This window comes from Lysobacter sp. DMC97, assembly GCF_056313745.1.
The window spans coordinates 336,363-449,496 of record NZ_JBQUZR010000003.1; the positions used below are offsets into that span (position 1 = coordinate 336,363).

96 protein-coding genes, 1 pseudogene and 1 riboswitch (2 of these 98 only partly in view) are annotated in these 113,134 nt (G+C 70.4%); of the genes and pseudogenes, 43 read left to right on the forward strand and 54 right to left on the reverse strand.

Annotation, left to right across the window (positions count from 1 at the left end; translation table 11 throughout):
* The 6 genes from murC to lpxC form a co-directional block, all read left to right on the forward strand.
* On the forward strand, positions 1–571 hold the end of the coding sequence (gene murC / locus ACT53Q_RS07715) for a UDP-N-acetylmuramate--L-alanine ligase (RefSeq protein ID WP_476186079.1). 893 nt of this gene lie to the left of the window's left edge; the window shows 571 of its 1,464 coding nt (coding positions 894–1,464); its start codon lies beyond the left edge, outside the window; the stop codon is at positions 569–571.
* Positions 568–1,551: a D-alanine--D-alanine ligase gene (locus tag ACT53Q_RS07720; protein ID WP_476186080.1), complete on the forward strand. Its 984-nt coding sequence runs from the start codon at positions 568–570 to the stop codon at positions 1,549–1,551. The genes murC and ACT53Q_RS07720 overlap by 4 nt, the downstream gene beginning before the upstream one ends.
* On the forward strand, positions 1,548–2,285 hold the full coding sequence (locus ACT53Q_RS07725; RefSeq protein WP_476186081.1) for a cell division protein FtsQ/DivIB: 738 nt from the start codon (positions 1,548–1,550) through the stop codon (positions 2,283–2,285). Before ACT53Q_RS07720 ends, ACT53Q_RS07725 begins: the two co-directional genes overlap by 4 nt.
* On the forward strand, positions 2,282–3,517 hold the full coding sequence (gene ftsA / locus ACT53Q_RS07730) for a cell division protein FtsA (protein ID WP_476186082.1): 1,236 nt from the start codon (positions 2,282–2,284) through the stop codon (positions 3,515–3,517). Before ACT53Q_RS07725 ends, ftsA begins: the two co-directional genes overlap by 4 nt.
* Positions 3,518–3,706: 189 nt before the next feature.
* Positions 3,707–4,948 carry a cell division protein FtsZ gene (ftsZ, locus tag ACT53Q_RS07735; protein ID WP_476186083.1) on the forward strand — a complete coding sequence of 414 codons (1,242 nt, stop codon included), beginning with the start codon at positions 3,707–3,709 and terminating at the stop codon, positions 4,946–4,948.
* Positions 4,949–5,189: 241 nt separating this feature from the next.
* Positions 5,190–6,098, forward strand: coding sequence for a UDP-3-O-acyl-N-acetylglucosamine deacetylase (lpxC, locus tag ACT53Q_RS07740; RefSeq protein ID WP_476186084.1), 909 nt, complete (start codon positions 5,190–5,192; stop codon positions 6,096–6,098).
* Positions 6,099–6,300: 202 nt separating this feature from the next.
* Here the strand turns inward: lpxC and ACT53Q_RS07745 are convergent, their stop codons facing one another.
* A complete protein-coding gene (locus ACT53Q_RS07745) occupies positions 6,301–6,774 on the reverse strand; it encodes a DciA family protein (RefSeq protein WP_476186085.1) in 474 nt (157 codons plus the stop codon).
* 145 nt (positions 6,775–6,919) lie between these two features.
* Here ACT53Q_RS07745 and ACT53Q_RS07750 point away from each other — a divergent pair, with 145 nt between their 5' ends.
* From ACT53Q_RS07750 to ACT53Q_RS07765, 4 genes are all read left to right on the forward strand, one after another.
* The gene (locus ACT53Q_RS07750; protein WP_476186343.1) at positions 6,920–7,789 is read left to right on the forward strand and encodes a M23 family metallopeptidase; all 870 of its coding nucleotides are present in this window, start codon (positions 6,920–6,922) and stop codon (positions 7,787–7,789) included.
* A gap of 141 nt (positions 7,790–7,930) precedes the next feature.
* Complete coding sequence (gene secA / locus ACT53Q_RS07755) at positions 7,931–10,657, forward strand: preprotein translocase subunit SecA (protein ID WP_476186086.1); 2,727 nt, start codon at positions 7,931–7,933, stop codon at positions 10,655–10,657.
* A 133-nt stretch (positions 10,658–10,790) separates the two neighbouring features.
* A complete protein-coding gene (locus ACT53Q_RS07760) occupies positions 10,791–11,789 on the forward strand; it encodes a Nudix family hydrolase (protein WP_476186087.1) in 999 nt (332 codons plus the stop codon).
* Between the two features lie 41 nt (positions 11,790–11,830).
* Positions 11,831–12,988, forward strand: a complete 1,158-nt coding sequence (locus tag ACT53Q_RS07765; protein ID WP_476186088.1) for a dipeptidase — start codon at positions 11,831–11,833, stop codon at positions 12,986–12,988.
* A gap of 287 nt (positions 12,989–13,275) precedes the next feature.
* On the opposite strand, the gene dnaG is transcribed toward ACT53Q_RS07765, so the two are convergent.
* From dnaG to rpsU, 6 genes are all read right to left on the reverse strand, one after another.
* Positions 13,276–15,006 carry a DNA primase gene (gene dnaG, locus ACT53Q_RS07770; RefSeq protein WP_476186089.1) on the reverse strand — a complete coding sequence of 577 codons (1,731 nt, stop codon included), beginning with the start codon at positions 15,004–15,006 and terminating at the stop codon, positions 13,276–13,278.
* A gap of 1 nt (position 15,007) precedes the next feature.
* Entirely contained in the window at positions 15,008–15,334 is a 327-nt protein-coding gene (locus tag ACT53Q_RS07775) for a type II toxin-antitoxin system RelE/ParE family toxin (RefSeq protein ID WP_476186090.1), read from the reverse strand.
* On the reverse strand, positions 15,331–15,603 hold the full coding sequence (locus ACT53Q_RS07780) for a type II toxin-antitoxin system Phd/YefM family antitoxin (protein ID WP_476186091.1): 273 nt from the start codon (positions 15,601–15,603) through the stop codon (positions 15,331–15,333). The genes ACT53Q_RS07775 and ACT53Q_RS07780 overlap by 4 nt, the downstream gene beginning before the upstream one ends.
* Before the next feature lie 424 nt (positions 15,604–16,027).
* On the reverse strand, positions 16,028–16,534 hold the full coding sequence (locus ACT53Q_RS07785) for an N-acetyltransferase family protein (RefSeq protein WP_476186092.1): 507 nt from the start codon (positions 16,532–16,534) through the stop codon (positions 16,028–16,030).
* Between the two features lie 11 nt (positions 16,535–16,545).
* Positions 16,546–16,992, reverse strand: coding sequence for a GatB/YqeY domain-containing protein (locus ACT53Q_RS07790; RefSeq protein WP_476186093.1), 447 nt, complete (start codon positions 16,990–16,992; stop codon positions 16,546–16,548).
* Positions 16,993–17,176: 184 nt separating this feature from the next.
* Positions 17,177–17,392: a 30S ribosomal protein S21 gene (gene rpsU / locus ACT53Q_RS07795; RefSeq protein ID WP_345304421.1), complete on the reverse strand. Its 216-nt coding sequence runs from the start codon at positions 17,390–17,392 to the stop codon at positions 17,177–17,179.
* A gap of 178 nt (positions 17,393–17,570) precedes the next feature.
* Between rpsU and rhuM the strand changes: the two genes are divergently transcribed.
* The 6 genes from rhuM (at position 17,571) to ACT53Q_RS07825 (ending at position 21,971) form a co-directional block, all read left to right on the forward strand.
* On the forward strand, positions 17,571–18,851 hold the full coding sequence (gene rhuM / locus ACT53Q_RS07800) for a RhuM family protein (protein WP_476186094.1): 1,281 nt from the start codon (positions 17,571–17,573) through the stop codon (positions 18,849–18,851).
* The gene (gene tsaD, locus ACT53Q_RS07805; RefSeq protein WP_476186095.1) at positions 18,848–19,906 is read left to right on the forward strand and encodes a tRNA (adenosine(37)-N6)-threonylcarbamoyltransferase complex transferase subunit TsaD; all 1,059 of its coding nucleotides are present in this window, start codon (positions 18,848–18,850) and stop codon (positions 19,904–19,906) included. The genes rhuM and tsaD overlap by 4 nt, the downstream gene beginning before the upstream one ends.
* Positions 19,903–20,163, forward strand: coding sequence for a hypothetical protein (locus ACT53Q_RS07810; RefSeq protein ID WP_476186096.1), 261 nt, complete (start codon positions 19,903–19,905; stop codon positions 20,161–20,163). Before tsaD ends, ACT53Q_RS07810 begins: the two co-directional genes overlap by 4 nt.
* Positions 20,160–20,516: a dihydroneopterin aldolase gene (folB, locus tag ACT53Q_RS07815; protein ID WP_476186097.1), complete on the forward strand. Its 357-nt coding sequence runs from the start codon at positions 20,160–20,162 to the stop codon at positions 20,514–20,516. The genes ACT53Q_RS07810 and folB overlap by 4 nt, the downstream gene beginning before the upstream one ends.
* A 10-nt stretch (positions 20,517–20,526) precedes the next feature.
* Positions 20,527–21,021 (forward strand): 2-amino-4-hydroxy-6-hydroxymethyldihydropteridine diphosphokinase, encoded by a 495-nt coding sequence (gene folK, locus ACT53Q_RS07820; protein ID WP_476186098.1) that lies wholly within the window; start codon positions 20,527–20,529, stop codon positions 21,019–21,021.
* Between the two features lie 116 nt (positions 21,022–21,137).
* Positions 21,138–21,971, forward strand: a complete 834-nt coding sequence (locus tag ACT53Q_RS07825) for a DUF6159 family protein (RefSeq protein WP_476186099.1) — start codon at positions 21,138–21,140, stop codon at positions 21,969–21,971.
* A 116-nt stretch (positions 21,972–22,087) separates the two neighbouring features.
* Here the strand turns inward: ACT53Q_RS07825 and ACT53Q_RS07830 are convergent, their stop codons facing one another.
* Positions 22,088–22,825, reverse strand: coding sequence for a pteridine reductase (locus ACT53Q_RS07830; protein ID WP_476186100.1), 738 nt, complete (start codon positions 22,823–22,825; stop codon positions 22,088–22,090).
* Positions 22,826–22,935: 110 nt separating this feature from the next.
* Here ACT53Q_RS07830 and ACT53Q_RS07835 point away from each other — a divergent pair, with 110 nt between their 5' ends.
* The 3 genes from ACT53Q_RS07835 (at position 22,936) to ACT53Q_RS07845 (ending at position 24,743) form a co-directional block, all read left to right on the forward strand.
* Positions 22,936–23,088, forward strand: a complete 153-nt coding sequence (locus tag ACT53Q_RS07835) for a DUF3149 domain-containing protein (RefSeq protein WP_476186101.1) — start codon at positions 22,936–22,938, stop codon at positions 23,086–23,088.
* Positions 23,089–23,131: 43 nt separating this feature from the next.
* Positions 23,132–24,316: a class I SAM-dependent methyltransferase gene (locus tag ACT53Q_RS07840; RefSeq protein WP_476186102.1), complete on the forward strand. Its 1,185-nt coding sequence runs from the start codon at positions 23,132–23,134 to the stop codon at positions 24,314–24,316.
* A 73-nt stretch (positions 24,317–24,389) separates the two neighbouring features.
* Positions 24,390–24,743: a VanZ family protein gene (locus tag ACT53Q_RS07845; protein ID WP_476186344.1), complete on the forward strand. Its 354-nt coding sequence runs from the start codon at positions 24,390–24,392 to the stop codon at positions 24,741–24,743.
* Here ACT53Q_RS07845 and ACT53Q_RS07850 read toward each other — a convergent pair.
* The 4 genes from ACT53Q_RS07850 to ACT53Q_RS07865 form a co-directional block, all read right to left on the reverse strand.
* Entirely contained in the window at positions 24,740–25,987 is a 1,248-nt protein-coding gene (locus ACT53Q_RS07850) for a multifunctional CCA addition/repair protein (RefSeq protein ID WP_476186103.1), read from the reverse strand. The genes ACT53Q_RS07845 and ACT53Q_RS07850 overlap by 4 nt on opposite strands.
* A gap of 154 nt (positions 25,988–26,141) precedes the next feature.
* A complete protein-coding gene (locus tag ACT53Q_RS07855) occupies positions 26,142–26,519 on the reverse strand; it encodes a PH domain-containing protein (RefSeq protein ID WP_476186104.1) in 378 nt (125 codons plus the stop codon).
* Positions 26,520–26,568: 49 nt separating this feature from the next.
* Positions 26,569–27,462 (reverse strand): complex I NDUFA9 subunit family protein, encoded by an 894-nt coding sequence (locus ACT53Q_RS07860; protein ID WP_476186105.1) that lies wholly within the window; start codon positions 27,460–27,462, stop codon positions 26,569–26,571.
* Positions 27,459–29,438 (reverse strand): lytic transglycosylase domain-containing protein, encoded by a 1,980-nt coding sequence (locus ACT53Q_RS07865; protein WP_476186345.1) that lies wholly within the window; start codon positions 29,436–29,438, stop codon positions 27,459–27,461. Before ACT53Q_RS07865 ends, ACT53Q_RS07860 begins: the two co-directional genes overlap by 4 nt.
* A 251-nt stretch (positions 29,439–29,689) precedes the next feature.
* Here ACT53Q_RS07865 and ACT53Q_RS07870 point away from each other — a divergent pair, with 251 nt between their 5' ends.
* The 3 genes from ACT53Q_RS07870 to groL all read left to right on the forward strand — a co-directional run bounded on the left by ACT53Q_RS07870 (position 29,690) and on the right by groL (position 34,840).
* A complete protein-coding gene (locus ACT53Q_RS07870; protein ID WP_476186106.1) occupies positions 29,690–32,557 on the forward strand; it encodes a TonB-dependent receptor plug domain-containing protein in 2,868 nt (955 codons plus the stop codon).
* A 238-nt stretch (positions 32,558–32,795) separates the two neighbouring features.
* Positions 32,796–33,086 (forward strand): co-chaperone GroES, encoded by a 291-nt coding sequence (locus tag ACT53Q_RS07875; protein ID WP_476170560.1) that lies wholly within the window; start codon positions 32,796–32,798, stop codon positions 33,084–33,086.
* A 110-nt stretch (positions 33,087–33,196) separates the two neighbouring features.
* Positions 33,197–34,840, forward strand: a complete 1,644-nt coding sequence (groL, locus tag ACT53Q_RS07880; RefSeq protein WP_476186107.1) for a chaperonin GroEL — start codon at positions 33,197–33,199, stop codon at positions 34,838–34,840.
* Between the two features lie 98 nt (positions 34,841–34,938).
* On the opposite strand, the gene ACT53Q_RS07885 is transcribed toward groL, so the two are convergent.
* Positions 34,939–35,934: a DUF8213 domain-containing protein gene (locus tag ACT53Q_RS07885; RefSeq protein ID WP_476186108.1), complete on the reverse strand. Its 996-nt coding sequence runs from the start codon at positions 35,932–35,934 to the stop codon at positions 34,939–34,941.
* A 404-nt stretch (positions 35,935–36,338) separates the two neighbouring features.
* Here ACT53Q_RS07885 and glnE point away from each other — a divergent pair, with 404 nt between their 5' ends.
* The 5 genes from glnE to ACT53Q_RS07910 all read left to right on the forward strand — a co-directional run bounded on the left by glnE (position 36,339) and on the right by ACT53Q_RS07910 (position 40,899).
* The gene (glnE, locus tag ACT53Q_RS07890; RefSeq protein ID WP_476186109.1) at positions 36,339–39,149 is read left to right on the forward strand and encodes a bifunctional [glutamate--ammonia ligase]-adenylyl-L-tyrosine phosphorylase/[glutamate--ammonia-ligase] adenylyltransferase; all 2,811 of its coding nucleotides are present in this window, start codon (positions 36,339–36,341) and stop codon (positions 39,147–39,149) included.
* Positions 39,150–39,294: 145 nt separating this feature from the next.
* Entirely contained in the window at positions 39,295–39,570 is a 276-nt protein-coding gene (locus ACT53Q_RS07895; protein ID WP_476186110.1) for a hypothetical protein, read from the forward strand.
* 173 nt (positions 39,571–39,743) lie between these two features.
* A complete protein-coding gene (locus ACT53Q_RS07900; RefSeq protein ID WP_476186111.1) occupies positions 39,744–40,055 on the forward strand; it encodes an ElaB/YgaM/YqjD family protein in 312 nt (103 codons plus the stop codon).
* Between the two features lie 14 nt (positions 40,056–40,069).
* The gene (locus tag ACT53Q_RS07905; RefSeq protein ID WP_476186112.1) at positions 40,070–40,498 is read left to right on the forward strand and encodes a phage holin family protein; all 429 of its coding nucleotides are present in this window, start codon (positions 40,070–40,072) and stop codon (positions 40,496–40,498) included.
* The gene (locus ACT53Q_RS07910; protein WP_476186113.1) at positions 40,495–40,899 is read left to right on the forward strand and encodes a hypothetical protein; all 405 of its coding nucleotides are present in this window, start codon (positions 40,495–40,497) and stop codon (positions 40,897–40,899) included. The genes ACT53Q_RS07905 and ACT53Q_RS07910 overlap by 4 nt, the downstream gene beginning before the upstream one ends.
* Before the next feature lie 41 nt (positions 40,900–40,940).
* On the opposite strand, the gene ACT53Q_RS07915 is transcribed toward ACT53Q_RS07910, so the two are convergent.
* Positions 40,941–41,921, reverse strand: a complete 981-nt coding sequence (locus ACT53Q_RS07915) for a mitochondrial fission ELM1 family protein (RefSeq protein WP_476186114.1) — start codon at positions 41,919–41,921, stop codon at positions 40,941–40,943.
* Between the two features lie 105 nt (positions 41,922–42,026).
* On the opposite strand from ACT53Q_RS07915, the gene ACT53Q_RS07920 reads away from it, so the two are divergent.
* Positions 42,027–42,617: a malonic semialdehyde reductase gene (locus tag ACT53Q_RS07920; protein ID WP_476186115.1), complete on the forward strand. Its 591-nt coding sequence runs from the start codon at positions 42,027–42,029 to the stop codon at positions 42,615–42,617.
* Positions 42,618–42,723: 106 nt separating this feature from the next.
* A complete protein-coding gene (locus tag ACT53Q_RS07925) occupies positions 42,724–43,302 on the forward strand; it encodes a YceI family protein (RefSeq protein ID WP_476186116.1) in 579 nt (192 codons plus the stop codon).
* A 447-nt stretch (positions 43,303–43,749) separates the two neighbouring features.
* Here ACT53Q_RS07925 and ACT53Q_RS07930 read toward each other — a convergent pair whose 3' ends face one another.
* Positions 43,750–44,409 (reverse strand): glutathione S-transferase family protein, encoded by a 660-nt coding sequence (locus tag ACT53Q_RS07930; protein ID WP_476186117.1) that lies wholly within the window; start codon positions 44,407–44,409, stop codon positions 43,750–43,752.
* Between the two features lie 97 nt (positions 44,410–44,506).
* On the opposite strand from ACT53Q_RS07930, the gene ACT53Q_RS07935 reads away from it, so the two are divergent.
* The 3 genes from ACT53Q_RS07935 to ACT53Q_RS07945 are packed head-to-tail and all read left to right on the forward strand — an operon-like array spanning position 44,507 to position 47,191.
* The gene (locus tag ACT53Q_RS07935) at positions 44,507–44,698 is read left to right on the forward strand and encodes a zinc-finger domain-containing protein (protein ID WP_476170549.1); all 192 of its coding nucleotides are present in this window, start codon (positions 44,507–44,509) and stop codon (positions 44,696–44,698) included.
* A 17-nt stretch (positions 44,699–44,715) separates the two neighbouring features.
* Positions 44,716–45,849 (forward strand): glycosyltransferase, encoded by a 1,134-nt coding sequence (locus tag ACT53Q_RS07940; protein ID WP_476186118.1) that lies wholly within the window; start codon positions 44,716–44,718, stop codon positions 45,847–45,849.
* A gap of 19 nt (positions 45,850–45,868) precedes the next feature.
* Positions 45,869–47,191: an O-antigen ligase family protein gene (locus ACT53Q_RS07945; RefSeq protein WP_476186119.1), complete on the forward strand. Its 1,323-nt coding sequence runs from the start codon at positions 45,869–45,871 to the stop codon at positions 47,189–47,191.
* Between the two features lie 21 nt (positions 47,192–47,212).
* Here ACT53Q_RS07945 and ACT53Q_RS07950 read toward each other — a convergent pair whose 3' ends face one another.
* The gene (locus ACT53Q_RS07950) at positions 47,213–47,338 is read right to left on the reverse strand and encodes a hypothetical protein (protein ID WP_476186120.1); all 126 of its coding nucleotides are present in this window, start codon (positions 47,336–47,338) and stop codon (positions 47,213–47,215) included.
* Between the two features lie 320 nt (positions 47,339–47,658).
* Positions 47,659–48,570 (reverse strand): LpxL/LpxP family Kdo(2)-lipid IV(A) lauroyl/palmitoleoyl acyltransferase, encoded by a 912-nt coding sequence (lpxL, locus tag ACT53Q_RS07955; protein ID WP_476186121.1) that lies wholly within the window; start codon positions 48,568–48,570, stop codon positions 47,659–47,661.
* Between the two features lie 109 nt (positions 48,571–48,679).
* On the opposite strand from lpxL, the gene waaA reads away from it, so the two are divergent.
* On the forward strand, positions 48,680–49,987 hold the full coding sequence (gene waaA, locus ACT53Q_RS07960) for a lipid IV(A) 3-deoxy-D-manno-octulosonic acid transferase (RefSeq protein ID WP_476186122.1): 1,308 nt from the start codon (positions 48,680–48,682) through the stop codon (positions 49,985–49,987).
* A 284-nt stretch (positions 49,988–50,271) separates the two neighbouring features.
* Complete coding sequence (locus tag ACT53Q_RS07965; RefSeq protein WP_476186123.1) at positions 50,272–50,511, forward strand: hypothetical protein; 240 nt, start codon at positions 50,272–50,274, stop codon at positions 50,509–50,511.
* A 66-nt stretch (positions 50,512–50,577) separates the two neighbouring features.
* Here the strand turns inward: ACT53Q_RS07965 and ACT53Q_RS07970 are convergent, their stop codons facing one another.
* From ACT53Q_RS07970 to ACT53Q_RS07980, 3 genes are all read right to left on the reverse strand, one after another.
* On the reverse strand, positions 50,578–51,975 hold the full coding sequence (locus ACT53Q_RS07970; RefSeq protein ID WP_476186124.1) for a TolC family outer membrane protein: 1,398 nt from the start codon (positions 51,973–51,975) through the stop codon (positions 50,578–50,580).
* A gap of 58 nt (positions 51,976–52,033) precedes the next feature.
* Positions 52,034–52,693 carry a protein-L-isoaspartate O-methyltransferase family protein gene (locus ACT53Q_RS07975; RefSeq protein ID WP_476186125.1) on the reverse strand — a complete coding sequence of 220 codons (660 nt, stop codon included), beginning with the start codon at positions 52,691–52,693 and terminating at the stop codon, positions 52,034–52,036.
* 192 nt (positions 52,694–52,885) lie between these two features.
* Positions 52,886–53,548 (reverse strand): TetR/AcrR family transcriptional regulator, encoded by a 663-nt coding sequence (locus tag ACT53Q_RS07980; RefSeq protein WP_476186346.1) that lies wholly within the window; start codon positions 53,546–53,548, stop codon positions 52,886–52,888.
* A 130-nt stretch (positions 53,549–53,678) separates the two neighbouring features.
* On the opposite strand from ACT53Q_RS07980, the gene ACT53Q_RS07985 reads away from it, so the two are divergent.
* From ACT53Q_RS07985 to ACT53Q_RS07995, 3 genes are all read left to right on the forward strand, one after another.
* The gene (locus ACT53Q_RS07985; protein ID WP_476186126.1) at positions 53,679–54,761 is read left to right on the forward strand and encodes an efflux RND transporter periplasmic adaptor subunit; all 1,083 of its coding nucleotides are present in this window, start codon (positions 53,679–53,681) and stop codon (positions 54,759–54,761) included.
* 16 nt (positions 54,762–54,777) lie between these two features.
* The gene (locus ACT53Q_RS07990) at positions 54,778–57,957 is read left to right on the forward strand and encodes an efflux RND transporter permease subunit (protein ID WP_476186127.1); all 3,180 of its coding nucleotides are present in this window, start codon (positions 54,778–54,780) and stop codon (positions 57,955–57,957) included.
* Between the two features lie 149 nt (positions 57,958–58,106).
* Positions 58,107–58,265, forward strand: coding sequence for a hypothetical protein (locus ACT53Q_RS07995; RefSeq protein WP_476186128.1), 159 nt, complete (start codon positions 58,107–58,109; stop codon positions 58,263–58,265).
* A 95-nt stretch (positions 58,266–58,360) separates the two neighbouring features.
* Here the strand turns inward: ACT53Q_RS07995 and ACT53Q_RS08000 are convergent, their stop codons facing one another.
* The 17 genes and pseudogenes from ACT53Q_RS08000 to ilvD form a co-directional block, all read right to left on the reverse strand.
* Positions 58,361–59,860: an LGFP repeat-containing protein gene (locus tag ACT53Q_RS08000; protein WP_476186129.1), complete on the reverse strand. Its 1,500-nt coding sequence runs from the start codon at positions 59,858–59,860 to the stop codon at positions 58,361–58,363.
* A 29-nt stretch (positions 59,861–59,889) separates the two neighbouring features.
* Entirely contained in the window at positions 59,890–60,372 is a 483-nt protein-coding gene (locus ACT53Q_RS08005; RefSeq protein WP_476186130.1) for a hypothetical protein, read from the reverse strand.
* A 221-nt stretch (positions 60,373–60,593) separates the two neighbouring features.
* The gene (locus ACT53Q_RS08010) at positions 60,594–63,815 is read right to left on the reverse strand and encodes a winged helix-turn-helix domain-containing protein (protein WP_476186131.1); all 3,222 of its coding nucleotides are present in this window, start codon (positions 63,813–63,815) and stop codon (positions 60,594–60,596) included.
* Positions 63,816–63,906: 91 nt separating this feature from the next.
* Entirely contained in the window at positions 63,907–65,205 is a 1,299-nt protein-coding gene (thrC, locus tag ACT53Q_RS08015; RefSeq protein WP_476186132.1) for a threonine synthase, read from the reverse strand.
* Positions 65,202–66,158, reverse strand: a complete 957-nt coding sequence (locus tag ACT53Q_RS08020; protein WP_476186133.1) for a homoserine kinase — start codon at positions 66,156–66,158, stop codon at positions 65,202–65,204. The genes thrC and ACT53Q_RS08020 overlap by 4 nt, the downstream gene beginning before the upstream one ends.
* Entirely contained in the window at positions 66,155–68,701 is a 2,547-nt protein-coding gene (gene thrA / locus ACT53Q_RS08025) for a bifunctional aspartate kinase/homoserine dehydrogenase I (RefSeq protein ID WP_476186134.1), read from the reverse strand. The genes ACT53Q_RS08020 and thrA overlap by 4 nt, the downstream gene beginning before the upstream one ends.
* Positions 68,702–68,795: 94 nt before the next feature.
* On the reverse strand, positions 68,796–68,963 hold the full coding sequence (locus ACT53Q_RS08030; protein WP_476186135.1) for a hypothetical protein: 168 nt from the start codon (positions 68,961–68,963) through the stop codon (positions 68,796–68,798).
* Between the two features lie 92 nt (positions 68,964–69,055).
* Positions 69,056–70,138, reverse strand: a complete 1,083-nt coding sequence (leuB, locus tag ACT53Q_RS08035) for a 3-isopropylmalate dehydrogenase (protein WP_476186136.1) — start codon at positions 70,136–70,138, stop codon at positions 69,056–69,058.
* Positions 70,128–70,730, reverse strand: a complete 603-nt coding sequence (leuD, locus tag ACT53Q_RS08040; RefSeq protein ID WP_476186137.1) for a 3-isopropylmalate dehydratase small subunit — start codon at positions 70,728–70,730, stop codon at positions 70,128–70,130. The genes leuB and leuD overlap by 11 nt, the downstream gene beginning before the upstream one ends.
* Complete coding sequence (leuC, locus tag ACT53Q_RS08045) at positions 70,727–72,163, reverse strand: 3-isopropylmalate dehydratase large subunit (protein ID WP_476186138.1); 1,437 nt, start codon at positions 72,161–72,163, stop codon at positions 70,727–70,729. Before leuC ends, leuD begins: the two co-directional genes overlap by 4 nt.
* Positions 72,164–72,202: 39 nt before the next feature.
* Positions 72,203–73,804 carry a 2-isopropylmalate synthase gene (locus ACT53Q_RS08050; RefSeq protein ID WP_476186139.1) on the reverse strand — a complete coding sequence of 534 codons (1,602 nt, stop codon included), beginning with the start codon at positions 73,802–73,804 and terminating at the stop codon, positions 72,203–72,205.
* Positions 73,804–74,913: a threonine dehydratase gene (locus ACT53Q_RS08055; protein ID WP_476186140.1), complete on the reverse strand. Its 1,110-nt coding sequence runs from the start codon at positions 74,911–74,913 to the stop codon at positions 73,804–73,806. Before ACT53Q_RS08055 ends, ACT53Q_RS08050 begins: the two co-directional genes overlap by 1 nt.
* Positions 74,914–74,915: 2 nt before the next feature.
* Positions 74,916–75,833 carry an aminotransferase class IV gene (locus ACT53Q_RS08060; RefSeq protein WP_476186141.1) on the reverse strand — a complete coding sequence of 306 codons (918 nt, stop codon included), beginning with the start codon at positions 75,831–75,833 and terminating at the stop codon, positions 74,916–74,918.
* Positions 75,824–76,060 carry an ACT domain-containing protein gene (locus ACT53Q_RS08065; RefSeq protein ID WP_476186142.1) on the reverse strand — a complete coding sequence of 79 codons (237 nt, stop codon included), beginning with the start codon at positions 76,058–76,060 and terminating at the stop codon, positions 75,824–75,826. Before ACT53Q_RS08065 ends, ACT53Q_RS08060 begins: the two co-directional genes overlap by 10 nt.
* Before the next feature lie 221 nt (positions 76,061–76,281).
* Positions 76,282–77,955: pseudogene (gene ilvG, locus ACT53Q_RS08070) on the reverse strand (acetolactate synthase 2 catalytic subunit); the annotation flags it as partial.
* A complete protein-coding gene (gene ilvC / locus ACT53Q_RS08075; RefSeq protein WP_476186347.1) occupies positions 77,955–79,067 on the reverse strand; it encodes a ketol-acid reductoisomerase in 1,113 nt (370 codons plus the stop codon). The pseudogene ilvG and the gene ilvC, both read right to left, overlap by 1 nt.
* Positions 79,064–80,803, reverse strand: coding sequence for a dihydroxy-acid dehydratase (gene ilvD, locus ACT53Q_RS08080; RefSeq protein WP_476186143.1), 1,740 nt, complete (start codon positions 80,801–80,803; stop codon positions 79,064–79,066). Before ilvD ends, ilvC begins: the two co-directional genes overlap by 4 nt.
* Positions 80,804–81,410: 607 nt before the next feature.
* Between ilvD and ACT53Q_RS08085 the strand changes: the two genes are divergently transcribed.
* From ACT53Q_RS08085 to ACT53Q_RS08095, 3 genes are read left to right on the forward strand one after another with little or no spacing between them, the layout of a single operon-like run.
* On the forward strand, positions 81,411–83,234 hold the full coding sequence (locus ACT53Q_RS08085; protein WP_476186144.1) for an FAD-dependent oxidoreductase: 1,824 nt from the start codon (positions 81,411–81,413) through the stop codon (positions 83,232–83,234).
* Entirely contained in the window at positions 83,231–85,072 is a 1,842-nt protein-coding gene (locus ACT53Q_RS08090; protein ID WP_476186145.1) for a 2-oxoacid:acceptor oxidoreductase subunit alpha, read from the forward strand. The genes ACT53Q_RS08085 and ACT53Q_RS08090 overlap by 4 nt, the downstream gene beginning before the upstream one ends.
* Position 85,073: 1 nt before the next feature.
* The gene (locus ACT53Q_RS08095; RefSeq protein WP_476186146.1) at positions 85,074–86,129 is read left to right on the forward strand and encodes a 2-oxoacid:ferredoxin oxidoreductase subunit beta; all 1,056 of its coding nucleotides are present in this window, start codon (positions 85,074–85,076) and stop codon (positions 86,127–86,129) included.
* Positions 86,130–86,169: 40 nt separating this feature from the next.
* Here ACT53Q_RS08095 and ACT53Q_RS08100 read toward each other — a convergent pair whose 3' ends face one another.
* Both ACT53Q_RS08100 and ACT53Q_RS08105 read right to left on the reverse strand, forming a co-directional pair.
* The gene (locus ACT53Q_RS08100) at positions 86,170–89,007 is read right to left on the reverse strand and encodes a type 2 lanthipeptide synthetase LanM family protein (RefSeq protein ID WP_476186147.1); all 2,838 of its coding nucleotides are present in this window, start codon (positions 89,005–89,007) and stop codon (positions 86,170–86,172) included.
* A gap of 79 nt (positions 89,008–89,086) precedes the next feature.
* The gene (locus tag ACT53Q_RS08105) at positions 89,087–89,293 is read right to left on the reverse strand and encodes a DUF6229 family protein (protein ID WP_476186148.1); all 207 of its coding nucleotides are present in this window, start codon (positions 89,291–89,293) and stop codon (positions 89,087–89,089) included.
* 294 nt (positions 89,294–89,587) lie between these two features.
* Positions 89,588–89,684: riboswitch (TPP riboswitch) on the forward strand.
* A gap of 94 nt (positions 89,685–89,778) precedes the next feature.
* On the opposite strand from ACT53Q_RS08105, the gene thiC reads away from it, so the two are divergent.
* Positions 89,779–91,656, forward strand: coding sequence for a phosphomethylpyrimidine synthase ThiC (gene thiC / locus ACT53Q_RS08110; protein ID WP_476186348.1), 1,878 nt, complete (start codon positions 89,779–89,781; stop codon positions 91,654–91,656).
* A 42-nt stretch (positions 91,657–91,698) separates the two neighbouring features.
* Here thiC and ACT53Q_RS08115 read toward each other — a convergent pair whose 3' ends face one another.
* The 7 genes from ACT53Q_RS08115 to ACT53Q_RS08145 form a co-directional block, all read right to left on the reverse strand.
* Positions 91,699–93,102 carry an FAD/NAD(P)-binding protein gene (locus ACT53Q_RS08115; RefSeq protein ID WP_476186149.1) on the reverse strand — a complete coding sequence of 468 codons (1,404 nt, stop codon included), beginning with the start codon at positions 93,100–93,102 and terminating at the stop codon, positions 91,699–91,701.
* 221 nt (positions 93,103–93,323) lie between these two features.
* Positions 93,324–94,547: a saccharopine dehydrogenase family protein gene (locus ACT53Q_RS08120; protein ID WP_476186150.1), complete on the reverse strand. Its 1,224-nt coding sequence runs from the start codon at positions 94,545–94,547 to the stop codon at positions 93,324–93,326.
* Between the two features lie 73 nt (positions 94,548–94,620).
* Entirely contained in the window at positions 94,621–96,027 is a 1,407-nt protein-coding gene (locus ACT53Q_RS08125) for a hypothetical protein (RefSeq protein WP_476186151.1), read from the reverse strand.
* Between the two features lie 198 nt (positions 96,028–96,225).
* Positions 96,226–97,284: a PA5033 family protein gene (locus ACT53Q_RS08130; RefSeq protein ID WP_476186152.1), complete on the reverse strand. Its 1,059-nt coding sequence runs from the start codon at positions 97,282–97,284 to the stop codon at positions 96,226–96,228.
* Between the two features lie 166 nt (positions 97,285–97,450).
* Complete coding sequence (locus ACT53Q_RS08135) at positions 97,451–97,996, reverse strand: hypothetical protein (protein ID WP_476186153.1); 546 nt, start codon at positions 97,994–97,996, stop codon at positions 97,451–97,453.
* Positions 97,993–98,868 (reverse strand): c-type heme family protein, encoded by an 876-nt coding sequence (locus ACT53Q_RS08140; protein WP_476186154.1) that lies wholly within the window; start codon positions 98,866–98,868, stop codon positions 97,993–97,995. The genes ACT53Q_RS08135 and ACT53Q_RS08140 overlap by 4 nt, the downstream gene beginning before the upstream one ends.
* Before the next feature lie 23 nt (positions 98,869–98,891).
* The gene (locus ACT53Q_RS08145; protein ID WP_476186155.1) at positions 98,892–100,478 is read right to left on the reverse strand and encodes a (2Fe-2S)-binding protein; all 1,587 of its coding nucleotides are present in this window, start codon (positions 100,476–100,478) and stop codon (positions 98,892–98,894) included.
* A gap of 328 nt (positions 100,479–100,806) precedes the next feature.
* Here ACT53Q_RS08145 and ACT53Q_RS08150 point away from each other — a divergent pair, with 328 nt between their 5' ends.
* Positions 100,807–102,330: a malonate--CoA ligase gene (locus ACT53Q_RS08150; RefSeq protein WP_476186156.1), complete on the forward strand. Its 1,524-nt coding sequence runs from the start codon at positions 100,807–100,809 to the stop codon at positions 102,328–102,330.
* Between the two features lie 128 nt (positions 102,331–102,458).
* Here ACT53Q_RS08150 and ACT53Q_RS08155 read toward each other — a convergent pair whose 3' ends face one another.
* From ACT53Q_RS08155 to ACT53Q_RS08190, 8 genes are all read right to left on the reverse strand, one after another.
* A complete protein-coding gene (locus ACT53Q_RS08155; protein ID WP_476186157.1) occupies positions 102,459–102,959 on the reverse strand; it encodes a hypothetical protein in 501 nt (166 codons plus the stop codon).
* A 7-nt stretch (positions 102,960–102,966) separates the two neighbouring features.
* Positions 102,967–103,230 (reverse strand): hypothetical protein, encoded by a 264-nt coding sequence (locus tag ACT53Q_RS08160; protein WP_476186158.1) that lies wholly within the window; start codon positions 103,228–103,230, stop codon positions 102,967–102,969.
* A 128-nt stretch (positions 103,231–103,358) separates the two neighbouring features.
* The gene (locus ACT53Q_RS08165; protein ID WP_476186159.1) at positions 103,359–103,529 is read right to left on the reverse strand and encodes a hypothetical protein; all 171 of its coding nucleotides are present in this window, start codon (positions 103,527–103,529) and stop codon (positions 103,359–103,361) included.
* 225 nt (positions 103,530–103,754) lie between these two features.
* A complete protein-coding gene (locus ACT53Q_RS08170) occupies positions 103,755–103,913 on the reverse strand; it encodes a hypothetical protein (protein WP_476186160.1) in 159 nt (52 codons plus the stop codon).
* Positions 103,914–104,164: 251 nt separating this feature from the next.
* The gene (malQ, locus tag ACT53Q_RS08175) at positions 104,165–105,685 is read right to left on the reverse strand and encodes a 4-alpha-glucanotransferase (RefSeq protein WP_476186161.1); all 1,521 of its coding nucleotides are present in this window, start codon (positions 105,683–105,685) and stop codon (positions 104,165–104,167) included.
* Positions 105,682–107,850, reverse strand: a complete 2,169-nt coding sequence (gene glgX, locus ACT53Q_RS08180; RefSeq protein WP_476186162.1) for a glycogen debranching protein GlgX — start codon at positions 107,848–107,850, stop codon at positions 105,682–105,684. Before glgX ends, malQ begins: the two co-directional genes overlap by 4 nt.
* Complete coding sequence (gene glgB / locus ACT53Q_RS08185) at positions 107,847–110,000, reverse strand: 1,4-alpha-glucan branching protein GlgB (protein WP_476186163.1); 2,154 nt, start codon at positions 109,998–110,000, stop codon at positions 107,847–107,849. Before glgB ends, glgX begins: the two co-directional genes overlap by 4 nt.
* Before the next feature lie 2 nt (positions 110,001–110,002).
* Complete coding sequence (locus tag ACT53Q_RS08190) at positions 110,003–112,468, reverse strand: glycogen/starch/alpha-glucan phosphorylase (RefSeq protein WP_476186164.1); 2,466 nt, start codon at positions 112,466–112,468, stop codon at positions 110,003–110,005.
* A 264-nt stretch (positions 112,469–112,732) separates the two neighbouring features.
* Between ACT53Q_RS08190 and ACT53Q_RS08195 the strand changes: the two genes are divergently transcribed.
* Positions 112,733–113,134 carry the 5' end (the start) of a serine hydrolase gene (locus ACT53Q_RS08195; RefSeq protein ID WP_476186165.1) on the forward strand. It continues 819 nt past the right edge of the window, so only the first 402 of its 1,221 coding nucleotides appear in the window; the start codon lies at positions 112,733–112,735; its stop codon lies off the right edge, out of view.

Genomic DNA, 113,134 nt, shown 5'->3' on the forward strand with positions numbered 1-113,134 from the left:
GCTGGCCGCGGCGACGATCGGCTGGCAGCTCGGCGTCGCGCCGGAGGTCATCGCGCGCGCGCTGGAGAAGTTCGCCGGCATCGGCCGCCGCTTCAACCTGCTCGCCGAACTGCGCACCGCGCAGGGCGCGGCGGTGCAGCTGGTCGACGACTACGGCCACCATCCGAAGGAACTCGACGCGGTGTTCAAGGCCGCGCGCGGCGGCTGGCCGGATCGTCGCCTCGTGGTCGCGTTCCAGCCGCATCGCTACAGCCGCACGCGCGATCTGTTCGACGATTTCGCCGCGGTGCTGTCGAACGTCGACGCGCTGGTGCTGACCGAGATCTACCCGGCCGGCGAAGCGCCGATCGCCGGTGCCGACGCCAAGTCGCTGGCGCGCAGCATCCGTGCGCGCGGCCGCATCGACCCGGTCGTGGTCGGCAGCGCGGCCGAACTCGCCGCCGTGCTGCCCGACGTGCTTCGCGACGGCGACCTGCTGCTGATGATGGGCGCCGGCGACATCGGTGCCGCCGCGCAGCAGCTCGCCGCGCAGGGCTTCCCTTCCGAACGCGCCGCGGAGACGACGCCGTGACCGCCGTGCCCGCCGCCCGCTTCACCGATCCCGCCGTGTTCGGCCGCGTCGCCGTGCTCATGGGCGGCAGCAGCGCCGAGCGCGAGGTGTCGCTGGACTCCGGCCGCAACGTGCTCGCCGCGCTGCGCGCTCGCGGCGTCGATGCGCACGCCGTCGACGGCATCCCGGCGCTGATCCAGGCGCTGGCGACGCCGACCGAGGCGCGCTTCGATCGCGTGTTCAACATCCTCCATGGCAACAAGGGCGGCGGCGAGGACGGCGTGCTGCAGGGCGCGCTGGAGGCGCTGGGCGTGCCGTACACCGGCTCCGGCGTGCTCGGCTCCGCGCTGACGATGGACAAGATCCGCACCAAGCAGGTGTGGATGAGCGAAGGCCTGCCGACGCCGAAATTCGTGCGCCTGCGCGCGGGCGACGACATGGCGGCGGCGGCGCGTGCGCTCGGTCTGCCGGTGTTCGTGAAGCCTGCGTGCGAAGGCTCCAGCGTGGGCGTGTTCCGCATCCTCGCCGAAAGCGATCTCGCGCAGGCCGAGGCGTTCGCCGCGACCTATGCCGGCGAGCTGCTGATGGAACAGATGGTGCAGGGCGAGGAATTCACCGTCGGCATCTTCGGCGACCTCGCGCTGCCGTCGATCCGCATCGTGCCGGCGGGCGAGTGGTACGACTACCACGCCAAGTACATCGCCGACGACACCCAGTACCTGTGCCCCGGCCTCGACGGTGACGACGAAGCCGCGATCCGCGACCTCGCGCTGCGCGCGTTCCGTGCCGCCGCGTGCAGCGGCTGGGGCCGCGTCGACGTGATGCGCGATCGCCGCCTCGGTTTCATGCTGATCGAAGTGAACACCGCGCCGGGCATGACCAGCCATTCGCTGGTGCCGAAGGCCGCGCGCCAGATCGGCATCGGCTTCGAGGACCTGTGCTGGCGCATTCTTGAAACCACGCTCGTCGAAACCACGCTCCCGGAGGCCGCCGCGCGATGAAGGCGTTCCTGCGACTGCTCGCGTGGGTGCTGGCGCTGACGCTCGTCGCGCTGCCGATCGTGGCCGTCATCCAGGGCTGGGCCGGCACCGAGCGCTGGCCGCTGCGCACGGTGAAGGTCGAGGGCCGGCTGACCCGCGTCACCGACGCGCAGATCGTCGCCGCCGTGCTGCCGCACGCGCGCCGCGGCTTCTTCGCCGTGCGCCTGGAAGACGCGCGCGCCGCGGTCGCCGCGCTGCCGTGGGTCGAGCACGCCGAGGTGCGCAAGCAGTGGCCGGACAAGCTGGTGGTGACGATCGAGGAACACCGCCCGTTCGCGTGGTGGGGCGCCGATCGCCTGCTCTCCGAGCGCGGTCGCATCTTCCCGGCGAAGGGCGTGTCCGTGCCGGACGGCTTGCCGCGTTTCGATGGTCCGGAAACGCGCATCGCGGATCTGGTGCGGCTGTACAACGAATCGCGCGCCGCGTTCGCGTCGACCGGGCTGGACGTGCGCACGTTGCGCCTCGACAAACGCGGCAGCTGGTCGCTGACGCTCTCCAACGACGCCGAACTGCTGGTCGGCCGCGACGACGCGAAGCTGCGGCTGCAGCGCTTCGCGCGCCTGCTGCCGCGGCTGGAAGCGCCGCAGGGCGAGACGCTCGGTCGCGCCGACCTCCGCTACACCAACGGCTTCGCGCTCACGTGGCGACCGGCTCCCGCGCCGGCCCCCGAAGCGCAGGCGCAGGACAGGACATGAACCGCAAAGGCGACAAATCGCTGATCGTCGGCCTCGACATCGGCACCTCGAAGATCGTGGCGCTGGTGGGCGAGTACGCCCCCGGCAACCCGGTCGAGGTCATCGGCATCGGCACGCACGAATCGCGCGGGCTCAAGCGCGGCGTGGTCGTGGACATCGAGTCGACGGTGCAGTCGATCCAGCGTGCGGTCGAGGAAGCCGAGCTGATGGCCGGCTGCGAGATCCGTTCGGTCTATGCGTCGATCTCGGGCAACCACGTGCAGTGCCGCAATTCGCCGGGCATCGTGCCGATCCGCGATGGCGAGGTCAGCTACCAGGACCTCGATCGCGTTCTGGAAGCGGCGAAGGCCGTGGCGATCCCGGCCGACCAGAAGATCCTGCACGCGATCCCGCGCGACTACGTGCTGGACGACTCGCAGGAAGGCATCCGCAATCCGGTCGGCATGACCGGCGTGCGCCTCGAAGTGCATGCGCACCTCGTGGTCTGCGCGCAGTCGGCGGCGGCCAACATCAGCAAGTGCGTGCAGCGCTGCGGCCTGCAGGTGGACGACTTGATCTTCTCTGCGCTGGCCTCCAGTACCGCGGTGCTGACCAGCGACGAGCGCGAGCTGGGCGTGGTGCTGGTCGACATCGGCGCCGGCACCACCGACATTGCGGTGTTCGTGCACGGCGCGATCTGCCACACGGCGTCGCTGCCGATCGCCGGCGACCACGTCACCAACGACATCGCGCACATGCTGCGCACGCCCACGCCCGAGGCCGAGCAGATCAAGGTCCGCTACGCCTGCGCGCTCGCGCAGCTGGCGACTGCCGAGGAAAGCATCCAGGTGCCCAGCGTCGGCGATCGCCCGCCGCGCCGTCTGCCGCGGCATGCGCTGGCGCAGGCGGTGCAGGGTCGCTACGAGGAGATCTTCGAGATGGTGCAGGCCGAACTGCGCCGCTCGGGCTTCGAGGAACTGGTCCGCGCCGGCATGGTGCTGACCGGCGGCGCCGCGAAGATGGAAGGCGTGGTCGAACTGGCCGAGGAAATGCTGCAGATGCCGGTGCGCGTGGGCATCCCGCAGCACGTCAGCGGCCTCGGCGAAGTGGTGGGCAACCCGGTGCACGCCACCGGTGTCGGCCTGCTGCTGATGGGCAGCCAGATCGAGCATCCGCGCCGCCCGGTGATCCCGGCCGGCCGTGCGGTCGGCCTGTTCAACAAGGTGCGGACCTGGTTCAAGGGAGAGTTTTGACCGGCGCGTCCCCCGGCGCATCGGTCGCGGCTTCGGAAAGCGGTTTCGGCAATCGGTCAAGAACACTGTTTTGAAAGTGGCTTCAGGACGATTCGGAAAGACGGTTCACGAAGGCGGAGCGGCAAACGGTTTCACGGCAACACGCGATCCAGACAACAGCTTCATACATAACTAGACGAGGACACGGACATGGCATTTTTCGAACTGGTGGAAAAGATGGCGCCGAACGCGGTCATCAAGGTCGTGGGCGTGGGCGGCGGCGGCGGCAACGCGGTCGCGCACATGGTCAACGGCTGCATCGAGGGCGTGGAGTTCATCACCGCGAACACCGATTCGCAGGCGATCAAGAACTGTGGCGCCAAGCTCCAGCTGCAGCTCGGCAGCAACGTCACCAAGGGCCTGGGTGCGGGCGCGAATCCGGAAGTCGGCCGCCAGGCTGCGCTGGAAGACCGCGAACGCATCATGGACGCCCTGCAGGGCGCCGACATGGTGTTCATCACCGCGGGCATGGGCGGCGGCACCGGCACCGGCGCCGCGCCGGTCGTGGCCCAGCTGGCGAAGGAGATGGGCATCCTGACCGTCGCCGTCGTCACCAAGCCGTTCCCGTTCGAGGGCCGCCGCCGCATGCAGGTGGCGCTGAAGGGCATCGAGGAACTGTCGCAGCACTGCGACTCGCTGATCACGATCCCGAACGAGAAGCTGATCACCGTCCTCGGCCGCAACGCGACCATGATCCAGGCGTTCCGCGCCGCCAACGACGTGCTGCAGGGCGCGGTGCAGGGCATCGCCGACCTGATCGTGCGCCCGGGCCTGATCAACGTCGACTTCGCCGACGTGCGCACCGTCATGTCCGAGATGGGCCTGGCGATGATGGGCACCGGTTCCGCCCGCGGCGACGACCGCGCGCAGGCCGCCGCCGAATCGGCGATCAACAACCCGCTGCTGGACGACGTCAACCTGGCCGGCGCCAACGGCATCCTGGTCAACATCACCGCCGGCCCGGACTTCACGATGGCCGAGTTCGACGAGGTCGGCCGCACCATCGAGAACTTCGCCTCGGAAGACGCGACCGTGGTCATCGGTACCGTGCTCGACCCGGAGATGCAGGACGAGGTGAAGGTCACGGTGGTCGCCACCGGCCTGAACCGCGCGGTCTCGCGCCAGTCGGTGCGCACCCAGGACCGCGACGAGGGCTACGCCCAGGCGCGCCGTCCGCAGGTGCAGTTGATCAACACCCAGGGCCGTCGCGACGGCACCACCGGGATGATGATCGACGAGCCGATGGCGTCGGTGTCGCCGGGTGCGGGCATCGCCGCCCACCTGCGCGGCCGCGGCCCGGCCGATGCCGGCCAGGCGCCGGCCGCCGCCGATTTCGGCAGCGACAGCAGCTACCTGGACATCCCGGCGTTCCTGCGCCGGCAGGCGGATTGATCCGCGCCGGCGACCGTTCGCCAGCGGTCGTCGGCGACATTGCCGTGTCCCTTTCCGCCGGACTCCGGTCCGGCGGACTTTTCCGTCGGCGTCGGTGGCGATACCACACGGTTGTTGCACCGCGGAAACAGACCGTCGCTTCCGTTCAGATTCAGCTTCCTGCGTGCTAATCTCGGCCTCCGTTCGCAGGCGAATTCCTGCATTTCCCGTCTCTCCCGACGCGCAGGCACCCGACACTCCCATGGCCCGGCAACGCACCCTCCGCAACACGATCCGCGCCACCGGTGTGGGCCTGCACAGCGGCGAGAAGGTGTACCTGACCCTGAGACCTGCACCGGTCGATGCCGGCATCGTGTTCCGCCGCGTGGACCTGGATCCGGTCGTCGAGATTCCCGCCCGCGCCGACCTCGTCACCGAGACCATGCTCTGCACCGGCCTGTCGCGCGATGGTGGCAAGGCGATGACGGTCGAGCACCTGATGTCCGCGCTCGCCGGCCTCGGCGTCGACAACGTCTACATCGATCTGTCCGCGCCCGAAGTGCCGATCATGGACGGCTCCTCCGGCCCGTTCGTGTTCCTGCTGCAGTCCGCCGGCATCGCCGAGCAGAACGCGCCCAAGCGCTTCATGCGCATCGTGAAACCCGTGGAAGTGCGCGACGGCGACAAGGTCGCCCGGTTCGAGCCCTACGACGGCTTCCGCCTCGGGTTCACCGTCGAATTCAACCACCCGGCCATCCCGGCGTCGCAGTCGCGCGCGGTGGTCGAGTTCTCCACCGAGCGCTACATCCGCGAAGTCAGCCGCGCCCGCACCTTCGGGTTCATGCGCGACCTCGAGTTCATGCGTGAGCGCAACCTCGGCCTCGGCGGTTCGATGGACAACGCCATCGTGCTGGACGAGTTCCGCGTGCTCAACGACGACGGCCTGCGCTACGCCGACGAGTTCGTTCGCCACAAGATCCTCGACGCCGTCGGCGATCTGTACCTCGCCGGCCACCCGATCCTCGGCGCCTACGAGGGCTTCAAGTCGGGCCACGCCCTCAACAACAAGCTGGTCCGCGCCCTGCTCGCCGAGCAGTCGGCCTGGGAGTTCGCGACCTTCCCGGACGACGCGCCGGTCCCGGTCGTCTACGGCGCCCCGGCTCTGGCCTGAGCCCATGCGGGCGGTGGCCCGGGAACCTGAACGGATCGTGGGGATTGCCCGATCCGTGACTCCGACCCGGGCGTTTCACCAAAACTTAACGAAAAAGCCCCGCATTTCTTAACCCCCGGGTCCGATGCGGCCGGTAGCATGCCCGCTCGTGCCCGATCGGCCGGCCTTCCCCCCACAGCGGCAGGCCCCGGGCAGAGCCGCCTCAGGGCGGGTCCCCCTGCGCAGGTTCATCGCGGGCGGCGAGGGCAGCCGCGAAGGCTTCGCGCGCGGCAGCCGAAAGGGGAAGTGCGGTCGTCGTGGTCGACGTGCCGGTGCTTCGCGGCCGCATCGCCTGCGGTCCGGACGCCGTGCGCACCACCAGGTCGTGTACTTCCAGTCCGAGGGAGCGGGCTGCTTCGAGCAGGACGGTGGCGGTCAGGCGCATCCGCGCGTGCCACACCGGTGCATCCACGAGGTACACGAGCCTTCCGCGGTCGATGTTCGCCAGGCGCGCATGCGCGGCGAGTTGCGGCGGAAGGTGGGGACGGAGTTGCTGATCCAGCGCGTCCAGCCACAGCGCCCGCCGCAGCGAATGCGTGCCCGGGTCGCTGGCGTCGGTGCCCAGCAGGGCGTCGAACGCATCCCGCGGTTGCGCGGGGCGCGAGGCCGGAGGCGACGGGGATCGTGAACGAGACATGAGACCGATGACTGTACACAGCTTCCTCCAGCTTGCGCAGCGCCATGCGATGACCGCCGCGCACGCCGTTCAGGCCACCGCGACGCACACATGGGCGCGGCTGCGTCCGCTGTCGCTGCGCGCACTGGCCGCGGGCCGCCGCGCGATGCGCGAACAGCCGGCCTACGCCGCCGTCGCGCTGCTCACCCTTGGCGCGGTGATGGGCACCTTCGCCCAGAGCTGGCTGCGCGACGCCCAGTTCGACAGGCTGAAGGCCGACGTCGTGGCCCAGCGCGACGGCCTGCGCAACACCCGGCTCGAAGCCCAGCGCGAAGTGAACGCGCTCGCGGCCCGGCTCGGCGAACTGCAGGCCGAGGCCAACCGCCTGAACGCGCTCGGCGAGCGCCTGACCCGCGTCGCCCAGCTCGGCGACGGCGAGTTCGACTTCGACAAGCCGGTCGGCGTCGGCGGCGCCGGCCCGGTGCACGACCTGCCGGCCACCGACCTGCGCAGCGGGCTCGACAGCCTCGGCACCCAGCTGCATCGCGCCGGCGGCCAGCTCTCGGTCCTCGAGGCGCTGCTGTTCAACCGCGAACTCGACCGCAACGCGACCCCGTCGCGGGCGCCGGTCGCGCACAGCTACATCACCTCCGGTTTCGGCGGCCGCGCCGACCCGTTCGGCGGCGGCGGCCAGTTCCACAAGGGCATCGATTTCGACGCCAACACCGGCGATCCGGTGCTGGCCGTGGCCGACGGCGTGGTCACCTTCGCCGGCGTCCGCAACGGCTACGGCAACGTGATCGAGGTCGACCACGGCAACGGCTACGTCACCCGCTACGCGCACAACTCCCGGCTGATCGGCCAGGTCGGCGACCTCGTCCGCCGCGGGCAGGAGATCGCCAAGGCCGGCTCGACCGGTCGTTCCACCGGTGCCCACGTGCACTTCGAGGTCTGGGAAAACGGGGCCGTCGTCAACCCGAACCAGTTCCTGGGCGATGCCGGCGCCACCGCCGCGCGCCCGGCCGCGAAAGGCTGACCGCCGGGGGTTGATACCCCCGGGCTCCGGCACCAAGTACAATCGGCTGTTGCGGAGGGGCGCGCTGCGCCCCTTTTTGTTGCCGACGACCGCCCGGACGGCGGATGCGGCCCGATTCCTCCTTCGATCATTTCCCGACCCATGTTCAATCGCCTGTTGACCAGCATCTTCGGCAGCCGCAACGACCGTCTGGTCAAGCAGCTCGGCGGCATCGTCAAGAAGATCAACGCCCTCGAGCCGCAGATGCAGGCGCTGTCCGACGCCGAACTCCAGGCGAAGACGCCGGAATTCCGGCAGCGGGTCGAGAACGGCGAGGCGCTCGACAAGCTGCTGCCGGAGGCCTTCGCGGTCTGCCGCGAGGCGTCGAAGCGCGTGCTGGGCATGCGCCACTACGACGTGCAGATGATCGGCGGCATGGTGCTGCACCTGGGCAAGATCGCCGAGATGCGCACCGGCGAAGGCAAGACCCTCGTCGCGACCCTGCCGGTCTACCTCAACGCGCTGCAGGGCAAGGGCGTGCACGTGGTGACGGTGAACGACTACCTCGCCCGCCGCGACTCGGCGTGGATGGGTCGCCTGTACAACTGGCTGGGGCTTTCGGTCGGCGTGGTCTTCCCGGGCATGCCGCATTCGGACAAGCACGCCGCCTACGCCGCGGACATCACCTACGGCACCAACAACGAATTCGGCTTCGACTACCTGCGCGACAACATGGCGCTGTCGAAGGAAGACCGCTACCAGCGCGGCCTGCACTACGCGATCGTCGACGAGGTCGACTCGATCCTGATCGACGAGGCCCGCACGCCGCTGATCATCTCCGGTCCGGCCGACGAATCGCCGGAGCTCTACGTCAAGGTCAACCGCATCGTGCCGCAGCTCAAGCGGCAGGACGTGGAAGACGGCGTCGGCGACTACTGGGTCGACGAGAAGGGCAAGCAGGTGCACCTGTCCGAAGCGGGCCAGGAGCACGCCGAGGACCTGCTGCGCCGCGCCGGCATCCTCGAAGGCGAGGACAGCCTCTACGCCGCGCACAACATCCACGTCGTGCACCACCTCAACGCCGCGATGCGCGCGCATGCGCTGTTCCAGCGCGACGTCGACTACATCGTGCGCGACGGCGAAGTGGTGATCGTCGACGAATTCACCGGCCGCACGCTGGCGGGCCGCCGCTGGTCCGACGGCCTGCACCAGGCGGTCGAGGCGAAGGAAGGCGTGCCGGTGCAGCGCGAGAACCAGACGCTCGCCAGCATCACCTTCCAGAACCTGTTCCGCATGTACGGCAAGCTCTCGGGCATGACCGGCACCGCGGACACCGAAGCCTACGAATTCCAGAGCATCTACGGCCTGGAAGTGGTGGTGATCCCGACCCATCGCCCGATGGTACGCAAGGACCATCCCGACGCCGTGTTCCTCAACCGCGCCGGCAAGTTCCGCGCGGTCATCGGCGAGATCAAGGATGCGAACGCCAAGGGCCAGCCGGTGCTGGTCGGCACCACGTCGATCGAAGTCTCCGAGATGCTGTCCGAGCAGCTGAACGCCGCTGGCATCCCGCATGAAGTCCTCAACGCCAAGCAGCACGAACGCGAGGCGCACATCGTCGCGCAGGCCGGTCGCCCGGGCGCGGTGACCATCGCCACCAACATGGCCGGCCGCGGCACCGACATCGTGCTGGGCGGTTCGCTGGAAGCCGAACTCCAGGCGCTGGAGGCCGAGCAGGGCGGCGAACTCGACGAGGCCACCCGCCAGCGCATCAAGGCCGAGTGGCAGCAGCGCCACGACGCCGTGAAGGCCTCGGGCGGCCTGCACATCGTCGGCACCGAACGCCACGAATCGCGCCGCATCGACAACCAGCTGCGCGGTCGTTCCGGCCGCCAGGGCGACCCGGGCTCGTCGCGCTTCTACCTGTCGCTGGAAGACACGCTGATGCGCATCTTCGCCGCCGACTGGGTGCAGCGGATGATGGCGCGCATGGGCCTGAAGGAAGACGACATCATCGAAAGCCCGCTGGTGACGAAGCAGATCGCCGGCGCGCAGCGCAAGGTCGAGGCCCACAACTTCGACATCCGCAAGAACCTGCTCGACTTCGACGACGTCAACAACGACCAGCGCAAGGTGATCTATCGCCAGCGCGACGACCTGCTCGAAGCCGACAGCGTGAAGGCGAACATCGACGGTATCCGCGGCGACGTGGTGGCCGACCTGGTCGACCGCTTCGTGCCGCCGGATTCGATCGACGAGCAGTGGGACCTCAAGGGCCTGGAATCCGAGCTCGCGGCCGAATTCGGCCTGCAGCTGCCGGTCGCCGAACACGTCCTCGCGCAGAAGGAAATCGACGCCACCGGCATCGCGCGCTACGTGCAGGACGCGGTGGCGAAGGTGTTCGAGGACAAGGAAGCGGCGGTCGGCGAAGAGACGATGCGCATGCTCGAGAAGCACATCATGCTGACCGTGCTCGACCAGAGCTGGAAGGAGCACCTCGGCCGCATGGACTACCTGCGTCAGGGCATCCACCTGCGCGGCTACGCGCAGAAGCAGCCGAAGCAGGAGTACAAGAAGGAAGCGTTCGAGCTGTTCAGCGAGATGCTGGAGAAGGTCAAGCGCGAGGTCGTGTCGCTGCTGGCCCGCGTGCGCATCCGCACCGAAGACGAGATCGCGCAGGCCGAAGCCGCCGAGCGTGCCCGCGCCGAGGCGCTGGCGCGGCAGATGCAGTTCCAGCATGCCGACACCGGCGGCTACGGCAGCGACGAGGAAGCGGGCTCGCCCGATTACCAGCTCGCCGACGACAGCCTGCCGAAGGTCGGCCGCAACGACCCGTGCCCCTGCGGTTCGGGCAAGAAGTACAAGCACTGCCACGGCCAGCTGGCCTGACCGTCGCGATGCCGACACCCGGAAACGCCCGCGCAAGCGGGCGTTTTCCGTTCCGGTCCGCGATGGTCTTGCCGCGGACATGCCGGGCCGGTAAAACGGAGCGCGCACGGATCCTGCGCCATCCACATTCCGCATGAGCGACCCCGATCGAAGTCGACCCGAGAAACGCATCCACGTCGTCGCCGGCGTGATCACCGACGCGCGCGGCCGCATCCTGCTGGCGCGCCGCACCGAAGGCCGCGATCTCGCCGGCCTGTGGGAATTCCCCGGCGGCAAGGTCGATCCGGACGAGACGCCGGAGCAGGCGCTGGTGCGCGAGCTGCGCGAGGAACTCGGCATCGAAGCGCGCGTCGGCGCGCCGGTGATCGCGGTGCCGCAGCGCTACCCGCACAAGCGGCTGTGCCTGGACGTGCGCCGCATCGCGTCGTGGACCGGCACGGTGAAGGGGCTCGATGGCCAGGCGCTGGTGTGGGCGCCGCCGCACAAGCTCGCCAGCTACGCGATGCCCGACGCCGATCGCCCGGTGGTCGCCGCACTGCGTCAGCCGGCGCATTACCTGATCACGCCCGAACCGGGCGACGACGACGGCGCCTGGCGCGATCGCCTACGCGCCGCGCTCGATGCCGGCGTGCGTCGCGTGCAGTTGCGCGCGCCCGCACTGGCGGCGGCCGTGCCCGCGCGCTGGCGCGCATTGGTCGAAGCCGCGGTCGCCGACATCCGCGCCGTCGACGGCGAGGCGCTGGTGAACGACGACCTCGCGCTCGCCGACGTGCTCGGCATCGGCGTGCATCTCCCGGCGCGGCGCCTGCGGACGCTGGCCGCACGACCGCTGCCGCCGGATCGCCCGGTGATCGCCTCCTGCCACGACCTCGACGAACTGCGCCATGCGCAGGCGCTGGGCTGCGACGCCGCGGTGCTGGGGCCGGTGCTGCCGACGGCGTCTCATCCCGGGGCGCCGGGCATCGGCTGGGAGGCGTTCGCGACCTTCCGCGAAGACGTCGCCCTGCCGATCTACGCCATCGGCGGCCTGGGCCGCGGCGATCTCGACCTCGCGCGCACGCACGGCGCGCAGGGTATCGCCGCGATCCGCGGCCTGTGGCCGGACGCGCCCGGCGGTCGGCGCCGGCGCTAGACTCGCGTGACCGGGCGCCTCGCGCCCCGCCGGAGACGCGCATGGCCACGCGACGCGAGCTGTTGAAGGGATTGGGAGGCGCCGCGGTCGCCGTCGCCTTTGCGGGATCCGCTGTCGCCGCACGTGCCCCGGGCACCGCCGGCGCGACGCGGCGCGCGTGGCCACGCTACGGCAACGCGCCGGTGATCGACGGTGCCGGCGGCGTGAACCTGCTCTGGTACGGGCCCGACGATCCGGCGGTGCCGGGCGAGCTCGCGGCGATCCGCGCCTCCGGCCTCACCGCCGTCGTGCTGACGCTGGCGCCGTCGGGGCGCTTCTGGCTCGACGACGCGGCGTTCGGGAAGACGAAGGCGAACTTCGACGCCTGGCAGGGGATCGTCGCGCGGTATCCGGACCACCTGACCATGATCCGCACCGCGGACGATCTCGACCGCGCGCGCCGCGAACAGCGCCTCGGCCTGATCTGCACGTTCCAGGGCACGGAGTCGCTGGGCGAGGACCTCGATCGCCTGACGATGTTCCGCGAACGCGGCCTGCGCGTGCTGCAGCTCACCCACAACCGCCGCAATCTGGTCGGTGACGGCTGCATGGAGCCGGGCAACGCCGGCCTCAGCAATTTCGGCCATGAAGTCATTGCGCGCATCGAGGCGGAGAAGATCGTGCTCGATCTCGCCCACGGCGCGCCGCGCACGATGGCCGAAGGCATCGCGACCGCACGGCGACCGATGCTGATCAGCCACACCGGCTGCCGCGCGCTGGCCGACCTGCCGCGCAACACCGACGACGCCACGCTGCGCGCGCTGGCCGACAAGGGCGGCGTCGCCGGCATGATCTTCTGGCCCTACCTGCGCACCGACACGCAGCCGATGGCGGAGGACGTGATCCGCCACATCGAGCACGCGATCGACGTCGCCGGCGAGGACCACGTCGGCCTCGGCACCGACAGCGGGGTCGCGCCGATCGCGCGCACGCCGGAATTCGAGAAGGACAATCGCGAGTGGGTCGCGGCCTCGGTCGCCGACGGCATCTTCGGGCCCGGCCGCCCGCCGGATCTCTACACCTTCATTCCCGATCTCAACCAGGCCGATCGTTTCGACAGGCTTGCGTTCCTGCTGTCGAAACGCGGTCACTCCGACGCGCGCATCGAGAAAGTCCTCGGCGCGAACTTCGCGCGGGTGATGCGCGAGGTGTGGGGCTGACGGCGCGGCGGTGACACGCGATCGCTGAAACGAAATGGTCGGCGGGCGCGGCGCGCGGGGCGGCCGTTCGCGTCTGGACGTCGGACCCCGCAGCCGGACAGGTGCATCCGTCGGCGTTGCGCAGCTGGGGAAGGGGCAGCGGGCGCCTTGGGGGTGCGGGTCCATCGTCCGCGGCGATCGGCATCCTGCCGAGGCCGCCCGGGCGCTGCCGCGCCCGCCGTGGAGACAAGATCGCATCGGGCCATCTCATGGACTGCGACCTCGCGGACGTGGCCGCGAGTGACGGCTCAGCGCGCGGGTTGCAGTTTCGTCTGCAGCAGCGCGCGCAATTCCGCCTTGTCGCCGTCGTCGAGGCCGACCTCGCCGTGCTTCGCCTGCAGCTCGTCGATCCGCTGCTGCAGGGTCTGCCGTTCCAGCTGCGCCATCGCGTCGAGGAATTCGTCGCGCCACTTGGCTTCCTCGCCGGGCATCGCCTGCATCGCGAGTTTCTGCAGCGCGGCGCCTTCCTCGCGTTCAGTGAAATGCTCCAGCAGCGCGCCGGTGGTGATCTCGGGCCGTTCGCGCACCAGCGTCACCAGCTCCGACAGCAGGGCGACGCCCGGTTGGCGCAGGGCGCTGAAGGTGTACGGCGGCTGCAGCTCGAGCGCGAGCGCCGGTTGCTGCAGCAGCAGCGCGATCGCGCTGCGCACGAGGCTGCGCTTCTGCGTCTGCGCGGGCGGCAGGCGCGGGCGCGCGGGCGGCGGCGCGGGTGCGCCGGTGCGCGCGGCGCCGACGCCGGTGAGTTCGGTCAGTCGCTGGCGCATGAGGTCGCCGAACGCGCCGTCGGGAATCTGCGCGAGCAGCGGCTTCGCGCGTTCGGCCATGCGCGCCTTGCCGTCGAGCGTGCCGAGGTTCACGTCCTTCGCGAGGTCGTCGTAGAAGAACTGCGACAGCGGCACCGCCTGCGCCAGCCGCGCGTCGAAGCCTTCGCGGCCTTCGCTGCGCACCAGCGTGTCGGGATCCTCGCCATCGGGCAGGAACAGGAAGAACGCCTGGCGGCCGTCCTTCATGCGCGGTAGTACCGATTCCATCGCCTTGCCTGCGGCGCGGCGGCCGGCGGCGTCGCCGTCGAAACAGAAGTACACATCGGGCGCGTTGCGGAACAGCAGCTCGGCGTGGTCGGGCGTAGTCGCGGTGCCCAGCGTCGCCACCGCCTGCGCGACACCGTGCTGGAACAGCGCGATCACGTCCATGTAGCCTTCGACGACGATCAGCCGTTCGATCTTGGTGTTCGCCTGTCGCACCTGCCACAGGCCGTAGAGTTCGCGGCCCTTGTGGAACAGCGCGGTCTCGGGCGAGTTGAGGTATTTCGGGCCGTCGTCCTTCTCCAGCACGCGGCCGCCGAACGCGATCGTGCGCCCGCGGCGATCGTGGATCGGGAACATCACCCGGTCGCGGAACTTGTCGTAGACGTGGCCCTTGTCGTTCTTCGAGAACAGGCCGACGCGCTCCAGCAGCTTCATCCGGCGCTCGTCGGTGCCGAGCGCGTCCTTCAGCGCCGAATAGCCGTCCGGCGCGTAACCGAGGCCGAACTGCGCGCGGATCTCCGCGCTCACGCCGCGACGCTCGAAATACGCCAGCGCCTTCGGCGAGGCGGCGAGCTGCTTCTGGAAGAACTTGTTCGCCGCTTCCAGCGCCGCGTACTGGTCGATGCTGTCGGGATTGACGTTGCGCTGCTGCGTGTCGCGCGGCACTTCCATGCCGACGCGCTTGGCCAGTTCGTCCACCGCGTCGAGGAATTCGAGGCGGTCGTAGTTCATCAGGAAGCTGATCGCGGTGCCGTGCGCGCCGCAGCCGAAGCAGTGGTAGAACTGCTTGGTCGGCGACACCGTGAACGACGGCGAGCGCTCGTCGTGGAACGGACAGCGCGCCGAATACTCGCGCCCCTGCCGCTTGAGCGGCACGCGCGACCCGATCAGCTCGACGATGTCCGTGCGCGCCAGCAGATCGTCGATGAAGGCGTCGGGGATGCGGGCCATGTCAGCAGCGGGTCAGTCGTTCGAGCAGCACGGTATCGAGTTCGCGCCGGCTGTCCAGCACGGCCACCACGAAGACCGATGCGGCGTCCATGCGGTACAGCAGGCGCCAGGGGCGTTCGATCAGTTCGCGATAGTGGGTGATTCCGATCTCCCGCAGTTCGGGGACGATGCGTCCGCGTGCAGCCAGCGTCGCGAGGGTCGTGGCACGCGCCTGCAGCCGGTCCAGCACGGCCAGCGCTGCGGCGACGTCGTCCGCGGCGATGTGGTCGACGATCGCGCCGAGGTCCTCGATCGCGGTGTCGGTCCAGAGCACGGCGCCTGCGTTCATTCCCGGGTCGCGACGCGCTCGCGCAGGCGCGCGAAGGCGTCGTCCTGCGCCGTCAGGCGGCCGGCGCGCACGTCGGCTTCGCCCTGCGCCACCAGCTTCAGCATGAGCAGCGCCTGCTGCTGCCGCTGGTAGCTCTCGAAACTCTGGACGACGGCGCTGGCGCGCCCGTTCTGAGTCAGCACGACCGTTTCCGAGGCGTCCTGAAGCCGTTTCAGCCATTGGCTGGCGTCGGCCTTGAAGTCGCTGAGGCTGATGATCGGGTCGCTCATGGGACATGTCCTGCCAGACCGAATTCGGTCCGAGTATAGCTCAGGGTTGCGGGTGCCGGGAAAGACGACGCCCCGGCGGACCGGGGCGTCGCAGGGCTCAGTCCCCGAAAGAACTCATTCCCTGAAAGAAGTGGTGCCGTTCGGCGCCGTCATGGCGACCGGTGCGGAGGCAGCACTGTTTTGAACCTCCGGGTCGAGCCGCACGGACAGGGATCGTGGCGGCCCAGCTTCTCGACCAGTTCCTTGTCGCCGTGGACGAAGCGGCGGCCGCGCTTCACGCGGGCCTCGGACGGATAGCCCTTGCGGCGCTTGCGGGTGACCTCAACGCCCGGCGCGGCCTCGAAAGCACGGCGTGCGGCGGTTCTGCTTGCGGTTCATGGTGCACCTCCTGCGAAAGCGACCGGGGATCGGTCGCGTGAAACGATCAGGTCTCGCGATCCTGCGCCGCCAGCGCCGCGAGCGCGTCGCCCGTCACCCGCTGCACGGTCCACGCGTCCATCCCGACCGCGCCGAGGCTGCGGTAGAAGTCGATGGCGGGCGTGTTCCAGTCCAGCACCGACCACTCGAAGCGGCCGCAGTCGCGGTCCAGCGCGAGCTTCGCCAGCCGCACCATCAGCCGCTTGCCGAGACCCAGCCCGCGGTACTGCGGGCGCACGAACAGGTCTTCGAGGTACAGCCCGGGCTTGCCGACGAAGGTCGAGAAGTTGTGGAAGAACAGCGCGAACCCGGCGGCCTCGCCGTCGACCTCGGCGATCAGCACCTCGGCGCGCGGGGTGTCGCCGAACAACTGGCGGGCGAGGCCGGCCTCGTCGGCGACGGCCTCGTGCGCGAGCTGCTCGTACTCGGCCAGCTCGCGGATGAAGGCGAGGATCCGTCCGGTGTCCTCGCGGACGGCCGGGCGGATGGCGATGGCGGGCGAAGGCGCGGTCATCGCGGCGGGGCTCAGCCGGCGAGGCGCTGCTTGATCAGCTTCGAGACCTCGCCCATGTCGGCCTGGCCGGCCAGGCGCGGCTTCAGCACGCCCATGACCTTGCCCATGTCGGCCGGGCCGGCGGCGCCGGTCTCGGCGACGGCAGCCTCGATCGCGGCCTTGATCTCGGCCTCGCCCAGCTTGGCGGGGAGGTACTGCTCGATGATCGCCATCTCGGCGCGCTCGACCGCGGCCAGGTCGTCGCGACCGGCCTTGTCGTACTGCTCGATCGAGTCCTTGCGCTGCTTGACCATCTTGTCGAGCACGGCCAGCACGCGGGCGTCGTCCATCTCGACGCGCTCGTCGACTTCCTTCTGCTTGATGGCGGCGTTGATCAGGCGGATGGTGGCCAGGCGCTCCTTTTCGCCGGCCTTCATCGCGGTCTTCATGTCGTCGGTGAGGCGTTGCTTGAGGCTCATGGTGGGGCTCCGTGGAATCGCGGTCCGCGGGGCGGACGCGAGGAAAACAGGGGAACAAGGTGGAAATGGATCGGGAATCGGTCGCCGGAGGCCGGCGATCGGGAAACGCAAAAAGCCGGCTGCGCTGGGCGCGGCCGGCTTCGGGATTCGCAGCGGAACGCGACCGCGGGGGTCGCGCCGGGAATCAGTACAGACGCTGACGCTTGGTGGCGTCGCGCGAGGTGCGGCGGGCTTGGCGCTTCACCGCGGCGGCCGCCTTGCGCTTGCGTTCCTGAGTCGGCTTTTCGTAGAACTCGCGCTTGCGGACTTCGGCCAGGACCCCGGCCTTCTCGCAGGTGCGCTTGAAGCGGCGCAGGGCAAACTCGAACGGCTCGTTTTCGCGGACTTTGACGCTGGGCATAGGAATCTCGTTAAGGAAGCCTGGCCCGGTCCTTCCGGGCGAGCCGCGCATGATAAAGGGCTCGGCTTTTGCGGGCAAGGTCTCCCTCCCAAGAACCGCACCCTGGTGCTTGCCATGATGTTGCCATAAATCAAAAAATTTGATAAATAAGTTCCATCTGGTTCTGAGGCCGCTGCCAATGGATGTTCGCAAACTTGTCGAATTGTTCGGTGGTCAAACTGCGCTTGCAGGATTGGTGGGAATCAATCAGAGCGCTGTTGCCTACTGGGTGAAAAAGGGCGCGATCCCAAGCAAATGGCACGGCAGGATTCTGGAGCTTGCCATCGACAAGGGGGTGCGGCTGGAAGCTTCCGATCTGATCCCTAGGCCTTCCGCAACTTTGCAGCTAAGCCCCAGTGATGAACGTCATGGCGCGGGTGGCGAATTTGATGGCGGGCAACTGGCCCCGTTCATGTTTTATGCCTCTGCAGAAGGCACCGTGAAGATTCAGCTGCTCGTTCAGGATGAAACGTTGTGGGCGTCGCAGCGGGGAATGGCGGAGATTTTTGATGTCGAGATCAGCACTATCAACTACCATCTTTCGCAAATCTTTGATTCAAAAGAGCTTTCGGAAGAGGCAGTTGTTAGAGAATTTCGAATACCTGCTGTTGATGGTAAGACCTACGGCACCAAGTTCTACAGCCTCGACGCCATCATCTCGGTCGGCTATCGCGTGAACTCCCACAAGGCGACCCGGTTCCGGGTCTGGGCGACGACCGTCTTGAAGGAATACCTCACCAAGGGATTTGCTCTTGATGACGATCGTTTGAAACAAGGCAAGGCCTTGTTCGGTAAGGACTACTTCGATGAACTGCTGGATCGGATCCGCGAAATCCGCGCATCTGAGCGACGGTTCTATCAAAAGATCACCGATCTCTACGCGCAGTGCAGTGTCGACTACGATCCGAACTCACCAATCACCCAGCGGTTTTACGCGCATGTCCAGGACAAGCTGCATTACGCCATCCATGGGCATACATCGGCTGAATTGATTGACCTGCGTGTCGATGCGAACAAGCCGAACATGGGGCTGACGCATTGGAAGAACGAAGGTTCCGGCGGGAAGATCACGAAAACGGATGTCCTCGTTGGCAAGAATTATCTCCATCAGGAAGAAATTGAGCATCTGAACCGGCTTGTCAGCATGTACCTCGATACAGCCGAGAATCTGGCAAGGCGACAGCGTGTCCTCACGATGGAAGAGTGGGCAAGACGGCTCGACGATTTCCTACGCTTCAATGAATACGATGTGCTTGCGGACTACGGCAAGGTAAGACGGGAGGCTGCCGAGCGGCACGCGGTACAGGAATACGAAAAGTTCCGCATTGTCCAAGACCGTAACTATCGTTCGGACTTCGACAAAGTGGTGGATGAGATCAGAATCACGAAGAAGCTGCCGAAAGGCGATCAAGAAGCATGAAGGTCCTCGGCATCGAATCCAGCTGCGACGAGACCGGCGTGGCCGTGTACGACACGGCCCGGCCCGGCGCGGCCGGGCTGCGGGCGCATGCGGTCTACAGCCAGATCGCGCTGCACGCCGAGTACGGCGGGGTGGTGCCCGAACTGGCCAGCCGCGACCACGTGCGCAAGCTGCTGCCGCTGATCCGCCAGACCCTCGCCGAGGCCGGGCTGTCGGTCCGCGACCTCGACGGCGTGGCCTACACGGCCGGCCCGGGGCTGGTCGGGGCGCTGCTGGTCGGCGCCGGCGTGGCGCGGGCGCTGGCCTGGGCGCTGGACCTGCCGGCGATCGGCGTCCACCACATGGAGGGCCACCTGCTGGCGCCGCTGATGGAGGACGAGGACCCCGTCCACGGCCGTCCCGAGCCGCCGTTCGTCGCCCTGCTGGTCTCCGGCGGCCACAGCCAACTGGTCGCGGTCGACGCCATCGGCACCTACCGGCTGCTCGGCGACACGCTGGACGACGCCGCCGGCGAGGCTTTCGACAAGTCGGCCAAGCTCATGGGCCTGCCGTATCCGGGCGGCCCGCAGCTCGCGGCGCTGGCCGAGACCGGCGATCCCGGCCGCTACCGGTTCCCGCGGCCGATGACCGACCGCCCCGGCCTCGATTTCAGCTTCAGCGGCCTGAAGACGCAGGTGCTGCTGGCCTGGCGCGATTCCGACCAGAGCGACACCGCCCGTGCCGACATCGCCCGCGGGTTCGAGGACGCGGTGGTCGACACGCTCGCGATCAAGTGCCAGCGCGCGCTCGACGCCACCGGTGCGAAGACTTTGGTGGTGGCCGGCGGCGTCGGGGCGAACAAGCGCCTGCGGGCGAAGCTGCAGGCGATGGCCGCGAAGCGCGGTGGCCGGGTCTGCTTCCCGCGGCCCGAGCTGTGCACCGACAACGGCGCGATGATCGCCTTCGCCGGCGCGCTGCGGCTCGAAGCCGGCCAGCGCAGCGACGCCGCCGTGCACGTCGTGCCGCGCTGGGACATGGCGACGTTGCCGGCGGTCGAGCGAGGAGACGCCGCATGAGGGCGTACGGTCATCGCAAGGGCGAGGTGCAGGCGGTCGAATCGACCGTCGAACTCGACGATGTCGTGATCGAGGTCGACGAGCCGTTCCTCGTTGCACTCCGGGATTTCGTGCAATACGCGCTGGATGACATGCGTCGTCTCGGCACGCGATACGACCACGTGCATTTCCAGGACAAGAGTGCAGCGTGGCGGCCGTCGTGGCCGGATATCATCCTGATCCGCAAAAGCGACGATCATCCCGGGGACACGACATGACGGACAAGGTTTTCATCGAAGCCCTCGAGATCGAGGCGCTGATCGGCATCTACGACTGGGAGCGACGCATCCGCCAGCCGCTGCTGTTCGATCTCGAGATGAGCTTCGACAACCGCAAACCCGCGTCGACCGACGACATCGTCGACACGCTGGACTACAAGGCGGTGAGCAAGCGCCTGATCGAGTACGTCTCGGCGTCGTCGTTCGGGTTGGTGGAAACGCTGGCCGAGCGCTGCGCGGAGATCGTGCTGGCTGAATTCGCGGTGTCCCACGTGCGCCTGAAGCTGAGCAAGCCCGGCGCGGTGCGCGGCGCGCGCGCGGTGGGCGTGATCATCGAACGCAGCCGGTCCTGAGGACGTCGCGATGGGCAAGGCCTACCTGAGCCTCGGCAGCAACGTCGAGGCCGAGCGCAACCTGCGTTCGGCGTTCGCGGCGCTGCGTGCGCGCTTCGGCGACGTCGTCGCGTCGACGGTCTACCGCTTTCCCGCGGTTGGTTTCGACGGTCCCGATTTCCTCAACGCCGCGGCGGTGATCGACAGCGATCTCGATCCGCAGGCGCTCAATGCGTGGCTGCATGCGCTGGAGGATGCGCACGGGCGCGATCGCAGCGGGCCGCGTTTCGGCGATCGCCCGCTCGACATCGACATCGTGTTCTACGACGACCTGGTGCTGTCGGGGCCCGGGCACCTGCAACTACCGCGCGACGAACTGCGCCATGCGTTCGTGCTGCGGCCGCTGGCGGAGATCGCGCCGGGCTTCGTTGATCCGCGCAGCGGACGCACGCTCGCTGCGCTGTGGGCCGCGTCGCCGGAGCGCGACGTGGCGTGCACGCCGGTGTTCGATGGCGCAGGCGATTGAGCGGTTCGGCGAACGCAACGTTATTGCATCACCGGTGACTTCCTGCGCTTGCGGGGGGGGCAGCGCATCGCGGACGATGCCGCCTCCACACACCGTGTCCGGGGAGGACGCAGGCGATGTTCGAGAAGTTCTCGCGCAGTTGGGACCTGGTGAAGGCCAGCGCGTCGGTGCTGCGCGCCGACAAGGAGCTGATGCTGTTCCCGGTGCTCTCGTCGCTGGCGACGTTGCTGGTGCTGGCGACGTTCGCGCTGCCGGTGTTCGCGTTCAAGCTGTTCGACCACGGCTTCAACGTCGTCGGTGCGCTCGTCGGCTTCGCGTTCTATTTCTGCCAGTACGCGGTGATCGTGTTCTTCAACAGCGCGCTGGTGGGCGCGGCGTCGATCCGGCTGGAAGGCGGTGATCCGACCTTCTCCGACGGCATCCGCATCGCGCGCGGCAAGCTGCCGGCGATCATCGGCTACGCCGCGATCGCGGCCACCGTCGGCGTCGTGCTGAAGTCGCTGAAGGACCGCGACAACAACATCATCGTGCGCATGATCGGCAGCGGCCTGGGCGTGGCGTGGACGCTGGCGACGTTCCTGGTGGTGCCGGTGCTGGTGAACCGCGACATCGGGCCGGTCGAGGCGCTGAAGGAAAGCGTGGCGCTGCTGAAGAAGACCTGGGGCGAGAACGCCATCGGCCACGTCGGCATCGGCGCAGCGTTCGGCCTGATCGCGACGTTCATGGTGCTGGTCGGCATCGCGGCGACGTTCCTCGCCTGGCAGGCGGCGCCGGCGGCGGGGATCACGATCGCGATCGTGGCGGTCGTCGCGCTGCTGGTGCTGGCCACGATCCAGTCGGCGCTGGGCGGCATCTATTCCGCGGCGCTGTACCGCTACGCCGTCTCGCGCGAGACGCCGCCGGCGTTCCGCGGGCTGGCGCTGGAATCGGCGTTCGCGCCGAAGCGCTGAAACAAGGCGTGAAACGCAGCATGAAACGCAAGTTGAAACGCGGCTTGTAACAAGTCTCGAAACAGGCAACGCACCACGGGCCGGCGCCGCACGACGCCGGCCCGTGTCGTTTGCGATCACCCTGCGAGCAACCGTCCGCCGTCGACGCGGATCGTCTGCCCGGTCGTGTAGGTCGCGTCCTGCAGCAGCCAGCGCACGGCTTCGGCGATCTCGTCCTCGGTGCCGGTACGCGCCAGCGGCGTCTTCGCGAGGATCGTCTCCTTCGCGGCCTCGGGCTTGCCTTCCGGCCACAGGATCGCGCCCGGCGCGACCGCGTTCACGCGCACCTGCGGCGCGAGTTCGAGCGCGAGCGCGTGGGTGGCGGCGACCAGCGCGGCCTTGCTCATGCCGTAGACGATGTGGTCGCGCAGCGGACGCTCGGCGTAGATGTCGACGAGGTTGACAATGGCCCCGCGCGCGGCGCGCAGATGCGGCGCAGCGGCCTGGGCGAGGATCACCGGCGCGCGGGCGTTGACGAGGAACTGCGCGTCCCAGTCGGCGGGCGTGATCGTGCCCAGCGGGGTGGGCGAGAACGCCGAGGCGTTGTTGACCAGCGCATCGAGCCGTCCGAAGCGGCCGACGGTGTGCGCCACCAGCTCGGGCAGGCGGTCGTACTCGGCGAGATCGGCCTGCAGCGCCAGCGTGCTGCCGGGGCGATCGCGTTCCAGCGCGGCGACCAGCGCGGCCATGTCCTCGCCGGAATCGCGGTAGTGCAGCGCCAGATCGTGGCCGGCCGCGTGCAGGCGGCGGGCGATGGCGGCCCCCAGGCGGCGTGCGGCGCCGGTGACGAGAGCGACGGGGCGGGAGTCGGACATGGCGGGGTCTCCGCGCTCCGGAAGGGCGCGACGGGGGCATTTGACCACAGTCAAACGCTGCCGCCGGCACAGGCGCATGCTCCCCGCGCCATTCCTGTCGGAGCAATGCCATGGACCCGATCCTTTCCGAACTCTTCGCCAAGCCCGTCGGCTGGATGACCCTCGGCGGCCTGGGCTTCATCGTCCTCATGGGCGGTTACATCTGGTGGTACGCCCGCAAGAAGATCCGTGAAGAAGAAAACGACGCACAAGCCCCCCGCTGAGTGGGATTCGCTATCCTGTGCAGCCCCGCAAAGGAGCTGCCGCATGGCGATCGACGATGAGCTGGACCCCGATGCCATCGCGCACAGCGAACGATTGGCGGAAGTGATCAGGGACCAGATCGCGAGCAACGGCGGCGTGCTGCCCTTCTGGCGGTTCATGGAGCTGGCGCTGTACGCGCCGGGTCTGGGCTACTACAGCGCCGGTGCCACCAAGCTCGGACCGGGCGGCGATTTCGTCACCGCGCCCGAGCTGGGCAGCCTGTTCGCCGAATGCGTGGCGGACGCCTTCGCGCCGGTACTGAAGCAGATCGGCGACGACGCGGTGTTCGTCGAAGTCGGCGGCGGCAGCGGCGCGTTCGCCGAGGCCGCGCTGCGCCGGCTCGCGGCCGTGGGTGCGCTGCCGGCGCGCTACGCGATCCTCGAACCCAGCGCCGACCTGCGCCAGCGCCAGCAGGTGCGCCTGCGCGAGCGCCTCGCGCCCGAGGTCTTCGCCCGCGTGTCGTGGCTGCAGATGCCGATCCACGAACCGTGGAACGGCGTGCTGTTCGCGAACGAGGTGATCGACGCGCTGCCGACCTCGCGCTTCGCGATCCGCGACGGCGAGGTCTACGAGGAACACGTGGCGCTGGACGCCGACGGCGGTTTCGTCCGCGTCGATCGCCCCGCCGATGCGCTGCTGTCGGCGGCGGTGCGACACGTCGAACGCCAGTGCGGCACGTCGTTCCGCGATGGCTACCGTTCCGAAGTGCTGCCGCAGTTGCCGTACTGGCTGCAGGCGGTGCTCGGCGGCCTCGGCACCGGCGCGGTGCTGCTGACCGATTACGGGTATCCACGCCGCGAGTACTACGACCCGCGCCGCGAGGACGGCACGCTGCGCGCGTTCCATCGCCACCGTTTGGTCGACGACGTGTTCGCGCGCGTGGGCCTGCAGGACGTCACCGTGTCGGTGGATTTCACCGCGCTGGCCGAAGCCGGCACCGGCGCGGGTTTCGACTTCGCGGGCTACTGCTCGCAGGCGAGTTTCCTGATCGGCAACGGCCTGGAGCAACGCCTGGCCGATCAGGAATCGCACGCGCCCGACGAGGCCGCGCGCTACGCGCTGCGCCAGCAGGCGAAGCAGCTCACCCTGCCGGGCGAGATGGGCGAACGCTTCCAGGCGATCGGCTTCTCGCGCCGCGTCGATCTCGACCATGCCTTCCTCGCGGGCGATCTGAGCCACAGGCTCTGACGCCGTGGCCGGTTATCGCTACGGCCGTTCGCTGAAGCCGTTCCGCCGGCCGTGGCTGTGGTCGCTGCTGTGGATGGTGGCGGTGTCGACGGTGGTCGCCTTCTCGCTGCTGCCGGCGTCGTCGCTGCAGACGTTGCCCAGCGCGAACGACAAGCTCGAACACTTCCTCTCGTACGCCGTGCTCGCGGCCGGCGCGGTGCAGCTGTATCCGCGCTGGCGCTCGCTGTCGATCGTCGGCCTCGGGCTGGTGCTGATGGGCATCGCGCTGGAATACGCGCAGGGCGCGATGGGGCAGGGCCGGATGATGGACCGCATGGATGCGCTGGCGAACACGCTGGGCGTGATCGCCGGACTCGGCACCCGGCTCACGCCGCTGCACGACGTGCTGCTGCGGCTCGATCGCCGCGACGACGCGTCGTCGCGCTAGGACTCGTCCGCGGGCGTCTGTTCCGCACCGCGCGCCGCGCCGATCGCGGCGATCCGCGCACGCCGCAATGCCTCGCCGATCGCAGGGCCGTCCATGCCCGGACGCGCGACGTCGCGGCCCTGCACGGCCAGCGCCGCCGCATGCAGGCGGACGAGCTCGGCGCCCTGCGGATATGCGCTCTCGGCCATGCCGCCACGGCCGCGCTTGTCGGCCTCGCAGACGACGGCGAGTTGCGCGATCCGCTGCGGTTGCCGGAAACCGTCGCAGCGCGCGATCACGTCGTGGACCTTCGCGTTGCGCAGCTCGCCGAGCCGATGCACGTTGAGATGCTCGCGGCAGGCGGCGCGCGCGAGGTCGCGATGCACCGAGGGCACCTTCAGCCGCGCGCACAGCGCCTCCAGCGGTTCGAGGCCGCGCTGTTCGTGCAGGATGTGCTTCGGCAGTTCCTCCGCCGGCGTCAGCGCCTTGCCGAGGTCGTGGGTCAGCGCGGCGAAGCCGATCACGTCGTCGCCCGGCGCCAGCCGCGCGGCCATGTCGCAGACCATTTCCACGTGCACGCCGGTGTCGATTTCGGGATGGAATTCGGCGCGCTGCGGCACGCCGTACAGCGCGTCCACTTCCGGCAGCACGACCTTCAGTACGCCGCAGTCGTGCAGCGTGCGCAGGAACGCCGACGGCCGCGCCGCGCGCAGCGCGCCGGCGAGTTCCTTCCACACGCGCTCGGCGGTGAGATCGGCCAGTTCGCCGGCCTCGGTCATCGTGCGCATCAGCGCCATGGTTTCCGGCGCGACGGTGAAGCCGAACGGCGCCAGCCGCGCCATGAACCGGCCCGCGCGCAGCACGCGCAGCGGGTCGTCGACGAAGGCCGGGCCGACGTGGCGCAGCACGCGCGCTTCCAGATCGCGCACGCCGCCGTGCGGATCGACCAGCGTGCCGTCGTCGGCCTGCGCGATCGCGTTGATCGTGAAGTCGCGGCGCAGCAGGTCTTCTTCCAGCGTCACCTCGGGCGCGGCGTGCACGACGAAGCCGCGGTGGCCGCGTGCGGATTTGCGTTCGGTGCGGGCGAGGGCGTATTCCTCGCCGCTGTCCGGATGCAGGAACACCGGGAAATCCTTGCCCACGGTCTTGAAGCCGGCGGCGAGCATCGACTCCGGCGATTCGCCGACGACGACGTGGTCGCGATCGTGCACCGGCAGGCCGAGGAGGCGGTCGCGCACCGCGCCGCCGACGAGATAAGTCTTCATCCTGCGAGTGTACCGGTAGAGCGGCCTTCAGGCCGCTGCTCTCCATTGCAACTCGAATGGCAGCGGCCTGAAGGCCGCTCTACCGGAACGAGTGTACGTAGGGCGGGCCTTGGCCCGCCACCCGCATGCCCTGCCGAATGTCAGGCGATGCGCCTCAGCGCGTCGCGTGCTGCGCCAGCAGCGCGACGATCGCCTGCGAACCCGAGCCGCGGCCGAGGTGCAGTTCGATCGGCGCCGGCTGACCGGACAGCCAGATCCGCAGTTCGGCTTCCAGATCGAAATGGCCCGCTGTCTCCAGCGAGAACATCGTGATCGCGCGGTACGGGATGCTGCGGTACTCGGTCTTCTTCGCGGTGAGGCCCTGCTTGTTCACCAGCATCACGCGGCGGTCGGTGAACACGACCAGGTCGCGGATGGTGGAGAACGCGCGTTGCAGCGCTTCGCCGGGCGCGAGCAGCGGCGCGAATTCCTCGGCGAGCTTGTCGACCGGCGTTTCGCCGGCGTGGCCGAGCAGGCCGTCGATCAGTCCCATGGGCATGTCCTCGTGGTCGAAATGGAAGCGGAGTGCGGGCGGCGACGCGTCAGGCGCGCGTGCCGAGGATTTCGGGCAGTTTCGCGCGGACGTCGGTGGGCGCGATGCCGAGCTTCGGCAGGCCGTTGTCGTCGCTGGTCGAATCGCGCTGCAGCGAGCGCCAGTTGTCGCGGCTGATCGGCTTGCCCGGCAGGTGTTCGCCGACCTCGGCCTGCACGCGGCCGAGCGCGCCGGGCAGCGGCAGCACGAAGCGCGACCAGCCCTTGGTCTTCGCGGTGAGCTTCACGATTTCGCCGAGTGTCATGACGTCCGGGCCGACGAGGTCGTAGGACCGGCCGATGGTGGCGTCGTCGACCAGCGCACGCGCGAAGGCCGCGGCCACGTCGCCCACCCACACCGGCTGGAAGCGCACGTCGGCGCCGCCCAGCGGCAGCCCCGGCGCGAAGCGCAGCAGTTGCGCGAAGCGGCAGAACAGGCCGTCGCCGGGGCCGGCGATCACCGACGGCCGCAGCAGCGTCCAGTCCAGCCCGGACGCGACGACGTGCGCCTCGGCCTCGCCGCGCGCCTGCAGGTAGTGGCTGGCGCCGTCGCCGGCGTGCAGCGCGCTCATCTGCAGCAGGCGACGCACGCCGGTGGCGCGCATCGCGTCGATCACCGCGCCGCCGAGTTCGACGTACACCTTGCGGAAGCCGCGGCCGTCGTCGCCGCGTTCGTTGAGGATGCCGACGAGGTTGACCACGGCATCGGCGCCCGCGAAGGCCTCGCGCAGGAATGCGGCGTCGTGCACGTCGCCCGCGCGATGCCCGGCGCCCGGCGGCACGCGCTCGCGCGTGGCCGCGTCGCGCGAGAGCACGTCCACGCGATGCCCGTCCGCGAGCAGGCGCGCGACCAGCGACCGGCCGACGAAGCCGCTGCCGCCGAGGACGACGACATGCCGGCTCATCGCCGCGGCGTTCCCGTGCCGGCAGCCGGCGGGACCGGGCACACGAAGGGCTTGCGCGTCTCCACCATCCGCCCGGCGAGGCGGTCGGTGATCGGCAGCGCGTTGCCGTTGAGCCGCCAGTCGTAGATCACGCTGAAGGCGAGGATGCGCGCGACGTAATCGCGGGTTTCCTTGTAACTGATGGTCTCGATCCAGAAGTCGGCGTCCATCCCCGGGCGCTGCGTCTGCCAGCGCGCCACCGGCGCCGGGCCGGCGTTGTAGGCGGCGATCGCGACGTAGGTCATGCCGTACTTGTCTTCCAGTTCGCGCAGGTAGGCGGTGCCCAGCGCGATGTTGAACTCCGGCTCGTACAGCGCCTCGCCGCCGCTCCACGGCAGACCGAGGCGGCGGGCGAGGCCCGCGCCGGTCGACGGCAGCACCTGCATCAGGCCGCGGGCGTCGGCACCGGAGCGCGCACGCGGATTGAACACGCTTTCGGCGCGGATCTCGGCGGCGACCCAGGTCGGATCGATGTTCTGCTTCGCCGCCTCGCGCCGGATCGCGGTGTCGTGGTGCAGCGGGAAGCGCAGCGTGTACAGCTGCGATTCCTCGGGATAACTCTTGCCGCCCACGTTGACCAGCCCGAACACGCCGCGGTCGAACCAGCCGTTGTCCTGGGCGATGCCGACGGCGATGCGGCGCTGCTCGGGCGTGAACCGCGACAGCGCATCCTTCCACTCGCGTTCGGCCCAGGCGGGGCGGTCGATGCGGTACAGCAGCATGGCGCGGATCATCGAAGGATCGTTGCCGACCGCGGTCTTCGCGGCGGGCGTGGTGGCCGGCGTCGACGGGCACAGCGCGTACGGCGCGCCGATGCGGTCGGCGGCGAGGAAGCCGTGGAATTCCGGCTTCATCGCCGCGTCGCGGTACAGCGCTTGGGCCGTGGTGCGGTCGCCGCCCATCTCCAGCAGCCGCGCCTCGAAATAGCGCCAGCGCGAATCGCGGCGCTGGGCGTCGGGCATCGCGCGGATCGCCGCCAGCGCCGACTTCCAGTCGGAGCGGGCCATGGCCTCGCGCGCCTGCCATTCGTGGAGTTTGTCGTCGTAGGCGACGTCGGGCACCGCGGCCAGCCGGCGTGCGGACTCGGGGCCGTACGAGGCCACCGTCCACAGCGCGGCCTGGTACAGCGCGCGGCCGCGCTCGGCGTCGTTCAGGCCCAGCGCTTCCGTGATCTTCGGCAGCCGCGCTTCCGCCGCCGCCGGGTTGGCCTTCGCCAGCTTCGCCAGCCCCTGCGAGGCGACCAGCCGGCTGCGTGCGGTCTTCGGCCAGCCCAGCGCACGGTCGTGGGGGGATTCGATGAAGGCGGCGTAGTCGTTCGCCAGCGCGAACTCGTCCGCGGGCAGGCCGCGGGCGGCGGCGCGCATCACGCCCGGCTGCCACTCGGCGGCGGCCTTCTCGATCCGTTCCCAGCGCAGGGCCGGGGTCAGCCCGCCGCGGGCGGCCAGCACCGCCATCGGGGCGTCGCAGCCGTCGGGCAGCGAGCGCCCGGTGCTGCGCCACAGCGCCTGGGCGTCGGCGGTCCAGTCGGCATCGGTCAGGCCCAGCGCCTGCCGGGCGTTCAGTTCGGCGCAGCGCAGGGCGGCGCTCTTGATCGATGGCGACCAGGCGGCGCGGAAGGCCGGCCAGTCCTCGCGCCGCGCCAGCGCCGCCAGCCACTCCTCGCGGAAGGCCTCGGCCGCGGGCTGGCCGGCGAAGCGGGTGAGGAAGGCCTGGCCGTCGGCCGCGGGCAGGGTGTCGAGGTCGCGACGGAGGCCGGCGTATTCGACCCAGCCGGCCAGGGCGTGGCCGGCGGGCAGGGGCGAGGCCGGGGTCTGGCCGCGCTCGGCGGCTTCGATGGCGGCCCGGGTGCGGGCCAGGGCGGGGGTGTCGTTCTGCGCGCGGCAGGCGGCGGGGGAAATCGCGATCAGCAGGGTCGCGAGCAGGGGCAGATGGGGGATGCGCATGCGGGGACTATAGCGAAGCGGGATGAACCATCGGCGGGTGCACGGGCCACGGTGACGGGTGCGACGGCCGGGTGGGCGGACGGGGCGGACCGACAGGATCCGGCCCCTGCCGGAGGTCCCGGGGCCCGCCGGCATCTTGCCCCGCCTTCACATTTTGTTTACAAAGCCGGGGTGCCGCTCCGGGAGGGGGCCCGGGCGGTGGCCGCTGCGACACTTTAGATATTCAATTTCAACGGAGAGAACCCATGAGCAAGCTGCGCCGTAATCGCCTGACGGCCGCTGTCCACCTGACGCTGCTCCTCGCACTGCCCGGCATCGCCGCGGCGCAGGACGCGCAGAGCGACAAGAGCACCCTCGACACCATCAGTGTCACCGGGTCCCGCATCAAGCAGACCAATGCCGTCACCGCCCAGCCGGTGTACGTCATGGACCGCGCCAAGATCGAAGAGACCGGCGTCGCCAGCGTCGGCGAGCTGCTCCAGCAGCTGACGGCCAGCGGCAAGGCCCTGAACGCCAAGTTCAACTCCTCGGGCAACTTCGGCTATCCGCCGGACGGCGGCGGCATCGGCGCCGGCTCGGCCCAGGTCGACCTGCGCAACCTCGGCTCGCAGCGCGTGCTGGTCCTGGTCGACGGCATCCGCTGGGTCAACGAATCCTCGGCCTCGGGCGTCAGCGGCAGCGCCGACCTCAACACCATCCCGCTGGCCATCATCGACCGCGTCGAAGTGCTGGAAGACGGCGCTTCCGCGATCTACGGCTCCGACGCCATTGCCGGCGTGGTGAACATCATCACCCGCAAGAACTTCAAGGGCGCCGAGCTGCACACCTACTACGGCGAATACAGCCGCGGCGGCGAGACCAAGGATGCGTCCTTCACCTTCGGCACCGGCGGCGACGGCTGGAACGCGGTCTTCGGCGCCAGCTACTACAAGCAGGACCGCATCAGCTCGGGCGACTGGGGCCAGTCCTCGTTCCCCGAACCGAACGCCGGCCTTGACGCGGGCAGCTCGGGCACCCCGCAGGGTCGCTTCGTGTTCTCCGACCCCTCGGGCAACTTCTACAGCATCACCCTCAACAACGGCACCACCGCCCCGGTGTTCGTCCCGGGCAACCCGAACGGCGGCACCTACCACCAGTTCACTGGTGCCGACCGCTTCAACTTCGCGCCGTTCAACCTGCTGCTGACGCCCAGCGAGCGCAAGGCCCTGTTCGCCAGCGCCACGATCGACCTCGGCGAGAACACCCGCCTGCACTTCAAGGGCCTGTTCAACAACCGCGAGTCGGCCAACCAGGCCGCGCCCGAGCCGATCTTCGTCGGTCCCGGCGCCGGCACCGGCGGCATCGCCGACACGATCTCGATCCCGGCGAACCATCCGTACAACCCGTTCGGCTTCGCCCTGGACGCGAACAGCAACTTCGTGTTCATCGGCCGTCGTCCGCTGGAAGTCGGGCCGCGCATCTTCACGCAGAACGTCGACACCTGGTACTTCAACGTCGGCCTCGACGGCCTGTTCGACATCGGCGACCGCAACTTCGGCTGGGATGCGAACTACGTCCACAGCCGCAACTCGGCGACGCAGCGCTTCACCAACGGCTACAACGTCGCCCACATCCGCACTGCGCTGGGCGATCCGGCGGTGTGCGCCGCGACCCCGGGCTGCGTGCCGCTGGACATCTTCGGTGGCCAGGCGCGTCCGTTCACCCGGCAGATGATCGACTACATCATCACCAACCAGCGCGACGCCAGCACCCAGGTGCTCGACTCGTTCTCGTTCAACATCACCGGTGACCTGTTCGCGATCGCCGACCGCAACGCCGGCTTCGCCGCCGGTGCCGAGTACCGCAAGTACAAGGGCGACTTCAATCCCGATCCGCTGCGCCAGACCGGCGAGTCGCAGGACTCGTTCGCTTCGCCGATCTCCGCCAGCTACGACGTGAAGGAAGTCTACGGCGAGTTCAACTTCCCGGTCCTCGCCACCCTCGACCTGACCGCCGCGATCCGCTGGTCCGACTATTCGACCTTCGGCAGCACCACCACCGGCAAGGTCGGTTTCCGCTGGCAGCCGATCGAGGACGTCGTGGTCCGCGGCACCTACTCGCAGGGCTTCCGCGCCCCGAACCTGGGCGAGCTGTACGGCCTGACCCAGTTCGGCGCCACCCTGACCGACCCCTGCGGCCCGACCGGCGCGCCCGTGGTCGACCGCACCAACGGCGTCTCGCCGGGCCTGGAAGCGGCGTGCGTCGCGGCGGGCGTGCCCGACAACTTCGAGCAGGCCAACACCCAGATCACCACCTTCACCGGCGGCAACCGCGACCTGGATCCGGAGAAGTCGGACAGCTGGACCGTGGGTGCGGTGTACAGCCCGGGCTGGGGTGAAGACCAGTCGTGGTCGCGCAAGCTTGACTTCGAAGTCGGCTACTACGACCACAAGATCGATGGCGCCATCCTGTCGGCCGACCTCCAGACCCTGCTCAACGCCTGCTACACCACCGGCAACGGCACGGATCCGAAGGTCTGCTCGCCGTTCACCCGCGGCAGCAGCGGCAACCTCAACCCGCCGAACAACTTCCTGCAGAACTTCGGCACGGTGAAGACCAGCGGCGCCGACCTCAAGGTCAACTGGCTGAGCCCGGAATGGGGCTTCGGCAGCCTGAGCGCCTCGCTGCAGTCGACCTGGATCCGCGAGTACAAGGCGGTCGACGGCGACGGCAACGTCAGCTCGCGTCGTGTCGGCATCGAAGTCGGCGACAGCGCGATCCCCGAGTGGCAGACCAACGCCCAGCTCGGCTGGCACAAGGGCAACTTCGACGTCGTCTACGGCCTGCGCTACATCGACTCGGTCGAGGAAGACTGCAACAGCGCGACGATCTCGGATGTCCCGAACTGCCTGAACGCCCGTGCGGTCAACAAGCTCGGCGCCGTGACCTACCACGACGTGCAGTTCTCGTGGAACAACGCGCTGTTCGACGGCCTGAAGCTGTCGGTGGGCGGCAACAACGTGTTCGGCAAGGAACCGCCGATCTGCGTGACCTGCTCGCTGAACGGCTACGACGCCGGCACGTATGACCTGCCGGGCGCCTTCTGGTACGTCAGCGCCGACTACCGGTTCTGATCGATCCGGTCGCGACAACCCGGTCCCGGCCTCGCGCCGGGGTCGGGACCGGACGAAGGGGCGGAGCGATCCGCCCCTTCTTCTTTGCCCGGCCCCCTTGAAAGCCGCCGGGCGCCCCCCATCTCCCGCCCGTCCCGGCAAGCCGGGCGCACTTTTGCCGCGGTTTTGGCAGTCTCGGGTCGAGAGTGCTAAGATCGCCGCCCTTTCCCAACCCAATCAACCACTTGCGAGGATCCGCATGAATCTCAAGCCGCTCTACGATCGCGTGATCGTCAAGCCGATCGAAGCCGAGGAAACCTCCATCGGCGGGATCATCATCCCCGACGCCGCCAAGGAAAAGCCCACCAAGGGCGAAGTCGTCGCCATTGGCGAGGGCAAGTTCATCGACGCCACCGGCGGCCTGCGTGCGCCGAAGGTCAAGGTCGGCGACAAGGTGATCTACGGCCAGTACTCGGGCTCGGCGTACAAGGCCGACGGCGTCGAATACAAGATCATCAAGGAAGACGACATCCTCGCGATCGTCGGCTGATGCGCGCGGGCGGGCGCATCGCCCCGCCGCACGCGTGCTGACGCATCGCTGTCGCAACGGCGGGCCAGGGCCCGCCCTACGAACACCACATTTTTCCGGAGTTTCAGACCATGGCTGCCAAAGACATCCGTTTCGGTGAAGACGCCCGCTCGCGCATGGTGCGCGGCGTGAACGTGCTCGCCAACGCCGTGAAGGCGACCCTCGGCCCGAAGGGCCGCAACGTCGTGCTCGAGAAGAGCTTCGGCGCCCCGACGATCACCAAGGACGGCGTGTCCGTCGCGAAGGAGATCGAGCTGGCCGACAAGTTCGAGAACATGGGCGCGCAGATGGTGAAGGAAGTCGCGTCCAAGACCTCCGACAACGCCGGCGACGGCACCACCACCGCGACCGTGCTGGCCCAGGCGCTGATCCGCGAAGGCATGAAGGCGGTCGCCGCCGGCATGAACCCGATGGACCTCAAGCGCGGCATCGACAAGGCGGTCACCACCGCCGTCGCCGAGCTGAAGGCCATGAGCAAGCCGACCGCCGACGACAAGGCGATCGCCCAGGTCGGCACGATCTCGGCCAACTCCGACGAATCGATCGGCAACATCATCGCCGACGCGATGAAGAAGGTCGGCAAGGAAGGCGTGATCACGGTCGAGGAAGGCTCGGGCCTGGACAATGAACTCGACGTCGTCGAGGGCATGCAGTTCGACCGCGGCTACCTGTCGCCGTACTTCGTCAACAACCAGCAGTCGATGGCCGCCGAGCTGGACGACCCGTACATCCTGCTGCACGACAAGAAGATCTCGAACGTCCGCGACCTGCTGCCCGTCCTCGAGGGCGTGGCCAAGGCCGGCAAGCCGCTGCTGATCGTGGCGGAAGAAGTCGAGGGCGAAGCCCTGGCGACGCTGGTGGTCAACACCATCCGCGGCATCGTCAAGGTCTGCGCCGTGAAGGCCCCGGGCTTCGGCGACCGCCGCAAGGCGATGCTGGAAGACATGGCCATCCTCACCGGCGGCACCGTGATCTCCGAGGAAGTCGGCCTGTCGCTGGAGAAGGCCACGATCAAGGATCTCGGCCGCGCGAAGAAGGTGCAGGTCTCGAAGGAGAACAGCACGATCATCGACGGCGCCGGCGACACCTCGGCGATCGAGGCCCGCATCAAGCAGATCAAGGCCCAGATCGAGGAGACCTCGTCCGACTACGACCGCGAGAAGCTGCAGGAGCGCGTCGCCAAGCTCGCCGGCGGCGTGGCCGTGATCAAGGTCGGCGCCTCGACCGAGATCGAGATGAAGGAAAAGAAGGCCCGCGTCGAAGACGCCCTGCACGCCACCCGTGCGGCCGTCGAGGAAGGCATCGTCCCGGGCGGCGGCGTCGCGCTGATCCGCGCCAAGACCGCGGTCGAAGGCCTGAAGGGCATCAACGAAGACCAGAACCACGGCATCCAGATCGCCCTGCGCGCGATGGAAGCCCCGCTGCGCGAGATCGTCACCAACGCCGGCGAAGAGCCCTCGGTCATCGTCAACAAGGTGAAGGAAGGCACGGGCAACTTCGGCTACAACGCGGCCACCGGCGAATTCGTCGACATGGTCGAGGCCGGCATCCTGGATCCGACCAAGGTCACCCGCACCGCGCTGCAGAACGCGGCTTCGATCGCCGGTCTGATGATCACGACCGAAGCGATGGTCGCCGATGCGCCGAAGAAGGACGAGCCGGCCCCGGGCGGCATGGGCGGCGGCATGGGCGGCATGGGCGGCATGGATTTCTGATCCGCGTCCCGCAGTCCCCGCGACACGAAAAACCCCGCGAGCGATCGCGGGGTTTTTCTTTGGCCGGCCGCCGGATGACGGCGGTCAGTGGCGGATCGTCAGTGGCAGGTCGTGTAGCAGGAAATCGCGCCGAAGGCGTAGTCGTCGGCGGCCTCGGTCCATTCGTCGCCGCAGGCACCGAGTTGCGAGTTGTGGTCGCGATTGCAGACGTCGTGGTCGAGGCAGTCCTGGTACCACGCGCCGAGGCCGTCGCCCACGCCGCAGCCCGCGCCGCAGCGGCCCGCGCACGAGCTCGCGCCGCAGCCGTAGGCGACGGTCTTGCTGGTGTAGCCGTGTGTGGGACAGAAGTCGTGCGAGGACGAGCGGTAATACACTTTGCCGTTGAGGCAGACGTCCGCGATGCTGTGCAGGTTGGTGAAGCTGCCGCCGCTCTGCTCGTTGCACGAGGCCTTCTGCGGCGGGCTGTCCAGGCGCGGCAGGTCGCCGTTCGGATTGGCGTTCGCGAGCGTGGCGCCGGGCAGCAGCGGCTTGGCGTCGCTGCGGCGGATCGTCCACGTCTGCTTCAGGCGATGGCCCAGCGGCACTTCGGAATACATCTCCGACAACCGCCACAGCAGGTCGAGCGACTTCGGCGTGCTCTTGGCCGAGCCCTGCATCAGCAGGCTGCGGCCGAGTTCGGTCTGGAAGGTGCGCAGCACGGCACGGTCGCTGGCATCGATCACGACGCCGGCCTCGGTGCTCACCACCAGCGTGCCGGCGGCGTAGTCGATCTCGTGGTCGATCACCGCGCCGTTGATTTCCAGCCTCGCCTGCACGCGATCGGGTGCGGCGCCGGCCGCGGTGCGCTTGCCGGCGGTGGACAGGCTGCGCGTGGTGAACGTCATCGCGCCGGAGGGCGTGACGAGCTGGCCGGTGATGTCGTCGCCCAGGGCCTTGGCGATCTTCAGCTGGCCCGGCTGGACCAGGTCTTCGGCGGCGTTGGCGTCCTGCCCGGACGCGGTTTCGGCGGCGGGACGCGCGGCGTGCGCGGTGCCGAGGGACAGCAGGCCGGCGCAGACGACGGCCGCCAGCCGGGATTTCAGGGTGCGATGCATCAGGAACCACTCCTTGGAAACGGGATGAAAGACGCGGCGTCCGCAGGCCGGCGCCTCCCCGGGCGATCCGGACCGTCCCGACGCAGCGGATGGATGGCCGGACATGTCGACCGGCATTCCCAGTATGCGCATCCCTGAACCCGACGGAAGCCACAGGGCCTTCGTCCGCAGGCCATTCCCGGCCCCGTTCGCGGCCGATCCCGGACGGCTTAAATGTACCGCCGGGTTCTTTTTTGCACCGCAGCGTGCTTTGTCCTAACGCATCCTTCACGATGCGCCGGCATCCCGACGTGGGGGAGGGAGCAGGCCCGCTACCGGTTCGACCGGGGCGGGCTTTTTTATTGCGCGCATCGCGCAGGTGCCTCGCCCGGTCGCGCATCGCGCCGGGATGCCAGAATCCGCGGATGACTCCAGCGCGTCCCGTCGATCCGCCCGATGCCCCGTCCGATGCCGTGCTCGATCGCGCCCTCGCGCGGCTGTGCGCGATCGTGCCCGCGCTGGCCGATGATGCAGACGCCGCGGCGCGCGTGCGCCGGCTCGCGCAGGCCAGCGATTTCGCGGTCGATGTCTGCCTGCGCCAGCCCGCGCTGCTGCCCGCGCTGCTGGCCGACGACGGTGCGTCGCCGCTGCCGGCGCTAATGCTTTCGGCCGACCATCGCGCCGAATGGCCCGCCTTGCTGCGGCGCCATCGCCACGCCGCCTCGGTGCGCCTGATCTGGCGCGACGTGCACGGCCTCGACACGCTCGACGACACGCTCGCCGGCACCAGCGCGCTGGCCGACACTTGCCTGCAGGTCGCGCTCGAAGCGCTCGAAACCGAATTCGCACAGCGCTTCGGTGTCGTGCGCGATGCCGACGGCGCGCCGGTGCGGCTGGTGGTGTTCGCGCTGGGCAAACTCGGCGGAGGCGAACTGAACTTCAGTTCCGACGTCGACCTGGTCTACGCCTACGCCCGCAACGGCGAGAGCGACGGCACGCGCGCACTGGCGGCCGAGGATTACTTCGCACGCCTCGGCCAGCAGCTCGCGAAGCTGCTCGACGAAACGACGGCGGACGGGTTCTGCCATCGCGTCGACCTGCGCCTGCGGCCGTTCGGCAACGCCGGGCGCATCGCGCTGAGCTTCGCGGCGATGGAGCAGTACTTCCAGCGCGAAGGCCGCGACTGGGAGCGCTACGCCTGGCAGAAGGCGCGGCCGGTGGCCGGCGATCTCGATGCGGGCGAACGCTTCCTCGACGCCTTGCGGCCGTTCGTCTACCGGCGCTATCTCGACTACGGCGCGCTCGACGGCCTGCGCGAGATGAAGGCGAGCATCGCCGCCGAAGTCGCGCGCCGCGACATGGCCGACGACATCAAGCGCGGCCCGGGCGGCATCCGCGAGGTCGAATTCCTCGCGCAGGCGCTGCAGTTGATCCGCGGCGGCCGCGAGGCGGCCTTGCGCGAGCGTCGCCTGCAGCCGGCGCTGCGCGCGCTGCGCGACGCCGGCCACCTGACCGCCGACACCTGCGATGCGCTGGTGGCCGCGTACCGTTTCCTGCGCGTGCTGGAAAACCGGCTGCAGATGCTCCGCGACGCGCAGACCCAGCGCCTGCCCGAGGACGCGCACGACCGCGCGCGGATCGCGCGCGGGCTGGGCTTCGCCGACTGGGCCGCGCTGTCGATCGAACTGGAGACGCACCGGGCGCGCGTCGCCGGCGAGTTCGCGGCCCTGCTCGCGCCGCGCGGCGAGGTCGCGCGGCCGGATGCGCTGGTCGCCTACTGGCGCGCACTGCGCGCGGAGAACGACGCGGATCCAGCCGGGGATGCCGGCGCGCTGCAGGACGCCGGCTTCGCGGACGCGGGCGGCGCCGACACCGCGCTGCGCGACTTCGCCCGCGCGCCCGGCGTGCGCGAGCTGTCCGATGCCTCGCGCGCGCGGCTCGACCGGATCATGCCAGCGCTGCTGGCAGGCATCGCCGTGTCCAGCGAACCGCCGCTGGCGCTGCGACGCGCGCTGGCGGTGCTGCAGACGCTGCTGCGGCGCGCGAGCTATCTCGCGCTGCTCGACGAACAGCCGGCGGCGCTGTCGCGGCTGGTCGACACGCTGGCGCGCAGCGCGCTGCTGGCCGATCGCCTGGCCAAGCACCCGCTGCTGCTCGACGAACTGCTCGACCTGCGCGTCGCCGGGCCGCTGCCGGACGCCGTGGCCTTCGCCGAGGCGGCCGCGGCGGCGCTGCGCCACGACGACGGCGAGGCCGCGCTGCTCGCGCTCAACGAGGCGCGGCAGACGCTGGGCTTCCGCATCGCGCTGGCGGTGCTGGATAGTCGCGTCGAGGCGGTCGAGGCCGCGCGCCGGCTGGCGGCGCTGGCCGACGCGCTGCTGGTCGCCGTGCACGCGCTGGCGCTGCGCGAACTGGAGGCGCAGCACGGCCGCATCGACGGCTTCCGCTTCGCGGTGCTGGGCTACGGCAGCCTCGGCGGGCGCGAATTGGGCTTCGGTTCGGATCTCGATCTCGTCTTCGTGCATGACGCGCCCGCCGACGCGATGAGCGACGGTGCGCGCGCGCTTGACGCGCCGCGCTGGGCGGCGCGGCTGGCGCAGAAGATCGTCGCGCTGCTCGGCGCGCCCACGGGCGCAGGCCGGCTGTACGAAGTCGACGTGCGCCTGCGCCCGGACGGCGCCAAGGGCCTGATGGTGTCGACGCTGGCGAGCTTCGACGACTACCAGCGCCAGCGCGCCTGGACGTGGGAACACCAGGCGCTGGTGCGCGCGCGGGCGGTCGTGGGTGATGCCGCGCTGTGCGACGCGTTCGAGCGCACCCGCGCCGGGACGCTCGCGCGCCCGCGCGACGCGGACGCGCTGCGCGAGGAGGTGCGCGCCATGCGCGCGCGCATGCGCGGCGAGCTGGATCGCTCGGCCGGCGAACGTTTCGATCTCAAGCAGGGCGAGGGCGGCCTGGTCGATCTCGAATTCCTGCTGCAGTACGGCGTGCTGCGCGACGCGGCGCGGACGCCGGCGCTGCTCGCGCCGCGCGACACGCCCGGGCTGATCGATGCGCTGCGTGACGCCGGCGCGTTCGATGCGGACACCGCGGCGTCGCTGCATCGCGCACATGCGGCGTTGGTCGCCGCCGGCCTGGCCTGCACCCTCGACCGGCGCGCGCGGATTGTCGTGCCGGATGCGGCGGTGGCGGAGGCGCGGGCGATCGTCCTCGACGCGGTCGGGACATCGAGCTGAACCGAAGGCTTACGACTCGACGCCGGTCATTGCCGACCGGTTGAGTGCCCGGGTGGACGGATTGCACCATGGCCGCGGTGCCGCAACGGCATCGTCATGTGGACAGGGGCTCAGGATGAGGATTTCGACAGGTTGCAGGATCGGCGTGGCCACGTTCGCGCTGGGGATGCTGGGCGGCTGCGTCACCGTGACGCCGCTGATCACGCCGTCGGGGGCGCAGGGATTCAGCGTCAACTGTTCGGACATGAACGACATCGGCGAGTGCTACAAGAAGGCCGGCGAGCTGTGCGGCACCAACGGTTACGAAGTCATCGACCGCCACAACGCGCAGGATTCGTTCTGGTCCGAGTCGAACCAGACGCTCGTCATCCGCTGCAAGCAGCGGGGAGAACCGGCCACGCCGGTGAAGGTCGGGGCCTGAACCCGGTCGAACCGGTTCGGCGCCTCGCGAAGACCGCGTTCCGCCCGATGCGTCCCCGGCATCGTTCCGGATGCCGGGGTGTGTCCCGGTTCGGGATTCCATGCGCCGACCGCGGTATCCTCGTCGCGAGGGGCGCCTTCCGGCGCATCCCCCACCCCAACGAGGAGCCTCACATGTCGAAGAACCACTATCTGGACACCGAAGAACTCGTCACCGACGCCAAGGTCGTGCTCGACGACGTCGAGTCCATGCTCGAGGAAGCCGCTTCCGCCACCGGCGAACGTGCGCAGGCGTTGCGTGCGCGTGCCAGCGAGGCCCTCGGCCGCGCCCGTGCGCGCCTGCAGGACGCGCAGACCTCGGTCGCCCGCAACACCAAGGCCGCGGCCCGTGCGACCGACGACTGGGTGCACGACAACCCGTGGGGCGCGATCGGCATCGCCGCCGGCGTCGGCTTCCTGGTCGGCCTGCTCGTCTCGCGCCGCTGAGGGCGCGTCCGGCCATGGCATCGCCGCTGCAGTCCCTGCGCCGCGTGAGCACCGCGGCGCTCAACTTGCTGCTGTCCCGCGCCGAGTTCGCGAGCCTGGAGCTCGCGGAGGCGCGGGTGCAGTTGTTGCGCTGGTTTCTGCGCGGGCTGCTGGCGATGCTGCTGGTCGTGTTCGCGGTGGCCACGGCCACTGCCCTGTTCGTCGCGCTGCTGTGGCCGCACATCGGGCCGTGGTCGCTGCTCGGGTTCGCGGTGCTGTATGCCGGCATCGCGCTCGGGCTGCTCGGCGGACTCAAGCGCGAGATCGACGCGGCGCCGCCGCCGCTCGCCGAAACCCTGCGCCAGCTCGCCGAGGATCGCCGCGCGATCTTCGGCGGCGCGGGCGAGGGCGGTGACGCCCAGAACACCGTCGCCGACGGCGACGACCCGGAGATCTCGGGATGAGTCGCGATCCCCGTTCGGAAGTCCGCGCGATGCGCATGGAACTGTTGCGCATGCGCGCGTCGATGCAGCGCGACGAACTGGCCGACGCCGTGGCCGAACTGCGCCACCGCACCGGCAACGTGCGCGGCGTGATGTCGAGCCTCGGCGGCCTTGGCGCCGGCGTGGCCGCGCGCAGCGGCTGGATCGGACTCGCCGCCAGCCTGATGCGGCGGCCGTGGGCGGCCGCGATGGCGCTGTCCGCCGTGCGTGCGCTGAAGCGTCGCCCCGTGCTCGGCACCGCCACCGTGGTTGCCGGCCTGGCGGCGTGGGGCGCGTTCCGGATCTTCCGCCCCGACGTCGATCGCGACCCCGCGGCGCGTCCCGCGAAGCCGGCGCCTCGTCGCCCTGCATCTCGCCGCTAGCTCGCGACGACCGGTTCGCGAGGACTAGCTCGCGACGACGCTCAGGCCCGCGGCGCCAGCCCCAGCCGCATCGCCACTTCGGCCGCCGCGCGCGACGATTCGCGCAACGGTTCCACCTCGAATGGCGCCAGCGCCGTGTCCATCGCGCGGATGCGGCCCTTCGCCAGCAGTGCATCGAGGAAGCGTCGTGGCCGCCCGCGCACGCGGCCGGGATCGAACACATGCACCGGCACTCGCGTGGCGCAGGCCTCGGTGATCATGTTGACCGAGTCCGGCGAACAGACGATGCGATCGGCCCACGCCAGCAGCCCCGCGTAGGGATTCGGGCCGTCGCGCTGGCTGCGCCAGACCACGCCCGGCGTGTCGTCGTAGCGGTGCGCCAGCACGTCGCGCAGTTCCTTCGGCGTGCGCCGCGAGGTGGTGAGCAGCACGCTGCCGCCGTCGCGGGCGAGGGCGACTTCGAGCTTCGAGCCCAGCACCTCGAAGGCCATGCGGTCGAAGCGCGCGTGCCGGGTGCGGCCGCCCAGCAGCACCGCGGTGCGCGGGCGGGGCAGGTCGGCGAAGGCCGGGAAGTCGGCGCGGGCCTGCGCCAGCCAGGCGTCGTCGATCGGATGCAGGCTGCCCAGCACCGGCACGACGTTCGGGCCGCGCAGACGGTCGTGTTCGGGCACGACGACCACGTCCCAGTGCGATGGATCGATCCGCGGGTCGAGGATCTGCACGGCCTTCGCGCCGCGCGCGCGCAGCAGGCGGGTGGCCAGTGCGGCCTGCCGGCCGCAGCCGACGACGACCGCCGGCGGGGCGTCGAGCAGCGCGGCGAACGCCGGCCCGAAGGCGCGTTCCGCGTTCGGCCACGCCCGCGGGGCGGCGAGGCGCCAAGGCAGGCGCGGGGCCAGGGTGACGGTCCGGATCGGGGCGCCACCGGCGAGCGCCGTCGCCAGCGCGATCACCTGCCGGTCGTTGCCGGCACGGCCGTCGCTGACGGCACAGATTTGTGGTGAATCGGCGCTGTTGGTCGCCATCGTTCCGGATTTGACTCGATACGTTCCCGGGGTGCGGCTGTCCGTCGCCGCAACGGACTCTACACTGCGCCCCTCGTTCACATTCTCACACGCCGGGATTCACCCATGTCCGCACCGCTCGACACACCCGCGCTGGACCAGCTGTTCCGCACCGCCCGCACCTACAACGCCTTCTCCGGCGAGATCGACGACGCCACCCTGCACCGGCTGTACGAGCTGCTGAAGTGGGGCCCGACCGCCGCCAACGCCTCGCCGGCCCGGTTCGTGTTCGTGCGTTCGCCCGAGGGCAAGGCGAAGCTGGGCCCGGCGCTGGACGCCGGCAACCGCGAGAAGACGCTCGCCGCGCCGGTCACGGTGATCGTCGGCCACGACATGGCCTTCTACGACAAGCTGCCGGTGCTGTTCCCGCACACCGACGCGCGCAGCTGGTTCGCCGGCCGCCCCGAGCCGGTGCTGGAAACGGTGGCGCTGCGCAACGGCAGCCTGCAGGGCGCGTACCTGATCCTCGCCGCCCGCGCGCTGGGCCTGGACTGCGGCCCGATGTCCGGCTTCAACAACACGATGGTCGACGAAGCCTTCTTCGCCGGCACCGCGATCCGCTCGAACTTCCTCGTCAACCTCGGCAAGGGCGATCCCGCCTCGCTGTTCCCGCGCTCGCCGCGGCTGGGCTTCGACGAAGCCTGCCTGATCGCCTGACACCCGATCGCCTGATCCTCCGGCCGCCCGGGCGCGCAACCGCACGCGCCGTGGCCGCCTCTCTCGCTGCATCGATTCCCCGCCCGCATCCCACAGGAGTGTTCCCATGAAACGCACGCTGATCGCCGCCGCGCTCGCCCTGGTCTCCACCATCGCCTTCGCCGCGCCGACGTCCTACAAGATCGATCCGAACCACACCGACGTGGTCGCCAGCTGGAGCCACTTCGGCTTCTCCAACCCGATCGCCAACTTCCTGAAGGCCGACGGCGTGATCGTCTACGATCCGGCCAACGTCGCCGCCTCGAAGGTCGAAGTGACGCTGCCGCTGGACGGCCTCGACGCACAGGTCCCCGATTTCAACGACCACCTGCGCAGCGCGGACTTCTTCGACGCCGCGCAGTACCCGACGATCACCTTCAAGAGCACCTCGGTGAAGGCCGCCGGCAAGAACAAGCTGATCGTCGTCGGCAACCTGACGATCAAGGGCATCACCAAGCCGGTGACGCTGAACGTGACCATCAACAAGTTGGGCGTGCATCCGCTGGGCCAGCGCGAGGCCGCCGGCTTCAGCGCGACGGCGACGGTGAAGCGCACCGATTTCGGCCTGGGCAAGTACGCGCCGAACGTCAGCGACGAAGTGAAGCTGACGATCACCACCGAGGCGATGGTGCCGAAGGCGCCGTAAGCCGTCCTCGCGGTTGTTCCTCCCACGGACCTCCCCGTCGCGCTGCGGCGGGGAGGTTTTTGTTTGTCGTTTCCGTTGCAGCTGGTTTGCTCGTTTCTGATGAAGCAAAGCTTCCGCGCTTCGCGCGGGTCCCTTTCTTTTCGAAAAGAAAGGGACCACTGCGCCGCTTGCGGCGCGAACGGCGAAGCCGGCCCGAAGGGCGAGCGCCGCAGGCGCGAGTCAAGAAAACAGTCAGTGCCGAGGCAAATCTGCCGTCCGAAGCGTGGCCGGGATTTTTCGACGAGGCGTCCTGCCTCGTCGAAAAATGGCGCACGTCCCCGGCTTTCGCCGGGGCAGGCTCTGTGCGCCGCCCTCCGGGTCTCCGATTTCGGGATGTGGCGTTGGTCGTATGCGTCGTCGGGACGAGGCCCGGCGATCGGGACGATTGTGGAAGCGGTTTTTGCTGCTTCAGCGCGCCGCGTCTGGCGGTGGGGCGTCGAAGCGGTAGGGCGTGGCCTGTGCGGACGGGCGCTGGCGGAAGGTGTCGGCGAAGGTGGCGAGGCGCGTCAGGTGCGAGAGGTCCATCGGGTTGCGGAACGGGATGTGTTCCAGCAGCGCGAACAAACCGAGGTCGAAGACGGCGATGCGGTCGGTCGGCAGCGTCGTGCGGATGGCGTCCCATTCGGCGTCCAGCCAGGCGAGCGAATTGACGAGGCTGGCGCGGCGCTTGTGCGAGGCGGCGTCGGGCGGGCGCTTCGAGACGAGTTCGTGGAAGACGACTTCGACGTGCACGGCCATCGCGTGCGCGAGGATCTCGTGGGCGTTCATGCCGAGCGGGTCTTCGGCATGCTCGGGCAGGAACACCCGTTCGCTGTCGCCCGGCGCATGCCGCGCCAGCCAGCGGCAAAGGTTGGCGCTGCCCCAGACCGCGGTGTCGCCGTGGCGCAGCGCCGGCAGCTTGAGCGCCGGGTTGCCGGCGAAGGTCGCCGGATCCTCGCTCATCAGGTCGAAAATCGGCGACAGGGTGTAATCGATGCCCAGTTCGTGGGCGAGCATCCGCACCTGGCGGGTGTAGTGCGAGGCCTCGCGGCCGACGATGACGAGGGCGGGTCCTTCGGCGCGATCCATGGCGTGCGGCCTCTGCTGGGTGGGTGCCGGAATGCTAACGGCGTCGGACGGCGGGCTCTGGGCTAGAATGCCGGTTCCGCGCAGGACAAACCGTGCCATGACCGCCCAGCCCGCCACCGCCAATGCCCAGCAACGCTACGAAGTGCATCGCGGCGACCTGCCGCTGAGCTGCCCCTCGCCCGCGATGGCGCTGTGGAACTCGCATCCGCGCGTGTACCTGGCGATCGAGGCCGAGGGCGGCACGTCCACCTGCCCGTACTGCGGCGCGCAGTACGTCCTGATCGATTGACCGCGGCCGCCGGCGCCGTGTCGCGCCGCCTCGTCGTCGTCCAGCTGCTGCCGGCCCTGCATTCGGGCGGCGTCGAACGCTCCACGCTCGAGATCGCCGAGGCGCTGGTTGGCGCCGGGCATCGCGCCGTCGTCGTGTCCGCCGGCGGCCGGCTGGTGCCGACGCTGGAAGCGCTCGGCGCCGAACACGTCACCCTCGACATCGGCCGCAAGTCGCCGCTGACCTTCCGCCACGTGCGCACGCTGCGCCGGTTGTTCGCGCAGATCGACGCCGACCTCGTGCACGCGCGCTCGCGGCTGCCGGCATGGGTCGGCTGGCTCGCGCTGCGCGGCATGCCGGCCGCGACCCGGCCGCGCTTCGTCACCACGGTGCACGGCCTGAATTCGCCGTCGCGCTACAGCCGGATCATGACCCGCGGCGAGCGCGTGATCTGCGTGTCGGAGACGGTGCGCGCCTACGTGCTGAAACACTATCCCGACACCGATCCGTCGACGCTGCGGGTGATCCCGCGCGGGATCGACCCCGACGCCTTCCCGCGCAGGCCGTGGCCCGACCGCGCGGCGCGGGCACAGGTCGTCGCCGAACACCCGGCGCTGGGCGGCGACGGCCCGCTGCTGCTGCTGCCGGGCCGCGGCACGCGGCTGAAGGGCCACGGCGACGCGCTGGCGCTGCTGGCGGCACTGCGCGGCGACGGCCTCGACGCGCGGCTGTGGATGCCCGGCGCGCGCGAGCCCGGGCGCGAGGCCTATCTCGCCGAACTCGACGCCGAGGCCGCGCGGCTCAGCATCGCCGACGCGCTGGCGATGACGCCGCCGACCGCCGCGATCGCCGCCGCCTACGCCGCCAGCGACCTCGTGCTGCAGGTGTCGCGCAAGCCGGAGGCGTTCGGGCGCACGGTGGTGGAAGCGGTGTCGACCGGGCGGCCGGTCGTCGGCTGGGCGCACGGCGGCGTCGGCGAACTGCTGGGCGACCTGTGCCCGGCCGGTGCGGTGGTGCCGTTCGACGTCGATGCGCTGCATCGCGCGGCGCGTGCGCTGCTCGAAGCCGGCCCGTCCGTTACGATGCCGGCGTGGCCGTTGCCGCATTCGCTCGCGGCGATGCAGGCCGCGACCCTGGCCTGCTACGACGACCTGCTTGCTTCCCACGCCTGATGCCGACCTCCCGCGCCCCATGACCGACGCTTCGACCGCCGCCGCTCCGCGCGTGCCCGCCGGCTGGCGCTGGGCGCCGTTCTGGGTGCTCGCGTTCGTCGCGCTGTGGCCGGCGAAGGGCGTGCCTCAGGCGGTGCTGGCGCTGGGCGCGCTGATCGCGATCGGCCGCCTGTTGTACGTGCGCTTCCGCGGCGGCGGGGCGCTGCTGAGCCCGCAGGCGTGGGCGCTGACCAGCGTGCTGTTCTTCGCCTACTGGCTGCCCGAACTGTTCGCGGCGGTGGACGCGATCGACCACGTCGACGCCCTGCGTGCCGTCGCCGTCGACCTGCGCTACCTGCCGTTCCTGTGGCTGGCCGCGGCGGCAGTCGCGGATGCGCGCGGCCGGCGCGTCACCTTCACCGGGCTGGCGGTGATCGTCGGCGTGTGGACGGTCGATGCCCTGATCCAGGCCGTCACCGGCACCAGCCCGATGTTCGCGGCGCTCGACGCCGCCAAGACCGCGATCAGCGGCCACGGCTCCTGCACCGCCGACGAGGTCGCCGCGCTGGACCGCCTCAGCGGCGCGTTCGGGCCCTGCAACCTCAAGCTCGGCGTGATCCTCGCCAGCCTGTCGCCGTTCGCGCTGGTCGCCGCCGCGCGGCGGTTCGGGCGCATCGGCTGGCTGGTCGCGGCCGGTGCGGTGGGCGTCGCGATCCTGCTCGCCGGCTCGCGCGCCTCGTGGATCACCTACGGCCTCGTGCTGCTGCTGTCGGGCTGGCACCTGCTGGGCTGGCGCCGGCTGCTGGCGGTGTTCGGTGCGGGTGCGGCGGTGCTGGTGGTGCTGACCTTCGCCTCGCCGCAGGTGCGCGAACGCATCGAGCGCACCGCGTTCGCGCTGAGCGCCGACGCCGAGGGCGTCGACAGCGCGCTGTCGGGGCGCGGGCGCATCTGGGGCGCGGCGCTGTGCATGGCGAAGACGCATCCGCTCAACGGCGTCGGCCCGCGCCAGTTCCGGCAGGCGTTCCCGGCCTGCGACCCGGCACCGACCGAGCGCGCGGCCTGGGGCATCGGCCCGGCCTACCACGCACACCAGATCGTGCTGGAGATCCTCAGCGAGACCGGCGCGTTCGGCCTGCTGCTGTGGCTGGCCGGCGTCGCGCTGGCGCGGCGCGCCTGGCGCTACGCCGAGCCCGCGGCCCGCGAGGCGGCGTATCCGGCGATGCTGGCGCTGGCGGTGACGGTCTTCCCGTTCAACACCCACCTCGCGTTCTATTCCAGCTTCTGGGGTAGCGCGATGCTGCTGCTGGCCGCGCTCTACGCCGGCAGTCTGCTCGGCCGCGAGGCGCCGCCGCCGGAGGCGTGAGCGCCGGGTTCCGCGTCGATGTCAGTCGTCGTCGCCGAGCCGCGTGATCGACGGCTCCGCGGCGAGGATGCCCAGCAGCGTCCGCCGCAGCGCGTCGACCGTGGGCGCGGTGTCGGGACGCGCGAACAGCCGCTTCAGCAGCGGCATTTCGGCGGCGACGAAGCAGATCCAGACGATGTCTTCCGCGGCTGGCGGCGGCTCGACCGGCGGCGCGAAGGCCGCTTTCGTTGCCGCAGCCGATCCACAGCAGGAACGGGTCGCGCCGGCACATCAGGCAGCGGCCCCAGTCCTCGGCGATCACCGGTTCGACGGCCTCGCCGGCTTCGATCAGGCGCTCGCGCAGCCAGTCGGCCAACTGCCGGCCGTAAATGCCGGGATTGACCTCCGCATCTTCGCCCGGTTCCACCCGAAAGCGCGTCGAGCGGAAGCGGATGACGTCGTCCATGCGCGAGGTCCCGTGTCGAGGGTCAGTCGTAGACCCGGCTGCCGTCCGGGCGGCGCTTGAAGCGGCGGTGGATCCACAGGTACTGCTCGGGCGCGGTGCGGGCCATCGCCTCGATCGCGGCGATCACGCGCGCCGTGTCGGCGGTGGCGTCGTCGGACGGGAACTGCTCGAACGCCGGCCAGAAGCGCAGGGTGTAGCCGCCGTCGTCGCGGCGGATGTGTTCGAACATCACCACCGCCGCGCCGGAGAGGCGGGCGAGCTGGTGGGTCGAGGCCAGGCTCTTCGCCGGCTGGCCGAAGAACGGCACGAACACGCTCTCGCCGCGGCTGGGATCCTGGTCGGGTGCGTACCACAGCAGGCCGCCGCGCTTGAGGTGCTTCACCGCGCCGCGCACGTCCTGCTTGGCGAACATGCCCGCGGCGTAGCGCGAGCGCCCGCGCAGCACCGCCCATTCCATCGCCGCCTGCGGGTAGGGCCGGTACATGCCGGCCAGCGGCACCGCGTCGCAGGCGAGGCGGGCGCTCATCTCCAGCGTGGTGAAGTGGCCGGAGACCACGATCACCCCGCGGCCGGCGGCGCGTGCGGCCTCGACGTGCTCGACGCCCTCGATGCGCAGCCCGCGGCGCTGCGGCTCGACCGAGCCCCACCAGGCGCGGCCGAACTCGAACAAGGCGATGCCCAGCGCACGGAAATGCCGGCGCAGCAGCGCCGCGCGCTCGGCCGGGGCGAGGTCGGGGAAGCACAGTTCGAGGTTGCGCGCGGCCACGCGGCGGCGGTGGCGCAGCAGCAGGCGCAGGCCGTCGCCGGCGACGCGGCCCAGCGCGCGCTGCAGCGGCCACGGCAGCCGCGCCAGCAGCGTCAGCGCGCCGATGCCCAGCCACGCGGGCCAGGTGGCGGGCGAACGCGGCGGCGGGGCGTCGAACGCGAAGGACATGCGGCATTGTAAGCGGCCGTGCCGCGGGCGTCCGGCACGCGGGGCGGACGTGCACGCCAGGAGCCTGCGCCACGGGCGTGCGGTCGGCCGGGCCGGTTATCCTGTGCCGATGCGGGCCGGCCTCTTCGAACGCGCGATCGAACGCACCCTGCGCGGCCTGTACTCGGCGGCGCTGTACGTGCTGCTGCCCGTCACCCTGTACCACCTGGTCTGGCGCGGCTTCCGCCAGCGCGCCTACCTGTTGCGCTGGCACGAGCGCTACGCCCGCTACGGCGACGCGCCCGCGCCCGATGCGCCGCACCTGTGGGTGCACGCGGTGTCGGTGGGCGAGGTCAATGCCGCCGCGCCGCTGATCCACGCGCTGCTGCGCGAGCGGCCCGATCGCCGGGTGCTGGTCACCACGATCACGCCCACCGGCTCCGAGCGCGTGAAGGCGCTGTGGGGCGATCGCGTCGCCCACGTCTACCTGCCGTACGACCTCACCGGCGCGGTGTCGCGCTTCCTGCGCCGGTTCCGGCCGCAGGCGGGGTTGATCGTCGAGACCGAACTCTGGCCGAACCTGCTGTTCGCCTGCCGCGACCACGGCGTGCCGACGTATCTCGTCAACGCGCGCCTCTCCGAACGTTCGCTGCGCGGCTATCGCGTGTTGCGCCCGCTGGTGGGCCGCGCGCTGCGCACCTTCCGCACCGTCGCCGCGCAGTCCGAGGGCGACGCCGACCGGTTCGCGCGGCTCGGCGCACGCCCGGACCAGCTCGCGGTGCTCGGCAATCTCAAGTACGACGTGCGCATCGACTTCGACGGCGTCGCCCACTTCGCCGCCGCGTTCCGCGCGGCCGTGCCGGGACGTCCGACGTGGATCGCCGCCAGCACGCATCCCGACGAGGAAGCGTACGTGTTGGCGATCGATCGCCAGTTGCGCGCGCGCTGGCCCGACCTGCTGCTGCTGTGGGCGCCGCGCCATCCCGAACGTTTCCGTCCCGTCACCCAGCTCGCGATCGACGCCGGCCTGCCCGTGGCCACGCGCACGCTCACCGTGCATCCGGACGGCGACGACGCGGTGTTCGTGATCGACACGCTCGGCGAACTGCAGTCGTTCTACGCCTGCGCCGATGTCGCCTTCGTCGGCGGCAGCCTGCAGCCGGTCGGCGGCCACAACCTGCTCGAACCCGCGGCCGTCGGCGTGCCCATCGTCACCGGCCCGCACCTGCACAATTTCGCCGACATCGCCGAACAGCTGCGCCGCGTCGACGCGGTGCGCATCGAGGCCGATGCCGCGGGCGTGGCGGAAGCGCTGGAGGCGCTGCTCGCTGATCCCGTCGAGCGCGCGCGCATGGCCGAGGCCGGTCGCGCGCTGGTCGAACAGGGACGCGGCGCGTTGCGGCGCACGCTCGATCTGATCGCGACCGCATCGCGCTGATCGCAGCACGCGTGCCGCGCGCCGCACTTCAGCGGCATGCATCGCGGCATGCATCACAACCGGCGGATCGATCGCGAGGTTCGATGCGATCGTGCATTTTCCACTGCCGCTTCGGATGCGCCTATTCGCGCAGCGAAATCCATCGAAACGTCGTCGCGCCACGATCGCCACGCGTGACGAGGGTCAATTCCCGAGGCATCCCGCGGGACTACAACACGCACGCGGGGCGGATCGCCATCGCGCGCACGTCCCGCACCGACTCACGTCACCTCAGGAGACTTCCCATGTCACGCGCCTTCCACGCCGCGCTCCTCGCGGTCGCGTTCGCCTTCGGCATCACGTTCTCCGCGCCCGTCTCCGCAGCCACCCTGCCGGCTTGCACGGTCGACAACCTGTGGTCGGTCGAATGGATCCAGACCGATTTTCCCGGCGGTTTCGAGATCGACTACTACCTGTGCATGCCGGACGGCTGGCTGCTGGTCGGCAGCATCATCTGCCAGGACGGAGGCTGCAGCTCCGATTGATTCCACGGGGGCGAAACGACGACGGGCCGCATCGCGGCCCGTCGTTCGTTGCTTCGCACGCTTCGATCAGGGCGCTTTCCGCGGCGCCGCATCCACCGTGAGCAGGCGGTTGATGTCCTTCAGGTCGTCGACGTCCAGCGTGCCCGCGGCCTGCTCCAGCAGCAGCCGGTTCTGCAGGAAGTTGTAGCGCGACAGCGCGTATTCGCGTTCGGCGTTGAACAGCGTCTGCTGGTTGTTCAGCACGTCCAGCACGGTGCGGGTACCGACTTCCAGTCCGATCTGCGAGGCTTCGTACGCGTTGCGCGCGGCGAACACCGACGCGCGGCGCGCTTCCACTTCGCTGATGCCCGCCACCAGCGTCTCGTAGGCGCTGCGCGTGCTGCGCACCAGTGCGCGCTTCTGCTGTTCGAGCTGGTCGGCCGTGATGTCGCGCTGCGCCAGCGCCGAACGCACCTGCGACTGGGTGGCGCCGCCGGAGAAGATCGGCACCGACAGGGTCAGGCCGATGCTGCGCGAGCGGCTTTCGTTGTCGAATGCGGTGCTGGTGCTGGTGAGGTTGTTGGTCTGGTCGCCGTCGGTGCGCGTCTTGCCGTAGTTGGCGCCCAGGTACAGCGTCGGCAGGTGGCCGGCGCGGGCGGTGGCGACGTCGCTCTCGGCCGAACGCAGCTGGTATTCCCGGGCCTTCAGCGCGGGATTGTTGTCCAGCGCGGCCTGCACCCAGCCGTTGGCGTCCAGCGACGAGGGCAGCGCCGGCTGGAAGTCGACCGGCAGCGACTTGAGCACCTCCGCATCCTTGCCGGTGATCTCGGCGAGGGCGCGGTAGGCATCGTCGAGCGCGTTGCGGGTGACGATGGTGTTGGCGCGTGCGGCCTCGTACTGCGCCTTGGCCTCGTGCACGTCGGTGATCGGCGCCAGGCCGACCTCCAGGCGCTTGTCGGCGAAGTCGAACTGCTTCTTCAGCGCCTGCTCCTGCGCTTCGGCCGCGGCGAGGGTTTCCATCGCGACCAGCACGTTGAAGTAGGCCGCGGAGGTGCGGGTCATCAGCGAATCGCCCGCGGACTTCAGCTGGAAGTCGCCGGCGGTCGCCAGCGCGTTCTGGCTGCGCACGCGGCTGAACAGCCCGCCGTCCCACACGACCTGGCGCAGGTTCACGCCGTATTCGCGCGAGGTGCTGGTGCTGTCGGAATCGCTGGTGATCAGGAGGTTGTTGAAGACCTGCGAGCCGTTGCTGTTGCTGTGCGAACGGTTGTACGACGCACTGCCGTTGAGCTGCGGCAGCAGCGCCGCGCGCGCCTGCACCGCGCCCTCCTTCGAGAGCAGCTGGGTGGATTCGGCGGCGGAGAACTGCGGGTCGCTGTCGCGCGCGAGTTCGTAGGTCTGCAGCAGGTCGTCCGCGTGGGCGGCGACGGGGAGCAGCGCGGTCAGGACGATGGCGAGCGTGTGGGCGAGGGGGCGGCGAGTCATGGGCATCCTTCGGGTTGATCGGTCCGCTGCATCTCCGGCATCGCGGGCGGTCGTCGGTTTACAGGTGGAATCGGGGGGCCGGCGCGCCGCCGGCGAGATAGGGGAGTTCGGTCTCGAACAGCGACTCGATCGCGAACCCGGCGGTGCCGTCGGCGGGGCGCACCAGGGCGGCCTCCATCGCCGGGGCGTGGCCGTGGACGATGAACATCCGGCCGCCGGGGCGCAGCCAGCGCAGGAAGCGCGCCGGGATGGCCTCGACCGCACCGCCGACGCAGATCGCGTCGAACTGGCGGTCGGAGTCCCAGACGTAGGCGTCGGCGGTCTCGATGCGGACGTTGGCGATGCCCTGCGCCTGCAGGCGCGCCCGGGCGGCGTCGGCGAGATCGGCATGGCGTTCCAGGCTGACCACGTCGCGGGCCAGCGCGGCGAGGCAGGCGGTCAGGTAGCCGCTGCCGGTCCCGATCTCCAGCACGTCCTCGCCCGCGCCGATCGCCAGCGATTCCAGCGCGCGGCCTTCCAGCACCGGCTTCATCATGGATTCGCCATGGCCGATCGGCAGCGCCAGGTCGGCGTAGGCCAGCGCGCGATGCGCGTCGGCGACGAACCGCTCGCGCGGCAGCCGGCCGATGGCCTCGAGCACGCGGGGCTGGAACACCTCCCACGGCCGGACTTGCTGTTCGACCATGGTTTCTCGGGCTTTGGCGAAATCGATCGTCATCGTGGGGTCTCTCGCGACGGGCGCAGCGGGGAGGAGGGGGCGGGAACAACCGTCAAGTGTACCGGGCGCACCGTCGCATCGCAGGCGCAGGATCGCCGGAGGCAGGGGCCGCGACTGAGTGCCGGAAGTCACCGGGACCACCGGAGCCCGTCCGGCGCGACCCCGCGGGGCCTTCCCGGATCGCTTCCGGTCTCACGCGTCGGCCCCGGTGGCGTAGGCGCGCAGGTAGAAGTCGACCGTGGACGTGATGTGCGCCTCGATGTCGGCATCCGGGGCGCTGCAGCCCATTCCGCACAGCAACTGCATGTGCAGATCGCCCTTGACCAGACAGAGGAACTGCGACGCCGCGCGCGGCACGTCCTCGATCGCGAGCTCGCCGCGGGCGACGCGGGCGCGGAGGAATTCGGAGAACGCGTCCTTCACCGTCTGCGGGCCGGCCTGCCAGAACAGCTCGCGCACGTTCGAGTCGCCGGTGCCCGGGGCCATCATCATCCGGTGCATGGCGATGGCCTCCTCGCTGGTGATCAGCGTGAGGAAGGCGCGGGCGATGGCGGTCAGTTGCTCGCGCAGGCTGCCTTCCAGGCCGGCCAGGAACAGCGCCGACGGCATCTGCTCCTCGCACTTGGCGCGGATGGCGGCGCTGAACAGCGATTCCTTGTCGCCGAAGTGGCTGTAGACGGTCAGTTTGGACACGCCGGCCTCGGCGGCGATCTGGTCCATGCTCACCCCGTCGAAGCCGGACTGGGTGAACAGGCGCTTGGCCACGTCCAGGATCGCGGCGCGCTTGCCGAGATCCTTGGGGCGGCCCGGGCCGGCCTTCGCGGGCTCGGCGGGGGCGTTGCTGGAGCGGGACACGATCATGGATGGAATACTAGACTAATTGGTTTGTTATTTATACGATACCTGCCAGTTCATTAATTCCGGATACTCCGGAACCGGCGAGGCGATCATGGCGATGCACGCGGGAAGCGGGATCCGGGCGGCGATGCTCGTGGGGATGGTGGCGGCGTTGGCCGCCTGCGGCAACCGGGGCGCGGCACCGGAGCCGCCCCGTCCGGTGCTGGTGGCGCATCCCGCCGAAGCGTGGGCGGCCGGCATGGCCGCGGTCACCGCCTATGCCGGCGAGGTCCGTGCCCGCGAGGAAAGCGCGCTGTCGTTCCGCGTCGGCGGCAAGATCGCCCGGCGGCGGGTCGATGCCGGCGATGTCGTCCATCGCGGTGACCTGCTGGCCGAGCTCGATCCCGACGACCTGCGCCTCCAGACCGACGCCGCGCAGGCGCAACTGGCGGCGGCCGAAGCCCAGCTGGCGCGGGCCCGCGCCGACCACGCCCGGTTCGCCACCCTGGCGAAGGACCAGCTGGTCAGCCGCTCCGTGCTGGACCAGCAGACCGCCGCCCTGCGCGCCGCCGAGGGCCAGGTCCGTGCGGCGCGCGCCCAGCGCGACGTGGCCTCGAACCAGCGCGGCTACACCGAACTGCGGGCACCCGCCGACGGCGCGATCGGCCAGCGCATGGCCGAGGCCGGGCAGGTACTGGCGCCGGGCCAGACCGTCTTCACCTTCGTCGCCGACGGCGAGCGCGAAGTCGCCTTCGCGCTGCCGGAGGCCAACGTCGCCGATTTCCACGCCGGCCAGCCGGTGCTGATCGAACTGTGGAACGACAAGGGCCCGCGCATCGAAGGCCGGATCCGCGAGATCTCGCCGGTCGCCGACCCGCTCACGCGTACCTACGCGGCGCGCGCCACGCTGGCGCCCGGCACCGGGCCGGCGCTGTCGATCGGGCAGAGCGCCCGCGTCTACATCGGCAGTGTCGACACCCGGCTGTCGGTGCCCCTGAGCGCGCTGCAGCGCGACGACCAAGGTCGGACGGTGGTCTGGGTCGCCGATCCGCAGGCGCAGCGCGCGCACCAGGTCGTCGTCGTCGTCGGTCCCTACGCGGCCGACCGCGTGCCGGTGCAGTCCGGCCTGAAGGCGGGCGACTGGGTCGTGGTGGCGGGCGGGCACCTGCTGTATCCGGGGCTGCCGGTGCTGCCGGTCGACCGTGGCAACCGCCCCGTCGCCGCGAACTGACCGGGAGATCCTGACCATGCGGCGCTTCAACCTTTCCGAATGGGCGCTCGCGAACCGGGCGCTGGTGCTCTACACGATGCTGCTGCTGGCGCTGATCGGTGCGTGGTCGTACCGGCAGCTCGGCCAGTCCGAAGATCCGCCGTTCACCTTCAAGGTGATGGTGGTCCGCACGCTGTGGCCCGGCGCCACCGCCGAGGACGTCTCGCGCGAGGTGACCGATCGCATCGAGAAGAAACTCATGGAGACCGGCAACTACGAGCGCATCGCTTCGTACTCGCGCGCCGGTGAATCGCAGGTCATCTTCATGGCGCGCGATTCGCTGGAAAGCCGCGAAATGCCGCAGCTGTGGTACCAGGTGCGCAAGAAGGTCGGCGACATCCGGCAGACGCTGCCCGAAGGCGTGGTCGGGCCGTTCTTCAACGACGAATTCGGCGACACCTTCGGCAATCTCTACGCGCTGACCGGCGACGGCTTCGACGACGCCATCAAGAAGGACTACGCCGAACGCCTCGAACTGCAGCTGCAGCGCGTGCCGGACGTGGCCAAGGTCGACCTGCTCGGCCTGCAGGACGAAAAGATCTGGATCGAGCTGTCGAACACCAAGCTCGCGACCTTCGGCATCCCGCTGTCCGCGGTGCAGGACGCGCTGTCGACCCAGAACGCGGTGACGCCGGCCGGCTTCTTCGAGACCGCGACCGATCGCGTGCAACTGCGCGTGGACGGCGCGTTCACCTCGGTGCAGGCGATCCGCGATTTCCCGGTCCGCGCCGGCGGGCGCACCGTGCGCCTCGGCGACATCGCCACGGTCACGCGCGGCTATGCCGACCCGGCGCAGCCGCGGATGCGCTTCATGGGCAAGGACGCGATCGGCATCGCGGTGGCGATGAAGCCCGGCGGCGACATCGTGAAGCTGGGCCAGGCGCTGGACGCGGAAACGGGGGTGCTGCAGCGTCAGTTGCCGGTCGGCCTGGAACTGCATCGCGTCGCCGACCAGCCCGCGGCGGTGCGCGATTCGGTCGGCGAATTCGTGCGCGTGCTCGCCGAGGCGGTGATCATCGTGCTGCTGGTCAGCTTCTTCTCGCTCGGCCTGCGCACCGGTCTGGTGGTCGCGGTCAGCATCCCGCTGGTGCTGGCGATGACCTTCGGCGCGATGCATTACTTCGACATCGGCCTGCACAAGATCTCGCTCGGCGCGCTGGTGCTGGCGCTGGGCCTGCTGGTCGACGACGCGATCATCGCGGTCGAGATGATGGCGATCAAGATGGAGCAGGGCTTCACGCGCCTGCGCGCGGCCGCGTTCGCGTACGAGAGCACGGCGTTCCCGATGCTCACCGGCACGCTGGTGACGGTGGCCGGCTTCCTGCCGATCGCGACCGCGCAGTCGGGCACCGGTGAATACACGCGCTCGCTGTTCCAGGTGGTGGCGCTGGCGCTGCTGGTGTCGTGGGTGGCGGCGGTGCTGTTCATCCCGTACCTCGGCGACAAGATGCTGCCGGATCCGCACGCGCTGCCGAAACCTGGTTCGCTGTCCGGCCGCGTCCGCGCGTTCCGCGAACGGCTGGCCGACCGCTGGCCGCAGTACGCGGGCATCGTCGGCCCGGCGCCGATCGTCGCGCCGGGCGCACACGCGCACGATCCCTACGCCAGCGGGTTCTACCGGCGTTTCCGCGACCTCGTGCGCGCCTGCGTGCGCCGCCGCTGGACGGTGATCGGCACGACCCTGGCGCTGTTCGTGCTGTCGATCTTCCTGTTCCGCTTCGTGCCGCAGCAGTTCTTCCCGGATTCGACGCGGCTCGAACTCATGGTCGACGTGGAGCTGGCCGAAGGCAGTTCGCTGAAGGCCACCGACCACGCCGTGCACGAGATCGAGAAACGCCTGTCGAAACGCCGCGACATCGACAACTATGTCGCGTATGTGGGCACCGGGTCGCCGCGCTTCTACCTGCCGCTGGACCAGCAGCTCCCGCAGACGCACTTCGCGCAGTTCGTGGTGCGGGCGAAGGACATCCACGGCCGCGAGGCGCTGCGCGACTGGCTGATGGGCGAAGTCCGCCATGATTTCCCGGCGCTGCAACTGCGCGTGACCCGGCTGGAGAACGGCCCGCCGGTGGGCTATCCGATCCAGTTCCGCATTTCCGGCGAGCACATTGAGCGCGTGCAGGCGATCGCGCGGCAGGTGCTGGCGAAGGTGCGTGCGAACCCGAACACGATCAACGCCAACCTCAACTGGGACGAACCGAGCAAGGTGGTGAAGCTGGTGATCGACCAGGACCGTGCGCGTGCGCTGGGCGTGTCGTCGCAGCAGGTCGCGGCGTTCCTGGCGAGCGCGCTGTCCGGGCAGCACATCAGCACCTATCGCGAGGACAACGAACTGATCGAGATCCTGCTGCGCGGTCCCGCCGACGAGCGTGCGCGGCTGGAACTGCTCGGCAGCCTCGCGGTGCCCACCACGAACGGCGGCACCGTGCCGGTGATGCAGATCGGCCATCTCGAATCGACGTTCGAGAACGGCGTGATCTGGCACCACAACCGGCTGCCGACCGTCACCGTGCGCGCCGACATCGTCAACGGCCCCACGCCGCCGACCGTGGTCGACCAGATCATGCCGACGCTGGAAGGGATCCGGAAGACGCTGCCCGACGGCTACCTGCTGGAGACCGGCGGCACCATCGAGGATTCGTCGCGCGGCCAGGATTCGATCAAGGCCGGCATGCCGCTGTTCGTGCTGGTGGTGTTCACGCTGCTGATGCTGCAGCTGCGCAGCTTCTCGCGCGTGCTGCTGGTGGTGTCGACCGCGCCGCTGGGCATCATCGGCGTGACCCTGTTCCTGCTGGTGTTCCGCGTGCCGTTCGGCTTCGTCGCGATGCTCGGCGTGATCGCGCTGATGGGCATGATCATGCGCAACGCGGTGATCCTGGTCGACCAGATCGAACAGGACATCACCGCGGGGCACGATCGCTGGACCGCGATAGTAGAGGCCACCGTGCGCCGCTTCCGGCCGATCGTGCTGACCGCGGCCGCCGCGATCCTCGCGATGATCCCGCTCACCCGCAGCGCGTTCTTCGGGCCGATGGCGGTCGCGATCATGGGTGGCCTGATCGTCGCCACCGCGCTCACCCTGCTGTTCCTGCCGGCGCTGTATGCCGCGTGGTTCCGCGTGCGGCCCGAAGAGGCCGTCGCCACCGCCGCGCACTGATTCGCCGCAGTTCCGTCTTCGCATCCGGGCCGCCTGTCGGCCCTCCCCCTCCCACCGCGGGCGGCCCGGGTCGCGAAGTGTCGGCGCCAAGGCCCGCTTAAGCCACGGCGCGCACGCTGCCTGCATCCTCCGATGAAAGGCGTCGTGCCATGCATCCCGAACTCGCCCGTTTCGTCCGTCAACTCGTACGCGTCGCCGCCGTCTGTGGCCTCGTCATCGCCACGTTCGTGTTCGTGACCCTGCCGTGGAGCCTTGGCCGTCCGCCCGGCACCGTCGTGCTGGCGGGAAGCGAACGCCACATGACCTGAGCGCAGGCGGCGCGAAGCCGCCTGCGTCTTCGTCATCGCACCCGGTGACGGACAACCGCGTGCGCTGCATCGTCCCGTGTCGTGCGGCGTAGCCGTCAGGTCTTGCGCAGGATCGTCCGCGTCGAAAGCGATGTGTCGAACGCGCGGATCGCCGCGGCACCGACGAATGCGCGCGGCAACTCGTCGCGCACGACGCCGGATTGTGCGTCCCACCACAGCAGTCCGTGTTCGAAACGACTGATGCGGTCCAGCCCGTCGGGATGCTGCCCGGAGAGAGCGGTTTCGTCGGAGACCGGATAACCCAGCGGGCCTTCGCAATGGCCGCGGCGCAGATACTCCTGGAAGATCGCGCCGTAGACCGCGAAAGCGCCCAGGTCCGGATGCCAGAAGAGGCCGCCCGCCGGATGGCCGTCCTCTCCCGGGAACACTTTGAAGCGTCCTCCGCGCGGGCCGCGATCGTAGTCGAGGATCGGCGTCTTCAGTCGCTCCTTCGCGATGAAGGCCGCCGCACGCGAATCGTGCCGCTCGATGTCCTCCAGCTTGGCCAGCAACGGGTCTTCGGCGTTCGCGATGCGCTCGGGCAACGCGATCGTGACCGGGGTCATGCCGTCGAGCGAGCAGTGATCGAGGTTCTGCGCGCATTCGCGGGCCCGGGCCGCGAGCTTCGGCAACTGCGCGTCGATCTGCTGGTAGGCGGCACGGAGGGCGTCGAGGTCGGGGTGCGCGAACTGGTCGGGATAACGCAGGACGAAGTCGAGGTCGCTGCGCAGGCGGATGCCTTCCAGCACGCGCCGCCCGCACTGTTCGATCGTGTCGCGGCGCACCGCGCTTTCGGCCCAGGTCGGTCCCTCCGGCAGCGGCAGGTAGCGGAAGTCCTTCACCGACGCCTTGTAGTCGATCGGCCGCTCCAGCACCTTCTGGTTGAAGCTGCTGTACAACGCCTTGAGGCCTTCCAGATCGGTCGGGTTCTCCAGTCCGGCGCCCCCGGAGATCAGGACCTTGATCTGCATGCTCGACTTCTTCTTCGCTTCCTCGATCGCCATGCCGAACGAGGCGCTGATCTTGCCGCCGGTGAGGAAGGTGCCGATCGAGGCGTCGAGCGAGGCCTTGATGTCCGTGCGGCTGCGCTCGTCGACGGTCTCGAACACGAACAGGCCGTAGAAATCGCCGCCGCTGTAGATCTCGTCGATGAAGGCGTCGCCGTAGATGCCGCGGAACGTCTCCGGGTCGTTGCGGTAGATGCGCGCGGCCTCGTCGCTCAGCCGCGGGCGCACCATGTGGCGCGCGGGATTGCGCACGTCCGCGGTCAGCAGCAGGTACAGCGAGTACTGGTTCACCGAATGGCTCTGGGCCATCGAGAACTTGGCGTCGCCGCTGAAGGTGCCATAGCGCACGCTGGCGCTGACCGACAGGTTCATCGATTCCATCAGGCTTTCCTGGGATTCGATCATCCTGACTTCCGCGTGCACGATCTGGCCGCCGTCGGCGTTGCTGATGCCGTCGTATTCGATCGGCGATCCGCGCGCCTCCTCGGTCTGTTCGTCGATGCCGACGCCGAAGCGCATGCCTTCGGTGAGATTGATGATCTTGCCCATGTGCGTCTCCTTGCGTCCGGTGCGCGGGTTCAGTCGACCTGGTAGGCGACGTAGTAGTAGGCGTTCTCGATGTCGGACTTCGCGAGTTTCACGATCTCGCCGGCTCCCGCCTCGTTGGCGAACATCGTGACCGATCCCAGCAGGTCGTCGTCGGAGCTGGAGTCGTAGTCCCACAGCGACAGGTTCTGCGAATGCTCGAATTCGATCGACAGGTCCGGTGCGATCGACTGCCCCGCCTGGATTTCGATGTTTTCCCCCGCGGCCGGCCAGATCGCCAGGTCGCGGTCGCCGGTGGTGTCGACGGTGAGGTAGAGGTCGTCCGGATCGGAGCGGGCGGCGTCGATCGTGTTGATCACGCCGGGCAGGGCGCGGATCGCAGCGGTGACGGACACGCCTTCCAACTGCTCCGGCAGCAGCATGTCGGGCAACTGGGCGATGGCGGCGTTCACGCTGGCATCGGTGCCGGTGGCCTGGCGGACGCAGTAGATCAGGGTGACGGTGGCAGTGGGCATGGGGCTGTCCTTGGCGAGTTGGTCGGAGGGGCGGGCGGCGCGTGGCCGCCCGGCGCGGAGCGCACGGGCTTCGCGTGCCGGCAGCTTCCGCCGCCGCCACCTACGAATGGCTTACGTCAACCGCCTCCGGTCGCTTCCTGATCGCGGACGCGTGCGCGAGCACCGGCAGGGCCATGCCGGTGCGCAGGGCGACGCGCATGCGGACGCGTCGAGGCCCCGCCTCAGCCGGGACCGACCAGCCGGCGCAGGAGGCCCGCCGCTTCGCCGCGTCCGGCCGGGCCCGCGATCCGTTCGAAGCGCGCCAGCGCGTCGAGTGCGCCGGTGCGATCGCCCGACGCCAGCCGCACCCGGATCAGGGCCTCGTACAGCCGCAGTGCGTCGGGATGGTGGTCGAGTCCGCGCAGGTAGACGGATTGCGCGGCGGCCTGCCGGCCCCGGCTTTCGTGGTGCGCCCCGAGCCGCAGGGCGAGATCGATGACCTTGCTGCGCATGCGCTCAGCGGCGGGTCGCCACCACGCGGCCTCGGGTTCGCTCGCCAGCAGGGGACCCGGGAACTCGAACAGCGTGCGCTCGACCTCCGCGTCGGGGTCGCCGCCCGGCCTGCACGCGGCCAGTGCCTGGCCCAGCCGGACTTCCCAGTGGTCGAGATCGACCCAGACCCGGTCCATCGCCAGCCGCAGGCGGCCTTCGCGCAGGAGTACGCAGTCCCCGGCACCGAGCAGCTTGCGCAACCGGTGCAATGCCTGCTCGCACGCCGCCTTGGCGCGATCGCCGTCGGCATCCGGCCAGAAGCGGTCGTGCAGCAGCTCCGGCGCGCAGGCGTGCGCGGGCTCGATCGCCAGCGCGCGCAGCAGGTCCAGCGAGCGCGCGGGCGCCTTGGCGCCGAGCACCAGCGGCGCGCCGTCGAGTGCCAGGCCGAATCCTCCGAGCACCCGGATCGTCAGCGGCCACGGCCAGTGCGGCGGACGCGAGGACGGCGGCGCCAGCCGGCGTCGCCGGATCAGGTCGCGGCAGAATCCGGGCTCGATCCCGGCGGCGAGCGCGTCGGCGCAAAGCACCGCGAGCATTTCCGGCAGGTTGATCAGGGCGTCGTGCCAGTCCGCATCGCGCATGCGTGCGAACGCGTCCCGCAGGCATGCGATGCCCGCGGCCTCGTCACCGGCGTCGCGCGCCTGCAGCGTCCGCGCCAGCGCGATGCAGACCTCGGTCCGGTCGCGGACGCTGCCGTCGAACAGATCGACGAGCGCGTCGAGGAAAGCCGCGGCCTCGCCGGGCGCACCCGCGGCGAGGAGCACCTGGAACTCGGTGAGGTAGTGCGGCCAGCGTTCGATCGGCGGTTCGTTCGCCGCCTCGATCGCATGGTTGAAGCGCGCGCATTCGCGCCGCGCCTCGGCGAGGTCGCCGCGGCGCGCATGCAGCGCGGCGCGACAATCGGCGACCACCGCGACCTGGGTCGTGTGGCGGCTGTCGGCGATGGCCGACAGCCGTTCCACCAGCGCCGGCCATTCGGCGAAGGCGTTGCAGCGCTTCATCATCAGCTGCAGGTGGTACAGCGCGCCGAATTCGACCCCGCGCAGTTCCTCGCGCACGCCGATCGCGATCGCCTCGCGCAGTGCGCTTTCGGCATCCGCATGGGCGAGACCGCGCTTCGCATAGTGGAAGTAGCGCCCGCTGACGGCGCCGAAGGCCACCAGCCACATGCCCAGCGGCCATGCGGGCATGCCGGGGTGGCCCACGATGTCCGCCACGCTGTCGACTGCGCATTCGAACGTTGCCGCATCGCCGGTGGAGCCGGTGCGATCGATCAGCACCGCGCTGGCGATCAGCCGCAGGGCCGGCGGTACGTGCTCGCCGGGCCGGGCCAGGCGATCGAGCAGTCGCATGGTGATGCGCTGCAGGTCGTCGCCCGCGCTGCGATAGTGTTCCGCGTAATCGAAAGCGCGCACGACACCGGCGAGCACCAGCAGCGCCTCGTCGTCCGCCAGCGGCGGCAGTGGGCGGGCCGCGAGTGCGATCGCGCGCTGGGTCCACGCCGGCAGGCCGGCGTGCGTGCGCCAGCTGTCCGTCTTCGACAGCACGGCGCGTGCGGCGGCCAGGCATTGGCCGCGCGCGTCCTCGGTGCGCGAGAACCCCTGCCAGGCCTGTTCCAGCCAGCGTTCGGCATCCGCGTCGTCGGCCATGTGCGCCACGCCCAGCCAGTAGCACAGCCACGGCGTGTGCGCGTCCCCGGGCAGCCGCGCGCACCAGTCGATCAGCGTCTGCCGCCGGCCCTGTTCCAGCAGCGCCGGCGCGCGTTCGACGATCATCCGCGTCGCGAGCGCGGGATCCGGCGCCTGCAGCGCGAGTTCGATCGCGTCCTCGTGCCGGTCCGCCGCCCACGACAATTCGGCCGCCCGGCGCCGCAACGCCGTGCGTTCGGGCGCGGGCAGCGTGCGTTCGAGCCGTTCCCGCAGGAAATCGCGGAGGAGGTCGTGCAGGTGGAAGGCGCCATCGTCGCCCGTGCCCCGCGTCACGAGCATCTGCCGTGCCTGCAGGCGCTGCAGCAGGGCCGGCGCGTCCTCGCCCACCAGCGCGCGGGCAATGTCCGGCGCGATCTTCGGCAGCAACCCCAGCCGCAGCAGCGCTTCGGCATCGTCCGCCGGCAGCGTGTCGAACCATTCGCGCCCCAGCAGGTCGTGCACCGCGGCGACGTCCGGGCGCGAGGTCGCCGCGATGCGCGGAAGGGCGTGCGCATCCGGCGCTGCGCGCGCGACGCCTTGGCGTCCGCTGCGGTGCGCCAGCAGCATCAGGCCGACCGCCCAGCCGCGCGCCGCGGCGAGGTCCGCGGCCTCCGCGACGATCGCGCCATCGCCGCGCCGCGCGATGAGGGCGGCGGCTTCGTCGTCGGTGAACCGGAGCGTTTCCTCGTCGACGATGCCCAGGCGCCCGCGCAGTGCCAGGCCTGCGAGCGACTCGGGCGGGAGGTGCCTCGACATGCAGATGCAGTGCATCGTCTCCGGCAATTCCGCGCGCATCGCCTCGAGCGTCGCGTTGAACCCCGGCTGGTCGGCGTTGTGCAGATCGTCCAGCACCAGCAGGCCGTTGCTCGGCCACAGCGCGAAATACGCGCGGAAGAAGCGCCGGGCGAAGGCATGTGGGCGATCGGCGTATTCCGGCCCGAACGCCGGCAGGGCGGGCGACGCGACGCCCGGCACCGATGCGGCGAGATAGTGGAAGAAACCGGCGATGTCGCTGTCGCCTTCGTCCACGCGATACCACGCGAACGGCAGGGACGCGTCCTGGAGGAACTGCGCGATCGCGGTCGTCTTGCCGTAGCCGGCCGGCGCGGCGACCCAGCACAGCCCATGGCGGAGCGCCTCCGCCAGCGCGTCGGTCACGCGCGCCCGCGGCGATGCCTGGTCGACCCGCGGTGGGGTCAGCTTGGCGATGAGCGTCCGTGCCATGGATCACCGATCCGTTCGGTTCGCGTGCCTCCGCAGCATACCGGGTCGGCCACGGCGCAGCGCACGGGCGCTGCACCGCGTGTGTTGCGGGTCAGCTCGACAGCAATCGCGCGCGCAGCGCTGCGTCGTCGGCCGCGAGGGCTTCGCCGTGCGCCGGTTGCGCGAGGCATTCGGCCAGCGCCGGCGGCACGTCGACGGCATGGCCGACCAGCGGTTCGACGATGCTGTCGAACTTCGCCGGATGCGCGGTCGCGACCACCGCCCACGGGCGCATGTCGCCGGTGTCGCGAATGCCTTCCAGCACGTGCAGGCCGCAGGCGGTGTGCGGGCAGGCGACCACGCCGTGGCGTTCAGGTGCGGCGGCGATCGTGTCGCGGATCGTGGCGTCGTCGACCGTCTGCGCGCGCAGCGCGGCGCGCAGCGCGGCGTCGTCGGCGAACCAGTGGCGCAGGCGCTCGAAGTTGCTCGGCGCGCCCACGTCCATCGCGTTGGCGAGCGTGGCCTTCGTCGCCTCGGGCGCGTAGTCGCCGCCGGCGAAGAAGCGCGGCAGCACGTCGTTGGCGTTGGTCGCCAGCACGAGCTCGCCGATCGGGAAGCCCATCCGCTTCGCCACCAGCGCCGCGGCGGCGTTGCCGAGGTTGCCGGTGGGCACGACGAGATTGAGCGGCGCGCCGTGCGCGGCGAAGAAATTGCGCGCGGTGTGCGCGTAGTACGCCAGCTGCGGCAACAGGCGGCCGAGGCTGATGCTGTTGGCCGAAGTCAGCGCCATGCGTTCGCGCAGGTCGCGATCGGACAGCGCCGTCTTCGCCATGCGCTGACAGTCGTCGAACGTGCCGGCGACGCGGAACGTGCGCACGTTGTCGCCCCAGCATTCCAGACCATGCGCCTGGCGCGGCGAGACGCGGCCGTCGGGATACAGGATCACCACCGCGAAACCGGGCCGGCGATGGAACGCGCCGGCGACCGCGGCGCCGGTGTCGCCGGAGGTTGCGACCAGGATGGTCGTCTCCGGCGCGTCCGGCGCGCGCAGCGCCGACAGGCATTCGGCGAGGAAGCGCGCGGCGTAGTCCTTGAACGCGGCGGTGGGGCCGTGGAACAGCTCCAGCAGATGGTCGCCGTGCCCGTGCAGCGTGCGCAGCGGGGCATCGAACGAATACGCACGCGCACACAGCGCCGGCAGCGCATCGCGCAGCGACGAGTCCGCGAAGTACGGCGCCAGCGCCTCCGCCGCGGTGGCAGTGAGCGACGGCGACGCCGCGTGCGCGGCGGACGCGTCGAACGCCGGGATGGACTCGGGCACGTACAGACCGCCGTCGGGTGCGAGCCCGGCGATCAGCGCGGCGTCGATGCCGGTGGGTGCGATGCCGCCGCGGGTGCTGACGAACTTCATGCGGCGTCCTCCGCCAGCACGTCGGCGCGCGGGCCGGCGACAGGCGACACATGCGCGCGCGAACCGTAGCCGGCGTCGGCGAACGCGGCGCGCATCGCCGGCGCGGCGGCTTCCGCCTGCGCCTTCGACGCGAACCACGCGAACACGCTGGGTCCTGCGCCGGAAATGCTCGCGCCCAGCGCGTCGTGCGCCAGTGCGGCGGCCTTCACCGCGTCGAAGCCCGGGATCAGCGCCGCGCGCCGCGGTTCCACCAGCACGTCGTGCAGGCCTTCGCGGATCAGCGCGAGATCGCCGCGCTGCAGGCCGGTGAGGAACAGCGCGAGATGCGTGCTCTGCTCGACGAACTGCGACAGCGGGTAGGGCTCGGCCAACGCGGCGCGAGCGCGGCGCGTCTCCAGCACCTGGTCGGGATGCACGACCACGCAGTGCAGCGCGTCGGGCACGGCGAGCGGGATCATGCGATCGAGCGTCGCCAGCACCACGCCGCCGAGCAGCATCGGTGCGACGTTGTCGCCGTGCGCGCTGCCGCTGGCGACCGCTTCGCCCTGCAGCGAGAACGGATACAGCGCCTCGCGCGACAGCGGTGCGTCGAGCAGCGCGTTCGCCGCGACCAGCGCGGCCACGCACGACGCCGCGGAGCCGCCGAGGCCGGAGCCCAGCGGAATGCCTTTTTCCAGTTCGACCTCGAAGCCATGCGGCAGCGCCAGCGCCTCGCGCAGCGCGATCAGCGCGCGGCCGGCGGTGTTGGCCTCTGCGGCCAGCGGGAGTTGGTCGACGCCGGGCACGTCGCCGCGGATCGCGGCGATGCGGACTTCCGGCGCGTCGATGCGGCGCACCGTCGCGATGTCGCGCGGACCGGCGATCGCGTGGCCCAGCAGGTCGAAGCCGACACCGATGTTGCCGACGCTGGCCGGCGCGAACGCGCGCGCCACGCCTTGTTGCCGTGCCGTCATGCCGCGACTCCCGACGGACGCGCGCCGAGGGTGGCGGCGATCGCGAGGATGTCGCCGAACACGCCCGCGGCGGTGACGTCGGCGCCGGCGCCCGGGCCCTGCACGACCAGCGGGTTGTTGGCGTAGCGGCGGGTGCGGAACTGGATCAGGTTGTCGGTGAGCCGGCTGTGGAGGCTGGCGTGGCCGGGTTCGGGCGAGGCCAGGCCGACGCGCGCGCGGCCGTCGGCGCCGAGGCGCGCGAGGTAGCGCAGGCCGCGGCCTTCCGCACGCGCCGCGTCCAGCCGCGCCTCCATCGGCGCGTCGAGTTCGGACAGCCGCGCGAGGAATTCGTCGCGCGACACCTCGCGCAGCGCTTCCGGCACGAGGCTTTCGATCTCGACGTCGCTGAGCGACAGCGTGCCGCCGGCTTCGCGCGCCAGGATCACCAGCTTGCGCGCGACGTCGGTGCCGCTGAGGTCGTCGCGCGGATCGGGTTCGGTGTAGCCCAGCGCCTTCGCCTCGGCGACCAGTTCGGAGAATGGCACGCTGCCGTCGTAGCGGTTGAACAGCCACGCCAGCGTGCCCGAGAGCACGCCCTCGATGCCGGTCAGCGCGTCGCCGGTGTCGAGCAGCGAGCGCAGGGTCTGGATCACCGGCAGGCCGGCGCCGACCGTGGCCTCGTAGCGGAACAGCGCGCCGTGCTGCACGGCGTCGCGGATCGCGCGGTAACGCGCCCAGTCGCCGCTGCCGGCATGCTTGCTCGGCGTCACCACGTGGATGCCCGCGGCCAGCCATTCCGGATAGCGCGCGGCCACCGCGTCGCTGCCGCTGCAGTCGACGATCAGCGCGTGCGGCAGGTGCTCGGCGCGCACGTGCGCGACGAAACGGTCGAGATCCAGCGCCTCGCCGGCGTCCAGCCCGGCCACCGCCTGCGCCGGGTCGAGCCGGTCGGCGAGCACCATGCGCTTGCTCGACGCCACCGCGCGCAGGCGCAGGTCGAGGCGATGGTCGACGCGCGGTTCGCTGGCGAAGCGGGGCATCGCTTCGGCGAGCTGCGCCAGCAGCGCGCGGCCGACGTTGCCCGGGCCGATCACGCCCACCGACAGCGTCGCCGGCGACAGCCAGAAGGCGCTGTGCGCCGCGCGCAGGCCGCGCACGGCATCGGCGTCGGCGACGGCGACGGAGATGTTGCGTTCGCTCGCGCCCTGCGCGATCGCGCGGATATTCACGCGCGCGCGGGCGAGGCCGGCGAACAGCCGCGCCGACACGCCGGGCTGGCCGACCATGCCGTCGCCGACCGCGGCCAGCACCGCGATGCCGGGGGTGACGCCCACGCCTTCGACCTGGCCGTCGGTGATCGCGTCGGCGAACGCCGCGCCGACCGCGTCGTGGCCGCGCTCGGCGTGCGCCGCCGGCACGATGCAGCAGATCGAATGTTCGCTGGAACCCTGCGAGATCATGGTGACGGAGACGCCGGCGTCGCGCAGCGCGGCGAACATGCGCTCGGCGGTGCCGGGCACGCCGATCAGGCCGGCGCCGGTGAGTTCCAGCACGGCCATGTCGCGGACCACGCTCAGGCCCTTCACCGGCGCGTCCTGGTCGACGCTGGCGTCGGCGGCGATGCGCGTGCCCGGCGCGGCCGGATTGCGCGAATTGCGGATCACGATCGGCAGCCCGGCCTGCATCGCCGGCGCCATCGTCTGCGGATGCAGCACCTTCGCGCCGAAGTACGCCAGCTCGCAGGCTTCGGCATACGACATCGACGGCAGGCAGACCGCGTCGGGCACCAAGCGCGGGTCGGCGCTGAGCACGCCGTCGACGTCGGTCCAGATGATCAGTTCGCCGGCATCGAACAGCACCGCGAAGATCGCGCCGGAGTAGTCGCTGCCGTTGCGGCCCAGCGTGGCCGGGCGGCCGGCATCGTCGCGGGCGACGAAACCGGTGACGACGACGTCGGCTTCCGGATGGCGTTCGCGCCAGGCGGCGAAGCGTTCGCGGGTGCGCGGCCAGTCGACCGCGACGCCGAGTTCGCCCGGATGCACGACCAGCACGTCGCGGGCGTCGAGCCGGCCCCAGCCGGCGGCCTCGCCGCCGAGCGTGGCCTGCAACAGTCGCGACGACCAGACCTCGCCCAGGCCCTGCACCGCGGCGAGGTCGTGGGCGGGCAGGGCGCTGCCGGCGCGCTCGTCGGCGAGCCGGCCCAATACCGCCGACAGCGCGGAAAATTCGGCGTCGAGCCAGGCGATGAGCGCGTGCGTGTCCTGCGGATCGAGCTTGCGCGCTTCGGCGAAATGGCGGTCGCGCAACCGCGACCAGCCGTCGAGCCAGTCGCGGCCGGCGGCGGCATCGGCGGCCAGCGCGGTCAGGGCGTCGGTGACGCCCTGCATCGCGGAGACCACGACGGCGCGCGGCGCGGGCGCATCGCGCAGCAGCGCGGCGACGTGGCGGTAGCGTTCGGCGTCGGCGACGCTGCTGCCGCCGAACTTGTGGGCGAGCGGGCGCGACAGCCCGGGGCTGGCGGCGGGAGAAGCTTGCGGGGCGTCCATTGGGGCGTACGAATCCATGAGAAAGGCTCCTTGTGGGGAACCCCGCGGCCCGGAGTGCGCGGCGACGTGCCCCGCACCCCTGGGAGGGTGCGGGGCGCGGGGTCGAAGGGGATCAGTCCGTCTCGCCGCCGCAGCCCGCACCACCGGTGGTGGTACCGGTCGTGCGGGTCGTGGTGGTGGCCATCGTGATGGTGGCGATCGTGGCGGTGGCCGCCGACGCGACGGCGATCCCGCGGGGAGCGCGGGAGGCAGCGACGGCGAAGGCGGCGACGACGGACATGGTTCAGGTTTAAACGATCGGGCGGCGGGGCGTCAACCAATCTTTGGACGAAGGGCGAAGCCCCCGTCGGCAGGGGATTCGCCCGGGCCGGATCAGTCGCGCAGCACCACCGCGGTGCAGTCGATTTCAAGCTGCGCCACGATGGCGGCCGTCATCGATTCGGTGTTGATCGCGGTGCCGGCCGGGGCCAGGTCCGAGGTCAGCGCGCCGTGGTCGATGGCCGCGGCCACCGCCTTCTCGATGCACTGGGCCTCGGCCTCCAGTCCCAGCGAATGCCGCAGCAGCATCGCCGCGCTGAGGATCGCGCCGCAGGGATTGGCGATGCCGCGGCCGGCGATGTCCGGCGCGGAGCCGTGGATCGGTTCGTACACACCGAGCTTGCCTTCGCCCAGCGACGCCGACGGCAGCAGGCCCATCGACCCGGCGAGCATCGACGCCTCGTCGGTGAGGATGTCGCCGAACATGTTCTCGGTGACGATCACGTCGTAGTCGCGCGGCCGCGAGATCAGGTGCATCGCCATGCTGTCGACGAGCTGGTGCTCGATCGTCACGTCGGGGAATTCGTCGCGCGCGACGCGGGTGGCGACGTCGCGCCACAGCCGCGAGGTTTCCAGCACGTTCGCCTTGTCGACCGAGACCACGTGCTTGCGGCGGCCGCGGGCCAGCGCGCAGGCGCGGCGGACCACGCGCTCGATCTCCGCGACCGAGTATTCGCACAGGTCGCTGGCGCCGGTGTCGGTGCGGGTGCGCGCGCCGAAGTACACGCCACCGGTGAGTTCGCGCACCACGATCATGTCGACGCCCGCGAGCAGGTGTGACTTGATCGGCGAGGCCGCGAGCGTGACCGGATGCGTGCGCACCGGGCGCAGGTTCGCGTACAGGCCCAGGTCCTTGCGCAGGCGCAGCAGGCCCTGTTCCGGGCGCACCGCGCCGGTGCCCCATTTCGGGCCGCCGACCGCGCCCAGCAGCACGGCGTCGGCCTTGCGGCAGGCGTCCAGCGTGGCGTCGGACAGCGCGGTGCCTTCGGCGTCGATGGCGGCACCGCCGATGAGGCGGGTCTCGAAGCGGAACGTGTGGCCGTAGCGGCGGGCGGCGGCCTTCAGCACGGAGACCGCGGCGGCGGTGACTTCCGGGCCGATGCCGTCGCCGGGCAGGACGACGATGTCAGCGTGCATGGCGAAGGGTCTCCCTGTGGGTGGTCTCGAAGCGTTGGATGTGGGGCAGCTGTTTCAGCAGGTAGCCGAGTTGGTCGACGCCTTCGAGCAGGCAGGTGCGCGCGAAGCCGTCGATCGGGAACGCGAACGCGCGGCCGTCGGGCAGCGTGACCGTGGCCGCGGCCACGTCGATGTCGAGCGTGAGGCCGGGCCGTGCCAGCAGTTCGTCGACGACCGCGGCGTCGAGGACGATCGGCAGCAGGCCGTTCTTCAGCGCGTTGCTGCGGAAGATGTCGGCGATCTCGGCGCTGATCACCGCGCGCAGGCCGGCGTCGCGCAGCGCCCACGGCGCGTGCTCGCGCGAGGAGCCGCAGCCGAAGTTGCGGCCGGCGACCAGGATTTCGGCACCCTGCGCCTCGGGGCGGTTGAGCGGGAAGTCGGGATCGGGCGAGCCGTCCTCGCGCCAGCGCCAGTCGTTGAAGGCGTGGCGACCGAGGCCGGCGCGCGTGGTCGTAGTGAGGAAACGCGCCGGGATGATGCGGTCGGTGTCGATGTTGCGTTCCGGCAGGCAGACGGTGCGCGACTGCAGGCGGACCAGGGCGTCTGTACTCATGCGGCATGCTCCCGGGCGGCGTCGCGCACGAGCAGGCGCGGGTCGACGACATGGCCCGCCACCGCGCAGGCGGCGGCAGTGATCGGCGAGGCCAGCACGGTGCGCGCGTCGCGCCCCTGGCGGCCCTCGAAATTGCGGTTGCTGGTGGACACGGCGAGCTGGCCGGGACCGACCAGGTCGCCGTTCATCGCGATGCACATCGAACAGCCGGGCTCGCGCCATTCGGCGCCCGCGGCGCGGACGATGCGGTCGATGCCTTCGGCCTCGGCCTCGCGCTGCACCTGCACCGAACCGGGCACCACCAGCATCCGCACTCGCGGATGCACGCGGCGGCCGCGCAGCACCTCGGCGACCTGGCGCATGTCGCCGAGGCGACCGTTGGTGCAGCTGCCGACGAACACCACGTCGACCGGCTGTTCCAGCAGCGGCGCGCCGCCGGTGAACTTCATGTAGTCGAGCGCGCGCTGGGCGTCGGCGTCGTTCGCTACCGGCACGACCGCGTCGATCGCGACCACCTGCCCGGGATGCGTGCCCCAGGTGACGGTGGGCGCGATGTCAGCGGCGTCGATGCGCACGGTGCGGTCGAACGTCGCGCCCTCGTCGCTGCGCAACTGCGACCAGCGTGCGACCGCGGCCTTCCAGTCGGCGCCGCGCGGCGCGCGCGGGGTCTTCGCCAGCCACTCGAACGTGGTCGCGTCCGGCGCGATCAGGCCCGCGCGCGCGCCGGCCTCGATCGACATGTTGCAGACGGTCATGCGTTCTTCCATCGACAGCGCGCGGATCGCGCTGCCGCGGTACTCGATGACGTGGCCGGTGCCGCCGGCGACGCCGATCGTCCCGATCACGTGCAGGATCAGGTCCTTCGCGGTGACGTCCGGCGCCAGCGTGCCCTCGACCTCGATCGCCAGCGTCTTCGGCTTGCGCTGCAGCAGGCACTGCGTCGCCAGCACGTGGCCGACCTCGCTGGTGCCGATGCCGAACGCCAGCGCGCCGAACGCACCGTGCGTGGCGGTGTGGCTGTCGCCGCAGACGATGGTCATGCCCGGCTGGGTCAGGCCCAGCTCCGGCCCGATCACGTGGACGATGCCGCGATGGTCGCTGCCGAAGTCGAACAGCTCGACGCCGTGCTTCGCGCAGTTCGCGCGCAGCGTCTCGACCTGCTTCTGCGCGTCGGGCGTGTAGTAGTCGTGGCTGCCGTCGGCCTTCGCCGGCGTGGTCGGCGTGCTGTGGTCCAGCGTGCCCTTGGTGCGATCGGGGCGGCGCACGGTCAGGCCGCGCGATTCCAGTTCGGCGAACGCCTGCGGCGTGGTGACTTCGTGGATGAGGTGCAGGTCGATGTAGAGCACCGCGGGGGCGTCCGCAGTCTCGGGGACGACGACGTGCGCCTCCCACAGTTTGTCGAACAGCGTCTTGGGCGTTTGAGCTTGCGGCATGGGGACGGAGGACTTGGGGAAGGGGAGGGGAAGGAACGATCAGGCGGTGGCCGCGATCGGCGGCACGGCGGCCGCGCGCACGGCGACGCCGCGGCGATGCAGGCGGTTGACGATGTCCAGCCACGCCAGCGCGCTGGCTTCGAGGATGTCTGTGCTGGTGCCCGAGCCGGTGATTTCCTCGCCGTCGATGCGCGCGGTCAGGCTGGCCTGGCCCTGCGCGTCCTCGCCGGTGGTGACGCTGGAGACCTGGTAGCTCTCGATGTCCAGGTGCAGGCCGGTGCCGCGTGCCAGCGCCGCGAAGATCGCGTGCACCGGGCCGTCGCCGGTTGCCGCCTCCGTGCGGCGCTCGCCGTCGGGCGAACACACTTCGACGCTGGCGGTCGGCAGGATGCCGTCGCCGACGCCGGTGCTCACGTGCAGGCGGTGCAGGCGCCAGCCGCCGACGGTGGCGGTGCCGCCGGCGCTGCTGTCGATGCCCAGCGCCAGCGCTTCGAGGTCGGCGTCGAACACTTCGCGCTTCTTCTCGGTCAGCGTCTTGAAACGGCCGAACACCTGGTTCAGCTGTGCCTCGTCGAGCGTGAAGCCCAGTTCCTTCAGGCGATCGGCCAGCGCGGCGCGGCCGCTGTGGCGGCCCATGATCATCTGCGACTTCGCCCAACCGACCGCTTCCGGTCGCAGGATCTCGTAGGTGCCGCGATGCTTGAGCATGCCGTGCTGGTGGATGCCGGATTCGTGTGCGAACGCGTTCGCGCCGACGATCGCCTTGTTGCGCTGCACGTGCATGCCGGTGATGCGGCTGAGCAGGCGCGAGGTCGGCACCAGCCGGCGGGTGTCGACGCCGGTGGTGGCGTTGAACCACGCCCCGCGCGTTTCCAGCGCCATCACCAGTTCTTCCAGCGCGCAGTTGCCGGCGCGCTCGCCGATGCCGTTGATGGTGCATTCCACCTGCCGCGCGCCGCCTTCGATCGCGGCGAGGCTGTTCGCCACCGCCAGGCCGAGGTCGTCGTGGCAGTGGGTGCTGAACACCGCCTTGTCGGCGTCGCGCACGTGCGTGCGCAGGTGTTCGAACAGCGCGCGGATCTCCGCCGGCGTGGTGTAGCCGACGGTATCGGGGATGTTGAGCGTGCGCGCGCCGGCGGCGATCGCGGCCGAGCAGATCTCGACCAGGAAGTCGGGCTCGGTGCGCAGCGCGTCCTCGGCCGAGAATTCCACGTCGTCCACGTACTTGCGCGCGCGTTCGACGCCGGCGACGGCGCGCGCCAGCACTTCGTCGCGGCTCATCATCAGCTTGTGTTCGCGATGCAGCGGGCTGGTGCTGATGAACACGTGGATGCGCGGGCGTTCGGCGTGTTCCAGCGCGCGGGCGCAGGCGTCGATGTCGCCGGGATTGCAGCGGGCGAGCGTCGCCACGCCGGCGCCGCGCACCTCGCGGGCGATCGCGGCACAGCCGTCGAGGTCGCTTTGCGAGCTGGCCGGGAAGCCGGCCTCGATCGTGTCCACGCCGAGTTCGGCGAGCGCATGCGCGAAGCGCAGCTTCTGCACGGCGGTCATGCTGCAGCCGGGCGATTGCTCGCCGTCGCGCAGCGAGGTGTCGAAGATCGCGACCCGGGCGGGTGCGGACGGTCGAACGTCAGTGTCCATCAGGCGATGGCCTCCAGGGCGGGAGCAGGGAAGATCGCCGCGGCCGCGGAGGCGGGCAGCGGCAGGGGGGAGACGTTGCGGGCGCGCACCGGCTTCGCCTTCGCCGTGACGGCGGCGGCCTCGTCGTGCGCGCGGCGGCGCGGCTTGCGCGGCGCGCGCGGGCGCACGTCCGCGAGGAGCTGCGCGAGCACGGCCGCGTCGATGTTGCCGCCGGAGACGACGGCGCATTTGCGCTTCCCTGCGACACGCCGCCCGGCGGCCAGCGCGAGTGCGCCGGCGCCTTCGGCGATGAGATGTTCCTCCAGCGCCAGACGCACCAGCGTCTCGCGCAGTTCGGCCTCGCGCACGATCACCAGATCGTCCAGCAGCCCGGCCAGCACCTGCCGCGTGAGCACGCCGGCTTCCTTCACGCGCACGCCGTCGGCGAGCGTGGCCGCGGGCATGATCGGCGACGCATCGCCCTTCAACGCGCGGTGCATCGCATCGACGTGTTCGACCTGCGCGCCGACGATGCGCACGCCCTGCGACTTCAGCGCCAGCGCCACGCCCGCGGCGAGGCCGCCGCCGCCGATCGGCACCAGCACCACGTCGGGCGCCAGCGGCGCGATCTCCATGCCGACCGTGCCCTGGCCGGCGATCACGTCGGGATCGTCGAACGCGGACAGGAAGCGGTAGCCGTTCTTCTCGGCCAGTTGCATGGCGAACAGGCGGGCTTCGTCGAAGGTGTCGCCGTGCAGGCGCACGGTCGCGCCCCAGTGGGCGACGCCGGCGATCTTGGTGTCCGGCGCGCCGTGCGGCATCACCGCGATCGCCGGCACGTTCAGCCGGTACGCGGCCCAGGCCAGGCCCTGGGCGTGGTTGCCGGCGGAGGCGGCGATGACCGGGCGGTCGTCGCCGCGTTCGCGCGCGGCCAGCAGTGCATTCAACGCGCCGCGCACCTTGTACGAACCGGTGCGCTGCAGGTTCTCGAGCTTCAGCCAGCAGCCGAAGCGTTCAGCATGGTGCAGCGGCGTCGGCGGCAGGTACCGCCGCAGCCGCGCCTGCGCGGCGAGGATGTCGCCGGCCTGCACGCTGGGCGGGGTGGAAACCGGGCCGACGTCGCTGTCCATGCTCAGACCTCGGTCAACCACGCCGCGGCGTGGCTGTCCTCGCCGCGGACCGCACGCGCGTAGGCGGCGGCGATGTCGCGCGAGACCGGGCTGCCGTCGGCGTAGCGGCGGCCGTCGATCTCGGCGATCGGCGACACTTCCGCGGCGGTGCCGCAGGCGAACACTTCGTCGGCGTCCAGCAGTTCGGCCACGGTCACCGGGCGCGATTCGGCGCCGGTCAGCGCCAGCAGCGTGTCGCGGGTGATGCCCGGCAGCGCGTCGCGATGTTCGACCGCGGTGACGCGGCCGTCGCGGACCAGGAACAGGTTGGCGCCGGTGCACTCGACCACGAAGCCGGCGTCGTCGATGAACATCGCTTCGTCGAAGCCGCGCGCCTTCACTTCGCGCTTGGCGAGGATCGAATTGACGTAGGCGCCGCACAGCTTCAGCGGCGGCAGCGACGACGCCGGATTGCGCCGCCACGACGACGCCGACACGCGCGTGCGGTTGCCGTTGAGGTGCACGTTGGTGGACGAGGTGGCGACCATCAGGTGCTGCGGATGGCCGGCCACGTCCAGGCCGAAGCTGCCGTCGCCGTACCACGCCAGCGGACGGATGTAGGCGTCGCTCTGGCGGTTCGCGCGCAGCGTCGCCAGCACCGCTTCGGTGGCGACGGCCGGATCGAACGTCATGCCCAGCAACTCGGCGCCCTTGCGCATGCGCTCCAGGTGCTCGGGCAGGCGGAACACCGCGGCACCGCGCTTCGTGGCATAGGCGCGGATGCCCTCGAACACGCCGCTGCCGTAATGCAGCGCATGCGTGTGCACGGTCGCCTGCGGGCGACCGGTGTCGATCAGTTCGCCGTCGAACCACAGCTTCGGCGTCGCGGGGACGGCCTGCGGCTGCGCGGCGGGACGCGAGGCGACGGCGCTCAGCTGCATGGTTGCACCTGCACGTCGAGGCAGTCGTACAGTTTCGCGAGTTGCTGGTGCAGGCCTTCCGCCGGGCGTTCACCCTCGACGGTCATCTGCAGGTGCCAGCGATCGCCGTCGGGGCGGGCCTCGCCTTCGACGGCCAGCGGGCGGAAGCCGCGGCGTTCGGCGGTGCCGAGCACGCGCGTGAGGGCGCCTTCGGACTGGCGCAGGGTGAGATCGAGTCGGTAGCGCATGGAGGCGTGACTCCTCAGGGAGCAGTGGGGGTGGAATTCGGGATGGTGTCGGTGGCGGGCGCGGGCTGCGCGCCGGCGTCCGGCGCGACGGTCGGCGTCGCGGCGGCCTGCGGCGCAGGCGCGCTCGCGGGGACGCGCGCGACCGGCGTGCTCGCGGCCTGCAATGCGGCGATGTCCGGATCGTCGGCGTCGACCAGCGCCTGCACGGCGTCGGCATCGTCGTTGGCGTCCAGCATCTGCGCGTTGTTGTGGTTCGGCGGCACCAGCGGCCACACGTTGGCGTTCTGGTCGATCGCCACGTGCAGCAGCGTCGGGCCGGGTGCGGCCAGCAGCGCGTCCAGCGCGGCGTCGACGTCCGCGGCGCGGTCGACGTGCATCGCCTGCAGGCCGAACGCCTGCGCCAGCGCGAGGAAATCCGGGTTGTCGGACAGGTCGATCTCGGAGTAGCGGCGCTCGAAGAACAGCTCCTGCCACTGCCGCACCATGCCCAGCGCCTGGTTGTCGATCAGCACGATCTTGATCGGCAGGCGGTAGCGGGCGACGGTCGCCAACTCCTGCACGTTCATCAGGAACGAGCCGTCGCCGCTGACGCAGATCACCTGCGCCGACGGGTCCTGCATCTGCGCGCCGATCGCGGCGGGCAGGCCGAAGCCCATCGCGCCCAGCGCGCCGCTGGTGAGGTGCTTGCGCGGATGGTCGAACGCCCAGTGCTGCGCCACCCACATCTGGTGCTGGCCCACGTCGCAGGCGACGATCGCATCGGGCGCACGCGCCGACAGCCGCTTCAGCAACGACGGCGCGTACACGCCGTCGCCGGGTGCGTCGTAGCGCGGCGCGGTCTTGGTCTTTACCGCCGCGCAGGCGTCGCGCCACGCCAGACGGGTGGCGCCGTGGCGCGCGTGCAGATGGGCGGCGGCCGCGGCCTGCATGCGGCGCATGCTGATCGCGACGTCGCCACGCACCGGCGCATCGGCGAAGCGCAGCTTGCCCAACTCGCAGGCATCCACGTCCAGGTGCACCACGCGGGCGTTGGGCGCGAACTCGGCCAGCTTGCCGGTGGCGCGGTCGTCGAAGCGTGCGCCCACGGCGAACAGCAGGTCGCAGGCCTGCACCGCGAGGTTCGCGGCGCGACTGCCGTGCATGCCGAGCATGCCCAGGTTGAGCGGATGCGCATCCGGCAGCGCGCCCAGGCCCTTCAGCGTCAGCACGGTCGGGATCTGCGACGCCTCGACGAATTCGCGGAACGCGTCCACCGCATTGCCCAGCGCGATGCCGCCGCCGGCGTAGATCAGCGGCTTCTTCGCCAGCGCCAACTGCGCCAGTGCCGCGTGCAGCGAGGCATCGCTGGCACCGGACACGGCGTCGACCGGCGCCGGCGTGTGCGCGGGCAGGTGCGAGGCATCGGACACCTGCACGTCCTTCGGCAGGTCGATCAGCACCGGGCCGGGGCGGCCTTCACGCGCCAGCCGGAAGGCCTCGCGCAGCACGGTCGGCAGTTCGTTGATGCTGCGCACCAGGAAGTTGTGCTTGACGATCGGCAGGGTCATGCCGAAGACGTCGAGTTCCTGGAACGCGTCGGTGCCCATCAGGTGGGTGGCGACCTGGCCGGTGATGCAGACCATCGGCACCGAGTCCAGCATCGCGTCGGCGATGCCGGTCACCAGGTTGGACGCGCCCGGACCGGAGGTCGCGACGCAGACGCCGACCCGCCCGCTGGCCCGCGCCCAGCCGTTCGCGGCGAACGCGGCGCCCTGCTCGTGGCGCACCAGCACGTGTTTGAGGGGCGATCCATGCAGGGCGTCGTAGAAGGGCATGATCGTGCCGCCGGGATACCCGAACAGCGTGTCCACGCCCTCCGCCAGCAACGCCTGCACCAGCCAGCGGGCACCGTTCATCACGCAGTCTCGGCAATGGGATTGGGTTGCACGGCCGGCGCGGCGGCCGACGCGGTCGCGGCGGGCTGCGGCGCGGCCTGGCCCTGCTGCAGCCACTGCATCTTCGCGCGCAGTTCCTTGCCGACCTTCTCGATCGGATGGTCCTTGTCGGCCTGCTGGTAGCGCTTGTAGTTCGGCAGGCCGGCGTCGTATTCGGCCACCCACTTCTGCACGAAGGTGCCGTCCTGGATCTCGCTCAGGATGTCCTTCATGCGCGCCTTGGTCTCGGCGTTGATCACGCGCGGACCGCTGACGAAATCGCCGTACTGCGCGGTCTCGGAGATGAACTCGAGCATGCGGGTGATGCCGCCTTCGTAGAACAGGTCGACGATCAGCTTCAGCTCGTGCAGGACTTCGTAGTACGCGATCTCCGGCTGGTAGCCGGCCTCGACCAGCGTCTCGAAGCCGGCCTGCACCAGCGCGCTGGCACCGCCGCAGAGCACGGCCTGTTCGCCGAACAGATCGGTCTCGGTCTCTTCCTTGAACGTGGTCTTGATCAGGTTGGCGCGCGCGCCGCCCAGACCGCCGGCATAGGTCTTCGCCAGTTCCTCGGCGCGGCCGCTGCGATCCTGGTGCACGGCGTAGATGCAGGGCACGCCGCGGCCGATCTCGTACTCGCGGCGCACCAGCGCGCCCGGGCCCTTGGGCGCGACCAGCACCACGTCGAGGTCGGCGCGCGGCGAGATCATGCCGAAGTGCACGTTCAGGCCGTGCGCGAACAGCAGGCAGGCGCCCTGCTTCATGTTCGGCGCCAGCACGTCGTGGTAGAGCTTCTTCTGCACCATGTCGGGCGTGAGCACGGCGACGAGGTCGGCCTGCGCCGCGGCTTCGGCCGGCGACTTCACGGTGAAGCCGTCGGCGAGCGCCTTGACCTCGGTGGGGCCGCCCGGACGCAGGCCGACGACGACGTCGAAGCCGGAATCGCGGAGGTTGAGGGCGTGGGCACGGCCCTGGCTGCCGTAACCGATGACAGCGATCTGGGGCTTGGCGGAAGCATTCATGGCGAGGTCTCGATTTGAAGGAAAAAGGGAGGGGGAGGGAGAAGCGGGGAGGGAGAGGGAAAGCGAAATCAGGCGGGTTCGGAGGCGACGAGTGCGGCGTCGATGCGCTTCGTGTCGGCGGCCGCGGCGTCGAGCAGGCCGGGCGAGGTCACCGCGCCGCGCGAGGCCGAGCGCACGTCGCGCGCGTACTTCGCCAGCACGCCGTGGCGCACGCGCGGGGCGATGCGCGCCGGTGCGCGCGCGGCGAGGTCGGCGGCCACGTCGAGGCGGCGCGCGACGACATCGATCGTCACGATGTCGCCGTCGCGCAGCCGCGCGATCGGGCCGCCGTGCGCGGCTTCGGGCGAGATGTGGCCGACCATGAAGCCGTGGGTCGCGCCGCTGAAGCGGCCGTCGGTGATCAGCGCCACGTCGTTGCCCAGGCCCTGGCCGACCAGCGCCGCGGTCACCGCCAGCATCTCGCGCATGCCGGGGCCGCCGGCGGGGCCTTCGAAGCGGATCACCACCACGTCGCCGGCCTGGATCTGCCGCGCCTGCACCGCGGCGAACGCGGCGTCCTCGCTGTCGAACACGCGCGCCGGGCCGGTGTGCTTCTCGCGGCCGTGGCCGGCGAGCTTCACGATGCAGCCTTCCGGGGCGAGGTCGCCGTAGAGGATCGAATAGCCGCCGCGCGGCTTGATGGGATCGGACACGGGACGCACGACATCCTGCGTGGGGGAGGTCGTCGCGGCGTTCGCGTCCGCAAAAAAGCTGCGGCCGGCGACCGTGGGAATGTCCTCGATCAAGCCGGCCGCGATCAGCGCCTGCGCCACCAGTGCGGTGCCGCCTTGTTGGAACATCTCCGCCGCCGTGTAGCGGCCGCCCGGTTTCAGGTCGGCGATCACCGGCGTGTTCGCGCTGGCGGCCTCGAATTCCTCCAGGTCGAACGTCACGCCGGCCTCGTGCGCGATCGCCAGCAGGTGCAGCGCGGCGTTGGTCGAGCCCGCCGTCGCCGACACCGCGCGTGCGGCATTGCGCAGCGCGGTCGGCGTCAGCAGCTGGCGCGGCGTCGGGCCGCCGTCGCGCAGCAGCTGCATCACGCGCTCGCCGCAGCGCTCGGCGGCTTTCGGCTTGTCGGCATGCACGGCGGGGATGTCGTTGTCGCCCAGCGGCGACAGGCCGAGGAAGGTCAGCACCATCGCCATCGTGTTCGCGGTGAACTGGCCGCCGCAGGCGCCGGCACCGGGGCAGGCGCGACGCTCGATCTCACCCAGTTCGGCATCGTCGATGCGGCCGGCCGAATGCGCGCCCACCGCCTCGAACACGTCCTGCACGGTCAGCGCGCGCTCGCCTTCGCTGCCGTCGGCGTGCTTCGACTTGCACTTGCCCGGCAGGATCGTGCCGCCGTAGAGGATCACCGTCGGCACGTCCAGCCGCGCCGCCGCCATCGCCGCCGCGGGGATGGTCTTGTCGCAGCCCACCAGCAGCACCATCGCGTCCAGGCAGTGGCCGGACACCGCGAGTTCGATCGAATCGGCGATGGTCTCGCGCGACGCCAGCGAGGCGCGCATGCCGTCGCTGCCCATGGCGATGCCGTCGGTGACCGCGATCGTGTTGAACTCGATCGGCGTGCCGCCTGCCGCTTGCACGCCGCGGCGCACGTCCTGCGCCAGGTCGCGCAGCGTCAGGTTGCACGGGGACACGTCGGACCAGGTGTGGATCACGCCGACGAAGGGTTTGGCGATGGCGGCATCGTCCAGCCCGGTCGCGCGCAGCATGGCGCGGGCGGGGGCGCGGGCGGGGCCGGATTTGATCGCGTCGCTGTGCATCTGACTCTGGATCCTTCGGAACGATTCGGAAAATGCCGGGCCCGATAAAGCGAAACCCCCGCGCCTTTTCAGGAGCGGGGGTTTCGTCTGAAACCGGGGTTGTGTGTCGCGCAACCCTATCCCGCACCTGGTGGCGTGGTAATAAGAACGACGACAAGAACGAGGAGGACGAGCGCGGCCCCTGCGAGGAAGAACCTGGCGCGTACCGCTTCTGCGTGGTCGCGCATCGCCGCGATGGCGATGGGGCGTGGCGGGCGGTGGATGTTGCGCTGCGTCATGTCCGCAGAGAAGCATGCCCCTTCGCGGAATGTCAACCCCCTGCCTCGTGAGGAATCGGCATATGCGCCGGGGTCGCCACCGGAGCGGGATGCATTCCCATGCGAATCAACACGCTAGCGGTTTCCGCGGCGCACTCGACGATGGTCGAATGCGGGGTCGCGGGACGTCGGCGACGGGCCGGTGAAACCGTATGCAATCCGGACGTTGCGCGAAACGGAATGGCCGACGGGCTGCATCGACCCACGTGACGGCTGCCCGAGACGGGGGCTAGACTCGCGCTGCAGTGCGTTGACCGACGCTCTCGGTTGGAAGCCAGCATGAGGTCGCAGTGAAGCCGACCGATCTACAGGACCCGAACACGTTCCATCGGGTCGTCGATTGCCAATGGGCGTGTCCCGCACACACGCCGGTCCCCGAGTACATCCGCCTGATCGCCGCCGGCCGCCCGGCCGACGCCTACATGGTGAACTGGCGCAGCAACGTCTTCCCCGGGATCCTCGGTCGCACCTGCGACCGGCCCTGCGAGCCGGCCTGCCGGCGCGGGCGGGTCGAGGAGAACAACGGCGAGCATCCGGAACCGGTCGCGATCTGCCGGCTCAAGCGCGTCGCCGCCGATCTCAAGGGCGACGTCTCCGCGCGGATGCCGAAGCCGGCGGAGCGCCTCAACGGCAGGCGCATCGCCTGCGTCGGCGCCGGGCCGTCCTCGCTGACCGTGGCCCGCGACCTCGCGCCGCTGGGCTACCACGTCACCGTGTTCGAGGCCGATCCCAAGGCCGGCGGCTTCATGCGCACCCAGGTGCCGCGCTTCCGCCTGCCCGAGGAGGTCATCGACGAGGAAACCGGCTACGTGCTCGACCTCGGCGTCGAGTTCATCGGCAACCATCGCATCGAATCGATGCGCGACCTGCTGGCGCAGGGCTATGACGCGGTGTTCGTCGGCAGCGGCGCGCCGCGCGGGCGCGACCTCGACCTGCCCGGCCGGCAGGAGGCCGCGGCGCAGATCCACATCGGCCTCGACTGGCTGGCGAACGTCTATTTCGGCCACGTCACGAAAGTCGGCAAGCGCGTGATCGTGCTCGGCGGCGGCAACACCGCGATGGACTGCTGCCGCTCGGCGCGCCGGCTCGGCGGCGAAGAGGTGAAGGTCATCGTCCGCTCCGGCTTCGACGAGATGAAGGCCAGCCCGTGGGAGAAGGAGGACGCGATGCACGAAGGCATCCCGATCCTCGACTGCCGGGTGCCGAAGAGCTTCGTGCATGCCAGCGGCCGGCTCACCGGCATGACCTTCGAGAAGGTCCGCGCCGAATACGACGCCAACGGCCGCCGCAAACTGGTGCCCACCGGCGAGCCGGAGGAGTTCCACGCCTGCGACGAAGTGCTGATCGCGGTGGGCCAGGAAAACGCCTTCCCGTGGATCGAGCGCGACCTCGGCATCGACTTCGACCAGTGGGGCATGCCGGTCGTCGATACGGTCACGCACCAGTCGACTTTGCCGCATGTGTTGTTCGGCGGCGATGCGGCGTTCGGGCCGAAGAACATCATCTGGGCCGTCGCGCACGGCCACGCCGCAGCGGTCAGCATCGATCGCCTGCTGCACGGCGAAGACACGCAGCAGCGGCCCGCGCCCGACGTGAGCCTGATCTCGCAGAAGATGGGCATCCACGAGTGGAGCTACGACAACGCGGTGTCGGCCGACGAGCGCTACAAGGTGCCGTGGTCGGAAGCCGCGAAGAAGCTCGACAGCATCCGCGTCGAGGTCGAACTGGGCTTCGACGTCGCGACCGCGCTGAAGGAAACCCAGCGCTGCCTCAACTGCGACGTGCAGACCGTCTTCACCAAGGACAAGTGCATCGAATGCGATGCCTGCGTCGACATCTGCCCGACCGATTGCATCACCTTCACGCCGGATGGTGAGGAGGCCGACTTGCGCGGTCGCCTGACCGCCCCGGCGCTCAACCTCGAACAGCCGCTGTACGTCGCCGGCCCGCTGAAGACGCACCGGGTGATGGTCAAGGACGAGGACGTCTGCCTGCACTGCGGCCTGTGCGCCGAACGTTGCCCCACCGGCGCCTGGGACATGCAGAAGTTCCTGTTGATGGAAACCCACGCCGGCCCGCGCTGCCGCGACGCCCACAAGAAGGAGGCGGCATGACGGCCGGCCACGCTTCATTGCAGTCGATCAACGATTTCGTCGTCAAGTTCGCCAACGTCAACGGTTCCGGTTCGGCTTCCGCCAACGAGCTGTTCGCCAAGTCCATCCTGCGCATGGGCGTGCCGGTGAGCCCGCGCAACATCTTCCCGTCGAACATCCAGGGCCTGCCGACCTGGTACGAGGTGCGCGTCTGCGAAGCCGGCTGGCTGGGCCGGCGCGGCGGCGTCGACCTGATGGTGGCGATGAACCCGCAGACCTGGGACGCCGACCTCGCCGAGATCGAGCCCGGCGGCTATCTCGTCTACGACAACAGCAAGCCGCTGCCGCGCTCGAAATTCCGCGACGACGTGCAGGTGATCGGCATCCCGCTGACCGAGATCTGCAACGCGACCTACAGCGATCCGCGCCAGCGCCAGCTGTTCAAGAACATCATGTATGTCGGCGCGCTCAGCGCGCTGCTGGACATCGACCCGGCCGAGATCGAGCGGCTGATCGGCGAGCAGTACAAAGGCAAGGAAAAGCTGCTGAAACCGAACGTCGAGGCCCTGCATCTCGGCCGCGACTGGGCGCTGCAGCACCTGTCCTGCCCGATCGGCCTGCGCGTGCAGCGCGCCGACAAGGTGGGCGACCGCATCTTCGCCGAGGGCAACGCCGCCGCGGCGCTGGGCTGTGTCTACGGCGGCGCCACGGTGTGCGCGTGGTATCCGATCACGCCGTCGTCGTCGCTGGCCGAGGCGTTCCAGAAGTACTGCCAGAAATACCGCAACGACGAGGACGGCGCGAAGAAGTACGCCATCCTGCAGGCCGAGGACGAGATCGCGTCGATCGGCATGGTCGTCGGCGCCGGCTGGAACGGCGCGCGCGCCTTCACCGCGACCTCGGGCCCGGGCGTGTCGCTGATGAACGAGTTCATCGGCCTGGCGTACTTCGCCGAGATCCCGGTCACCATCATCGACGTGCAGCGCGGTGGCCCGTCCACCGGCATGCCCACGCGCACGCAGCAGTCGGACATCCTCGCCGCGGCGCACGCCTCGCACGGCGACACCAAGCACGTGCTGCTGTTCCCCGAGGATCCGCACGAGTGCTTCACCTTCGCCGCCGATGCGCTCGATCTCGCCGATCGCCTGCAGACGCCGGTGTTCGTGATGACCGACCTCGACATCGGCATGAACCAGCGCCTGTGCGCGCCGTTCGCGTGGGACGACCGCCGCGTCTACGACCGCGGCAAGGTGCTGAGCGCGGAGGACCTCGAAGCGGGCAAGGAATTCGCGCGCTACAAGGACATCGACGGCGACGGCATCCCGTACCGCACCTATCCCGGCACGCATCCGGACAAGGGCGCGTACTTCACCCGCGGAACCTCGCGCAACCCGCAGGCGCAGTATTCCGAACGCGGACCGGACTACGTCTACAACATGCAGCGGCTGCTGCTGAAGTTCGACACCGCGCGCACCCTCGTGCCGCAGCCGGTGTTCGACCGAGGTGACGTCCCCGCGCGGCACGGCGCGCTGTTCTTCGGCTCGACCAGCCCGGCGATGGCCGAAGCCGTCGACCGTTTGCGCCGCGACGACATCGCGATCGACACCGTGCGCGTGCGTGCGTATCCGTTCCCCGACAGCGTGCGCGACTTCATCGCCGCGCACGAGACGGTGTTCGTGGTCGAGCAGAACCGCGACGGCCAGCTGCGCACGCTGCTGATCGACGCGTTCGGCGTCGATCCGGCGCGGCTGGTCGCGGTCCTGCATTACGACGGCACGCCGATCACCGCGCGCTTCATCGCCGACGCCATCGCCGCGAACCTCGGCCGCGGTGGCGCCCAACGGGACAAGGTGGCCTGACATGACGTATCTCGCCAAACCCAAGCTGCACCACCCCACGCTGGCCTGCAACGCGATCGGGTTCACCCGTCGCGACTACGAAGGCAAGATCAGCACGCTCTGCGCCGGCTGCGGCCACGATTCGATCTCCGCGGCGATCATCCAGGCCTGCTGGGAACTCGACATCGAGCCGCACCGCGTCGCCAAGCTGTCGGGCATCGGCTGCAGCAGCAAGACGCCGGACTACTTCCTCGGCCAGTCGCACGGCTTCAACACCGTGCACGGGCGCATGCCGTCGGTGCTCACCGGCGCCAACCTCGCCAACCGCGAGCTGATCTACCTCGGCGTGTCCGGCGACGGCGATTCGGCGTCGATCGGCATCGGCCAGTTCGTGCACGCGATCCGTCGTGGCGTGAACATGGCCTACATCGTCGAGAACAACGGCGTGTACGGCCTGACCAAGGGCCAGTTCTCGGCGACCGCCGACCAGGGCTCGGTGTCGAAGAAGGGGGTCGCCAATACCGACAGCCCGCTCGACCTGGTGACGATGGCGCTGCAGCTCGGCGCCACCTACGTTGGCCGCGGCTTCTCGGGCGACAAGAAGCAGCTGGTGCCGCTGATCAAGGGCGCGCTCTCGCACTGCGGCGCGGCGTTCATCGACGTCATCAGCCCGTGCATCGCGTTCAACAACCACGCCGGCAGCACCAAGAGCTACGACTACGTGCGCGAGCACAACGACGCGGTGAATTACCTCGATGTGATGCCGCACCGCACCGAGATCGCGGTCGATTACGCCGACGGCGAGACGCTGTCGATCGAGCAGCACGACGGCTCGGTGCTACGCCTGCACAAGCTCGATGCGGGCTACGATCCGCGCGACCGCATCGCGGCGATGAACCTGATCCAGCAGCGCCATGCGCGTGGCGAAGTCGTCACCGGCCTGCTGTACGTGGATCCCGAGGCGCCGGACCTGCACGGCCACCTCGGCACCGTCGCCCGCCCGCTGAACACGCTCGAAGCCGCGGACCTGAATCCCGGTGCCGCGGCGCTGGAGAAGATCAACGCCGCGCTGCGCTGACGCGGTGCGGCGTCGCCGCGGCGCCATGCCGCCGCGCCGCTCAGGAGGCGACGGAACGCTCGAACAGCAGCGGCGAGCCGAGCCGACACTCCGGATGCATGCGCACGAGGCCGTGGACGGCGCCGGCGATGCCGGTCATCAGGCCCGGCGTGAAGGCGGCGCGCGTGCGGCCGCTGATGATGCCGCCGTGTTCCTCGATCGCCGACAGCACCTGCGCCGTGCAGTCGGCGCGATCCGACGCGCAGGCGCCGGGATCGGTCGCGTCGGCGCGGATCAGCAGGTCCCACAGCGAGAAGTCGCCATGGCACAGCGTGTGGCTGGCGCCCCAGGTGCCGCGCGACGCCGCGACGGCGCGGCGCAGCATGTCGCGCTGGCGCGCGTCGCCGGTGCGCCGGAACAGGTCTTCCGCGCCCAGCCCGATGCCGACACTGCCGTTGCACCAGCTGTGGAAGGTCTCGCCGCGTTTCCACTGGCGCTGGTCCAGCCAGTTCGCCAGTGACGCGTCGTACAGCGTGTCCTGGTAGTCGAACGCGCGCTCGGCCAGCGCCCGCCAGCGCGCTCGCGCCAGTGCATCGCCCGCGGTCGAGAGCGACAGCCGCGCCAGCGCCCAGCCGGTGCCGGCGACGCCGTGCGCGAAGCCGCCGATCGGTTCCCGGTAGACGGTCGAGGCCCAGCGCGCGCCCTGCGCATCGACGATCGCGGTCGCCTCCAGGTGCGCGGCGGCGCGAATCGCCAGCGCCTGCCAGCGCGCGTCGCCGGTGGCCTCGGCCAGGTGCAGCAGCGGCACGATCACGCCGGCCGCGCCGTCGATGATGTCGAAGCGCTGGTCGTGCGCGAAGCCGATCCGTTCCAGGTCCTCGGCGCGCTCGATCGCGCAGGCGATGAACTCCTCGCGCCGCAGCAGGTCGTGCAGGGTCAGCCAGGTCCAGATCTGGCCGCCGTGTCCGGTGAAACCGCCGATCGCCTTCGGCAGCTCGTGTCGATACAGCGGCGCGAGCGTGCGCAGCGCGCCTTCCAGCGTGTCCTCGAGCCCGTCGATCGCGTCCACGCGACCGTGCGCGGCCTCGTCCGCATAGGCGGCCAGCGCCACGACCACGCCGCCGAGGCCGAAGTAGAGATCGCTCAGCACAGGCTGCACCAGCCAGCCGGTGTGGCTGGTCTCCGGCGTGATCCAGGTCGCCGTGCCGTCGCTCCCGCGCACCGCCAGCCGCAGCAGGCGCGACACCGCATCGGCGGCCAGCCGGCGCCGCCGCGCGTCGAGCGCATCCGCGTGCGGGCGGCGCGCGAAGAACGACGGGATGTGGTCCGCCTCCTCCAGCACGCCGGGCGGCCGCCGGTTGAGTTCGGTCGCGACCAGCGCGCTGCGGATCGTCAGTTCCTCCAGGTCCACCCGCATCGCGCGCCAGTCGGCCAGCGCCGCGGCGATGCGTTCTTCGCTCGCGGCGGTGGCGAACACCGGGATGTCGCCGTGGCGCAGGTCGTCGATCTCGCCGGCGATCTCCTCCGGTGACGCAGGCGCCAGCGGCGAGACGGCGGCGTTGCGCACGAACAGGTCGCGGGCGCGTTCGATCGCGGCCGCTTCGTCGTGCAGCGCGGCCGGGTGCCACAGCATCCGGCCGATCTCGGCGTAGACCTGGGTCGGGCGGCGGATCTCGCGCACGCTGCAGCCCGCGAACGCGCGCAGCCGCGGTTCCAGCCCGCCGCCCGCGTCCAGCCGGCGCAGGCGTTCGCAGGCATCGAGGAAGCCGCCGCTGATGCAATCCCAGTACGCGGGCAGGTCGGGGTCCGGCGTGGGATGGTTCTGCGCGACCGCCCGCGGTTCGTCGATGATCTTCAGCCGCGCCGCGGGCGTGCCCTCGTGCTCGATGACCGGCACGTGCGCCGGCGGCTGCTCGCCCGCCAGCGCGCCGGCGGCGGACACGTCCACGCCGTCGAAGCCGAGCGCGGGCGCGCGGAACGGCACGATGCCCGTGCGCAGCACCGAGCCGCGGATCAGCGCCAGCGCCAGGTCGTGCGCCTCGCCGTAGCCGACCGAGGCCGGGCGCGCGACCGGCGCGAACAGGCTCTCGACGTCGATGACCACCGGGACCGGGCCGACGGCGATCAGGTTCTCGTGGTGGATGTCGGTGCCGCCGATCAGGCGCAGCAGGCCCAGCCAGTGGCCGAGGCCGCGATAGAACGTCGCCAGTTCGCCGGGGCCGTCGCAGTGGCGGTGGATCTCGAACGCGCTCCAGCCGTGGTCGCCGTGGTCGAGGCAGCGCGGCACGCGGATGCGGTCCGCCACGCCGGCGAACACGTCCGCGAGGAAGTCGTCGAGCACGCGGTCGATGCGCAGCGAGCGCGGCTTGTACATCACGCTGCCGCCCTCGAAACGCAGCCGCGCGACCGAATGCCCGCCGCCGTGCAGGTCGCCCAGGCCGAGGTCGACCGACCGCAGCGCGCCCGCGTCGCTGCCGAGCAACGGCCGCAGCGCGTCGCGTTCGTCGGCGATCCGCGCCGCCATCCGGCCGAGCGCGAGACGCTGCTGTTCCAGCGCGATCGCGAGCCGCGGCCGGAACGGCGGATAGCGTCGATCCAGGTGTTCGCCGAACGCGGGCTGCAGGCTGGCGGCGACGAAGCGGTCGAAACGCTCGCCGTCGTTGCCGCTGCCGAGCTGGCCGGCGCGTTCGGCTGCGTGCAGTTCCAGCAGCAGCACGCGGTTGAGCTTGAGCGCCGCGTTCAGGTGCAGCGCGCGTTCGCCCGCGGCGCGCAGCGTGGCGCGGTCGCCGTCGCCGAGGCCGTGGAGCGCGTCCAGGTCGGCGGACAGCGCGCGGCTTTCCGCGGCGGCGAAGTGGTCGATGATCGCGAAGAAGGAGCGGGGCTCCCGTTGTCCGTCCATGGGCGACGTCCCGGTCAGCCGGAAGGGAAGGAAACGCGCTGCAGTGGCGCGCGCCCGCGAGGGACGCGCGCCGTGGACATCAACAGCAGGCGCAGCCCGTCGGACGGCAGGAGGCGGTGGTGCCGCCGAGCGTCGTGAAGATGTAGGTCGCGGCATCGACCTGCGTCATCGCGGCTTCGGTGGCCACGCTGCCCTCGATGAACAGGGGGCCCGCGGGGTTGTCATGGCCTTCGATGCTGTCCTGGCCGGAGAGCCAACCCGATACGACGTCGTCATTCTGGAGCATGATCGTTCTCCTTGAGCATTCGCTCTTTTCGTCGTGATGCTTCGAATGGCGCCGGAAACGCCGGCGCCGGGGAATGCGGCAACCGTCCGCAGTGCATCGATCTGCATGCCGGGCAGGCATGGGCGGCGATGCCGCGGAATCACCATGGTCCGGCCCCGGAGGCGTGTCAACGCACGGGCACCGGTTCGGGTACGCGCATCACGAACCGGCCCGTGTTCATCTTTCTCCGCCGCCGGCGCGGGCGTGCCCGCCGGCCCTGCTGCTGGCCGGGCAGGCCCCGGCGTGGTCAAATACCCGTCGAAGTGGGGGTACCGCGGTCGTCGCGGTTGAGACAGTCCCTTTGAACCTGATCCGGCTGATACCGGCGTAGGGAAGCTTCGCAAGGCCCGCACCGTGCGTGCGGCCGACGCGCCGCCGCTTCGTCCGATGGGTCCGCTCCGCGCGGGCCTTCCGTATCGCAGGACGAATGCAGAGTGAGCGTGCCGATGAATGCCGTGCCTTCCCCGCTGTTGCAGCAGACCGAACAGCTGTCCGAATCCGTCACCCGGCCGATCCCGGGCTCGCGCAAGATCTTCGTCGACGGCGCGCAGCCGGGCGTGCGCGTGCCGATGCGCGAGATCGCGCTCGCGCGCACGCCGACGCTGTTCGGCGGCGAGGACAACCCGCCGGTCACCGTGTACGACACCTCCGGCCCGTACACCGATCCGGAGGCGCGCATCGACCTGGCCGCCGGCCTCGCGCCGCTGCGCGCGGCGTGGATCGAAGCCCGCGGCGATTCCGAACAACTGCCGGGCCTCAGCTCCGAGTTCGGCCGCGCGCGCGAGCACGACCCGAAGCTCGACGCCGTGCGTTTCCCGAACCGCGCGTTGCCGCGGCGGGCGAAGGCGGGTGCCAACGTCACCCAGATGCACTACGCCAAGCGCGGCATCGTCACCCCGGAGATGGAGTTCGTCGCGATCCGCGAGAACCAGCGGCTGGAAGCGGTGCGCGAGGCACACCTGCTGAAGCAGCATCCGGGCGAGCACTTCGGCGCGAACATCCAGACGATCATCACGCCTGAATTCGTCCGCGACGAGATCGCCCGCGGCCGCGCGATCCTGCCGTGCAACATCAACCATCCGGAAAGCGAGCCGATGATCATCGGCCGCAACTTCCTCACCAAGATCAACGCCAACATCGGCAACAGCGCGGTGTCGTCGGGGATTGCAGAAGAAGTCGAGAAGCTGGTGTGGGCGATCCGCTGGGGCGGCGACACGGTGATGGACCTCAGCACCGGCAAGCACATCCACGAGACCCGCGAGTGGATCATCCGCAACGCGCCGGTGCCGATCGGCACGGTCCCCATCTATCAGGCGCTGGAGAAGGTCGACGGCCGCGCCGAGGCGCTGACCTGGGAGATCTTCCGCGACACGCTGATCGAGCAGGCGGAGCAGGGCGTCGACTACTTCACCATCCACGCCGGCGTGTTGCTGCGCTACGTGCCGCTGACCGCGAAGCGCACCACCGGGATTGTCTCCCGCGGCGGTTCGATCATGGCGAAGTGGTGCCTGGCGCATCACAAGGAGAATTTCCTCTACACGCACTTCGAGGACATCTGCGAGATCATGAAGGCCTACGACGTGGCCTTCTCGCTCGGCGATGGCCTGCGTCCGGGCTGCCTGGCCGACGCCAACGACGCGGCGCAGTTCGGCGAACTGGAAACCCTCGGCGAGCTGACGAAGATCGCGTGGAAGCACGACGTGCAGACCATGATCGAAGGCCCCGGCCACGTGCCGATGCAGCTGATCAAGGAAAACATGGACAAACAGCTGCGCGAGTGCGGCGAGGCGCCGTTCTACACGCTCGGCCCGCTGACCACCGACATCGCGCCGGGCTACGACCACATCACGTCCGCGATCGGTGCGGCGATGATCGGCTGGTACGGCACCGCGATGCTCTGCTACGTCACGCCGAAGGAACACCTCGGCCTGCCGAACCGGCAGGACGTGCGCGACGGCATCATGGCGTACAAGATCGCCGCGCACGCGGCCGATCTCGCCAAGGGTCATCCCGGCGCGCAGGTGCGCGACAACGCGCTGAGCAAGGCGCGCTTCGAATTCCGCTGGGAAGACCAGTTCCACCTCGGCCTCGACCCCGAGAAGGCCAAGGAATTCCACGACGAGACCCTGCCGAAGGACGCGCACAAGGTCGCGCACTTCTGCTCGATGTGCGGCCCGCACTTCTGCTCGATGAAGATCACCCAGGACGTGCGCGACTACGCCGCCGAGCACGGCGTCGACGAGACGCAGGCGATCGAGGCCGGCATGGCCGAGAAGTCGCAGGAATTCCTGGCGCATGGCGCGCAGGTCTACCGCCGCGAGTGAGCGGACGGCGGCGGCGCCCGCTGCTCCGTCGCCATCGCCGCCTCAATCGGATCGTGCTGCGCGTGTGGGAAGCGGGGGCGCGGCCGCGAGGGGGCGTGCGGCCGCGGGTGCGCGCAGCCGCTTCGCCAGCGCATGCACGGCGGCGCGCAGTTCGGCGATCGCGGTCATTTCCCAGCTTTCGCCGCGGGCCAGCGCGCCGAGGCAGTACAGGCCGGGGACCAGTCGCTCGCGGGCGTCGATCACCTCGCTCGCGGCGGTGACGCGCAGGCCCAGGCCCAGCGGATCGGCCGCGAGGGTGCCGGTGGCGTAGAGGTGCTGGATCAGCGGGTGCGTGGTGCGGGTGATGTCGGTGTCGAGGCCGGTGGCGCGGATCAGGCCGTCGAACATCCCCGCATCGGCGGTATCGCTGCCGCGCCGGCGGAACACGACCGAGACGCGATCGCCGGCGACACCGGCGCGCAGCAGGCGGCCGGCGACGATCGTCAGCTGCCCGCTCGCGCGCAGTGCATCGACCTCCGCCGCGACGCGCGGCGCCATGCGATGGCGATGGATTTCCCAGTACGCGCGCACATGGCGCAGGAAACGCGCGCGCTGCACCGGCGACAGTCCGCGCCAGAACGCCTGCGTGTGCGGGCGCAGCGCATCCACCAGCGGACGCCAGTCGTCGACGATCTGCGCGACCGAGCGCAGCGACGACACCAGCGCGTGCAGATCCTCTGCGCGCAGCGCATGCAGCACGCTGGGCGGCAGTTCGATCGGGTCGGCCGCGTCCGCGGTGTGGCGCTGCGGCAGCAGGCCATGCCGCGACAGCGCGACGATCTCGCCGCGATGCTTGCGACGGTGCAGCGTCGCCAGCACGTCGACCATGGTCAGCCCGGTGCCCGCGATCAGCAGGCGCGCGTCGGGATCGATCCGCTGCAGTTCGCCTTCCTGCCAGGGCGACGCGACGTAGCGCGGGCTGCGTGCGAGTCGCGGCCCGACGCCTGCCAACCGCTGCGGCGGCAGCGCGCCGACGGCGAGCACCACGACATCGCTGAAGAAGCTCGCGCCGTCGTCGAGATGCACGCGGAAGCCGCTGCCGGGCAGGCGGTCGATCTCCACGACCTCGTGCTCCAGCGTCGTGAGGTTGGTGGACAGCTGCTCGGCCTCCTGCAGCCGGTCGAGCAGGTATTCGCCGTACGCGATGCGCGGCAGGAATTCGTCGCGGGCGCGCGGCGAGAGGTTGAGCCACTGCGCGAAGCCGGCCGGCTTCGCCGCATCGGCGCCGAGCTGTCCCGCGCGGGTGTTGAGCAGGTGTTCGCCGCGCGCATCGCCGTAGGCGACGCCGCAGCCGAAATTGCTCGCGACGCCGACCAGACAGACGTCGACGTCGGTGTCGCGCGACGTGGCGAGCGCGGTGGCGAGCGTTGCGCCGCTGAATCCGGCGCCGACGATGGTGATGCGCATGCGGGCGTCCTCCGTGGGGGATGGACGCAGTCTGCGCAGCCGTGCGCGGGCGATGTGTGAAAAATCGGTTTTCGTCTGAATTCCCGCGATTCCGACGATTTCCTGCGCGTGCGCGAAGTGCCTGATTGCAGGCGTTTCGCGCGTGCTACATGACGCGCGGTGATGCGCTCATGCCGCGGCGTGGCGATGTGCGTGCCGAGCGAAGCGGGCCGCGGCCGGCGTCACGCGCCGACGAGATCGAAGGTCAGTCCGGCCTTCGCGCGCAGGCGTTCGACCAGCGGCAGGCCCATCGCCGCGGCCGGCGTCCACACGCCGCCGGGCGTGCGCGCGTGGTCGATGTCGCGGGCGAGGCTGATCGCGGCTTCGCCGATCATCTTCGAGGTCGAGCCATAGCCCGGATCGCGATCGCCGGTGACGCGGGCCGTGAGTGTCTTGCCGTCGGCGGTCTCGCCGAAGAACAGCAGCTCGTAGCGGCCTTTCTCGCGCTGTTCGGCGTTCGGGCCCTCACCGGGCTTCGGCAACGCGAAGCGGGCGAGCAGGGCGCGGGTCGGGGCGAAGGCGAGCAGCAGGTTCTGGGTCTTCGCCTGGCGCAGCATCTTCTTCGCCCGCTTCTCGCCTGCGGGGCCGTCGCCGGTGAGCATGCGTTCGCTGTAGGTGAAGTCCGTGCCCCAGGGATGGCCGAGCAGCGCGTGGCTGCGATGCACGTTCTTGGTGTTGATCGTCGCCATCACGAACGGCGCGGTCCACGCCTGCGCCAGCGCATCGCGCTCGGCGACGAAATCGTTCGGCTGGCGCGGGCCCTTGAAGCCCGGCGTCAGCGCGAACGGGTCGACCAGCGTGCGCCGCAGCGACGGATCGGCCTTCGTCGCGGCGTAGGTCGCGAGCATGCTGGCGACGGTGCCGCCGGAGAACGTGCCCTTCATCGTCTTGACGCGGCCGTGGACGCGCTTGAGCGGCGCGCCAAGGCGCGCCTGCGCCTCGTGCTGCGCGTAGAGCACGCCGAGGTCGAACGGGATGGAGTCGAAGCCGCAGGAGAACACGATGCGCGCGCCGCTGGCCTGCGCGATCGGCTGCAGCTCCGGGATCATCTTCGCCATCCAGCCCGGCTCGCCGCAGAGGTCGACGTAGTCGGTGCCGGCGGCGGCGCAGGCGCGGATCAGCGGTTCGCCGAAGCGCTGGTACGGACCGACGGTGGTGAGCACGACCTTCGCGCGCCGCACCAGCGCGGTGAGGGCGTCGCCGTCGGCGGCGTCGGCGACCAGCAGCGGCAGCGCGGGGTCGATGCCGAGCGCGTCGCGCACCTCGGCCAGCTTCGCGGCGCTGCGGCCGGCCATGGCCCAGCGCAGGTCGCCGGCGTCGCCATACGTGTTGTGGAGATATTCGGCGACCAGCCGGCCGGTGAAGCCGGTGGCACCGAAGACGATGAGGTCGAATGCGCGGTCCATGCGCCATCTTGGCATGGAACCCGCCGCGGACGGCACCGGGGCGCGATGCCCGGCGCCGTCCGTGACCGATGCATCAGAACGGCGTCGCCTCCGCGGTGGTGCGCAGGACCGCGCCGGCGTTCGGTTCCGGCGAGGCGCACGATGCCGCGCTGATCTCGTAGACGTCGAACCGGTAGTTCGGGTTGGTCGAGATCCACGGAATCGTCGAGGTGCCGGCCGTGTTCTCGCAGTGCACCAGCGCGTGGCCGCCGGCCGGCTGGCGGATGTAGATGCCGTAGCGCTTGCCGCCCGGCGCGGCGCCCCAGCGCAGTTGCACGCTGCACGGGAAGCTCGGCTTGGTGGTGCAGTCGATGTCGCGCACGCCGAGCACGTCGGCATTGCCCGAGGTGAAGTACATGCGGCGCGTCGCCAGCAGCGACGTGTAGTTCGAGAAGGTGTTGGCGGTCGTCAGCGAATCGACCACGCTGCGCGAGAAGTGGCCGCTGCCCGGCGACGTGGGCCACTGGCCGAGCAGCGCCAGATGCAGGAACTCGTTGTTGTTGAGCGCGGTCTGCGCCTGGGTCGCGGTCTGCGCGCGGTTGAAGTACGTCTCGAGCAGGTGTACCGGCTGGTTGCGCAGGCTGCCCATCTCGGAATAGAGCTGGCCGAGGCCCGTGTCGAGATTGTCGTAGATGTCGACGCCCCACATCCGCGGCAGATTGCCTGTGGCGGCGAGCAGGTTGCGCAGCGCGGTGAAGCGGCCGGGTGCCCAGGCGATCGAGAATCCGAGCGTGTCGTCGGTGCCGTACGTGTAGGTGTAGTCCTGCCACAGCCGGGTCATGAAGGCGGGGCGCTGGCCGCCGCCGAGGCCGCCGTCCTCCAGCCCGAGATCGAAGATCAGGAGGTTGTTCGGCGAGGCATACAGCGACGACAGTCCCTTCGCGTCGACGACTTCGTGCGCCGCCTTGCGTGCGTCGACGATGAAGTTCCAGACCTTCTGGTAGCGGATCTCGTCCCACTGGGTCCAGTTCTGCGGGTTGGCGTTGTAGCCGAAGCGGATGTAGATGCGGCGCATGCCGCTGTCGAGCGCGCGCCCGAGGATCGCCTTGAAGTTGGCGCGGTGCTGCGGCCGCATCGCGCCCCAGCTGTCGTCGATCACTTCGCCCCAGACACCGTCGGGCACGCCGTCGTTGCAGGCGTTCGCCTCGCAGGGGCCGAGCTCGCTGTTGTGCAGGACGAGGGTGTAGGCCTTCTGGCCGCTGGCGGCGAGGCCGGCGATCTGCGCGTCGACCTTCGCCGGATCGAGGTGGTAGCCGCCGATCGGCGTGCGCAGGTTCTGCGCGGGCAGGTACCAGCCGTTGTTGGCGCCGAAGCCGTCGGTGGTGCCGTAGGCGTAGAGGAAGTGGTCGGTGCCGCCGAACGGCACGCCCTTGGCCGCATGGGCGGCGGGCATCGCGAGCAGCACGAGCGCGGCGAGGAACAGGCGCGGAGAGAGGCGCATGACGAATCCTTGTCGTGGACACAGGCAGGCTTGCCTGCGCGCCATCGTCCCGCCGATGGTGTCCCGCGTACGTGATCGTGGTCGCGGGATGGCGCTGCGTGCGCGAGCGTCCCTGCGCGGCGACGAAGGGCGGGGCCGCGTGCGGCGGCCCCGGACAGGTGGAATGCGGGCGCGCGTTGCACGCGCCCGCACGAGGGGTTACTCGAGGACCACCGAACCGCTGCGCGGATAGATGCGGTAGTTGCGGCCATACCCGTTGTCGCGGACGCGGATCTCGTCGCCGGCGACGCCGTCGAGATTCACGTAGTTCAGCAGCGACCACCAATGACCGGCATTGAAGGTGTTGCTGCCGTTGATGAATTGCACGGTGCCGGTGCGCGGGTAGATGATGTTGATGTTGCCGTCGCCGCGGGCGACCGCGATCTCGTTGCCGGTGGTGCCGTCGAACTGGCGCACGCCGTCGGAGAGGATCGCGTACTGGCTGTTGATGATGTAGTTGTTCATCGACCCGGTGACGTAGCTGTAGACGCTGATGTAGTTGGGCACGATCAGGATCAGTTCGGCGCCGGCGGTGCCGTTCAGGTCGCTGACGCAGTTGGGGATGCCCGGATCGTTGCAGATCGCCCAGCTGCCGCTGCTCACCGGCGTGCTGCTCATGCTGCGGGTGCGGTAGTTGTAGACGCGCAACGCGGAGCCATTGGCGATCGGGACCTCGGCACCGGGCTGGCCGTCCAGGTCCTTGATGCCGTAGACCGCGACGGCGTAGGTGCCGGACATCGGCTGCGAACTGGTGCTGCGCGCCCGATGGTCGACGACCTTCAGGGAATCCGACGCCACGATCAGGATCTCGTTGCCGGCGATGCCGTTGAGATCGGTGATGCCGCCGGGCGATGCGGCCCACGAGCCGGTGCTGATCTGGTAGTTGTAGGTGCTGCGCGAATTGTGGTTGATCACCTTCAGCGCGCCGCCGATGTTGATCGGGATCTCGGCACCCGGGGTGCCGTCGAGGTCCTGCACGCTGGTGAAGTTGCCGTAGAGCAGCGCCCACGAGCCGGTGCTGACCTGGTAGTTGTAGCTGCTGCCGTTGGTGCTCTTGACGGTGATGTACGAGCCGTTGTTGTAGACCGTTTCGGCGATGTTGTCGCCGTCGAGGTCGGCGCTGCCCATCAGCACGCCCTGGGCGGATGCGGTGCCGGGCAACCAGGCGCAGGCCGCGAGGCCCAGCGCGAACAGTGCGGCGCGGAACGAATGTGTCATGGGGAGCTCTCCTTGAGCTTGGGGGATGTCGATGCGCCAGGATGGCGCACCGGTCGGGACGAAGCAGGCGACGCCATCCCGACGCGATGCGCATGGGCGGCGGTGGGAGCCCGACGGGCGGTCGGGCCCTGGCGTGCGGCAGGGCCGCGCGGTGCCCGGCCGGCGCTCAGCCGGCGTAGGCGTAGACGAAATACAGGTGCATCACGCCCAGCGCGGCCAGCAGGCAGCCGGCGCAGATGTGGAAGGCGGTGGTCCACTGGCCCCAGGTGCCCAGCCGGCTCGCCGGCAGCAGGTTCAGCAGTGCGCCGGCGGCGACCACCAGCATCGTCACCGCGAAGGTGGCGTGCAGGAAGCCCGCATGCGCGAAGCCGGCATGCAGCACCAGCAGGATCAGCATGGTCAGGCCGAGGAAGCGGTGCGCCAGCTGCAGCACGCGCTGTGCCCGTCCGCCGATCAGCCGGCGCTTGATCAGCGCCAGCGACAGGTCGAAGGTCAGCAGGCTCACCAGCGTGTAGCCGGTGATCTGCTTGTAGGCGTGCTGGCGCTGCAGCGAGGCGAGCGTGTCCACGCGCGGCGACCACAGCCACGCGATGCAGGCGATGGCGACGCCGATCAGCGCGATCCACGACGCGGCCGCCAGCGCCTTCTGGTAGGCGCTGCGGGTGACGATCGGCCGGCGCCGCGGTGTCATGCCGGGCACGGTCGCGTTCATGGCGAGGTCCCCGCCTTGCCCGCCGCCGCGGTGGCGGTCGCCGACGCGGGCTTGCCCGCGACTTCGCGCCGCGCGTCGTCGCGCATGTCCAGCAGCAGGTTCAGCGTGGCGATGGAGTTCTTCTCCTCCACCTTGTCGCGGAAGGTCTTCGCATCGGGCACGAACAGGCCGTCCGCGGGCCACTGCGTGCCGAGCTGCGGCCGCAGCGCCGGATCGAAGCTCGCGGTCTTGCGCAGGTAGGCGTCGTAGGCATCCAGCGCCGAGGCGCGGTACGCGGCGAGGATCGCGATCACCTCGTCGGTCGAGAGCTTGTCGCGCGGGAACGACCACGTCGTGGCGCCCATCACGTCGTTCTGCTTCCAGTCCTTGCGCGGGCTCTTGGGGTGGTCGTTGTGACAGGTGACGCAGGCCGGCGCGGCGGCGATGTCGGCGAACATCGCGGTCTGCCGCCCGGTGCTGGCGTCGAGGAAGAACTTCGGCTGGCGATCCTGTTCGATCTGCTCGAAGTAGGTCTGCTGCGCGCCCTTGAACTTGTTGGTGATCTCGATCGGATAGCTCGACCCGAGGAACAGGCTGAGTTCCGGCACGCGTTGCTGCAGGCGGTTGGCGGTCTCGCGCAGCAGCAGCGCCGGCAGCGGACCCGCGTGGACGTCCTTCTTCTTCCAGTCCTCGCTGAACTTCAGCCCGATCTTCTGCCCGGGCGTCACGATCTCGCCGGTGTACAGCTTGCGGATGGACGCGTTCTCGGCGTTGAGCAGGCGGAACAGCGTTTCCACCGGCACGTCGCGCGCACCGACGCTCTCGTCGAGGTCGGCGGGCGCGGTGACGAACAGGTAGATGCCGGCCACCGCCAGCACGGCGAGGGCGATCACGGAACGGGGAATCCTGGTCAGCGTCATTGCCGTGTCTCCGGGGTCCGGGCCTTGACCGTGCGTTCGCCGTAGGGCGAGGCGGCGGTCTTCAGATAGGCGGCGATCGTTGCGGGGGCGAGTGCCTGCTTCAGATCGTGTGGTGGCTCGTGATGGTGGTTGCCGTGGAAGTCGTGGCAGGCGAGGCAGGTGTCCCAGCGCAGGTCGTGGATCAGCACCGCATGCGTGGGCTTCGCCGGATCGTCCTTGACCTTGGTGTCGGTGTGGCAGGTCGCGCAGAAGCGCCCGTCGCTGCGGCTCACGCGCGTGCCGGTGTGCTCGCGATGGCAGCTGACGCAGTCCTGCGGCGCCAGCTCGCGGCGCGCGGCCTCGAAGCGAGGTTCCAGGAAGCGGTGCGCCGGATGGCGGTCGTCGGGGTTGTCGTGGCAGCCGATGCAGGTGCCGTTGTTCACCGCGTGCATGCCGAACTCGGCGCCGTCCTCGCGCAGGCCCAGCAGGTGGCGGGTCTTCGCCTGCAACTGCTGCCGGAACGACCCGGGCGCGTCGCGGTGGCAATCGGTGCATTCGAGCTTTTCGTGCCCGGGGTTGTGCACGTCGTTGGGCACGAACGTCGCCAGCGCCGGCGTCAGCAGCAGCAGCGGCAGGAACGCGATCGCCAGGCCGGCCGCATACGCCAGCTGGCGCACGCTGCGGCGCTTGCGGATGCGGCTCTTGAGGAAGAACGCCTCCACGCGCACGTCCGCATCGGGCACGCCCGCCTTGCGCAGGCCCTCGACCACGTTGCGGGTGTAGACCTCCGGGCCGCACACGTAGAAGCGTGCGCCGGGGAACAGCGACACCGTGTCGCGCACGTCCGCGTCGTCGATGAAGCCGTCGACGTCGTCCGCGCGCAGGTGGCAGCTGATCCCGGGATCGCTGCTCGCCGAGGACTCGATCCGGTCGGCGTAGACCATGTCGCCGCGATAGGCGGCGCTGTAGTCGATGTGCAGGTGTTGTCCCGCGCGCCGGCCGCTCAGCAGCGACAGCGCCAGGGTCACGCCGACGCCCGCGACGAACGCGACCACCGGGCGGCCGTCGGCGGGATCGGCCTCGCCGGCGGGGATCGCGATGCGCATCGGGATCGACGCGAAGATGCCGTCGTCGGCGTCGAGCAGGCGCGTGGTCAGCTCGCCGTAGGGCAGGCGGCGCATCGCGATGCTGACGCGATTGCCGTCCTCGGACTGGTCCACCACCGTGTAGGTGCGCGTGACCCAGGTCTCGTCGATCCAGGCCTGCAGCACCACGTGCTGCGCCGGTTTCGCGCGCGGGTAGGGCGGATAGCCGGCGAGCTGCAGGTCCAGCTGCACGATGTTCCGCTGCGGGAACTTGCCGTCGGTGAGCACCGTGCGGGTCGCGTTGGCGACCTCGTACCACGGCGATCCGCCCAGCATTTCCTGCAGCAGCGGACGGCAGCAGCCGCAATGCACGCCGCAGCCGAGCTGGCTGCCCAGCGATTCCAGCGTGGACGCGGGCGCGGTCGCGATGGCCGCCTTGATCTGCGCCCGGCCGACGTGGGCGCAGTGGCAGACGAGATCGTCCTGGTCGGGGCCCTGTCGATTCGGTATCGCGTCCATGCCACCCCTGTCGGCGTCAGACGCCGTGCACACGGTGACGCGGACGTCACCGGAATCCGTTCCCACCCTCGCCGTTGGCGGCGAGGGACATGTCGCGGGCCTCCTGTCGACCGGTGCGGTGAATTCGATTCACCGCGTCGATCGCCCGTGTTCGATATGGTTAACAATCTCGTGCACGCTTTTCAAGCGTGAGCGCGGGTATCGTGCGTCGACTTTGGTCTCGTGCCGGTGGCATGGCCCGGTGATCCGGGAATGATTAGCATGACGCGCGTCGCGTTTCGTCGTGACATCGTCTGATCCAGATATCGTCTGATCCAGGACTTCCCTCGTGCCCAATCCGCTCCACGACCGACTGTTCGCGCCCCTGTCGGGCAACTCCGCCGCATTCCTGATCCGTCCTGACGGCGACGCCCTGTCCGGGGAGGCCTTCCTCGCGATGGCGCATCGCGCCGCCGGTGCGCTGCGTGCGCTGGGCGTCGGCCCGGGCGATCGCGTGGCGGCGCAGGTGGCGAAGACGCCGGAGGCGCTGGCGCTCTACGGCGCCACCGCCATCGTCGGCGCGGTGTTCCTGCCGCTCAACACCGCCTACACCCCGGCGGAGATCGACTACTTCGTCGGCGACGCCACGCCGCGGGTGCTGCTGGTCGATCCGGCGAAGGCCGACGCGCTGGCGCCGATCGCGGTTCGCCACGGCGCCGTGCTCGCGACGCTCGACGCGCGCGGGCAGGGCGACTTCCGCACGCGCTGCGACGCGCAGCCGGATCGCACCGAGGTCGCGGAACGCACCGACGACGACCTCGCCGCGCTGCTCTACACCTCCGGCACCACCGGGCGCTCGAAGGGCGCGATGCTCAGCCACGGCAACCTGCTGTCGAACGCCGAGGCGCTGGCGCGCGAGTGGCGGTTCACGGCCGACGACGTGCTGCTGCACGCGCTGCCGATCTTCCACACCCACGGCCTGTTCGTCGCCTGCAACGTGTCGCTGCTGAGCGGCGCATCGATGGTGTTCCTGCCGGGCTTCGACCTCGAGGCGATCCTGCGCCTGCTGCCGCGCGCGACGGTGCTGATGGGCGTGCCGACGTTCTACACGCGGTTGCTGGATGACCCCCGCTTTGACCGCGACCTCGTCGCGCACATGCGCCTGTTCGTCTCGGGCTCGGCGCCGCTGCTGGCGGAGACCCACCTCGCGTTCGAGGCGCGCACCGGGCATCGCATCCTCGAACGCTACGGCATGACCGAGACCAACATGATCACCTCGAACCCGTACGCGGGCGACCGCCGCGCGGGCACGGTCGGGCCCGCGCTGCCGGGCGTGGACGTGCGCGTATGCGATCCCGCGAGCGGCGCGCCGCTGCCCGCGGGCGAGACCGGCGTGGTCGAGGTGCGCGGCCCGAACGTGTTCCGCGGCTACTGGAACCTGCCCGAGAAGACCCGCGAGGAGTTCCGCGACGACGGCTTCTTCGTCACCGGCGACCTTGGCACGCTCGGCGACGACGGCTACCTCACGCTCGTCGGCCGGCAGAAGGACCTGATCATCACTGGCGGCTTCAACGTCTATCCGAAGGAAGTCGAGCTGCTGCTGGACGAGATGCCCGGCGTGCTCGAATCGGCGGTGGTCGGCGTGCCGCACCCGGATTTCGGCGAAGCGGTGCTCGCCGTGCTGGTGCCGCAGCCGGGCGCGGAGATCGACCTCGCCGCGATCGACGCCGTGCTGCGCGAGCAGCTCGCGCGCTACAAGCAGCCGAAGGCGCTGGAAGTGCTGCCGGAGCTGCCGCGCAACACGATGGGCAAGGTGCAGAAGAACCTGCTGCGGGAGCGGTTCGCGTCGCGGTTCGCCACATCGGCGACATAGGGCGGGCCCTGGCCCGCCGTCGCAACCTGTCCGGTCAGGATTGCGATGAGCGAAACCGCTTCGATCGTTCGGCGGTGCGATCGTGGATGCCGCAATGGCGGGCCAAGGCCCGCCCTACGCGAGTTCCTTCATTCGCGCAGCCACCGCAGCATCTGCGGATACTGGATGCCGACCGGCTCCGGGGTGAAGCCGCGCGCCGCGGTCATGCCGGTTTCGCACAGGCCGCGCAGGCCCGGCACGATGCCGAAGGCGTACATCTGCAGCACCGCCGCCGACTGGCCGTGGTAGCCGCCTTCGTGCATCAGGACCTCGGGCGGTAGCCCGATCGCGTGCACGGCCGCCCACGCCCAGGCCATCGCCTCGGTTTCGCCGGCGTGCGGCACGTGCTGCTCGTCGGCGAGGTCGTCGCTGGCGCGTGCACGCAGGTCGGGCGGCAGCACCGCGAGGTGTCCGGCCTCGTGCAGCAGGTCGCCGGGCCATTGCAGCCGGTCGCGATCGACCTGCAGCCCGCCGTCGCGGATGACGATGCCGGGCAGGAAGCTGTCCGGCGGCAGCGTGGCCTCGACCACCGGGATGCCGATGCCGGCGAGGAAGTCGAGGATCGGGCGGTAGTGTCCGGCGTGGTGCATGGGCGCTTCAGTCGCTGCTTCCGCCGCCATCGCTGCCGCCGCTGTCGCCGCCGGCATCGCAGCTGCCGCTGTCGCCGTCGGTGACGTTGCAGTCGTCGGTGTTGTCGGCGCGCGTGTCGTCACTGCCCGAGAACGAGGAGGTCGTGCTTGTGCTGCTGTCGCCGTACCACGGCTCGGACGCGGAGGACGAGGACGATCCGCCGGAACGCCTGGAGGCCCGCGCGATGACGATGATGAGGGCGAGGAAGGCAAGCGCGATGAGGATCGTCATCGAGGCAGGTCCCGGAAGGAAGGAGCCCAGACGTTAGCGCATCGGCGGCGCGATGCGCAGTGTCGGATGCCGGGGGCGCGTTCCCGAAACCGCAGGGGGGGTGTCCGTCCTGCGGTGGTGGGGCTGTCTCAGGTGTGGGGATTGTCCATGTCGATGTTGCTGTCTTCCTGGTACGTCGAGTCGACCCTTGGCCCGGTGATGATGTCGGCCAGAGGCGACGTGGGCTTGGCCCCCGACACGTCCTTCATTTCCTCGACGGCGAGCGCGCGCCCGAGGACGCGGGTGTTTTCCTTGTGCATGACGATTCCTTGTGCAGTGGCTATGTGGGAACCGGCGATTCCCCGCCGGTCCGGGTGCCTGCATGGCCTGTCGGCGCACGCAGGTCGCCCATGCGGAGATTCGCGCTCCGGCGTCGGAAGCGGACATCGTGGCCGGATGTCGCTTGCCACCCGGTGCGCGGGGACGCGGTGAACTCAAGGCGGGCGGGCGCCCGCCTTGCGGTGTTGCATCGGCGACAGTCGTGCTCAGAGGTCGGTGAGGGTGAGGCTGTCTTCCTGTCGCGAGGTCTGGTCGAGCCTGGTCGTGGTGTCCCAGAGCGTCGTGGTGGGGGCGGCCCCCGACACGTTCTTCATTTCTTCGACGGCGAGCGTGCGTCCGAGGACACGGGCGTTTTCCTTCTGCATGACGCATTCCTTGTGGTGGATGTCTTGGGAATCGGCGGTGGTCCGCCGACCCGGGCGGACGCGCGGCGCGTGGCCTTGCGCGCCCGTCCTCCGGGGGATTCGCGATGCGGCGGGGCAAGCGGACATCGCGAACCGCGCCATCGACGAGGTCGTGACGGAGGTCGCGGGTGGCCGGCCCGCGCGAGTCGCGGGACGGGCGATCGGGAGACCGCATCGGGCGCCAACGTCGCCGTCGGCGCCGGGCGCTTCGGTCAGGGCAGCCGCGCCAGCGCGAAATCCGTGCGGCCGCTGGCGGCGGTGATCAGCGCCAGCACGCGGGTGGCCTCGCCGTCGACCATGTCCCAGGTGAAACGCCAGCTCCAGTTGTGGTCGCCGACGGTGCCGGGCACGTTCATGCGGTGCGCGCCGCCGAGGCCCAGCACGTCCTGCAACTGGCAGACGGCGAGGTTGGCGACCGAGTTGCAGCAGGCGCGGATCATCGCCCAGTGGATGTCGCCGTCGCTCGCGGGCAGGTAGCTGCCCGCGTAGGCGCGTTCGTGCGCGGTAGCGCTCTCCCACCAGCCGCGCGCGGTGTGGTTGTCGTGGGTGCCGGTGTAGGCGACGAACGGGCGGCCCCAGTTGTGCGGCAGGTATTCGTCAGTGGCGTCGGTGCCGAAACCGAACTGCAGGATCTTCATGCCCGGGAAGCGCAGCGCGTCGCGCAGGTCGTGCACGTCCTGCGTGATGAAGCCGAGATCCTCGGCCACGATCGGCAGCGGGCCGAGCACGCGTTCGATCGCGTCGAACAGCGCCTTGCCCGGGCCGGGCACCCACGTGCCTTCCTCGGCGGTGGGGCAGCTCGCGGGGATCTCGTAATAGCCGGCGAACCCGCGGAAATGGTCGATGCGGAACACGTCGGCCTGGTCCAGCGCGCGGCGCAGGCGCGCGGTCCACCACGCGAAATCCTCGGCGGCCATGCGGTCCCAGCGATACAGCGGATTGCCCCAGCGCTGGCCGGTCGGCGCCATCGCATCCGGCGGGCAGCCGGCGACGATGGTCGGCTGGCACTGGTCGTCCAGCGAGTAGAGGTCGGGCCGCGACCAGCAGTCGGCGCTGTGGTGCGCGATGAAGATCGGCAGGTCGCCCATGATCGCGATGCCGCGGTCGTTGGCGTAGGCCTTAAGCGCCAGCGCCTGGGTGTCGAAGCACCACTGCACGAACGACCAGAACGCGATCTCGCCGGCCTGCGCGGTGCGCGCGGCGGCGAGCGCCGCGGCGTCGCGGTCGCGCAGCGGCGCCGGCCACCGCCACCACGGCTGGCCGCCGTGCGCGGTCTCCAGCGCCATGAACAGCGCGTAGTCGTCGAGCCAGCCGGCCTGCGCTTGGCGGTAGTCGGCGAACGCGGCGTGCTCGGCCGCGTCGCGCTTCGCGGTGAAGCCAGCGTGGGCGGCACGCAGCTGCGCCTGGCGCCAGCCGATGACCTTGCCGAAGTCGACGCGCTGCGGATCGAAGCCGTCCGCCGGCAGCGCCGGTGCGGCCAGCCAGCCCGCGGCGACCAGCGGCTCCAGCGCCACCATCAGCGGACTGCCGGCGAACGCCGACACGCTCTGGTACGGCGAGTTGCCCGGGCCGATGGGATTGGTCGGCAGCCACTGCCAGATGCGCTGGCCGGCGGTCTGCAGCCAGTCGACGAAGCGATAGGCGTCCGGCCCGAAGTCGCCGATGCCGTGCGGTCCGGGCAGTGAGGTGACGTGCAGCAGCACGCCGGCCGCGCGTTGTTCGAGGTCGATCATCGGGAAGTCTCCTGGAAAGGCGTGTCGTCCGGCGCGGGCGCATGCGCTGCGGACGCATGCCGCAGCAGCACCAGCGCGCGGGACGGGATTTCGAGCGCGCCGTCGTCGGTGCGCGCCTCGCGGCCGTGATGGGCGGGCGTGGCGCTGTCGACGGCGACGCGCCACGGCCCGTCGGGCAGGCGGAAACGCACCGGCTGCGCGCCGGGATTGAACAGCAGGCTCCAGCGCGGCGGCGACGCGGCGTCGTGCGCGAGCCGGCAGGCGAATGCCTGCGCGTGCGCGTCGTGCCAGTCGTCGACGGCCATCGGCGCGCCGTCGGGGCGACGCCAGTGGATCGCCGGTTCGTGCGCCGCGGGCGTGGTCGAGAACCAGCGCGGATGGCGCAGCAGCGGATCGGCGCGACGCAGCGCGATGACGTGCGCGACGAAGTTGATGTCGTCGTCGGTGCCGGCGTTCGACCAGTCGAGCCAGCCGAGCGCGTTGTCCTGGCAGTAGGCGTTGTTGTTGCCGCGCTGGCTGTCGCCGAACTCGTCGCCGGCGCGCAGCATCGGCGTGCCCTGCGCCAGCAGCACGGTCGCGAGCAGCGCGCGGCGCACGCGGCGGCGGGTCTCGACGACCTGCGGGTGGTCGCCGGGGCCTTCGATGCCGAAGTTCGCGCAGACCTCGTGGCCGTGGCCGTCGCGATTCTGCTCGCCGTTGGCGAGGTTGTGCTTCTCGCGGTACGTCACCACGTCGGCCAGCGTGCGGCCGTCGTGCGCGGCGACGAAGTTCACGCTCGCGGTCGGTGCGCGCTGGCCGTGGTGGAACAGGTCGCTGGAAGCGACGAAGCGGCGCGCGAATTCGCTGCGCCCGACCGGCGCGTTGCCGTCGGCGCCCAGCCAGTAGCCGCGCGCGGCGTCCCGGAAGCGGTCGTTCCATTCGAGGAAGCGGCCCGGGAAGCGCCCGAGCTGGTAGCCGTCGTGGCCGGCGTCCCAGGGTTCGGCGATCAGGTGCACCTGCGCGAGGATCGGATCCTGCCGCAGCGCGACCCAGAACGGCGCGGTCGGATCGAAGCCGTGGCGCGTGCGGCCCAGCGCCGGCGCCAGGTCGAAGCGGAAGCCGTCCACGCCCATCACCTCGACCCAGTAGCGCAGGCAGTCGAGCACGAACCGGGTGACGTACGGATGGATCAGGCGCAGGGTGTTGCCGCAGCCGGTGACGTTCTCGTTGCGGCCGCGGTCGTCGCGCAGCAGGCGATACCAGCTGGCGTTGTCGAGCCCGCGGAACGACAGCGTCGGCCCGTGTTCGTCGCCTTCGGCGGTGTGGTTGAACACCACGTCGAGGATCACTTCGAAGCCCGCCGCCTGCAGCGTCGCGACCATCGCGCGGAATTCGGCGATGGCGCCGCCCGGGCTGCGGTCCGCGGCGAGGCGCGGATCGGGGCAGAAGAACCCGAGCGTGTTGTAGCCCCAGTAGTTCGTCAGCCCGCGCTCGACCAGGCCCTGCTCGTCCAGCGCCTGCTGTACCGGCAGCAGCGACAGCGCGGTCACGCCCAGGCGCTTGAGGTGCGCGATCGACGCCGGATGCGCGAGTCCGGCGAACGTGCCGCGCAGTGCGTCGGGCACGCCGGGCAGCGTCATCGTGAAGCCCTTCACGTGCAGCTCGTACAGCACGTGCTCGGCGACCGGACGCCGCGGCTGCGCGGGCCGGCGCGGCGCGGGCGCATCGGGCGCGGTCACGCGGGCCTTCAGCGCGAACGCGCCGTTGTCGCGGGTGTCGGCGACGCGCGCGCCGTCGGGATGTCCGCGCACGTGGCCGAAGTGTTCGGCACGCCACTCGAAGCGCCCGGCGATCTCGCGCGCATGCGGATCGAGCAGCAGCTTGTGCGGATTGAAGCGGTCGCCGGCGTCCGGCGCGTAGCGGCCGTGCGCACGATAGCCGTAGAGCAGGCCCGGCGCCGCATCGGGCAGCAGGCCGTGCCAGACGCCGTCGTCGGGGCCGTGCATCGCATGGCGCTGCAGTTCCTGCGTGCCGCTGGCGTCGAACACGCACAGTTCGATGAGGGTGGCGCGCTGCGAGAACACCGCGAAGTGCACGCCGCCGTCGACCACGTGCGCGCCCAGCGGCGCCGCGCGGCCGGGCAGCAGCGCGTTCGATGCGGCGATGGCGGGCGCGGAAGCGGTCATGCCGGCAGCAGCACCAGCGTGGCCAGCGGCGGCAGGGTCAGCGCCAGCGCGCCGGCGTCGACGTGCAGCGTCGACGCGCCGTTGCCGAGGTCGCTGCCGCCGTAGTGGCGCGAATCGGTGTTGAGCGCCTCGCGCCAGTGCGCGGGGGCGTCGTCGGGCAGCGTCACGCGATAGCCGTTGCGCGGCACCGGCGTGAAGTTGCACACCACCAGCGCCATGCCGCCGTTTCCGTCGCGGCGCAGCCACGCGAACACCGACTGGTCGCGATCGTCGCCCACGCGCCATTCGAACCCGGCGGCGACGCAGTCGAGGCGATGCAGCGCCGGCGTGTCGCGATACAGCCGGTTGAGGTCGCGCACGAGGTCGCGCATGCCGGCGTGGCGTGCGTCGCCCAGCAGATGCCACGGCAGCGCTTCGTCGTGGCGCCATTCGTAGGGCTGCGCGAATTCCTGGCCCATGAACAGCAGCTTCTTGCCCGGGTGGCCCCACATGAAGCCGAGGTAGGCGCGCAGCGTGGCGAACTTCTGCCAGTCGTCGCCGGGCATCTTCTGCAGCAGCGAGCCCTTGCCGTGCACCACTTCGTCGTGCGACAGCGGCAGCATGAAGTTCTCGCTGAAGGCATACACGAGGCCGAAGGTCATCAGGTCGTGGTGCCAGCGCCGGTGCACGGGATCCTCGTGCACGTAGCGCAGCGTGTCGTTCATCCAGCCCATGTTCCATTTGAAATGGAAGCCGAGGCCGCCTACGTGCGTGGGTGCGGACACGCCGGGGAAACTGGTGGATTCCTCGGCGGCGGTGATCGCGCCGGGCACGTCGCCTCCGACCATCGCGTTCATCGTCTGCAGCAGCGAGATCGCTTCGAGGTTCTCGCGGCCGCCGAAGGCGTTGGGCACCCACTCGCCGTCGTTGCGCGAGTAGTCGCGATAGAGCATCGACGCCACCGCGTCCACGCGCAGGCCGTCGAGGCCGAATTGCTCCAGCCAGTGCAGCGCGCTGCCGACGAGGAACGCGCGCACCTCGGTGCGGCCGAAGTTGTAGATCAGCGTGCCCCAGTCGCGGTGCTCGCCTTCGCGCGGATCGGCGTATTCGTACAGCGCGGTGCCGTCGAAGCGGGCGAGGCCGTGCGCGTCCTTCGGGAAATGCGCAGGCACCCAGTCGACGATCACGCCGAGGCCGTGCGTGTGGCAGGCGTCGACGAAGCGCGCGAAGCCTTCCGGCGTGCCGAAGCGCGCAGTCGGCGCGAACATGCCCAGCGTCTGGTAGCCCCACGAGGCGTCGAACGGATGCTCGCTGACCGGCAGCAGTTCGATGTGGGTGAAGCCGAGGTCGGCGGCGTAGGCCGGCAGGCGTTCGGCCAGCGTGTCCCAGTCGAGGAAGCCGCCGTCGTCCGCGCGCTGCCACGAGCCCGGATGCACTTCGTACACGCTGATCGGCGCGTGGCGATCGTTGGCCGCGGCGCGTTCCGGCGACAGCGCGTGTGGAGGCATCGGCGCGGCGACGCGGCTGGCGGTGCCGGGGCGCAGTTCGGCGGCGCGCGCGAACGGATCGGCGCGCACGTGCAGCGCACCGTCGGCGCCGATGAGTTCGAACTTGTAGAGATCGCCCGCCGCCGCGTGCGGGATGAAGGTTTCCCACACGCCGGCGGTGTGGCGCAGGCGCATCGGATGGCGGCGACCGTCCCACGCATTGAAGCCGCCGACCACGCTGACGCGACGCGCGTTCGGCGCCCACACCGCGAAGCGCACACCGTCGACGCCGCCGACGCGGACCGGATGCGCGCCCAGGAACTGCTGTGGCCGCAGTTCGCGACCGTCGCGGAAATCCGCCAGCTGCGTGTCGTCGAGCTGCGGGCCGTACGCGAAGGCATCGGCATAGACGCCTTCGTCGCCGTTGGCCCAGCGCACCTTGAGGCGATAGTCGAAGCGCTTGCGCCGCAGCGGCACGCGGGCCTCGAACAGCCCGTCGCGCAGATGCGGGACATCGATCAGCGCGCGATCGCCCGCGACGTCGACCAGTTCGACCGACGCCGCGCCCGGCAGCAGCGCGCGGAGCCACAGCTTGCCTGCGTCGTCGGCGTGCAGGCCCAGCACCGCGAACGGATCCGGGTGTCGCGCCTCGAGCAGTGCCGCGATGTCCCCCTGTCCGAGCATGCTCACCCGGGCGTGCGTGCCGGTGCGGCCCAGACCTGCGTGGCGTATTCGCGCACAGTGCGGTCGGTGGAGAAGAAGCCCATGCCGGCGACGTTGCGCAGCGCGCAGGCGTTCCACGCGGCCGGGTCGCGGTACAGCGCATCGACGCGCGCCTGCGCGGCGAGGTAGTCGGCGAAGTCGGCCAGCAGCAGGTACGGGTCGGCATTCAGCAGGCCGTCGACCAGCGCGCGGTAGCGGCCCGGCTCGCCGGGACTGAACGCGCCGCCGCCGATCGCGTCGAGCACCGCGCGCAGCTGCGCGTTCGTGCCGGCGATCGCGCGCGGGTCGTAGCCCAGCGCGCGCAGTTCGGCCACGCGCTCGGTGCGCAGGCCGAACACGAACAGGTCGTCCTCGCCGATGGCCTGCGCCATCTCGATGTTCGCGCCGTCCCAGGTGCCGATGGTCAGCGCGCCGTTCATCGCGAACTTCATGTTGCCGGTGCCCGAGGCCTCGGTGCCGGCGGTGGAGATCTGCTCGGACAGGTCGGCGGCGGGGATGATCGTCTCCGCCAGACTCACGCCGTAGTTCGGCAGGAACACGACCTTCAGCTTGCCGGCGAGGCGCGGGTCGGCGTTGACCACGCGGCCGATGTCGTGGGCGAGGCGGATGATCTGCTTCGCGGTCTGGTAGGCCGACGCGGCCTTGCCGGCGACGATGACCGTGCGCGGCACCCAGCCGCGGCCGTCGGGGCCTTCGGGCTGCGCCAGCATCGCCTGCCAGCGCGCGACCACGTGCAGCAGGTTCAGCAATTGCCGCTTGTACTCGTGGATGCGCTTGATCTGCACGTCGAACAGCGACGCCGGATCGATCTCGATGCCGAGGTCGCGGCGCACGCGTTCGACCAGCCGCTGCTTGTTCGCGCGCTTGACCGCAGCGAAGCGCGCGCCGAGCCCCGGATCGCTTGCCAGCGGCCGCAGCGTCGCGAGTTCGCCGAGGTGGCGACGCCAGCCGGTGCCGATGGCGTCGTCCAGCAGCGTCGACAGCCCGGGATTCGCCTGCTGCAGCCAGCGCCGCGGGGTGACGCCGTTGGTGACGTTGAGGAAGCGCTCGGGGAACAGCCGCGCGAAGTCGGCGAAGATGGTGTCGACCATCAGGTCCGAATGCAGCTTCGCCACGCCGTTGACCTTGTGCGAGGCCAGCACCGCGAGCGCGGCCATCTTCACCCGGCGGCCCTGCGTTTCGTCGATCAGCGACACGCTGCGCACCAGTGCCTCGTCGCCGGGATGGCGCGCGCGCACGTCGGTGAGGAACTCGTGGTTGAGGCGGTAGATGATTTCGAGGTGCCGCGGCAGCAGTGCCTCGAACAGCGCCAGCGGCCACGTCTCCAGCGCCTCGGGCATCAGCGTGTGGTTGGTGTACGACACCGCCTGGCGGGTGATCGCCCAGGCCTCGTCCCAGCCCAGCCGGTGTTCGTCGACCAGCAGCCGCATCAGCTCGGCCGGGGCCAGCGCCGGATGCGTGTCGTTGAGGTGGATCGCATTGCCGCGGCCCAGCGTGTCCAGCGGACGGCCTTCGGCGAGATGGCGGGCGATCAGGTCCTGCAGCGACGCGCTGACCAGCAGCGCTTCCTGCTTCAGGCGCAGCGCGCGGCCGGCGTCGGTGCTGTCGTCGGGATAGAGCACCCAGTTCAGCGCGTCGGCGGCGAGCTGGTGGCGCGCGGCGCCGGCGTGGTCGCCGCGGCAGAACGCGGCGAAGTCGATCGGCGCCTCGGCGCTGGCCTGCCACTGGCGCAGCGTCGACACGCGATCGCCGTGGTGCGCGGGCACGATGAAGTCGAAGGCACGGGCGACGACGCGTTCGGCCGGCTGCCAGCGGCGGCCGCCGATGCCGTCGGGTTCGACCCGGCCACCGAAGCCGACCACGTATTCGATGTCCGGGCGCTCGGTGTCCCACAGCGCGCCGTGGCGCAGCCAGTCGTCGGGACGCTCGACCTGGCGGCCGTCCTCGGTGCCCTGCGCGAACATGCCGTAGCGGTAGCGCAGGCCGTAGCCGAACGAGGCGAGGCCGGTCTCGGCGAAGGAATCGAGGAAGCAGGCGGCGAGGCGGCCGAGGCCGCCGTTGCCGAGTGCGGCATCGGGCTCGGCCTCCAGCACGTCGCCCAGCGACACGCCATGGCCGGACAGCGTTTCGGCGACGACGTCTTCCAGCCCCAGCGCCGCCAGCGCGTTGCGCAGGGCGCGGCCCATCAGGAATTCCATCGACAGGTAATGCACCCGGCGCTGCGACGGATCGCGCTGCGCGTCCTCCGCCTGGGTCCGGGACCAGCGTGCGGCCAGCGCCTCGCGGCAGACGTCCGCGGCGGCGCGCAGCGCGCGGCGGGTCGCGGGGGCGTGGCCGGCGGCGGCGTCGGCCCGGGCGAGGGCGGTGCGCAGGGCAGCCTGCAGCGTCACGAGGTCGGTGCGCGGCGCGCGGGTCGGAACTGGATGCATCGCGGGGTCTCCGCTCGGAGCCGCACGGGCCCGGGATGCGGGGTCGCATTCGACAACCCCGCCGCTGAAGCTGCCGAAGCTTAGGAGTCGCCTGCCTCCGCGGCGAGCCCGCTACAATCGTATTCAAGCGATGGGCGCGCAAACACGGGCGCAGTGCCGACATGCATACGTATTCATGCAACGTCGCACGGCCCGTGTTTATTGCGATGCAGCACTTCCGTGCGCAAGCACGCGACGACGACGGACGGAGGCGACCGAACCCCCATGCGACGACGCAGCTTCCTCGGCGGGACGACACTGGGCCTGGCGGCGATGGCCATGCCGCGCGCGTTCGCGCTGCCGTCGCACGCCGTGCCGGCCGATCCCTGGGCCGACGTGTTCGCGCGCATGCCGCCGGCGTTGGCGGCGGTGGCGCACGATCCGGCCCATGCCGTCCAGCTGCGCTGGGTGCGCATCGCCCGCGACGCCGATGGCCACGTGCGCACCCGCACGCATGATTTCGGACTGGCGCCGCGGCGCTGGTTCCCGGCGGCCAGCGTGGCCAAGCTGCCGATGGCGCTGCTGATGGCCGAGACGGTGCAGGCCGCCGGCGGCGATGCGGACACCGTGCTCGCGCTCGATGCGCCGCCGGCCACCGGCGAATGGGGCGACGAACCGCTGGCCGAC

Excerpts from the sequence above, each read along its gene's own strand:
- ACT53Q_RS07725 (WP_476186081.1), top strand. The coding sequence starts at position 1,548 with ATGAAGGCGTTCCTGCGACTGCTCGCGTGGGTGCTGGCGCTGACGCTC.
- ftsA (WP_476186082.1), top strand. The coding sequence starts at position 2,282 with ATGAACCGCAAAGGCGACAAATCGCTGATCGTCGGCCTCGACATCGGC.
- ftsZ (WP_476186083.1), top strand. The coding sequence starts at position 3,707 with ATGGCATTTTTCGAACTGGTGGAAAAGATGGCGCCGAACGCGGTCATC.
- lpxC (WP_476186084.1), top strand. The coding sequence starts at position 5,190 with ATGGCCCGGCAACGCACCCTCCGCAACACGATCCGCGCCACCGGTGTG.
- ACT53Q_RS07745 (WP_476186085.1), bottom strand. The coding sequence starts at position 6,774 with ATGTCTCGTTCACGATCCCCGTCGCCTCCGGCCTCGCGCCCCGCGCAA.
- ACT53Q_RS07750 (WP_476186343.1), top strand. The coding sequence starts at position 6,920 with ATGCGCGAACAGCCGGCCTACGCCGCCGTCGCGCTGCTCACCCTTGGC.
- secA (WP_476186086.1), top strand. The coding sequence starts at position 7,931 with ATGTTCAATCGCCTGTTGACCAGCATCTTCGGCAGCCGCAACGACCGT.
- ACT53Q_RS07760 (WP_476186087.1), top strand. The coding sequence starts at position 10,791 with ATGAGCGACCCCGATCGAAGTCGACCCGAGAAACGCATCCACGTCGTC.
- ACT53Q_RS07765 (WP_476186088.1), top strand. The coding sequence starts at position 11,831 with ATGGCCACGCGACGCGAGCTGTTGAAGGGATTGGGAGGCGCCGCGGTC.
- dnaG (WP_476186089.1), bottom strand. The coding sequence starts at position 15,006 with ATGGCCCGCATCCCCGACGCCTTCATCGACGATCTGCTGGCGCGCACG.
- ACT53Q_RS07775 (WP_476186090.1), bottom strand. The coding sequence starts at position 15,334 with ATGAACGCAGGCGCCGTGCTCTGGACCGACACCGCGATCGAGGACCTC.
- ACT53Q_RS07780 (WP_476186091.1), bottom strand. The coding sequence starts at position 15,603 with ATGAGCGACCCGATCATCAGCCTCAGCGACTTCAAGGCCGACGCCAGC.
- ACT53Q_RS07785 (WP_476186092.1), bottom strand. The coding sequence starts at position 16,534 with ATGACCGCGCCTTCGCCCGCCATCGCCATCCGCCCGGCCGTCCGCGAG.
- ACT53Q_RS07790 (WP_476186093.1), bottom strand. The coding sequence starts at position 16,992 with ATGAGCCTCAAGCAACGCCTCACCGACGACATGAAGACCGCGATGAAG.
- rpsU (WP_345304421.1), bottom strand. The coding sequence starts at position 17,392 with ATGCCCAGCGTCAAAGTCCGCGAAAACGAGCCGTTCGAGTTTGCCCTG.
- rhuM (WP_476186094.1), top strand. The coding sequence starts at position 17,571 with ATGGATGTTCGCAAACTTGTCGAATTGTTCGGTGGTCAAACTGCGCTT.
- tsaD (WP_476186095.1), top strand. The coding sequence starts at position 18,848 with ATGAAGGTCCTCGGCATCGAATCCAGCTGCGACGAGACCGGCGTGGCC.
- ACT53Q_RS07810 (WP_476186096.1), top strand. The coding sequence starts at position 19,903 with ATGAGGGCGTACGGTCATCGCAAGGGCGAGGTGCAGGCGGTCGAATCG.
- folB (WP_476186097.1), top strand. The coding sequence starts at position 20,160 with ATGACGGACAAGGTTTTCATCGAAGCCCTCGAGATCGAGGCGCTGATC.
- folK (WP_476186098.1), top strand. The coding sequence starts at position 20,527 with ATGGGCAAGGCCTACCTGAGCCTCGGCAGCAACGTCGAGGCCGAGCGC.
- ACT53Q_RS07825 (WP_476186099.1), top strand. The coding sequence starts at position 21,138 with ATGTTCGAGAAGTTCTCGCGCAGTTGGGACCTGGTGAAGGCCAGCGCG.
- ACT53Q_RS07830 (WP_476186100.1), bottom strand. The coding sequence starts at position 22,825 with ATGTCCGACTCCCGCCCCGTCGCTCTCGTCACCGGCGCCGCACGCCGC.
- ACT53Q_RS07835 (WP_476186101.1), top strand. The coding sequence starts at position 22,936 with ATGGACCCGATCCTTTCCGAACTCTTCGCCAAGCCCGTCGGCTGGATG.
- ACT53Q_RS07840 (WP_476186102.1), top strand. The coding sequence starts at position 23,132 with ATGGCGATCGACGATGAGCTGGACCCCGATGCCATCGCGCACAGCGAA.
- ACT53Q_RS07845 (WP_476186344.1), top strand. The coding sequence starts at position 24,390 with ATGGTGGCGGTGTCGACGGTGGTCGCCTTCTCGCTGCTGCCGGCGTCG.
- ACT53Q_RS07850 (WP_476186103.1), bottom strand. The coding sequence starts at position 25,987 with ATGAAGACTTATCTCGTCGGCGGCGCGGTGCGCGACCGCCTCCTCGGC.
- ACT53Q_RS07855 (WP_476186104.1), bottom strand. The coding sequence starts at position 26,519 with ATGGGACTGATCGACGGCCTGCTCGGCCACGCCGGCGAAACGCCGGTC.
- ACT53Q_RS07860 (WP_476186105.1), bottom strand. The coding sequence starts at position 27,462 with ATGAGCCGGCATGTCGTCGTCCTCGGCGGCAGCGGCTTCGTCGGCCGG.
- ACT53Q_RS07870 (WP_476186106.1), top strand. The coding sequence starts at position 29,690 with ATGAGCAAGCTGCGCCGTAATCGCCTGACGGCCGCTGTCCACCTGACG.
- ACT53Q_RS07875 (WP_476170560.1), top strand. The coding sequence starts at position 32,796 with ATGAATCTCAAGCCGCTCTACGATCGCGTGATCGTCAAGCCGATCGAA.
- groL (WP_476186107.1), top strand. The coding sequence starts at position 33,197 with ATGGCTGCCAAAGACATCCGTTTCGGTGAAGACGCCCGCTCGCGCATG.
- ACT53Q_RS07885 (WP_476186108.1), bottom strand. The coding sequence starts at position 35,934 with ATGCATCGCACCCTGAAATCCCGGCTGGCGGCCGTCGTCTGCGCCGGC.
- glnE (WP_476186109.1), top strand. The coding sequence starts at position 36,339 with ATGACTCCAGCGCGTCCCGTCGATCCGCCCGATGCCCCGTCCGATGCC.
- ACT53Q_RS07900 (WP_476186111.1), top strand. The coding sequence starts at position 39,744 with ATGTCGAAGAACCACTATCTGGACACCGAAGAACTCGTCACCGACGCC.
- ACT53Q_RS07905 (WP_476186112.1), top strand. The coding sequence starts at position 40,070 with ATGGCATCGCCGCTGCAGTCCCTGCGCCGCGTGAGCACCGCGGCGCTC.
- ACT53Q_RS07910 (WP_476186113.1), top strand. The coding sequence starts at position 40,495 with ATGAGTCGCGATCCCCGTTCGGAAGTCCGCGCGATGCGCATGGAACTG.
- ACT53Q_RS07915 (WP_476186114.1), bottom strand. The coding sequence starts at position 41,921 with ATGGCGACCAACAGCGCCGATTCACCACAAATCTGTGCCGTCAGCGAC.
- ACT53Q_RS07920 (WP_476186115.1), top strand. The coding sequence starts at position 42,027 with ATGTCCGCACCGCTCGACACACCCGCGCTGGACCAGCTGTTCCGCACC.
- ACT53Q_RS07925 (WP_476186116.1), top strand. The coding sequence starts at position 42,724 with ATGAAACGCACGCTGATCGCCGCCGCGCTCGCCCTGGTCTCCACCATC.
- ACT53Q_RS07930 (WP_476186117.1), bottom strand. The coding sequence starts at position 44,409 with ATGGATCGCGCCGAAGGACCCGCCCTCGTCATCGTCGGCCGCGAGGCC.
- ACT53Q_RS07935 (WP_476170549.1), top strand. The coding sequence starts at position 44,507 with ATGACCGCCCAGCCCGCCACCGCCAATGCCCAGCAACGCTACGAAGTG.
- ACT53Q_RS07945 (WP_476186119.1), top strand. The coding sequence starts at position 45,869 with ATGACCGACGCTTCGACCGCCGCCGCTCCGCGCGTGCCCGCCGGCTGG.
- ACT53Q_RS07950 (WP_476186120.1), bottom strand. The coding sequence starts at position 47,338 with ATGCCGCTGCTGAAGCGGCTGTTCGCGCGTCCCGACACCGCGCCCACG.
- lpxL (WP_476186121.1), bottom strand. The coding sequence starts at position 48,570 with ATGTCCTTCGCGTTCGACGCCCCGCCGCCGCGTTCGCCCGCCACCTGG.
- waaA (WP_476186122.1), top strand. The coding sequence starts at position 48,680 with ATGCGGGCCGGCCTCTTCGAACGCGCGATCGAACGCACCCTGCGCGGC.
- ACT53Q_RS07965 (WP_476186123.1), top strand. The coding sequence starts at position 50,272 with ATGTCACGCGCCTTCCACGCCGCGCTCCTCGCGGTCGCGTTCGCCTTC.
- ACT53Q_RS07970 (WP_476186124.1), bottom strand. The coding sequence starts at position 51,975 with ATGACTCGCCGCCCCCTCGCCCACACGCTCGCCATCGTCCTGACCGCG.
- ACT53Q_RS07975 (WP_476186125.1), bottom strand. The coding sequence starts at position 52,693 with ATGACGATCGATTTCGCCAAAGCCCGAGAAACCATGGTCGAACAGCAA.
- ACT53Q_RS07985 (WP_476186126.1), top strand. The coding sequence starts at position 53,679 with ATGCTCGTGGGGATGGTGGCGGCGTTGGCCGCCTGCGGCAACCGGGGC.
- ACT53Q_RS07990 (WP_476186127.1), top strand. The coding sequence starts at position 54,778 with ATGCGGCGCTTCAACCTTTCCGAATGGGCGCTCGCGAACCGGGCGCTG.
- ACT53Q_RS07995 (WP_476186128.1), top strand. The coding sequence starts at position 58,107 with ATGCATCCCGAACTCGCCCGTTTCGTCCGTCAACTCGTACGCGTCGCC.
- ACT53Q_RS08000 (WP_476186129.1), bottom strand. The coding sequence starts at position 59,860 with ATGGGCAAGATCATCAATCTCACCGAAGGCATGCGCTTCGGCGTCGGC.
- ACT53Q_RS08005 (WP_476186130.1), bottom strand. The coding sequence starts at position 60,372 with ATGCCCACTGCCACCGTCACCCTGATCTACTGCGTCCGCCAGGCCACC.
- ACT53Q_RS08010 (WP_476186131.1), bottom strand. The coding sequence starts at position 63,815 with ATGGCACGGACGCTCATCGCCAAGCTGACCCCACCGCGGGTCGACCAG.
- thrC (WP_476186132.1), bottom strand. The coding sequence starts at position 65,205 with ATGAAGTTCGTCAGCACCCGCGGCGGCATCGCACCCACCGGCATCGAC.
- ACT53Q_RS08020 (WP_476186133.1), bottom strand. The coding sequence starts at position 66,158 with ATGACGGCACGGCAACAAGGCGTGGCGCGCGCGTTCGCGCCGGCCAGC.
- thrA (WP_476186134.1), bottom strand. The coding sequence starts at position 68,701 with ATGGATTCGTACGCCCCAATGGACGCCCCGCAAGCTTCTCCCGCCGCC.
- ACT53Q_RS08030 (WP_476186135.1), bottom strand. The coding sequence starts at position 68,963 with ATGTCCGTCGTCGCCGCCTTCGCCGTCGCTGCCTCCCGCGCTCCCCGC.
- leuB (WP_476186136.1), bottom strand. The coding sequence starts at position 70,138 with ATGCACGCTGACATCGTCGTCCTGCCCGGCGACGGCATCGGCCCGGAA.
- leuD (WP_476186137.1), bottom strand. The coding sequence starts at position 70,730 with ATGAGTACAGACGCCCTGGTCCGCCTGCAGTCGCGCACCGTCTGCCTG.
- leuC (WP_476186138.1), bottom strand. The coding sequence starts at position 72,163 with ATGCCGCAAGCTCAAACGCCCAAGACGCTGTTCGACAAACTGTGGGAG.
- ACT53Q_RS08050 (WP_476186139.1), bottom strand. The coding sequence starts at position 73,804 with ATGGACACTGACGTTCGACCGTCCGCACCCGCCCGGGTCGCGATCTTC.
- ACT53Q_RS08055 (WP_476186140.1), bottom strand. The coding sequence starts at position 74,913 with ATGGACAGCGACGTCGGCCCGGTTTCCACCCCGCCCAGCGTGCAGGCC.
- ACT53Q_RS08060 (WP_476186141.1), bottom strand. The coding sequence starts at position 75,833 with ATGCAGCTGAGCGCCGTCGCCTCGCGTCCCGCCGCGCAGCCGCAGGCC.
- ACT53Q_RS08065 (WP_476186142.1), bottom strand. The coding sequence starts at position 76,060 with ATGCGCTACCGACTCGATCTCACCCTGCGCCAGTCCGAAGGCGCCCTC.
- ilvD (WP_476186143.1), bottom strand. The coding sequence starts at position 80,803 with ATGCACAGCGACGCGATCAAATCCGGCCCCGCCCGCGCCCCCGCCCGC.
- ACT53Q_RS08090 (WP_476186145.1), top strand. The coding sequence starts at position 83,231 with ATGACGGCCGGCCACGCTTCATTGCAGTCGATCAACGATTTCGTCGTC.
- ACT53Q_RS08095 (WP_476186146.1), top strand. The coding sequence starts at position 85,074 with ATGACGTATCTCGCCAAACCCAAGCTGCACCACCCCACGCTGGCCTGC.
- ACT53Q_RS08100 (WP_476186147.1), bottom strand. The coding sequence starts at position 89,007 with ATGGACGGACAACGGGAGCCCCGCTCCTTCTTCGCGATCATCGACCAC.
- ACT53Q_RS08105 (WP_476186148.1), bottom strand. The coding sequence starts at position 89,293 with ATGCTCCAGAATGACGACGTCGTATCGGGTTGGCTCTCCGGCCAGGAC.
- thiC (WP_476186348.1), top strand. The coding sequence starts at position 89,779 with ATGAATGCCGTGCCTTCCCCGCTGTTGCAGCAGACCGAACAGCTGTCC.
- ACT53Q_RS08115 (WP_476186149.1), bottom strand. The coding sequence starts at position 93,102 with ATGCGCATCACCATCGTCGGCGCCGGATTCAGCGGCGCAACGCTCGCC.
- ACT53Q_RS08120 (WP_476186150.1), bottom strand. The coding sequence starts at position 94,547 with ATGGACCGCGCATTCGACCTCATCGTCTTCGGTGCCACCGGCTTCACC.
- ACT53Q_RS08125 (WP_476186151.1), bottom strand. The coding sequence starts at position 96,027 with ATGCGCCTCTCTCCGCGCCTGTTCCTCGCCGCGCTCGTGCTGCTCGCG.
- ACT53Q_RS08130 (WP_476186152.1), bottom strand. The coding sequence starts at position 97,284 with ATGACACATTCGTTCCGCGCCGCACTGTTCGCGCTGGGCCTCGCGGCC.
- ACT53Q_RS08135 (WP_476186153.1), bottom strand. The coding sequence starts at position 97,996 with ATGAACGCGACCGTGCCCGGCATGACACCGCGGCGCCGGCCGATCGTC.
- ACT53Q_RS08145 (WP_476186155.1), bottom strand. The coding sequence starts at position 100,478 with ATGGACGCGATACCGAATCGACAGGGCCCCGACCAGGACGATCTCGTC.
- ACT53Q_RS08155 (WP_476186157.1), bottom strand. The coding sequence starts at position 102,959 with ATGCACCACGCCGGACACTACCGCCCGATCCTCGACTTCCTCGCCGGC.
- ACT53Q_RS08160 (WP_476186158.1), bottom strand. The coding sequence starts at position 103,230 with ATGACGATCCTCATCGCGCTTGCCTTCCTCGCCCTCATCATCGTCATC.
- ACT53Q_RS08165 (WP_476186159.1), bottom strand. The coding sequence starts at position 103,529 with ATGCACAAGGAAAACACCCGCGTCCTCGGGCGCGCGCTCGCCGTCGAG.
- ACT53Q_RS08170 (WP_476186160.1), bottom strand. The coding sequence starts at position 103,913 with ATGCAGAAGGAAAACGCCCGTGTCCTCGGACGCACGCTCGCCGTCGAA.
- malQ (WP_476186161.1), bottom strand. The coding sequence starts at position 105,685 with ATGATCGACCTCGAACAACGCGCGGCCGGCGTGCTGCTGCACGTCACC.
- glgX (WP_476186162.1), bottom strand. The coding sequence starts at position 107,850 with ATGACCGCTTCCGCGCCCGCCATCGCCGCATCGAACGCGCTGCTGCCC.
- glgB (WP_476186163.1), bottom strand. The coding sequence starts at position 110,000 with ATGCTCGGACAGGGGGACATCGCGGCACTGCTCGAGGCGCGACACCCG.
- ACT53Q_RS08190 (WP_476186164.1), bottom strand. The coding sequence starts at position 112,468 with ATGCATCCAGTTCCGACCCGCGCGCCGCGCACCGACCTCGTGACGCTG.